The sequence below is a fragment of the Burkholderia cenocepacia genome, assembly GCF_014211915.1.
In the GTDB taxonomy this organism is placed as follows: Bacteria; Pseudomonadota; Gammaproteobacteria; order Burkholderiales; family Burkholderiaceae; genus Burkholderia; species Burkholderia orbicola.
The window spans coordinates 979970-1094122 of sequence record NZ_CP060039.1 but is presented as its reverse complement, the minus strand read 5'-3'; the positions used below and the strand labels follow the sequence as shown (position 1 = coordinate 1094122).

The 114153-nt window shown below is 65.9% G+C and carries 100 protein-coding genes, 3 tRNA genes, 3 rRNA genes and 3 pseudogenes (2 of these 109 only partly in view); 45 read left to right on the top strand and 64 right to left on the bottom strand.

Annotated elements, in window-relative coordinates:
• Together SY91_RS05145 and SY91_RS05140 are read left to right on the top strand one after the other, a co-directional pair.
• A protein-coding gene (locus SY91_RS05145) for a carbohydrate kinase family protein (RefSeq protein ID WP_006476976.1) crosses the window boundary here: on the top strand, positions 1-840 show its 3' portion. The gene continues 99 nt to the left of window position 1, outside the view; only the last 840 of its 939 coding nucleotides appear in the window; its start codon lies beyond the left edge, outside the window; its stop codon occupies positions 838-840.
• Positions 841-859: 19 nt separating this feature from the next.
• Positions 860-1333, top strand: coding sequence for a glycine zipper 2TM domain-containing protein (locus SY91_RS05140; RefSeq protein WP_006476977.1), 474 nt, complete (start codon positions 860-862; stop codon positions 1331-1333).
• A 227-nt stretch (positions 1334-1560) separates the two neighbouring features.
• Here the strand turns inward: SY91_RS05140 and SY91_RS05135 are convergent, their stop codons facing one another.
• From SY91_RS05135 to SY91_RS05105, 7 genes and pseudogenes are all read right to left on the bottom strand, one after another.
• Positions 1561-2208: a histone H1-like DNA-binding protein gene (locus SY91_RS05135; protein ID WP_023477514.1), complete on the bottom strand. Its 648-nt coding sequence runs from the start codon at positions 2206-2208 to the stop codon at positions 1561-1563.
• 28 nt (positions 2209-2236) lie between these two features.
• Complete coding sequence (locus tag SY91_RS05130) at positions 2237-2563, bottom strand: hypothetical protein (protein WP_105798458.1); 327 nt, start codon at positions 2561-2563, stop codon at positions 2237-2239.
• 82 nt (positions 2564-2645) lie between these two features.
• Positions 2646-3856 (bottom strand): annotated as a pseudogene (locus tag SY91_RS05125) (ribonucleotide-diphosphate reductase subunit beta).
• 365 nt (positions 3857-4221) lie between these two features.
• The gene (locus SY91_RS05120; protein WP_023477516.1) at positions 4222-7227 is read right to left on the bottom strand and encodes a ribonucleoside-diphosphate reductase subunit alpha; all 3006 of its coding nucleotides are present in this window, start codon (positions 7225-7227) and stop codon (positions 4222-4224) included.
• A gap of 452 nt (positions 7228-7679) precedes the next feature.
• A complete protein-coding gene (ampD, locus tag SY91_RS05115) occupies positions 7680-8270 on the bottom strand; it encodes a 1,6-anhydro-N-acetylmuramyl-L-alanine amidase AmpD (RefSeq protein ID WP_023477518.1) in 591 nt (196 codons plus the stop codon).
• Positions 8267-8581 carry a PP0621 family protein gene (locus tag SY91_RS05110; protein WP_006476980.1) on the bottom strand — a complete coding sequence of 105 codons (315 nt, stop codon included), beginning with the start codon at positions 8579-8581 and terminating at the stop codon, positions 8267-8269. Before SY91_RS05110 ends, ampD begins: the two co-directional genes overlap by 4 nt.
• 13 nt (positions 8582-8594) lie before the next feature.
• Positions 8595-9488: an inner membrane protein YpjD gene (locus SY91_RS05105; protein ID WP_006476981.1), complete on the bottom strand. Its 894-nt coding sequence runs from the start codon at positions 9486-9488 to the stop codon at positions 8595-8597.
• Positions 9489-9578: 90 nt separating this feature from the next.
• Here SY91_RS05105 and ffh point away from each other — a divergent pair, with 90 nt between their 5' ends.
• Both ffh and SY91_RS05095 read left to right on the top strand, forming a co-directional pair.
• A complete protein-coding gene (ffh, locus tag SY91_RS05100; RefSeq protein WP_006476982.1) occupies positions 9579-10946 on the top strand; it encodes a signal recognition particle protein in 1368 nt (455 codons plus the stop codon).
• 94 nt (positions 10947-11040) lie between these two features.
• The gene (locus SY91_RS05095; RefSeq protein ID WP_023477519.1) at positions 11041-11592 is read left to right on the top strand and encodes a hypoxanthine-guanine phosphoribosyltransferase; all 552 of its coding nucleotides are present in this window, start codon (positions 11041-11043) and stop codon (positions 11590-11592) included.
• 81 nt (positions 11593-11673) lie between these two features.
• Here SY91_RS05095 and SY91_RS05090 read toward each other — a convergent pair whose 3' ends face one another.
• Both SY91_RS05090 and SY91_RS05085 read right to left on the bottom strand, forming a co-directional pair.
• Positions 11674-12276: a MarC family protein gene (locus SY91_RS05090; protein WP_011694138.1), complete on the bottom strand. Its 603-nt coding sequence runs from the start codon at positions 12274-12276 to the stop codon at positions 11674-11676.
• Positions 12277-12297: 21 nt separating this feature from the next.
• A complete protein-coding gene (locus SY91_RS05085) occupies positions 12298-14034 on the bottom strand; it encodes a proline--tRNA ligase (RefSeq protein WP_023477520.1) in 1737 nt (578 codons plus the stop codon).
• Between the two features lie 228 nt (positions 14035-14262).
• On the opposite strand from SY91_RS05085, the gene SY91_RS05080 reads away from it, so the two are divergent.
• Together SY91_RS05080 and SY91_RS05075 are read left to right on the top strand one after the other, a co-directional pair.
• Positions 14263-14907 (top strand): RNA pyrophosphohydrolase, encoded by a 645-nt coding sequence (locus SY91_RS05080; RefSeq protein WP_006476994.1) that lies wholly within the window; start codon positions 14263-14265, stop codon positions 14905-14907.
• A 13-nt stretch (positions 14908-14920) separates the two neighbouring features.
• On the top strand, positions 14921-15529 hold the full coding sequence (locus SY91_RS05075) for a CNP1-like family protein (protein ID WP_006476996.1): 609 nt from the start codon (positions 14921-14923) through the stop codon (positions 15527-15529).
• Between the two features lie 94 nt (positions 15530-15623).
• On the opposite strand, the gene proB is transcribed toward SY91_RS05075, so the two are convergent.
• From proB to rplU, 4 genes are all read right to left on the bottom strand, one after another.
• Positions 15624-16742, bottom strand: a complete 1119-nt coding sequence (gene proB, locus SY91_RS05070) for a glutamate 5-kinase (protein WP_006476997.1) — start codon at positions 16740-16742, stop codon at positions 15624-15626.
• A gap of 89 nt (positions 16743-16831) precedes the next feature.
• Entirely contained in the window at positions 16832-17944 is a 1113-nt protein-coding gene (gene obgE / locus SY91_RS05065; protein ID WP_006476998.1) for an Obg family GTPase CgtA, read from the bottom strand.
• Between the two features lie 187 nt (positions 17945-18131).
• Positions 18132-18395: a 50S ribosomal protein L27 gene (rpmA, locus tag SY91_RS05060; protein WP_006476999.1), complete on the bottom strand. Its 264-nt coding sequence runs from the start codon at positions 18393-18395 to the stop codon at positions 18132-18134.
• 24 nt (positions 18396-18419) lie between these two features.
• A complete protein-coding gene (rplU, locus tag SY91_RS05055; protein WP_006025184.1) occupies positions 18420-18731 on the bottom strand; it encodes a 50S ribosomal protein L21 in 312 nt (103 codons plus the stop codon).
• 210 nt (positions 18732-18941) lie between these two features.
• Here rplU and SY91_RS05050 point away from each other — a divergent pair, with 210 nt between their 5' ends.
• From SY91_RS05050 to SY91_RS05010, 9 genes are all read left to right on the top strand, one after another.
• Positions 18942-19937: a polyprenyl synthetase family protein gene (locus SY91_RS05050; RefSeq protein WP_043888485.1), complete on the top strand. Its 996-nt coding sequence runs from the start codon at positions 18942-18944 to the stop codon at positions 19935-19937.
• A gap of 148 nt (positions 19938-20085) precedes the next feature.
• Positions 20086-20162, top strand: a tRNA-Pro gene (locus SY91_RS05045).
• A gap of 140 nt (positions 20163-20302) precedes the next feature.
• Entirely contained in the window at positions 20303-21595 is a 1293-nt protein-coding gene (locus tag SY91_RS05040; RefSeq protein WP_006477001.1) for an HlyC/CorC family transporter, read from the top strand.
• 83 nt (positions 21596-21678) lie between these two features.
• Entirely contained in the window at positions 21679-22953 is a 1275-nt protein-coding gene (locus SY91_RS05035) for a GspE/PulE family protein (protein ID WP_043888486.1), read from the top strand.
• 2 nt (positions 22954-22955) lie between these two features.
• Positions 22956-24161 carry a type II secretion system F family protein gene (locus SY91_RS05030; RefSeq protein WP_185921098.1) on the top strand — a complete coding sequence of 402 codons (1206 nt, stop codon included), beginning with the start codon at positions 22956-22958 and terminating at the stop codon, positions 24159-24161.
• A 44-nt stretch (positions 24162-24205) separates the two neighbouring features.
• The gene (locus SY91_RS05025; protein ID WP_006477004.1) at positions 24206-25117 is read left to right on the top strand and encodes a prepilin peptidase; all 912 of its coding nucleotides are present in this window, start codon (positions 24206-24208) and stop codon (positions 25115-25117) included.
• Position 25118: 1 nt separating this feature from the next.
• A complete protein-coding gene (gene coaE / locus SY91_RS05020; protein ID WP_006477005.1) occupies positions 25119-25727 on the top strand; it encodes a dephospho-CoA kinase in 609 nt (202 codons plus the stop codon).
• Between the two features lie 109 nt (positions 25728-25836).
• The gene (gene zapD, locus SY91_RS05015) at positions 25837-26592 is read left to right on the top strand and encodes a cell division protein ZapD (RefSeq protein WP_012327858.1); all 756 of its coding nucleotides are present in this window, start codon (positions 25837-25839) and stop codon (positions 26590-26592) included.
• Between the two features lie 28 nt (positions 26593-26620).
• Positions 26621-26821 carry a DNA gyrase inhibitor YacG gene (locus SY91_RS05010; protein ID WP_011544509.1) on the top strand — a complete coding sequence of 67 codons (201 nt, stop codon included), beginning with the start codon at positions 26621-26623 and terminating at the stop codon, positions 26819-26821.
• 61 nt (positions 26822-26882) lie between these two features.
• Here SY91_RS05010 and SY91_RS05005 read toward each other — a convergent pair whose 3' ends face one another.
• From SY91_RS05005 to secA, 4 genes are all read right to left on the bottom strand, one after another.
• Complete coding sequence (locus SY91_RS05005; RefSeq protein ID WP_006487137.1) at positions 26883-27326, bottom strand: NUDIX domain-containing protein; 444 nt, start codon at positions 27324-27326, stop codon at positions 26883-26885.
• Complete coding sequence (locus tag SY91_RS05000) at positions 27323-28192, bottom strand: ATP-binding protein (RefSeq protein ID WP_012327857.1); 870 nt, start codon at positions 28190-28192, stop codon at positions 27323-27325. The genes SY91_RS05005 and SY91_RS05000 overlap by 4 nt, the downstream gene beginning before the upstream one ends.
• A gap of 19 nt (positions 28193-28211) precedes the next feature.
• Positions 28212-29453 (bottom strand): bifunctional glutamate N-acetyltransferase/amino-acid acetyltransferase ArgJ, encoded by a 1242-nt coding sequence (argJ, locus tag SY91_RS04995; RefSeq protein WP_023477235.1) that lies wholly within the window; start codon positions 29451-29453, stop codon positions 28212-28214.
• Between the two features lie 144 nt (positions 29454-29597).
• The gene (secA, locus tag SY91_RS04990) at positions 29598-32396 is read right to left on the bottom strand and encodes a preprotein translocase subunit SecA (protein ID WP_023477233.1); all 2799 of its coding nucleotides are present in this window, start codon (positions 32394-32396) and stop codon (positions 29598-29600) included.
• A 256-nt stretch (positions 32397-32652) separates the two neighbouring features.
• Here secA and SY91_RS04985 point away from each other — a divergent pair, with 256 nt between their 5' ends.
• A complete protein-coding gene (locus SY91_RS04985) occupies positions 32653-33129 on the top strand; it encodes a DUF721 domain-containing protein (RefSeq protein WP_023477232.1) in 477 nt (158 codons plus the stop codon).
• A gap of 81 nt (positions 33130-33210) precedes the next feature.
• Here SY91_RS04985 and lpxC read toward each other — a convergent pair whose 3' ends face one another.
• The 18 genes and pseudogenes from lpxC to coq7 all read right to left on the bottom strand — a co-directional run bounded on the left by lpxC (position 33211) and on the right by coq7 (position 53381).
• A complete protein-coding gene (lpxC, locus tag SY91_RS04980; protein ID WP_006487145.1) occupies positions 33211-34128 on the bottom strand; it encodes a UDP-3-O-acyl-N-acetylglucosamine deacetylase in 918 nt (305 codons plus the stop codon).
• A gap of 240 nt (positions 34129-34368) precedes the next feature.
• Positions 34369-34875 carry a peroxiredoxin gene (locus SY91_RS04975; RefSeq protein ID WP_043888235.1) on the bottom strand — a complete coding sequence of 169 codons (507 nt, stop codon included), beginning with the start codon at positions 34873-34875 and terminating at the stop codon, positions 34369-34371.
• A 188-nt stretch (positions 34876-35063) separates the two neighbouring features.
• Positions 35064-36260, bottom strand: coding sequence for a cell division protein FtsZ (gene ftsZ / locus SY91_RS04970; RefSeq protein WP_006477012.1), 1197 nt, complete (start codon positions 36258-36260; stop codon positions 35064-35066).
• Positions 36261-36372: 112 nt separating this feature from the next.
• Positions 36373-37605 carry a cell division protein FtsA gene (gene ftsA / locus SY91_RS04965; protein ID WP_006487138.1) on the bottom strand — a complete coding sequence of 411 codons (1233 nt, stop codon included), beginning with the start codon at positions 37603-37605 and terminating at the stop codon, positions 36373-36375.
• Between the two features lie 26 nt (positions 37606-37631).
• A complete protein-coding gene (locus tag SY91_RS04960; RefSeq protein WP_006477014.1) occupies positions 37632-38384 on the bottom strand; it encodes a cell division protein FtsQ/DivIB in 753 nt (250 codons plus the stop codon).
• A gap of 19 nt (positions 38385-38403) precedes the next feature.
• The gene (locus SY91_RS04955) at positions 38404-39345 is read right to left on the bottom strand and encodes a D-alanine--D-alanine ligase (protein ID WP_011544503.1); all 942 of its coding nucleotides are present in this window, start codon (positions 39343-39345) and stop codon (positions 38404-38406) included.
• A 1-nt stretch (position 39346) separates the two neighbouring features.
• Complete coding sequence (gene murC / locus SY91_RS04950; RefSeq protein ID WP_006477016.1) at positions 39347-40744, bottom strand: UDP-N-acetylmuramate--L-alanine ligase; 1398 nt, start codon at positions 40742-40744, stop codon at positions 39347-39349.
• Positions 40741-41844, bottom strand: a complete 1104-nt coding sequence (gene murG, locus SY91_RS04945) for an undecaprenyldiphospho-muramoylpentapeptide beta-N-acetylglucosaminyltransferase (protein WP_023477231.1) — start codon at positions 41842-41844, stop codon at positions 40741-40743. Before murG ends, murC begins: the two co-directional genes overlap by 4 nt.
• A complete protein-coding gene (ftsW, locus tag SY91_RS04940) occupies positions 41841-43124 on the bottom strand; it encodes a putative lipid II flippase FtsW (RefSeq protein ID WP_011544500.1) in 1284 nt (427 codons plus the stop codon). Before ftsW ends, murG begins: the two co-directional genes overlap by 4 nt.
• Positions 43121-44632 carry a UDP-N-acetylmuramoyl-L-alanine--D-glutamate ligase gene (gene murD / locus SY91_RS04935; RefSeq protein WP_023477230.1) on the bottom strand — a complete coding sequence of 504 codons (1512 nt, stop codon included), beginning with the start codon at positions 44630-44632 and terminating at the stop codon, positions 43121-43123. Before murD ends, ftsW begins: the two co-directional genes overlap by 4 nt.
• Before the next feature lie 28 nt (positions 44633-44660).
• The gene (gene mraY, locus SY91_RS04930) at positions 44661-45830 is read right to left on the bottom strand and encodes a phospho-N-acetylmuramoyl-pentapeptide-transferase (protein WP_006477019.1); all 1170 of its coding nucleotides are present in this window, start codon (positions 45828-45830) and stop codon (positions 44661-44663) included.
• Positions 45831-45846: 16 nt separating this feature from the next.
• A complete protein-coding gene (gene murF, locus SY91_RS04925; protein WP_006477020.1) occupies positions 45847-47253 on the bottom strand; it encodes a UDP-N-acetylmuramoyl-tripeptide--D-alanyl-D-alanine ligase in 1407 nt (468 codons plus the stop codon).
• Positions 47250-48797, bottom strand: a complete 1548-nt coding sequence (locus SY91_RS04920; protein ID WP_043888229.1) for a UDP-N-acetylmuramoyl-L-alanyl-D-glutamate--2,6-diaminopimelate ligase — start codon at positions 48795-48797, stop codon at positions 47250-47252. The genes murF and SY91_RS04920 overlap by 4 nt, the downstream gene beginning before the upstream one ends.
• On the bottom strand, positions 48794-50641 hold the full coding sequence (locus SY91_RS04915; RefSeq protein WP_006477022.1) for a peptidoglycan D,D-transpeptidase FtsI family protein: 1848 nt from the start codon (positions 50639-50641) through the stop codon (positions 48794-48796). Before SY91_RS04915 ends, SY91_RS04920 begins: the two co-directional genes overlap by 4 nt.
• Before the next feature lie 19 nt (positions 50642-50660).
• Positions 50661-50978: pseudogene (gene ftsL, locus SY91_RS04910) on the bottom strand (cell division protein FtsL); the annotation flags it as partial.
• Positions 50975-51916 (bottom strand): 16S rRNA (cytosine(1402)-N(4))-methyltransferase RsmH, encoded by a 942-nt coding sequence (gene rsmH, locus SY91_RS04905; RefSeq protein WP_011694135.1) that lies wholly within the window; start codon positions 51914-51916, stop codon positions 50975-50977. The gene rsmH and the pseudogene ftsL, both read right to left, overlap by 4 nt.
• 23 nt (positions 51917-51939) lie before the next feature.
• Positions 51940-52368: a division/cell wall cluster transcriptional repressor MraZ gene (gene mraZ / locus SY91_RS04900; RefSeq protein ID WP_006477025.1), complete on the bottom strand. Its 429-nt coding sequence runs from the start codon at positions 52366-52368 to the stop codon at positions 51940-51942.
• A 386-nt stretch (positions 52369-52754) separates the two neighbouring features.
• Entirely contained in the window at positions 52755-53381 is a 627-nt protein-coding gene (coq7, locus tag SY91_RS04895) for a 2-polyprenyl-3-methyl-6-methoxy-1,4-benzoquinone monooxygenase (protein WP_006477026.1), read from the bottom strand.
• Positions 53382-53657: 276 nt separating this feature from the next.
• Between coq7 and SY91_RS04890 the strand changes: the two genes are divergently transcribed.
• Positions 53658-54809: a porin gene (locus tag SY91_RS04890; protein WP_023477229.1), complete on the top strand. Its 1152-nt coding sequence runs from the start codon at positions 53658-53660 to the stop codon at positions 54807-54809.
• A gap of 314 nt (positions 54810-55123) precedes the next feature.
• Here SY91_RS04890 and SY91_RS04885 read toward each other — a convergent pair whose 3' ends face one another.
• The 9 genes from SY91_RS04885 to SY91_RS04845 form a co-directional block, all read right to left on the bottom strand.
• Positions 55124-56797, bottom strand: a complete 1674-nt coding sequence (locus SY91_RS04885; protein ID WP_006477028.1) for a long-chain fatty acid--CoA ligase — start codon at positions 56795-56797, stop codon at positions 55124-55126.
• 137 nt (positions 56798-56934) lie between these two features.
• Entirely contained in the window at positions 56935-59010 is a 2076-nt protein-coding gene (locus SY91_RS04880) for a molybdopterin-dependent oxidoreductase (RefSeq protein ID WP_043888227.1), read from the bottom strand.
• A 34-nt stretch (positions 59011-59044) separates the two neighbouring features.
• Positions 59045-59221: a hypothetical protein gene (locus SY91_RS04875; protein WP_162595516.1), complete on the bottom strand. Its 177-nt coding sequence runs from the start codon at positions 59219-59221 to the stop codon at positions 59045-59047.
• 169 nt (positions 59222-59390) lie between these two features.
• A 5S ribosomal RNA gene (gene rrf, locus SY91_RS04870) occupies positions 59391-59503 on the bottom strand.
• Positions 59504-59657: 154 nt separating this feature from the next.
• Positions 59658-62537 (bottom strand): 23S ribosomal RNA (locus tag SY91_RS04865).
• Positions 62538-62826: 289 nt separating this feature from the next.
• Positions 62827-62902 (bottom strand) — tRNA-Ala (locus SY91_RS04860).
• 41 nt (positions 62903-62943) lie between these two features.
• Positions 62944-63020 (bottom strand) — tRNA-Ile (locus tag SY91_RS04855).
• A 62-nt stretch (positions 63021-63082) separates the two neighbouring features.
• Positions 63083-64615 (bottom strand): 16S ribosomal RNA (locus SY91_RS04850).
• The 16S, 23S and 5S rRNA genes sit together here with 2 tRNA genes alongside, the layout of an rRNA operon.
• A gap of 566 nt (positions 64616-65181) precedes the next feature.
• Positions 65182-65958, bottom strand: a complete 777-nt coding sequence (locus SY91_RS04845; RefSeq protein WP_006477030.1) for an enoyl-CoA hydratase — start codon at positions 65956-65958, stop codon at positions 65182-65184.
• Positions 65959-66087: 129 nt separating this feature from the next.
• Here SY91_RS04845 and paaN point away from each other — a divergent pair, with 129 nt between their 5' ends.
• The 5 genes from paaN to paaK all read left to right on the top strand — a co-directional run bounded on the left by paaN (position 66088) and on the right by paaK (position 71712).
• Positions 66088-67794, top strand: coding sequence for a phenylacetic acid degradation protein PaaN (gene paaN, locus SY91_RS04840; protein WP_185921097.1), 1707 nt, complete (start codon positions 66088-66090; stop codon positions 67792-67794).
• A gap of 87 nt (positions 67795-67881) precedes the next feature.
• Positions 67882-69084, top strand: a complete 1203-nt coding sequence (gene pcaF / locus SY91_RS04835; protein ID WP_185921096.1) for a 3-oxoadipyl-CoA thiolase — start codon at positions 67882-67884, stop codon at positions 69082-69084.
• 45 nt (positions 69085-69129) lie between these two features.
• On the top strand, positions 69130-69921 hold the full coding sequence (paaG, locus tag SY91_RS04830; RefSeq protein WP_006477033.1) for a 2-(1,2-epoxy-1,2-dihydrophenyl)acetyl-CoA isomerase PaaG: 792 nt from the start codon (positions 69130-69132) through the stop codon (positions 69919-69921).
• A gap of 1 nt (position 69922) precedes the next feature.
• Positions 69923-70375 (top strand): hydroxyphenylacetyl-CoA thioesterase PaaI, encoded by a 453-nt coding sequence (gene paaI, locus SY91_RS04825; protein WP_006477034.1) that lies wholly within the window; start codon positions 69923-69925, stop codon positions 70373-70375.
• Positions 70376-70413: 38 nt separating this feature from the next.
• The gene (paaK, locus tag SY91_RS04820) at positions 70414-71712 is read left to right on the top strand and encodes a phenylacetate--CoA ligase PaaK (protein ID WP_006477035.1); all 1299 of its coding nucleotides are present in this window, start codon (positions 70414-70416) and stop codon (positions 71710-71712) included.
• 285 nt (positions 71713-71997) lie between these two features.
• On the opposite strand, the gene SY91_RS04815 is transcribed toward paaK, so the two are convergent.
• Positions 71998-73122, bottom strand: a complete 1125-nt coding sequence (locus SY91_RS04815; protein WP_027809350.1) for a murein transglycosylase A — start codon at positions 73120-73122, stop codon at positions 71998-72000.
• A gap of 28 nt (positions 73123-73150) precedes the next feature.
• On the opposite strand from SY91_RS04815, the gene SY91_RS34940 reads away from it, so the two are divergent.
• On the top strand, positions 73151-73294 hold the full coding sequence (locus SY91_RS34940; protein WP_006482075.1) for a hypothetical protein: 144 nt from the start codon (positions 73151-73153) through the stop codon (positions 73292-73294).
• A 21-nt stretch (positions 73295-73315) separates the two neighbouring features.
• Here the strand turns inward: SY91_RS34940 and apaG are convergent, their stop codons facing one another.
• Entirely contained in the window at positions 73316-73690 is a 375-nt protein-coding gene (apaG, locus tag SY91_RS04810) for a Co2+/Mg2+ efflux protein ApaG (RefSeq protein WP_006477037.1), read from the bottom strand.
• A 177-nt stretch (positions 73691-73867) separates the two neighbouring features.
• On the opposite strand from apaG, the gene rpe reads away from it, so the two are divergent.
• From rpe to SY91_RS04770, 8 genes are all read left to right on the top strand, one after another.
• Positions 73868-74554 carry a ribulose-phosphate 3-epimerase gene (rpe, locus tag SY91_RS04805; protein WP_023475767.1) on the top strand — a complete coding sequence of 229 codons (687 nt, stop codon included), beginning with the start codon at positions 73868-73870 and terminating at the stop codon, positions 74552-74554.
• A gap of 4 nt (positions 74555-74558) precedes the next feature.
• A complete protein-coding gene (locus SY91_RS04800; RefSeq protein WP_006477039.1) occupies positions 74559-75323 on the top strand; it encodes a phosphoglycolate phosphatase in 765 nt (254 codons plus the stop codon).
• Between the two features lie 357 nt (positions 75324-75680).
• Entirely contained in the window at positions 75681-77174 is a 1494-nt protein-coding gene (trpE, locus tag SY91_RS04795) for an anthranilate synthase component I (RefSeq protein ID WP_006477040.1), read from the top strand.
• Between the two features lie 13 nt (positions 77175-77187).
• Positions 77188-77787 (top strand): aminodeoxychorismate/anthranilate synthase component II, encoded by a 600-nt coding sequence (locus tag SY91_RS04790; RefSeq protein WP_006477041.1) that lies wholly within the window; start codon positions 77188-77190, stop codon positions 77785-77787.
• Positions 77788-77800: 13 nt separating this feature from the next.
• Entirely contained in the window at positions 77801-78832 is a 1032-nt protein-coding gene (gene trpD, locus SY91_RS04785) for an anthranilate phosphoribosyltransferase (RefSeq protein WP_006477042.1), read from the top strand.
• A gap of 28 nt (positions 78833-78860) precedes the next feature.
• Positions 78861-79646 carry an indole-3-glycerol phosphate synthase TrpC gene (gene trpC / locus SY91_RS04780; RefSeq protein WP_006477043.1) on the top strand — a complete coding sequence of 262 codons (786 nt, stop codon included), beginning with the start codon at positions 78861-78863 and terminating at the stop codon, positions 79644-79646.
• Positions 79646-80272 carry a CYTH domain-containing protein gene (locus SY91_RS04775; RefSeq protein ID WP_043887273.1) on the top strand — a complete coding sequence of 209 codons (627 nt, stop codon included), beginning with the start codon at positions 79646-79648 and terminating at the stop codon, positions 80270-80272. The genes trpC and SY91_RS04775 overlap by 1 nt, the downstream gene beginning before the upstream one ends.
• A gap of 13 nt (positions 80273-80285) precedes the next feature.
• Positions 80286-81188, top strand: coding sequence for a uracil-DNA glycosylase (locus SY91_RS04770; RefSeq protein ID WP_023475765.1), 903 nt, complete (start codon positions 80286-80288; stop codon positions 81186-81188).
• A gap of 118 nt (positions 81189-81306) precedes the next feature.
• Here the strand turns inward: SY91_RS04770 and SY91_RS04765 are convergent, their stop codons facing one another.
• The 4 genes from SY91_RS04765 to SY91_RS04750 all read right to left on the bottom strand — a co-directional run bounded on the left by SY91_RS04765 (position 81307) and on the right by SY91_RS04750 (position 85954).
• The gene (locus SY91_RS04765; RefSeq protein ID WP_006477046.1) at positions 81307-81903 is read right to left on the bottom strand and encodes an FMN-dependent NADH-azoreductase; all 597 of its coding nucleotides are present in this window, start codon (positions 81901-81903) and stop codon (positions 81307-81309) included.
• Between the two features lie 148 nt (positions 81904-82051).
• A complete protein-coding gene (locus tag SY91_RS04760) occupies positions 82052-83851 on the bottom strand; it encodes a M61 family metallopeptidase (protein ID WP_023475764.1) in 1800 nt (599 codons plus the stop codon).
• 105 nt (positions 83852-83956) lie between these two features.
• On the bottom strand, positions 83957-84685 hold the full coding sequence (locus tag SY91_RS04755) for a DsbC family protein (protein WP_006477048.1): 729 nt from the start codon (positions 84683-84685) through the stop codon (positions 83957-83959).
• Between the two features lie 90 nt (positions 84686-84775).
• Positions 84776-85954 (bottom strand): UbiH/UbiF family hydroxylase, encoded by a 1179-nt coding sequence (locus SY91_RS04750; RefSeq protein ID WP_023475763.1) that lies wholly within the window; start codon positions 85952-85954, stop codon positions 84776-84778.
• Positions 85955-86202: 248 nt separating this feature from the next.
• On the opposite strand from SY91_RS04750, the gene ychF reads away from it, so the two are divergent.
• Entirely contained in the window at positions 86203-87297 is a 1095-nt protein-coding gene (gene ychF / locus SY91_RS04745) for a redox-regulated ATPase YchF (protein ID WP_006477050.1), read from the top strand.
• 150 nt (positions 87298-87447) lie between these two features.
• Here ychF and SY91_RS04740 read toward each other — a convergent pair whose 3' ends face one another.
• From SY91_RS04740 to SY91_RS04725, 4 genes are all read right to left on the bottom strand, one after another.
• Positions 87448-88647 (bottom strand): glycosyltransferase family 87 protein, encoded by a 1200-nt coding sequence (locus SY91_RS04740; RefSeq protein WP_023475761.1) that lies wholly within the window; start codon positions 88645-88647, stop codon positions 87448-87450.
• 230 nt (positions 88648-88877) lie between these two features.
• Complete coding sequence (gene gabP / locus SY91_RS04735) at positions 88878-90269, bottom strand: GABA permease (RefSeq protein WP_006477053.1); 1392 nt, start codon at positions 90267-90269, stop codon at positions 88878-88880.
• Between the two features lie 376 nt (positions 90270-90645).
• Positions 90646-90990, bottom strand: a complete 345-nt coding sequence (locus SY91_RS04730; RefSeq protein ID WP_006477054.1) for an MmcQ/YjbR family DNA-binding protein — start codon at positions 90988-90990, stop codon at positions 90646-90648.
• A gap of 81 nt (positions 90991-91071) precedes the next feature.
• Positions 91072-92343 carry an MFS transporter gene (locus SY91_RS04725; RefSeq protein ID WP_023475757.1) on the bottom strand — a complete coding sequence of 424 codons (1272 nt, stop codon included), beginning with the start codon at positions 92341-92343 and terminating at the stop codon, positions 91072-91074.
• A gap of 204 nt (positions 92344-92547) precedes the next feature.
• Between SY91_RS04725 and gcvA the strand changes: the two genes are divergently transcribed.
• The 3 genes and pseudogenes from gcvA to ettA all read left to right on the top strand — a co-directional run bounded on the left by gcvA (position 92548) and on the right by ettA (position 95709).
• Positions 92548-93465: a transcriptional regulator GcvA gene (gcvA, locus tag SY91_RS04720; RefSeq protein ID WP_006477056.1), complete on the top strand. Its 918-nt coding sequence runs from the start codon at positions 92548-92550 to the stop codon at positions 93463-93465.
• Positions 93466-93564: 99 nt separating this feature from the next.
• A pseudogene (locus tag SY91_RS04715) lies at positions 93565-93872 on the top strand (DUF3761 domain-containing protein).
• 169 nt (positions 93873-94041) lie between these two features.
• Positions 94042-95709 carry an energy-dependent translational throttle protein EttA gene (ettA, locus tag SY91_RS04710; RefSeq protein WP_006494122.1) on the top strand — a complete coding sequence of 556 codons (1668 nt, stop codon included), beginning with the start codon at positions 94042-94044 and terminating at the stop codon, positions 95707-95709.
• A gap of 141 nt (positions 95710-95850) precedes the next feature.
• On the opposite strand, the gene SY91_RS04705 is transcribed toward ettA, so the two are convergent.
• From SY91_RS04705 to SY91_RS04690, 4 genes are all read right to left on the bottom strand, one after another.
• Positions 95851-96474, bottom strand: coding sequence for an HAD family hydrolase (locus tag SY91_RS04705; protein ID WP_006477058.1), 624 nt, complete (start codon positions 96472-96474; stop codon positions 95851-95853).
• Positions 96471-97022 carry a cysteine hydrolase family protein gene (locus tag SY91_RS04700; protein WP_006477059.1) on the bottom strand — a complete coding sequence of 184 codons (552 nt, stop codon included), beginning with the start codon at positions 97020-97022 and terminating at the stop codon, positions 96471-96473. Before SY91_RS04700 ends, SY91_RS04705 begins: the two co-directional genes overlap by 4 nt.
• A gap of 77 nt (positions 97023-97099) precedes the next feature.
• Positions 97100-98914 (bottom strand): aminopeptidase P family protein, encoded by a 1815-nt coding sequence (locus tag SY91_RS04695; protein ID WP_023475756.1) that lies wholly within the window; start codon positions 98912-98914, stop codon positions 97100-97102.
• Positions 98915-98932: 18 nt separating this feature from the next.
• On the bottom strand, positions 98933-99187 hold the full coding sequence (locus SY91_RS04690) for a hypothetical protein (RefSeq protein WP_006477062.1): 255 nt from the start codon (positions 99185-99187) through the stop codon (positions 98933-98935).
• Between the two features lie 171 nt (positions 99188-99358).
• Between SY91_RS04690 and SY91_RS04685 the strand changes: the two genes are divergently transcribed.
• The 7 genes from SY91_RS04685 (at position 99359) to SY91_RS04655 (ending at position 105467) form a co-directional block, all read left to right on the top strand.
• On the top strand, positions 99359-100123 hold the full coding sequence (locus tag SY91_RS04685) for a response regulator transcription factor (protein ID WP_023475755.1): 765 nt from the start codon (positions 99359-99361) through the stop codon (positions 100121-100123).
• A gap of 26 nt (positions 100124-100149) precedes the next feature.
• Positions 100150-101448 carry a glutamyl-tRNA reductase gene (gene hemA / locus SY91_RS04680; RefSeq protein ID WP_006477063.1) on the top strand — a complete coding sequence of 433 codons (1299 nt, stop codon included), beginning with the start codon at positions 100150-100152 and terminating at the stop codon, positions 101446-101448.
• 92 nt (positions 101449-101540) lie between these two features.
• Positions 101541-102623, top strand: coding sequence for a peptide chain release factor 1 (prfA, locus tag SY91_RS04675; protein WP_006477064.1), 1083 nt, complete (start codon positions 101541-101543; stop codon positions 102621-102623).
• A 7-nt stretch (positions 102624-102630) separates the two neighbouring features.
• Positions 102631-103473 (top strand): peptide chain release factor N(5)-glutamine methyltransferase, encoded by an 843-nt coding sequence (prmC, locus tag SY91_RS04670; RefSeq protein ID WP_023475754.1) that lies wholly within the window; start codon positions 102631-102633, stop codon positions 103471-103473.
• A gap of 67 nt (positions 103474-103540) precedes the next feature.
• The gene (grxD, locus tag SY91_RS04665) at positions 103541-103852 is read left to right on the top strand and encodes a Grx4 family monothiol glutaredoxin (RefSeq protein ID WP_006477066.1); all 312 of its coding nucleotides are present in this window, start codon (positions 103541-103543) and stop codon (positions 103850-103852) included.
• Positions 103853-103875: 23 nt separating this feature from the next.
• Positions 103876-104472: a UbiX family flavin prenyltransferase gene (locus SY91_RS04660; RefSeq protein ID WP_023475753.1), complete on the top strand. Its 597-nt coding sequence runs from the start codon at positions 103876-103878 to the stop codon at positions 104470-104472.
• A 203-nt stretch (positions 104473-104675) separates the two neighbouring features.
• Positions 104676-105467, top strand: a complete 792-nt coding sequence (locus tag SY91_RS04655) for a DODA-type extradiol aromatic ring-opening family dioxygenase (RefSeq protein ID WP_011546549.1) — start codon at positions 104676-104678, stop codon at positions 105465-105467.
• A 111-nt stretch (positions 105468-105578) separates the two neighbouring features.
• On the opposite strand, the gene SY91_RS04650 is transcribed toward SY91_RS04655, so the two are convergent.
• Positions 105579-107177: an APC family permease gene (locus SY91_RS04650; protein WP_006477069.1), complete on the bottom strand. Its 1599-nt coding sequence runs from the start codon at positions 107175-107177 to the stop codon at positions 105579-105581.
• A gap of 418 nt (positions 107178-107595) precedes the next feature.
• On the opposite strand from SY91_RS04650, the gene SY91_RS04645 reads away from it, so the two are divergent.
• Entirely contained in the window at positions 107596-107799 is a 204-nt protein-coding gene (locus SY91_RS04645) for a cold-shock protein (RefSeq protein ID WP_006477070.1), read from the top strand.
• A gap of 104 nt (positions 107800-107903) precedes the next feature.
• On the opposite strand, the gene SY91_RS04640 is transcribed toward SY91_RS04645, so the two are convergent.
• The 3 genes from SY91_RS04640 to SY91_RS04630 form a co-directional block, all read right to left on the bottom strand.
• Positions 107904-109154: an Hsp70 family protein gene (locus SY91_RS04640; protein ID WP_006477071.1), complete on the bottom strand. Its 1251-nt coding sequence runs from the start codon at positions 109152-109154 to the stop codon at positions 107904-107906.
• A 188-nt stretch (positions 109155-109342) separates the two neighbouring features.
• Entirely contained in the window at positions 109343-109948 is a 606-nt protein-coding gene (locus SY91_RS04635; RefSeq protein WP_011546552.1) for a nitroreductase family protein, read from the bottom strand.
• Positions 109949-110105: 157 nt separating this feature from the next.
• Positions 110106-111389: an MFS transporter gene (locus SY91_RS04630; RefSeq protein WP_034174630.1), complete on the bottom strand. Its 1284-nt coding sequence runs from the start codon at positions 111387-111389 to the stop codon at positions 110106-110108.
• A gap of 219 nt (positions 111390-111608) precedes the next feature.
• On the opposite strand from SY91_RS04630, the gene SY91_RS04625 reads away from it, so the two are divergent.
• Together SY91_RS04625 and SY91_RS04620 are read left to right on the top strand one after the other, a co-directional pair.
• Entirely contained in the window at positions 111609-112229 is a 621-nt protein-coding gene (locus SY91_RS04625) for a TetR/AcrR family transcriptional regulator (protein WP_006477074.1), read from the top strand.
• A 76-nt stretch (positions 112230-112305) separates the two neighbouring features.
• Positions 112306-112878 carry a DUF1415 domain-containing protein gene (locus SY91_RS04620; protein ID WP_006477075.1) on the top strand — a complete coding sequence of 191 codons (573 nt, stop codon included), beginning with the start codon at positions 112306-112308 and terminating at the stop codon, positions 112876-112878.
• Positions 112879-112917: 39 nt separating this feature from the next.
• On the opposite strand, the gene SY91_RS04615 is transcribed toward SY91_RS04620, so the two are convergent.
• Positions 112918-113808, bottom strand: coding sequence for a class I SAM-dependent methyltransferase (locus SY91_RS04615; protein ID WP_043887253.1), 891 nt, complete (start codon positions 113806-113808; stop codon positions 112918-112920).
• Positions 113809-113897: 89 nt separating this feature from the next.
• Positions 113898-114153, bottom strand: partial view of a methyltransferase gene (locus SY91_RS04610; RefSeq protein WP_043887252.1) — the 3' portion only. The gene runs 878 nt beyond the window's last position; 256 of the gene's 1134 nt are visible here — the last part of the coding sequence; the start codon falls outside the window, past its right edge; it ends in the stop codon at positions 113898-113900.

Genomic DNA, 114153 nt, shown 5'->3' with positions numbered 1-114153 from the left:
AACCTGAGCTTCCTCGTGCCGACGATGCGCCGCGAATTCGGCGGCTGCGCGGGCAACATCGGGTACGCGCTGCATCTGCTCGGCGGCGACGCGCGCATCATGGGCACGATGGGCGCGCTGGATGCGCAGCCGTATCTCGACCGGCTCGACCAGCTCGGCCTGCGCCGCGACCACGTTCGCGTGCTGCCCGATACGTACACCGCGCAGGCGATGATCACGACCGATCTCGACAACAACCAGATCGCGGCGTTCCACCCGGGCGCGATGATGCAGTCGCACCTGAACCACGCAGGTGACGCACCGGACATCAAGCTCGCGATCGTCGGCCCGGACGGCTTCGACGGGATGGTGCAGCACGTGGAAGAGCTCGCCAAGGCCGGTGTGCCGTTCGTGTTCGATCCGGGCCAGGGTCTGCCGCTGTTCGACGGTGCGACGCTGCGCCGCAGCATTGAACTTGCGACCTACGTAGCGGTCAACGACTACGAGGCCAAGCTGGTGAGCGACAAGACGGGATGGTCCGAAGATGAAATCGCCAGCCGGGTCGACGCCCTCGTCATCACGCGTGGCGAGCACGGCGCGATCATCCGCCACAAGCAGGGCGCGGAGCAGATTCCGGTCGTGCCGGCCGAGCGTATCGCCGATCCGACCGGCTGCGGCGACGCCTTCCGGGGCGGCCTGCTGTACGGCATCGAGCATGGGCTCGACTGGGCAACCACCGGCCGCCTCGCGAGCCTGATGGGCTCGCTCAAGATCGCCCATCAAGGGCCCCAGACTTACGTACTGACGCGCGCCGAAATCGACGCACGCTTCGAGACTGCATTCGGTTACAGTCTCAAATGAATATTGTGGGAGAGCAAAGATGTTGACGAAAAAAACCCTCACGCTCGCGGCCATGCTGACGGCCACGCTGACCCTCGCCGGCTGCTTCACGGCACCCGGTTCGGCGGATGTCTATAGCGTCGGCCAGGCGCAGCGCGAACAGACGGTCCGCATGGGCACGGTCGAAAGCGTGCGTGCGGTGCGCATTCAGTCCGACGGCGGCGGCAGCGCGATCGGCACGCTCGGCGGCGGCGCACTCGGCGCGGTCGCGGGCAGCGCGATCGGCGGCGGCAAAGGCTCGATCCTGACGGCGATTGCCGGCGGCCTCGTCGGTGCGGTCGCGGGTAACGCGGTCGGCGAAAACCTCAGCACGGCGAACGGTGTCGAAATCACCGTGCGCCTCGACAACGGCGATCTGCGCTCGATCACGCAGGCAGCCAGCGGCGAAGCATTCCGCGCCGGCGAGCGGGTACGCCTGCTGTCGAGCGGCGGCGTCACGCGCGTCACGCACTAACCGATATCCTCAGCACGCGGCGCAAGCCGCGGTCGAACGCATGTGCGAAACCGCACATGCGTTTTTTTTCGTCCGCGCTCGCGTCGGCGAGCTGATCGGCGCCCCATCGACGACGCGTGCGGACGAAAAAAATCCCGCCACCTGAGCCAGATGGCGGGACTGATTGAGTAGCGCTACTCAACCCACGGACACCACGTGAGTGTCCGGGTGATGCTGCTCAGCCGCGATTACGGACGGCTGCCGGTCGGGAACGGCCATGCTGCTGCCGGGTTGAGCGCGGTCTTCACGCCCGATGCCGGCGCAACCGATGCGGTCGACGCGGTCGTTGCCGGCGCAGCCTTCTTCACGACGGTCTTCTTCGGAGCAGCAGCCTTCTTCGCCGGTGCGGCAGCCTTCTTCGCAGGGGCAGCCTTCTTGGCGGGCGCGGCCTTCTTCGCAGCAGCCTTCTTCGCAGGCGCGGCCTTCTTCGCAGCAGCCTTCTTCGCAGGCGCAGCCTTCTTGGCAGCAGCCTTCTTCGCCGGTGCGGCCTTCTTCGCAGCAACCTTCTTCACTGCGACTTTCTTGGCTGCAACCTTCTTCGCGGCGGCCTTCTTAGCCGGTGCTGCCTTCTTTGCAGCAACCTTCTTCACCGCGACTTTCTTCGCTGCGACCTTCTTGGCTGCAACCTTCTTCGTTGCGACCTTCTTGGCTGCGACCTTCTTTGCAGCGGCCTTCTTCGCCGGTGCTGCCTTCTTCGCGGCAACCTTCTTCACCGCGACCTTCTTCGCAGCAACCTTCTTCACCGCGGCCTTCTTCGCCGGAGCGGCAGCCTTCTTCGCAACGGTCTTCTTGGCAGCAACCTTCTTAGCAGCCGGTTTCTTCTTGGCAGTAGCCATGTTGTTCTCCTTCAGGTTCAGATGAGAGTCAGTTCAAACTACACCCTTCGTCAAAACCCGCTTCCCACGGACGCTGTTCAGGACGTGCGCTTCGAAGCGGGCTATTCATCGGCGTACGCAGATACCGCGCGCTTACGCTAATGAATACGGTATGGCGCGCGTGACCACTCGGCCTCGCGCGCCAAATCAAGTCGGTAGCCGGCGCACCTCGCGCCGCTACCCCTAATCGCTTGATCAAGCGGACCACCACACGGCCGTCCGCTTTTTCCGGAGGGAAGTTTGCCCATCCCACTGAAGGGTTCGCAAAGTGCCTGTCGTATCGTTGGGCCGTTAAGGCACCGGGCATGCTTTGCATCAGGCGTTCTTGCTCCTAAACCTTGGGCCGGGGCCGAGAGGCCACCGGCTGCTCCATCATGTAACGGGTTCGCTGCTGCGGGTTATTCCCAGGACAGCGCGCCCCCGTCTGATACTCGATCACACGCGTCTCGAAGAAGTTGCGTTCCTTCTTCAGGTCGATCATCTCGCTCATCCACGGGAACGGGTTTTCCTCGTTCGGGAACAGCGGATCGAGGCCGATCTGCTGGCAACGGCGGTTGCTGATGAAGCGCAGATAGCTCTTGAACATCGACGCGTTCAAACCCAGCACGCCGCGCGGCATCGTGTCCTCGGCGTAGCGGTATTCGAGTTCGACAGCCTGCTTGAACAGCTCGCGGATCTCGGCGCGGAATTCGGCGGTCCAGAGATGCGGATTCTCGAGCTTGATCTGGTTGATCAGGTCGATGCCGAAGTTGCAGTGCATCGACTCGTCGCGCAGGATGTACTGATACTGCTCTGCAGCACCCGTCATCTTGTTCTGGCGGCCGAGTGCGAGGATCTGCGTAAACCCGACATAGAAGAACAGGCCTTCCATGATGCAGGCGAACACGATCAGCGACTTCAGCAGCTTCTGATCCGCTTCGAGCGTGCCGGTCTTGAAGGCCGGGTCCGTCAGCGTATGAATGAACGGGATCAGGAATTCGTCCTTCGCGCGGATCGACGTGACCTCGTGGTACGCGTTGAAGATCTCGCCTTCGTCGAGACCGAGCGATTCGACGATGTATTGGTACGCGTGCGTGTGGATCGCTTCCTCGAACGCCTGGCGCAGCAGGAACTGCCGGCACTCGGGCGCCGTGATGTGGCGGTACGTGCCGAGCACGATGTTGTTCGCCGCGAGCGAATCGGCCGTCACGAAGAAACCGAGGTTGCGCTTCACGATGCGGCGCTCGTCCTCGGTCAGACCGTTCGGGTCCTTCCACAGTGCGATGTCGCGGGACATGTTGATTTCCTGCGGCATCCAGTGGTTCGCGCAACCGGCCAGATACTTTTCCCACGCCCACTTGTACTTGAACGGCACCAGCTGATTGACGTCAGTCTGGCCGTTGATGATGCGCTTGTCGGCGACATTGACCCGCGCTTCCGTACCGCCGGCGGGAACAGCCGATGCTTGCGGCGGCACCGCGAGATCGCCTTCGAAAATGTCACGGACCTGATGGGCGGCAGGCGTTGCGGCCTGCATTCCGACAGCCATCCCGGCGGAGGTGCGCATCGCGTTTTGCTGCGCTCCGCTCGCGGGGGTTACGGCAGTCTTCTCGTCATCCCAGTTGAGCATAAATTCTCACCATCAATTTAGAACGGTTTGTACCATCTTTTCCTGAGCGATAAAAGGGTTCGCTCACGAAAAATCCTTTTTTCGATTCGCGTTGCGACCTCGATACAACACTTTGAGCAACGCATCGTCGTTCATGCAGCGCGCGATGTGAGTCGCGCTTGTATCGCGAGGTGCGCTCGACGCATCGAACGCTGATCGAAACGCGACGTCGTCGGGGATGTTTCGATCGCTTGTCATTGCCTGCAACGCAGGTGTCGCGTTACAGATTCCTTATCATTTTTTTAGTTGAGAGCGGCGCACACTTCAACCTCGATCGGTCGTCGTGTGCGCCGCCCAGGCCTGCTTCTCAGGTCAGGCGCACTGCGTTACTGGCACGCTTCGCACTCGTCGAAGCCGGGGTCGCCCGGACGCATCGTGCACACCGGGCCGTCTGCTTCGACCGGCGCGAGCGCCGCTGCAGCGTTGACCGCGCCCGACGACGCAGCGCCGCCTGCCGCACCGAAGCCGCCCGCTGCGCCTTGCGCGCCGCCGCTGCTCGAGCCGCCGCTGCCTGCACCGCCCGTCGGCACTGCGTTCAGCGCGCCGTGTGCGACCGTCGACTTCTCGACGTGCGTCGCCGCCATCGTGCGGAGGTAGTAGGTCGTCTTCAGGCCGCGCAGCCATGCGAGCTTGTACACCTCGTCGAGCTTCTTGCCCGATGCGCCGCCCATGTAGATGTTCAGCGACTGCGCCTGGTCGATCCACTTCTGGCGACGCGATGCCGCTTCGACCAGCCACGTCGGGTCGACCTCGAACGCGGTCGCGTAGATCGCGCGCAGGTCGGCCGGGATGCGGTCGATGCGCGACAGCATGCCGTCGAAGTACTTCAGGTCGGCGACCATCACTTCGTCCCACAGGCCGCGTTCCTTCAGGTCGCGGACGAGGTACTCGTTCACCACCGTGAATTCGCCCGACAGGTTCGACTTCACGTACAGGTTCTGGAAGGTCGGCTCGATACAGGCCGACACGCCGATGATGTTCGAGATCGTCGCCGTCGGCGCGATCGCGACGCAGTTCGAGTTGCGCATGCCGTGCGTGGCGATCCGCGCACGCAGCGCCGTCCAGTCGAGCGATTCCGACGTGTCGACCTCGACGTAGCCGCCGCGCGCTTCGGCCAGCAGCTTCAGCGTGTCCTGCGGGAGGATGCCGCGATCCCACAGCGAGCCGCGGTAGCTCGAGTAGCGGCCGCGTTCTTCGGCCAGCTCGGTCGACGCGTGGTACGCGTAGTAGCAGACGGCTTCCATCGAACGATCGGCGAACTCGACCGCCGCTTCCGACGCGTACGGCGTACGCAGCAGGTGCAGGCAGTCCTGGAAGCCCATGATGCCCATCCCGACCGGGCGGTGCTTCAGGTTCGAGTTACGCGCCTTCGGCACCGCGTAGTAGTTGATGTCGATCACGTTGTCGAGCATGCGCATCGCGACGCTGATCGTGCGCTTCAGCTTGTCGTGGTCGAGCGCGTAGCTGCCGTCGGCCTGCTTCACCAGGTGGGCGACGAGGTTCACCGAGCCGAGGTTGCACACCGCGATTTCGGTGTCGCTCGTGTTCAGCGTGATTTCCGTGCACAGGTTCGACGAGTGGACGACGCCGACGTGCTGCTGCGGCGAGCGCACGTTGCACGGATCCTTGAACGTGATCCACGGGTGGCCCGTCTCGAACAGCATGCCGAGCATCTTGCGCCACAGCTGCGCCGCCGGGATCTTCTTGAACAGCTTGATCTCGCCGCGCGCGACCTTGTCTTCGTAAGCCGTGTAAGCCTTCTCGAAATCGGCGCCGAACTTGTCGTGCAGGTCCGGGCAGGTCGACGGCGAGAACAGCGTCCAGTCGCCGCCTTCCATCACGCGCTTCATGAACAGGTCGGGAATCCAGTTCGCCGTGTTCATGTCGTGCGTACGGCGACGGTCGTCACCGGTGTTCTTGCGCAGCTCCAGGAACTCCTCGATGTCGAGGTGCCACGATTCGAGGTACGCGCAGACCGCGCCCTTGCGCTTGCCGCCCTGGTTCACCGCGACGGCCGTGTCGTTCACGACCTTCAGGAACGGGACCACGCCTTGCGACTTGCCGTTCGTGCCCTTGATATGCGAGCCGAGGGCGCGCACGCGCGTCCAGTCGTTGCCGAGGCCGCCGGCGAACTTCGACAGCAGCGCGTTTTCCTTCAGCGCTTCATAGATGCCGTCGAGATCGTCCGCGACCGTCGTCAGGTAGCACGACGACAGCTGCGAGCGGTGCGTGCCCGAGTTGAACAGCGTCGGCGTCGAGCTCATGAAGTCGAAGCTCGACAGCACGTTGTAGAACTCGATCGCGCGCGTTTCGCGGTCGATCTCGTTCAGCGACAGGCCCATCGCGACGCGCATGAAGAAGGCCTGCGGCATTTCGATGCGGGTGCCTTCGACGTGCAGGAAGTAGCGGTCGTACAGCGTCTGCAGGCCGAGGTAGCCGAACTGCAGGTCGCGGTTCGCGTCGAGCGCTTCGCCGAGGCGCTTCAGGTCGAACTGCAGCAGCTTGTCGTCGAGCAGGCCGGCGTCGACGCCGCGCTTCAGGAACTGCGGGAAGTATTCGGCGTAGCGGGTCGACATCTCGGCCTGCACGACTTCCTCGCCGAGGATCTCGCGACGGATCGTGTGCAGCAGGATGCGGGCCGTGACCTGGCTGTACGCCGGGTCCTTTTCGATCATCGTGCGCGCAGCGAGGATCGCCGAGTCGTAGACCTGGCTCATCGGCACGCCGTCGTACAGGTTCTTCACCGTCTCCGCGACGATCGGGTCAGGGTTAACCGCAGCGCCCAGGCCGTCGCATGCCGACACGATCAGCGCACGCAGCGCGTTCTGGTCGAGCGGGCGCGTGACGCCGTTGTCGACCACGTTGATGCCGGTGGCCGACTCGCCGCCCGCTGTCGCCGCTTCCTCGCCCGCATGCTGGCGCTCGAGGTGACGCTTCTCGCGATACAGCACGTACGCACGCGCGACGTTGTGCTCGCCGCCGCGCATCAGCGCGAGTTCGACCTGATCCTGGATGTCTTCGATATGGAACGTACCGCCGTTCGGGCGGCTGCGCACGAGCGCGCGAACGACGTTGTGCGTCAGTTGCTCGACCTGCTCGCGTACGCGCGCCGATGCCGCACCCTGCCCGCCATTGACGGCCAGGAAAGCCTTGGTCACCGCGATCGCGATCTTCGAAGGTTCGAACGACACCACGCTGCCGTTGCGGCGGATCACCTTGTAGTCGGCGAACGTGGCCTGCGGCGCGAGCGCCTTCGCGCCCTGTTCGGTCCCGCCGAGCGGACGGCTCGAGGCGCTCTCGTACTGGGACGTCGCGTTGTCGGTGGTTTGCATGTGCAAAGCTCCTGGTGTTGGATGGTGCGGAGAGAACCGCGGATTAAAACGAACGCTGCGCAATGCGGTGCGCGAGCGGTAAGAGGCGAGCGATGCGCCGGGGAAGCCGGTTCGGTCGATGCGCGACAACCCAGCCGGTCGTGTGCTTCGTCATGTATACCCTGCCCCGTCGATGTTCGCTGCGCTGATCGCGACGCCCGGACCGCCCGGCCTGACGCGCCGCCCTGAGAACCCTGTCCGCCGGCGTTGCCCGCCGGCCGGTGCCGCTCGGGTTTTCCCCTGCGACACACACTATATCTAGTACAGAACTACTCAACTGGCACCAAGTATAGTGGACATTCGGAGGACGTCCAAACGGATAATTTGCGATAGAGGTCTTGACATCGCTCACGCGCAGACACGGCAAGGCATTGATCGGAGAAAAAACTTTCTCCGATCAAAAAACCCCGCGATCAGTGCTGACGGAAAGGAAAGTATTCGGCGGAAAAACCGGCATCGCTCGCGAAGCGTTGCCAATCGAAATGCGGGCCCGGGTCGGTCTTGCGGCCCGGCGCGACGTCCGAGTGCCCCGCGAACGCGTCGACCGGGTAGCGCGCGGCGAGCGCGCGGGAGAGCGCGGCGAGCACCGCGTATTGGGCATCGTCGAACGGCACGTCGTCCGCGCCCTCGAGCTCGATGCCGATCGAGAAGTCGTTGCAGCGCGTGCGGCCGAAGAACTCGGACGAGCCTGCATGCCATGCGCGCTCGTCGCACGACACGAACTGCACGAGCTCGCCGCCGCGGCGGATCAGGAAATGGGCGGACACGCGCACGCCGCGCAGGTGGCTCTGGTAATAGGGGTGCGCATCGCAGTCGAGGCGATTCAGGAACAGCGCCTCGATCGCGTCGCCACCGAATTCGCCGGGCGGCAGGCTGATGTTGTGAACGACCACGAGCGTCGGCACCGCCCCCGCGGGCCGCGCCTCGAAGTTCGGCGACGGCGCATGGCGCGCTTCGCGCACCCAGCCGTTCGCGTCGACCGACAACACGGCCGCGTCGCTCATCGTGCGTCGCGACCGTTCACGCGCGCGGCATGGCGCCGCGCATGCTCGGCGCTGCAGAAGTATTCGCCGCTCGCGGCAATCGCGTCGCCCTTCGGCGCATGCACGCCGCATTCGGCGCAGCGCACCATCGGCTCGGGCAGCGACCGCGCGTCGCCGTTCGGGCGCGCGGCACCCGCGCCGGCGCCGGGCGCCTCGTCGTAACCGGCGCCGCGGCCGGTGCGCGCCTGCGCCTGTTCCTGCGCGTGACGCAGCTTGCGCGCGAGCCACGAACCCGCGAAGAAGAGAAGGATCAGGAGAAGAATCTGTCGCATCGGAAACCTGCGGTCAAACCACGGAGCGGTGCAGCAGCACCTCGAAAACGAACCGGCTGCCGACGTACGCGAGCAGCAGCGCGGCGAACGACACGAGCACCCAGCGCGCGGCGCCGCGCCCGCGCCAGCCCGACGTCTTGCGGGCCACCAGCAGGCCGCCGAACATCAGCCACGACAGGATCGCGAACACCGTCTTGTGGTCGAGCCGCAATGCGCGCGCATCGACCTGCTCGCTGAACAGGATGCCCGACGCGAGGGTGAGCGTCAGCAGCACGAAGCCGGCGCCGATCAGGCGGAACAGCAGCTTCTCGAGCGTGAGCAGCGGCGGCAGCGTTTCGAGCCAGCTCGCGATCCAGCCCGTCGAGCCGTCGCGCCCGCCGCTACGCAGCGACTGCAGGCGCCGCTCCACCATCAGCATCAGGATCGCGTGCAGCGCGGCGATCGCGAAGAGGCCGTACGCGATGTTCGCGATCAGGAAATGCAGCTTGAACAGCGGCGCTGCGGCATAAGGCAGCACCCGCACGCCGCCGAACACGAGCGGCAGCAGCGACGCGCCGCACGCGAGCGGCAGCACCAGCAGGCGCAGGCTGTCGAGCGGGAAGAAAAAGCTCTCGATCCAGTAGATGCCGGCGCCGAGCCAGAACATCGCGGACAGCGCGAACGCGAAGCCGAACACCATCGCGTCGTTCGGAAAGATCGTCATGTGGAGCAGCACGCCGTGCGCGAGCAGCGCGGCGAACAGCAGCGCGCGGCCGGCCCCGCTCATCCCGGACGCGGCGGACGCGGGAACCGGCACGGCCGGCACGCTCGCGACGAGCGGCGTCGCGCCCTGACGGTGCGTACGCCAGCCTGCGACGGCGAGGCCGCCGTACAGGAATGCGGTGAGGGCATACAGTACAATATCCATGTTCGAAGTTTACACTAGGCCCCCTTCCCGCGACGGCTCCCTTTTGTTCGGTTCCGCCGCGCCTTCGGGCCCCACTGTCCAACGCTCCCCATGCTCGACAATCTCACTCAACGGATGGCGCGCGTCGTCAAGACGCTGCGCGGCGAAGCCCGGCTCACCGAGGCGAACACGCAGGAGATGCTCCGCGAGGTGCGTCTCGCGCTGCTGGAAGCCGACGTGTCGCTGCCGGTCGTCCGCGAATTCATCGCCAAGGTCAAGGAAAAGGCGCTCGGCGAAGAAGTGATCAGCAGCCTGTCGCCGGGCCAGGCGCTCGTCGGCGTGGTCCAGAAGGAACTGACCGCCGTGATCGGCGGCGACTACGAAGGCAAGGCCGCGGAGCTGAACCTCGCGGTCACGCCGCCCGCCGTGATCCTGATGGCCGGCCTGCAGGGCGCCGGCAAGACCACGACCGTCGGCAAGCTCGCGAAGCTGCTGCGCGAGAAGTACAAGAAGAAGGTGCTGACCGTGTCGTGCGACGTGTATCGCCCGGCCGCGATCATGCAGCTGAAAACGGTGACCGAGCAGGTCGGCGCCGACTTCTTCCCGTCCACGCCGGACCAGAAGCCCGTCGACATCGCGCTCGCCGCCGTCGACTGGGCGAAGCGCCACTACCATGACGTGCTGCTCGTCGACACGGCCGGCCGCCTCGGCATCGACGAGGCGATGATGCAGGAAATCGCCGCGCTGCACGGCACGCTGAAGCCGGCCGAAACGCTGTTCGTCGTCGACGCGATGCTCGGCCAGGACGCGGTCAACACCGCGAAGGCGTTCAACGACACGCTGCCGCTCACCGGCGTCGTGCTGACCAAGCTCGACGGCGATTCGCGCGGCGGCGCCGCGCTGTCGGTGCGCCACGTCACGGGCAAGCCGATCAAGTTCGTCGGCGTCGCCGAGAAGCTCGACGGCCTTGAGGTGTTCCACCCCGACCGGATGGCGAACCGGATCCTCGGCATGGGCGACATCCTCGCGCTCGTCGAGGAAGCGCAGCGCGGCGTCGATGTCCAGGCCGCGCAGAAGCTCGCCGACAAGGTCAAGAAAGGCGGCGACTTCGACCTGAACGATTTCCGCGCGCAGATCTCGCAGATGAAGAACATGGGCGGCCTGTCGTCGCTGATGGACAAGCTCCCCGCGCAGTTCCAGCAGGCGGCGGCCGGCGCCGACATGGGCCAGGCCGAAAAGTCGATCCGCCGGATGGAAGGCATCATCAGCTCGATGACGCCCGCCGAGCGCGCGAAACCCGAAATCATCAAGGCGACGCGCAAGCGCCGCATCGCAGCCGGCGCGGGCGTGCCGGTGCAGGAAGTCAACCGGATGCTGAACCAGTACGACCAGATGCGTACGATGATGAAGAAGCTGAAGGGCGGCAACATGCAGAAGATGATGCGCGGCCTGAAGGGCATGATGCCCGGCATGCGCTGATTTCGTCCGTCGGCCGGCGCGCGGGTTTTTGCCGTAGCGCGCGCCTGCCGTTCTGCTTCATCCTTATTTGTATACCGACTGCCCGCCAGAACACATGAACCGCGAAGAAGCCCTCCACATTTTCGACCACTCCGAAGAGATCGTCTCGGCCGACGCCGTCAACGCGTCGATCTCGAAGATGGCCGACGCGATCCGCGCCGAAATCGGCGACGCGTTCCCGCTCGTTCTCTCGGTGATGGGCGGCGCCGCGGTGTTTACCGGGATGCTGCTGCCGCATCTCGATTTCCCGCTCGAATTCGACTACATCCACCTGACCCGCTACCGCAATACGACGCAGGGCAGCCCGGAGATGCACTGGCGCGTCGCGCCGCGCGAATCGGTAAAGGACCGCATCGTGCTCGTACTCGACGACATCCTCGACGAAGGCGAGACGATGGCCGCGATCCGCGACCGCATCCTCGACATGGGCGCGAAGCGCTTCATGTCGGCCGTGCTGTGCGAGAAGACGCTCGCGAAGGCGAAACCGCTGCACCCCGACTTCTGCGGCTTCTCGGTGCCGGACCGTTACGTGTTCGGCTGCGGGATGGACGCGAAGGGCTACTGGCGCAACCTGCCGACGATCCGCGCGCTGACCGCGAACGTCTGATCGCCGCCCGGCCTGCTATATAAATGGAAAGCGGCGCTCCGGTTGCCCGGAGCGCCGCTTTTTTCGTGCGTGCCGCCTGCGTTATAACTGGTGCACGAACGCGCGGATGCCGGCCAGCAGCATCTCGACCGAGATCGCCACCAGCACGAGGCCCATCAGCCGCTCGAACGCGGCGACCGTCCGCTCGCCGAGCCACTGCTGAATCCGCTCGGCCAGCACCAGCGTGATCGCGCAGACGATCATCGTGACCGTCAGCGCGCCGACCCACTCGAGCATCTTGCCGGGCGCCTGCGACGTCATCAGCATCACCGTCGCGAGCGCGGACGGCCCGGCCAGCGCCGGAATCGCGAGCGGCACGATGAACGGCTCGCCGCCCGCGCGCGGATCGCTGCCGAGCGCGCCGTCCGGGTGCGGGAAGATCATCCGCAGCGCGATCAGGAACAGCACGATCCCGCCGCCGAGCCGCAGCGACAGGTCGGTGAGGCTCATCATCCGCAGGAAGCGGTCGCCGACCAGCATGAAGAACAGCAGGATCACGAACGCGATCCCCACTTCGCGCAGGATCAGCTTCACGCGCCGCTCGCGCGGCACATCCCGCATCGCCGAAATGAACAGCGGGATATTGCCGAGCGGATCCGTGATCAGCACGAGGAGCACGGTGGCCGACAGGAATGTGTATTCCATCGTGTCGCCCGGTCGCCGCGCTTAGTGCGCGAGCGCGGCGCGGATCTTCTCCGCGACCGCCGCCGCGGCCGTGTCGGCCGGCAGCAGCGTCGCTTCGGCATCGCGGCGGCCCTGGTACTCGATCTTGCCTTCCTTCAGGCCGCGCTCGCCGATCACCAGACGATGCGGCACGCCGATCAGTTCCCAGTCGGCGAACATCACGCCCGGGCGCTCGCCGCGATCGTCGAGGATCACGTCGATACCGGCCGCGACGAGTTCCGCGTACAGCTTGTCGGCCGTCTCGCGCACCATGTCGCTGCGGTCATAGCCCATCGGGCACAGCACGACCTCGAACGGTGCGATCGACTCGGGCCAGATGATCCCCTTGTCGTCGAAGTTCTGTTCGATCGCCGCGCCGAGAATGCGCGTGATGCCGACGCCGTAGCAGCCCATCAGCATCGGCTGCGGCTTGCCCGACTCGTCGAGGAAGGTCGCGCCCATCGCTTCCGAGTACTTGGTGCCGAGCTGGAACACGTGGCCGACTTCGATGCCGCGGCAGATGTCGATCACGCCCTTGCCGTCCGGCGACGGGTCGCCCTTCTTCACGTTGCGCACGTCGGCGACTTCCGGCTCCGGCAGGTCGCGGCCCCAGTTCACGCCGGCGATGTGATAGTCGACCTCGTTCGCGCCGACGACGAAGTCGCTCATGTTCGCGACCGTGCGGTCCGCGATCACCTTCACGGGCTTCTTCGTGCCGACCGGGCCGAGGTAGCCCGGCGGCGTGCCGAACCACTCGACGATTTCCTGCTCGGTCGCGAAGCGGTGGTTCTTCAGGCCCGGCAGCTTCGCCACCTTGATCTCGTTCAGGTCGTGATCGCCGCGCAGCATCACGAGCCAGATGGTCGGCTCGGCGCCTTCGTTGTCGGTCGCGAGCACGATCGACTTGATCGTGCGCTCGAGCGGGATCGACAGCAGTTCGGCGACGGCCTCGCACTTCGCCTTGCCGGGCGTCGCGACCTTTTCCATCGCTTCGGCGGGCGCCGCGCGCTCAGGCGTCAGCGGCAGCGCTTCGGCCGCCTCGACGTTCGCCGCGAATTCGGACGTCGGGCAGTAGGCGATCGCGTCCTCGCCGGTGTCGGCGATCACGTGGAACTCGTGCGAGAAGTTGCCGCCGATCGAGCCGCTGTCGGCCGCCACCGCGCGAAACTCGAGGCCGAGGCGCGTGAAGATGCGCACGTACGCGTCGTACATCTTGCGGTACGACTCGTTCAGGCCGGCCGCATCCTTGTCGAACGAATACGCGTCCTTCATGATGAATTCGCGGCCGCGCATCACGCCGAAGCGCGGCCGGATCTCGTCGCGGAACTTCGTCTGGATCTGGTAGAAATTCACCGGCATCTGCCGGTAGCTCTTGATCTGGTTGCGCGCGATGTCGGTGACGACTTCCTCGTGCGTCGGCCCGATCACGAAATCGTTGTCCTTGCGGTCCTTGAAGCGCAGCAGCTCGGGGCCGTACTGCTCCCAGCGGCCCGACTCCTGCCACAGCTCGGCCGGCTGCACGGCCGGCATCAGCAGCTCGATGGCGCCCGCCCGGTTCATTTCCTCGCGCACGATCGCCTCGACCTTGCGAATCGAACGCAGGCCGACCGGCAGGTAGTTGTAGATGCCGCCGGCGACGCGACGGATCATGCCGGCGCGGACCATCAGCTTGTGGCTGACGATCTCTGCGTCGGCGGGTGCCTCTTTCAGGGTGCCGATAAAGAAACGGGAAGCTTTCATGCGGACGGTTCCAAAAACGGCGCCTCCAGGCGGGGCGCCCGAAAAAGTTTCAAGGTGAAAAAGCTGCGCGCGGCGAACAACGAGGGACGACGATGGCGCAGACGACGTAGCAGACTAATCAGGGACAATTCAGCCGGCGTACCCCGCGCGGATTCGCTCCGTCACGGTGCGCAGCGCCCGTTATCTGTTTATAATCAAAGCAATTTTAAAGGATTCGAAGGTGGTTGTATGCTGGATCGTGAAGGCTTTCGCCCGAACGTCGGCATCATCCTCTTGAACGCGCGCAACGAGGTGTTTTGGGGCAAGCGGCTCCGCGAGCATTCCTGGCAGTTTCCTCAAGGTGGGATCAAGTACGGCGAGACCCCCATGCAGGCGATGTACCGGGAACTGCACGAGGAAACGGGCCTGCATCCGGAACACGTCAAGATAATCGGCCGCACACGCGACTGGTTGCGTTACGAGGTGCCTGACAAGTTCATCAAACGCGAAGTACGCGGTCATTACCGCGGCCAGAAGCAGATCTGGTTCCTGCTGCGGATGGTCGGACGCGATTGCGACATTTGCTTGCGCGCGACCGACCACCCGGAGTTCGATGCGTGGCGCTGGAACGAGTACTGGGTGCCGCTCGATGCGGTGATCGAGTTCAAGCGGGATGTCTATCAGTTGGCGCTGACGGAACTGTCGCGCTTCCTGCGCCGCCCGGCGCAGCGAGCCGAGAAGCCGCGCGGGCCGCGTGTGTCGCGCTATCCGCGCGTCATTGGCGCACAGGCCCAGACGCTGACGATTGTCGACACATCGGTAGTCTGTTCGGAGATCGAAGTGGAAGCGAGCACGCTCGACGAGATGCCGCCCCACGTGATCGTCGGCAAATGACGAGTCGGACTGCATGACCGGGCGCGACCTTGGTGTCGCGCCCTTTTTTTACGAGGAATGCATATTGAAAGCGATTGCTCTCGCGCTCGCATCGATCGCCGCGATGGCCGCCCTGGCCGGCTGCGCGAACTCGAAAGCGCCGTCCAACAAGGACGACAGCGAGTTCGTGTACCTGCTCGATCGTCAGGGAACCTGGAAGGAAAATGCCGTCGACACGCTGCCGCCGCTGCCGCAAACGGGCGATCTGCTGCCGTTCAACGTGTCGCAGAACACGCCGCTCAAGTTCTTCGTCGATGCGAAGTCGCTCGAGGTCGGCACCGACGGCGTCGTGCGCTACGCAGTCGTCGTCACGAGCCCGGCCGGTGCACGCAACGTGAACTACGAAGGCATCCGCTGCGACACCTACGAATGGCGCCAGTACGCCGGCCTGAACTCCGACCACAACGGCTGGGATCGCACGGTGGAAAACGACTGGCGGCGCATCGAGAACGGCGAGCTCAACGCCTACCACTCCGCGCTCTACCAGGACTACTTCTGCTCGAACAAGATGCCGCAGGGCTCGACCCGGCAGATCCTCGAAAACATCCGGTTCCACCGCACCGCGATGACCCAGTTGCGCTGACGGCACGCGATGCGGGCCGCCCGCATCGTCCGCCGCACAAAAAAGCCCGCATCACGCGGGCTTTTTCATTTGAACGACGAAACCCGGCCGGCGATTACACCAGCACGAGGTTGTCGCGATGAATCAGTTCGGGCTCCAGCATGTAGCCGAGCACGGTCTCGATCTCGCCGCTCGGCTTGCGGTGAATCAGCTTCGTTTCCGCGCTGCTGTAGTTCGTGAGCCCGCGCGCCACCTCGCGCCCGTCCGGGCCGACGCAGGCGATCACTTCGCCGCGCGCGAACGCGCCCTGCACGTCGATCACGCCGATCGGCAGCAGGCTCTTGCCGCCGGCCGTCAGCTTCTCGACCGCGCCCGCATCGATCACGACGTGGCCGCGCACCTGCAGATGGTCGGCCATCCATTGCTTGCGTGCCGCCATCCGCGCGGTACGTGCGATCAGTTGCGTGCCGATCGCCTCGCCGGCCGCCAGACGGACGAGCACGTCGGCCTCGCGGCCGCTCGCGATCACGGTATTCGCGCCGCTGTGGGCCGCCCGCTTCGCCGCGAGGATCTTCGTCAGCATCCCGCCGCGACCGAGACTCGAACCGGCCCCGCCCGCCATCGCCTCAAGCTCCGGTGCGCCCGCATTGGCCTCGCCGACGAGCGTCGCGTTCGGGTCCTTGCGCGGATCGGCCGTGAACAGCCCCGACTGGTCGGTGAGGATGATCAGCGCATCGCCTTCGATCAGGTTCGCGACGAGCGCCCCGAGCGTGTCGTTGTCGCCGAACTTGATTTCGTCGGTGACGACCGTGTCGTTCTCGTTGATGATCGGCACGACGCCGAGCCGCAGCAGCGTGAGCAGCGTCGAACGCGCGTTCAGGTAGCGCTCGCGATCCGCCAGATCGGCGTGCGTGAGCAGGATCTGCGCGGTGCGGATGCCGTGCTCGGTGAAGCGGCTCTCGTAGACTTGCGCGAGCCCCATCTGCCCGACCGCGGCGGCGGCCTGCAACTCGTCGATTTCCCGCGGCCGCTTGCTCCAGCCGAGCCGCTGCATGCCTTCGGCAATCGCGCCCGAACTGACGAGCACGACTTCCTTGCCCTGCGCACGCAGCGCAGCGATCTGGGCTGCCCAGCGGCCGATTGCAGCATGATCGAGCCCCTTGCCGTCGTTGGTCACGAGGCTCGAGCCCACTTTCACCACCAATCGCTTCGAATCCGCGATGATCGAACGCATCCTGCACTGTCTCCTGTATCTGATGCCTGCCCGGCCGGGCGCGATCGAACGCCAACGCCGGGCGGCACGCCCGGCGCGTTAGCAAACGTTCAGGCGTCGTCGCCCGGCGTCGCACCGCCCTTCGCCGGCGGCGCATCGCGGAAACGCACGTCGGCTGCGAGATCCTCCGCCTCCGCCGCGCGATGCGCGTCCGAATGTTCGGAGAGGTAGTCGTAGATCGCGTAGCACAGCGCTTCGCAGCCCTGGCCCGTCAGTGCCGAGATCTCGAACACGGGGCCGTCCCAGCCGAAGCGGTCAAGGAAATCCGCGACGCGCGCCTCGCGCTCGTCTTCCGGCACCATGTCCAGCTTGTTGAGCACGAGCCAGCGCGGCTTCTCGTAGAGCGCCTCGTCGTACTTGCGCAGTTCGCCGACGATCGCCGTCGCTTCCGCGACCGGATCGACGCTTTCGTCGAACGGCGCGAGATCGACCAGATGCAGCAGCACGCCGGTACGCTGCAGGTGACGCAGGAATTGATGCCCGAGGCCTGCGCCTTCGGCCGCCCCTTCGATCAGCCCCGGGATATCGGCGATCACGAAGCTCTTGCTCGGGCCGACACGCACCACGCCGAGATTCGGCGCGAGCGTCGTGAACGGGTAGTCGGCGATCTTCGGCTTCGCGTTCGACACCGACGAGATGAAGGTCGACTTGCCCGCGTTCGGCATGCCGAGCAGACCGACGTCGGCAAGCACCTTCAGCTCGAGTTTCAGCATGCGCCGCTCGCCCGGCTTGCCGTCCGTCTTCTGGCGCGGCGCGCGGTTCGTGCTCGACTTGAAATGCAGGTTGCCGAGACCGCCGGCGCCGCCCTGCGCGAGCATTACCTGCTGGTCGTGCTCGGTCAGGTCGGCGATCAGCTCGCCCGTATCCATGTCGCTGATGATCGTGCCGACCGGCATGCGCAGCGTGACATCGTCGCCGCCCTTGCCGTAGCAATCCGAGCCGCGGCCGTTCTCGCCGTTGCGCGCGAGGTGCTTCTTCGCGTAACGGTAGTCGATCAGCGTGTTGATGTTGCGGTCGGCGATCGCGTAAACGCTACCGCCCCGGCCGCCGTCGCCACCGTCCGGCCCGCCGAACGGGACGAATTTCTCGCGGCGCATCGACGCGCTGCCATCGCCTCCGTCGCCGGCGATGACTTCGATTCGTGCTTCGTCAATGAACTTCATTCGTCACTCCGCCCAGTATTTCCGCTATTGTGCCGCGCGCCGGCACGCTTGAACAATCTGCCGTTCGGCCGATCGTACGCCGGTTGCGCAAGGGTCGCCGGCCCGCACTTGCGGGCGGCGACCCAATAAAAAAAGGCCCCGCGAAGACTGCGGGGCCTTTCGGCTACGAAGCCCGTGGGTGCCTGACTTAGGCAGCCGCCGGGACGACGATGACCAGATGCTTCTTGTCCGCGCCCTTCGTCGCGAACTTGACGTGACCGTCGACCAGCGCGAACAGGGTGTGATCCTTGCCCATGCCGACGTTCTCGCCTGCGTGCATGCGCGTACCGCGCTGACGCACGATGATGCCGCCGGCATTGATTGCCTGGCCGCCGTACACTTTCACGCCGAGACGTTTCGACTCGGAGTCGCGGCCGTTCCGGGAAGAGCCGCCTGCCTTTTTGTGTGCCATCTGATTGCTCCTTTACCGAGGCGCTTACGCGTTGATCGCGTCGATGCGCAGCTCAGTGTAGTTCTGGCGGTGGCCGCCGTGCTTTTGGTAGTGCTTCCGGCGACGCATCTTGAAGATGGTGACCTTGGCATGACGACCGTGCGACACAACGGTGGCCTTGACGGAAGCCCCACTGACCAGCGGCGTACCGAACTTAATCGATTCGCCTTCGCCCACTGCGAGAACCTGGTCGAGCGTGATTTCAGCGTCAATGTCAGCCGGTATCTGTTCTACTTTGAGTTTTTCGCCAACGGCAACCTTGTACTGCTTGCCGCCGGTTTTTATGACCGCGTACATTGAGAACCTCACTCTGGATCCAATTTTTCCGCACACCACGCGCGGAAAACACGTGATTATACATGGGGTTAGCACCGAAGTCAAAACCGATCGACGATTACCGCGCGCGGGCCTCTGCCGGACGGCCAAAATCGCGCCGCCGGCACGTCTGACAGACCGGCATATCGCGGATTCGACTTATAATCCGCCGCATCACCCAATTCCATCATCATGTCGTCGTCCACCGCCTCCCCCACCCTCAGCGCCACCCACCTGCTCGCCCCGATCACCAGCGACATGGAGCAGGTGAATCGCGTTATCCGGCAAAGCCTCGCGTCCGACGTGCTGCTGATCAACCAGATCGCCGAGTACATCATCGGCGCGGGCGGCAAGCGGCTGCGTCCGGCGTTGCTGCTGCTCGTCGCCGGCGCGCTCGGCGAAACGTCGCACCAGCGGCACGTGCTGGCCGCCGTCGTCGAGTTCATCCACACGGCCACGCTGCTGCATGACGACGTCGTCGACGAATCCGAACTGCGCCGCGGCCGCCAGACCGCCAATGCGCTGTTCGGCAACGCGGCGAGCGTGCTGGTAGGCGATTACCTCTACTCGCGCTCGTTCGAGATGATGGTCGGCGTCGGCAAGATGCGCGTGATGGAGATCCTGTCCGAAGCGACGACGATCATTTCCGAAGGCGAGGTGCTGCAGCTCCTCAACATGCACGACGCGGACGTCGACGAAACGCGCTACATGCAGGTGATCCGCTACAAGACGGCGAAGCTGTTCGAGGCGTCGGCGCGCCTGGGCGCGGTGCTCGCGGGCGCCGATGCGCCGACCGAGGCCGCCGCCGCCGAATACGGCCGCCGGATCGGCACCGCATTCCAGATCATGGACGACTGGCTCGACTATGCGGGCACCGCCGAGGCGATGGGCAAGAATGCCGGCGACGACCTGCGCGAAGGCAAGCCGACGCTGCCGCTCATCTATCTGATCGAACGCGGCACGCCCGAACAGTCGGCGCTCGCACGCGAGGCGATCGAACAGGGCGGCACCGATCGCTTCGACACGATTTTCGAAGCGATCACGCGCTCGGGCGCGCTCGATCACACGCTCGAATGCGCCCGTCAGGAAGCGCAGGCGGCGGCGGCGGCGATTGCCGCGTTCCCCGATTCGATCTACAAGGAAAGCCTGCTCGGGTTGTGCTCGTACTCGACGTCGCGGCAGTCATGAACACGCCGCGAACGGGAAGCGATGCTCTGTCTCGAAAATTTTCTTCGTCAAAGTATTCCCTTTTAGAAAAAACATCGTTATAGTTACATTCTTGCTTGAGACGACGCAGAAATCTTCACGAAGACGGCGAAGTCCGAAGAGCAAAAATCGGGGTGTAGCTTAGCCTGGTAGAGCGCTACGTTCGGGACGTAGAGGCCGGAGGTTCGAATCCTCTCACCCCGACCAGATTTAAAAAACCGTGCACCGTGTGCACGGTTTTTTTTCGTCCGGCCGCCGCGAACCCCTTGTATCGCGCGCGACACATCGCGGTCGCCGGCCTCTGCTATATTTGCCCCATCTCTGTCCTTCACTGCCCTTTCCAACGCGTGGACCAAATTCCCTTATGGGCGCAAATCGGCGCCGTCTTCCTGCTTCTCCTCTGTTCCAGCTTCTTTTCCATTTCCGAGACCGCGATGATGGCGCTCAATCGCCATCGGCTGAAGCACCTCGCCGGTCAGGGCGCACTCGGCGCGAAAACCACGCAGGGGCTGCTCACGCGCACTGACTTGCTGCTCAGCGTGATCCTGATCGGCAACAACCTGTTCAACACGATCATCCCGGTCCTCACGACGTCGCTCGCGCTCCATACGTTCGGCCGCAACAACCTCGCGCTGTCGATCGCGACCGGCGTCGTCGCGTTCCTGATCATCGTGTTCGCGGAAATCGCCCCGAAGATCGTCGGCGCGACGTTCCCCGAACGCATCGCGCTGCCGGCAAGCCTCGTGATCGCCCCGCTGATGCGCGTGTTCAAGCCGGTCGTCTGGTTCGTCAACGCGCTCGCGAACGGCGTGCTGTGGGTACTGCGCATCAACACGAAGAAGGGCCGCGACCAGCGGATGTCGGCCGACGAGTTGCGGGCCATCGTGCTCGAATCGAGCAGTTTCATGCCGACCAAGCACCGCAGCATCCTGCTCAACCTGTTCGACCTCGAGAACATTACGGTCGACGATGTGATGGTGCCGCGCCGCCAGATCGAGTCGCTCAACTTCTACGCGCCGCTCGACGACATCCTGCATCAGCTCGAAACCTGCTACCACAACCGCCTGGTCGTCTATGAAGGCGACATCGACAAGGTGCTCGGCGTGCTGCACGTGCGCAAGACGCTCACCGGGCTGCACAACCAGGATTTCGACCGCGAGACGCTGCGCACGCTGCTCGCCGAGCCGTACTACGTGCCGTCCGGCACGCCGGTGGTCCAGCAGCTCCAGTTCTTCCAGGAAACGCGGCAGCGCACCGCGCTCGTCGTCAACGAGTACGGCGAACTCGAAGGGCTCGTCACGCCAGAAGACATCATCGAGGAGCTGATCGGCGAATTCACGACGTCGATGCCGCGCAGCGAACGCGCGGGCGGCTGGGACGAGAACGGCGAATGCATCGTCTCGGCCAGCATGCCGCTGCGCGAACTGAACCGCTGGCTGCACCTGAAGCTGCCGACCGACGGGCCGAAGACGCTGAACGGACTGGTGCTCGAGATCCTCGAGGAAATTCCGGAAGACGACGTGTGCCTGAAAATCGGCGACGTGATGCTCGAAGTGATGCGCAGCGACGATCAGGCAGTACGCACCGTCAAGCTCTTCAAGCCGCGCGGCACGCGTACCGGACGCACCGCCACGCGCTAACCGAACGGCCGACTGCCAGCGCCGCCCGCGACGCGCGATCATCTGCGCATCACGGTCAACAGGCGGCCCGCGTGCCGGCTCACATGCATTTCCCTTCCCCCGGGGCGCCGCTGCACACGCAGTCGCCGCCCGCGCATTCCGACGCGCCAGCGGCCGCGCCCCATGCACTCGATGCGGCGCAGCTCGACGATGCCCCCGCCGTACGCCTGCTGACGGATACGCTACACGCGGCGCGTGTGCGCGACGCGTCGGACATCCACGTCGAGCCATTCGAGGCCGGCTGGCGCATCCGTCTGCGCATCGACGGCGTGCTGCATGAACATGCGCGCCCACCGCTGCACCTGCGCGATGCGCTCGTCACGCGGATCAAGGTGCTCTCGCGCATGGACATCGCCGAGCGGCGGCTTCCGCAGGACGGCCGGCTGCGCATCGCGATCGACGGCGGCACGCGCGGCGACTACCGCGTCAGTTCGCTGCCCACGCTGTTCGGCGAAAAGCTCGTGCTGCGGCGGCTCGAAACGCTGCCGCCCGATCTCACGCTTGCCAACCTCGGCTTCGACGCGCGGCAGGCCGCCGCGATGGAGGCCGCGATCCGCGCGCCGCATGGCCTCGTGCTCGTCACGGGCCCGACCGGCAGCGGCAAGACGCTGTCGCTCTACTGCGCGCTGCAGATGCTCGATCGCGACGCGCACAACGTCTGCACGGTGGAAGATCCCGCCGAAATCCAGCTCGACGGGATCAACCAGGTGGGAGTCGCCGACAAGGCGGGGCTCACGTTCGCGACGGCGCTGCGCGCGCTGTTGCGGCAGGACCCGGACGTCATCATGGTCGGCGAGATTCGCGATGCGGAGACGGCCGATGTCGCGATCAAGGCCGCGCAGACGGGCCATCTCGTGCTGTCGACGCTGCACACGAACGACGCGCCGGCCGCCGTCGCGCGGCTGCTCGACATCGGCGTCGCGCCATACAACCTCGCGGCCGCACTGCACCTCGTCACCGCGCAGCGCCTCGTCCGGCGCCTGTGCGTCGCGTGCCGCGTGCATTCCGACGCATCGGCGCACGCGCTGCGGGAAGCCGGCTGCGACCCGGCGGCGCTGGCAGCCGGATGGCGGCCGTTCGTCGCGCGCGGCTGTTCCGCCTGTCACGGCATCGGCTATCGCGGCCGCATCGGCCTGCATCAGACGATGCCGGTATCGCCCGGGCTGGCCGAGCGCATCGTCGCGCGGGCGAGCGTCGGCGAGCTCGCGCAATGCGTGGCGGCCGAGGGCGTGCGCACGCTGCGCGACGCGGCATTCGCGCGCGTCCTGGACGGCACGACGAGCATCGCGGAAGCCGTCGCCGCCACCCCCGCGGTGTGAGCATGCGCACGCCACCGCGCGAAACCCGCTTTGCATGGCGCGGCCGCCATCGCGACGGTTCGCCCCGCCGCGGGACCGTCATCGCCTTCGACGCCACGGCCGCACGCGCCACGCTCGCGCGCGACGGCATCGCGGTACTGTCGCTCGATCTTCGCGGGTCGGCCCGTCCGCCTGCGGCGGCCGCGCGTGACATCACACGCTTCACGCGCCAGCTCGCGAGCCTGCTGCAGGCCGGCCTGCCGCTCGCGCCGTCGCTCGAAATGCTCGCGCGCACCCGCACGCGCGACGGCGTGCCCCGCATCGCCGCAGGGCTCGCCCGCGAGATCGTCGGCGGCCAGCGCTTCGCCGATGCGCTCGCACGCTATCCATCGCAATTCGGCACGCTGTATCGCCAGTTGATCGAGGTCGGCGAGGCGTCCGGTTCGCTCGGCATCGTGCTGACGCGGATTGCGGAACACCGCGAGCGCGCCGATGCGCAATGGCGCAAGCTGCGTGCCGCGCTCGCGTATCCGGCCGCCGTCATCCTGTTCGCACTTGCGATCTCCGCAGCATTGATGGTGTGGGTCGTGCCGACCTTCCGGCAGATCTTCGACGGCTTCGGCGCCGCCCTGCCCGCGCCGACCCGCGCACTGCTCGCGCTGTCCTCCGCGCTGTCGGCATGGGGCGGCGTACTCCTGGCCGGTGCGGCCGCCACGGGGCTCGCCGCACAGCACGCGCTTCAGCGCTCGGCCGCGCTACGCCATGCGCTCGCACGGCGCCTGCTGCGCGCGCCGTTCGCGGGCAGCGCGCTGGCACGGTTCGCGGCCGCACGCTGGTGCCGGTCGCTGGCGACCCTGCTCGGCGCCGGCGTGCCGCTCGCCGATGCGTTCGCCACGCTCGAGCGCACCGCCGGCCATCCGGTGTTCGCGCACGCCACCGCGCACATCGCCGCACGCGTGCTGCGCGGCGTGCGTCTGGCCGATGCGATGCATTCGGCTGGCTGCTTTCCGGACGACGTCGTGCAACCAATTGCCGTCGCCGAGGAAACCGGTGCGCTCGACACGATGCTCGCCGACATCGCCGCATTGTGCGAACGCCAGCTCGACGCGCGTCTCGATACGCTCGCGGCGTTGGGTGAACCGTTGATCGTGATCGTCCTGGGCGCACTCGTCGGCGGCCTCGTGATCGCGATGTACCTGCCGATCCTTCAGCTCGGCAACGTGGTGTAGCATCGCAACCGATTCTGTCGCCTTTTAGTCCAACCTCGAGCCTCATGACGCCAGCGCCCCTGTCCGCCGTATCCGATTCGCCCGAGAGCACGCTGCTCGCGCTGGCGATGCTGCCGCCCGCGCTGCAGTACGCGTTAGCGGTCGTCATCGGCCTTTGCATCGGCAGTTTCCTGAATGTGGTCGTGCACCGGTTGCCCGTGATGATGCAGCGCGCGTGGCAGGCCGAGATCGCCGAAGCGACCGGCGCCGCGGGCGCCCCGCCCAACGACGGTTATCCGCCACGCTACGATCTGTGGCGCCCGCGCAGCGCCTGCCCGCACTGCGGCCACGTGTTGCGCGCCTGGGAAAACGTTCCGCTCCTTAGCTACCTGATGCTGCGCGGACGCTGCCGGCGCTGCGGCCACCCAATCGGTATCCGCTATCCGCTCGTCGAACTCGCGTGCGCACTGCTCGCGGCCGGCTCGCTCGCGGCGTTCGGCCCGACCGTCGCCGCGTTCGCCGCGTTCGCGCTGTGCGCGGCGCTGCTCGCGATGAGCGCAATCGATATCCGGACCGGCTACCTGCCCGACTCGATGACGCTGCCATTGCTGTGGGCCGGGCTCGTGCTGAACCTCGGCGGCACTTTCACGTCGCTGCGCTCGGCCGTGATCGGCGCGATGGCCGGCTACCTGTTCCTGTGGTCGATCTACTGGCTGTTCAAATGGCTGCGCGGCATCGAGGGCATCGGTTTCGGCGACCTGAAGCTGCTTGCCGCGCTCGGCGCATGGATGGGCTGGGCCGCACTGCCGCAAGTCGTGCTGTTCGCGGCGGTGACCGGCGCGGTCGTCGGGCTCGTCGCGACCTGGCGCGGCCGCATGCGCTTCGAGGAGCCGATCCCGTTCGGCCCGTTCCTCGCGGCCGGCGGCGTCGCCACGCTGTTTTTCGGCACCCCTTTCTATGCGGCGCTCGGAGGCTGACATGTTTTCAGTAGGACTCACGGGCGGCATCGGCAGCGGCAAGACGACCGTTGCCGACCTGTTCGGCGCCCGTGGCGCATCGCTCGTCGATACCGACCTGATTGCCCACCGCATCACCGCGCCGGGCGGCCTCGCGATGCCGGCGATCGAGCAGGCCTTCGGTCAGGGCTTTGTGGCCGCCGACGGCTCGCTCGATCGCGCGAAGATGCGCACGCTGATCTTCAGCGACGACGACGCGCGCCGGCGCCTCGAAGCGATCACGCATCCGCTGATCCGCGCGGAGACCGATCGCGAGGCGCGCGAAGCACGGGGCCCGTACGTGATGTTCGTCGTGCCGTTGCTCGTCGAGTCGGGCACCTGGAAGGCGCGCAGCAATCGTGTGCTCGTCGTCGACTGCCCGGTCGAAACGCAGATCGCGCGCGTGATGCGACGCAACGGTTTCACGCGCGAACAGGTCGAAGCGATCATCGCGCGCCAGGCGACGCGCGAAGCGCGCCTCGCGGCGGCCGACGATGTGATCGTCAACGACGCGGCCACGCCCGACGCGCTCACCGCCCAGGTCGATGCACTGCACCAACGCTATGTCGGATTCGCGGCCGCCGCGCACTGAGCCTCGCACGCAATCGTGATGGTGTACGAAATTGGCGCGTTGCTAGGGTAGAGAGGGGGCATTAGAATGTCCTTCATTGTTTCAATCCCTACCCAAGAGGCGAGCGCGCTTGATTCTTTACGAGTATCCGTTCAACGAGCGAATTCGCACGCTGTTGCGTCTCGAAGATCTGTTCGAGCGCTTCGCGTTCTTTTTGGCTCAGGAGGACCCGCGTGAGCACCACGTCGCGCTGACGACGCTGTTCGAGATCGCCGAGGTAACAGGCCGCGCGGACCTGAAATCGGATCTGATGAAGGAGCTCGAACGTCAACGCCAGACGCTCGCCCCCTTTCGCGGCAATCCGGGCATCGAGCAGAATGCGCTCGAGGCCGTGCTCGGCGAAATCGAGCAGACGCTCGCGAATCTTGCGCAGATGCAGGGCAAGACCGGCCAGCATCTCGTCGACAACGAGTGGCTCGCCAGCATCCGCAGCCGCGCGGTGATTCCGGGCGGCACGTGCAAGTTCGACCTGCCGTCATACTACGCGTGGCAGCAATGGCCCGCCGAGCAGCGTCGCCAGGACATCGCGAAGTGGATCCTGCCGATGCTGCCGTTGCGCGACGCCGCGGCGATCGTACTGCGGCTCGCGCGCGAATCGGGTCAGGCGTCGAAGGTCATGGCGATGCAGGGCAGCTACCAGCAGATGCTGTCCGGGCGCAGCTATCAGTTGATGCAGGTGCGGGTGCCGCCGGAGTTGCGCGTGATTCCCGAGGCGAGCGCCAACAAATACATGCTATGGGTACGGTTCACCATGCAGGACGGCGACGTGCGGCCGCGTGCGGTGGACATCGACGTGCCGTTCCATCTGACCCTGTGTAATCTGTAACGGCCGCGTGCCGGTTCAACGCTTTCGTATGACTACCGTTGTGAAATGTCCGTCGTGCGGCGCAGAAGTGCGCTGGACGCCTGAAAACAAGTTCCGTCCCTTCTGCTCGGCCCGCTGCAAGCAGCTCGACCTTGGCGCATGGGCCGCAGAAAAGTATCGGATCGGCGGCGCCTCCGACGAGGGTCCGTCGTCGGAAGAGGACGGCACGGACAACCGCCGCGACAGCTGAGCGGCGCGCGGTGCCGCCGCCCACTTGATATGGCCCGCGTTTCAGGCGGGCCGCCACAGCGTCATTGCGACGCCGCTTCCTTCTCGAGCAGTTCGAGCACCGGCAGCGCCGCCGGCAACAGCGGCGCGACCTCGACCGGCAGTTGCTGCCATACGAACGCCTGCCCTTCCTTGCTGTGCGGCTCGCCCGTCCAGCCCGTCACCTTGCAGAAATAGAGCCGCACGTACGCGTGCGGATAATCGTGCTCGAGCGTGTGCCACCGGTGGCTGGCCGTGACTTCGATGCCGAGTTCCTCGTGCAGCTCGCGCGCCAGCGCGTCCTCGACGCTTTCGCCGGCCTCCAGCTTGCCGCCCGGAAACTCCCAGTAACCTTCGTACGGCTTGCCCTGCAGGCGTTGCGCGAGCAGATAGCGCCCGTCCGGCTGCACCATCACGCCGACCGCGACTTCCGTCACCTTGCGGCCGTCCGGCGCCCGCACGGCGCCCTGTGCCAGATCCGCGCTCATGCCTGCTCCTTGCGACCCGACCAGTCACGCGCGAACTGCCACGCGACGCGGCCCGAGCGCGAACCACGCTCGAGCGCCCATACGAGCGCGTCGCCGCGTGCCGTCTCGATCTCCGTATCCGGGCAGCCGAAGTGACGCAGCCAGTGCGCGACGATGTCGAGGTAGTCGTCCTGCTTGAACGGATAGAAGCTGACCCACAGGCCGAAGCGCTCCGACAGCGAGATCTTCTCCTCGACGACTTCGCCAGGGTGAATCTCGCCGTCCGGCAGATGCTTGTACGACTCGTTGTCGCTCATGTACTCGGGCAGCAGATGGCGGCGGTTCGACGTCGCGTAGATCAGCACGTTGTCCGACTGCGCGGCGATCGACCCGTCGAGCGCGACCTTCAGCGCCTTGTAGCCCGATTCGCCGTCCTCGAACGACAGGTCGTCGCAAAATACGATGAACCGCTCCGGACGCTGCGAGATCAGGTCGACGATGTCGCCGAGATCGTGCAGGTCGTCCTTGTCGACTTCGATCAGGCGCAGCCCGTCGTTCGCGTACGCATTCAGGCACGCCTTGATCAGCGACGACTTGCCGGTACCGCGTGCGCCGGTCAGCAGCACGTTGTTGGCCGGCTTGCGCTGTACGAACTGCCGCGTGTTCTGATCAATCAGCGCTTTCTGGCGGTCGATGTTGTGCAAGTCGCCGAGCGTGATCGACGACACGGCCGGTACCGGCTGCAGGTAACCGCGCCCCTGGCGCTTGCGCCAGCGGAACGCGTGCGCCGCGTTCCAGTCGATGGCCGCCGGTGCGGGCGGCAGCATCCCTTCGAGACGGCCGAGCAGCGCTTCCGCGCGCGTCAGAAACTGTTCAAGCTTGTCCATGTCGTTCGAGCGCTCCCGATCAGGAGCGGTAATCCGCGTTGATGCTCACGTAATCGTGCGACAGGTCGCACGTCCAGACGGTGGCCTGCGCGTCGCCACGGCCGAGCAGCACGCGGATCGTGATCTCGCTCTGCTTCATCACGCGCTGGCCGTCCTCTTCCTGGTAGGCCGGGTTGCGGCCGCCCGCCTTCGCGACGAGCACGTCGTCCAGATAGAGGTCGATCTTGCCGACGTCGAGATCCGCGACGCCCGCATAGCCGATCGCCGCGAGAATCCGGCCCAGGTTGGGGTCGGATGCGTAGAAGGCCGTCTTTACGAGCGGCGAATGGCCGATCGCGTACGCGATCTGGCGGCATTCGGCGACGCTCTTGCCGCCTTCGACCTGCACCGTCATGAATTTCGTCGCGCCTTCGCCGTCGCGCACGATCAGTTGCGACAGCACCTGCGCGACTTCCGTCACCGCGTCGCGCAGCGCCGCATAGGCCGGCGAATCGGTCGACGTGATCGCCGGCAGCGTGCTCTTGCCCGATGCGATCAGGATGAACGAGTCGTTCGTCGACGTGTCGCCGTCGATCGTGATGCAGTTGAACGAGCGATCGGCGACTTCCTTCACGAGCGTGTCGAGCACCGGCTGCGCGACGTTCGCATCGAACGCGAGAAAGCCGAGCATCGTCGCCATGTTCGGCTTGATCATGCCCGCGCCCTTGCTGATGCCCGTCAGCGTGACCGTGTGGCCGTCGATCGTCACCTGGCGCGACGTCGCCTTCGGCAGCGTGTCGGTCGTCATGATCGCCTGCGCGGCGTCGAACCAGTTCGCGGCGTTGCGGTTCGCGAGCGCAGCCGGCAAGCCGGCCTTCAGACGATCGATCGGCAGCGGCTCGAGAATCACGCCGGTCGAGAACGGCAGCACCTGCGCCGGCTCGATGCCCGCGAGACGCGCGAGTTCCGTACACGTTTCACGGGCGTTCACGAGGCCCGGCTCGCCGGTGCCCGCGTTCGCATTGCCCGTATTCACGACCAGCGCGCGGATGCCCGCGCCGCCCGCGCGCACCTTCGCCAGGTGCTCGCGGCAGACGGTGACCGGCGCTGCGCAGAAACGGTTTTCGGTGAACACGCCCGCGACCGTCGCACCTTCGTCGACGGAGATGACCAGCACGTCCTTGCGATTCGGCTTGCGGATGTTCGCTTCCGCCCAGCCGAGCGTGACGCCGGCGACGGGATGCAGTTGGGCGGGATCGATCGACGGAAAATTGACAGCCATGGGGCACACCTGCCGGATGGAAAATGCCGGCACGCGCCGGCATCGATTGGAAGAACCGGCGGCCGCACGCGCGGGCCGCCACAACTCACATCACTGACTCGAAGCTGCGAACGACGCGGCACGCGTGACGCGCGCCGCCGCCGATCATGACAGCTTCCCGTGACATTGCTTGTACTTCTTGCCGCTGCCGCACGGACACGGGTCGTTGCGGCCGACCTTCGGCATTTCGCCGCCGGGGCCGCTGTGCGTCATCGCGCTGCCGACCATGTCGGCCGTCGCCGTGGCCGCCGCAGCTGCCGTGACGTTCGCCACCGGTGCACCGGCCTCCGCGTAGTCGGCGTGCTGGTATTCGACGTTCTCGAGATGACCGCCGCGCTCCTCGATCTGCTCGGCCGCCTCTTCCAGCTGCTCCGGCGACTGGATCTGCACGTTCATCACGATGCGCGTGACTTCCTGCTTGATCGCGTCGAGCATCGCGGCGAACAGCTCGAACGCCTCGCGCTTGTACTCCTGCTTCGGGTTCTTCTGCGCATAGCCGCGCAGGTGGATGCCCTGGCGCAGGTGGTCGAGCGCTGCGAGGTGCTCGCGCCACAGGCGGTCGACCGTCTGCAGCATCACCGAGCGCTCGAATGCGCTGAACGATTCGCGGCCGACCATCGCGACCTTCGCCTCGTACTGCTCGTCGGCGGCCGTCATCACGGCGTCGAGGATCTCCTCGGCGGTGATCGACGACGACTCGTTCACCATTTCCTGGATCGCGAGATCGAGCTGCCAGTCGTTGCGCAGCGCTTCCTCGAGCTCGGGCACGTCCCACTGCTCTTCGATGCTGCCTTCCGGCACGAACTGGCGGACGACTTCGGTGATCACGCCGTGACGCATCGCGGTGATCGTCTCGGTGATGTCGTGCGCTTCCAGCAGCTCGTTGCGCTGCTGGTAGATCACCTTGCGCTGGTCGTTCGACACGTCGTCGTATTCGAGCAGCTGCTTGCGGATGTCGAAGTTGCGCGCCTCGACCTTGCGCTGCGCCGATTCGATCGACCGCGTGACGATGCCCGCCTCGATCGCCTCGCCTTCCGGCATCTTCAGGCGATCCATGATCGAGCGCACGCGGTCGCCCGCAAAGATGCGCAGCAGCGGGTCGTCGAGCGACAGGTAGAAGCGCGACGAGCCCGGATCGCCCTGGCGGCCCGCACGGCCGCGCAGCTGGTTGTCGATCCGTCGCGATTCGTGGCGCTCGGTGCCGATGATGTGCAGACCGCCCGCGGCTTTCACTTCCTCGTGCAGCGTTTCCCACTCGTCGTGCAATTTCTGGATGCGGCGCGCCTTTTCGTCGGCCGGGATCGCATCGTCGGCCTCGATGAACGCCGCCTGCTTCTCCGCGTTGCCGCCGAGCACGATGTCGGTACCGCGGCCGGCCATGTTGGTCGCGATCGTGATGCGCTTCGGACGGCCGGCTTCCGCGACGATCGCCGCTTCACGCTCGTGCTGCTTCGCGTTCAGCACTTCGTGCGGCAGCCCGGCCTGCTTCAGCAGGTGCGACAGCAGTTCGGAGTTCTCGATCGACGTCGTGCCGACCAGCACCGGCTGGCCACGCTCGTAGCAGTCGCGGATGTCGCGGATCACCGCGTCGTAGCGCTCCTTGGCCGTCTTGTAGATCTGGTCCTGCTTGTCGATCCGCTTCGGCGGGCGGTTGGTCGGGATCACGACCGTCTCGAGACCGTAGATCTCGTTGAATTCGTACGCTTCGGTGTCCGCGGTACCGGTCATGCCAGCCAGCTTCGCGTACATCCGGAAGTAGTTCTGGAACGTGATCGACGCGAGCGTCTGGTTCTCGCTCTGGATCTTCACGTGCTCCTTCGCCTCGACCGCCTGGTGCAGGCCGTCCGACCAGCGGCGGCCGGCCATCAGGCGGCCCGTGAATTCGTCGACGATGACCACTTCGCCGTTCTGCACGACGTAGTGCTGATCCTTGTGGAACAGCGTGTGGGCGCGCAGCGCCGCGTACACGTGGTGCATCAGCGTGATGTTCTGCGGCGCGTACAGGCTTTCGCCCTCGCCGATCAGGCCCCATTCGGCGAGCAGACGCTCGGCCTTCTCGTGGCCCGATTCCGTCAGGAACACCTGGCGCGCCTTCTCGTCGAGCGTGTAGTCGCCGGGCTTCTCGACGCCCGTGCCGTCGGCCTTCTCCTCGCCGATCTGGCGCTCGAGCAGCGGCGGCAGTGCGTTCATCCGCACGTACAGCTCGGTGTGATCCTCGGCCTGGCCCGAAATGATCAGCGGCGTACGCGCTTCGTCGATCAGGATCGAGTCCACTTCGTCGACGACCGCGAAGTTCAGGGCCCGCTGCACGCGCGCGTCGGTCTCGTAGACCATGTTGTCGCGCAGGTAGTCGAAGCCGAATTCGTTGTTCGTGCCGTACGTGATGTCCGCCGCGTAGGCCTGCTGCTTCTGGTCGTGCTCCATGCCGGACAGGTTGATGCCGACCGACAGACCGAGGAAGTTGTAGAGGCGCGCCATCCATTCGGCGTCGCGCTGCGCGAGGTAATCGTTGACGGTCACGACGTGCACGCCGCGGCCGGCCAGCGCATTCAGGTACACGGGCAGCGTCGCGACGAGCGTCTTGCCTTCGCCGGTGCGCATTTCCGCGATCTTGCCGTAGTGGAGCACCATGCCGCCGATCATCTGCACGTCGAAGTGCCGCATCTTCAGCACGCGACGGCTCGCTTCGCGACAGACCGCGAAGGCCTCGGGCAGCAGCTTGTCGAGCGACTCGCCGGCCGCGACCCGCTGGCGGAATTCGTCCGTCTTGCCGCGCAACTGGTCGTCCGTCAGCTTCTCGATCTGCGTTTCGAGCGCATTGATCGTCGCGACGGTCTTTTGGTATTGCTTGACGAGCCGCTGGTTGCGGCTGCCAAAAATTTTCTGGAGAAAACCGGTTGTCATCGGATCGGATCCTGCGTCGCAGCACCGGCGCCCGGCGCGTGTTGCGCGCCCCGGCGCCCGAGCCTCGGCGGCTTAGCGAATTAGTGGACTCAAACGTCGAATTTTAGCACGCGGGGACGCGTGCGCCTGCGTCCCGGCCGGACGGGCATCGCGCGCCGCGGCCGGGCGGGCGGAGCCGAAAGCCGCCCGTGCACAGGCGGGCGCGGGTACAATCGGCTGCACCGTCCGCGCGCGTGCGCGCTCGAAGAAAGCCTCGATGAACCGATTTTCCAAGCGTTTCGGCCCGCTCGCCGCCTATCGCCCGCAACCCGTGTCCGAAGTGCTCGGCCGTACCGACGCTTTCGCGGCGCTGCGCGCGGGTGTCGAGCAGATCGCGTCGCTGCAGCGCGACCTGGGCGCATGCCTGCCCGACTATCTGGCGAATCACGTCGAGCCGGGCTTCATCAAGGACGGCACCCTGACCCTCTTTGCCGCGCACAATGCGCTGGCCGCGCGGCTGCGGCAGGTGGAGGTGCGGCTGCTCGGCGACCTCCAGAAACGCGGCTGGCCCGTGACGACGCTGCGCGTGCGCGTGCGGCCGAAGGACGCGCCGGACCCGCCGCACGTGAAGCAGGCGCGGATGACCTCGGCCGGCGCCGCCGCGCTGCGCGACCTCGCCGACCACCTCGAGCCGTCGCCGCTGCAGGCCGCGCTCGCGCGGATGGCGGCACGGCACGGCGCGAAGCCGCGTTGACCGCACCGGTCATCGGCGGCCGCCAGCCAACAAAAAAGCGACCCGAAGGTCGCTTTTTTTATCGCTTGCGCTGAAAGCCGGTCACGCGAAGGCCGTCTGCGCGTCGAACGCGAACCCCTTCGGTGCAGCCTGCGGATCGTCGAACGTCACGATCTCGTACGCGTCTTCGTGCGCGAGCAGTTCGCGCAGCAACGCGTTGTTCAGGCCGTGGCCCGACTTGTACGCGGTGTACGACGCCAGCAGCGGGTGGCCGATCACGTACAGGTCGCCGATCGCGTCGAGCATCTTGTGCTTCACGAACTCGTCGTCGTAGCGCAGCCCGTCGTTGTTCAGGATGCGGTACTCGTCGAGCACGATCGCGTTGTCCATGCTGCCGCCGCGCGCCAGGCCGATCTCGCGCAGCATCTCGGCCTCGTGCGCGAAGCCGAACGTGCGCGCACGCGCGATCTCGCGCACGTACGACGTGGTCGCGAAATCGACCTCGAGCTCCTGGCCCGTCTTGTCGACGGCCGGGTGGCGGAAGTCGATCGAGAACTTCAGCTTGAAGCCGAAATACGGATCGAGCCGCGCGAACTTGTCGCCGTCACGGATTTCGACCGGCTTCTTCACCTTGATGAAACGCTTCGGCGCGTTCTGCTCCTCGATGCCGGCGGACTGGATCAGGAACACGAACGTGGCGGCGCTGCCGTCCATGATCGGGATTTCCTCGGCCGTCACATCGACATACAGGTTGTCGATGCCGAGACCCGCACACGCGGACATCAGGTGCTCGACCGTCGACACGCGCACGCCATCCTTCTGCAACACCGACGCGAGCCGCGTGTCGCCGATCGACATCGCCGATGCGGGAATGTCGACCGGCGTGGGCAGGTCGACGCGTGAAAAGACGATGCCCGTGCCGGGCGCGGCGGGACGGAGCGTCAACTCGATCTTGCGGCCCGAGTGGACACCGATACCCACGGTCTTCACGATGGATTTGATGGTGCGCTGCTTCAACATGGTCTTCTTCGTCTTGATTGAAGATATCAATCAGGAGTTATATTCGATAGGCGGGATTATAGCGTAATTCCCTATTCAGCGCTGTCTGAAACTGCGTATCAATCTGTTTCGACAGTTTACCCGCGCCGATACGGGACGGGCCGATGCCCGGAACGGAGGCGTTTCCGGTCATCAGCCCGTGTTACAACTGCCCTGAGGCCGGTGAGCAGCGTTGCCGGAAGGCAACGGCGCACCGCACGATCAGGACGTCAACGTCGCGAGAACACTCGCCGCATCGCTCACTTCGAATTTGCCCGGCGCCTCGACGGCCAGCGTCTTGACCACACCGCCGTCAATCACCATCGCGTAGCGCAGGGAACGAATTCCCATGCCACGCGCGGACAAATCCTGCGTCAGCCCCAGCGCATGAGTGAAAGCCGCGCTGCCGTCCGCCATCATGCGCACCTTGCCCGCGGTGTGCAGATCACGTCCCCATGCGCCCATCACGAATGCGTCGTTGACGGACACGCACCAGATCTCGTCGACACCCGCCGCGCGCAATTGCTCGGCGCGCTCGACGTAGCCCGGCACATGCTGCGCCGAGCAGGTCGGCGTGAACGCGCCCGGCAATCCGAAGATCACCACCCGCTTTCCCGCAACCTGGTCGCGCACGCTGTAGGCGTTCGGCCCCAGCGTGCACCCTTCGCGCGCGTCGTCGATGAACTCGAACAATTGCGCGTCGGGCAGCGCGTCGCCCACTTGAATCATGGCTGGTCCCTCATAGCGATACGGTTTTTCAGCGTGTTGCGGACAGCACGGCCCATCCCGCTCCGCTCAAGCGAAGAGGGCACGTTTCCCGGCCCGGCGTCGCATCCGACGCGGCCTGTCTGGGTCCGTAGCATCCGTCACGCCGGCGTTACCGCGGCAACTTCGCCGCGGCTTCGCCTGTGTTTGCGTCAGTCAGCCTGCTTGCGCAGGAAAGCCGGGATGTCGTACGTGTCGACACCCTTCTCCTGCAGCGCCTGCACGTGCGATGCCGCGGTTTCGCGCGAATTGCGCCACACCGCCGGCGTATCGAGCGCGCCGTAGTCGGCCGTGCTGACGTGATGCGGCTGCGCATAGCCGTGCGACACCGCGCTGACCGGCTGGTTGTCCGTACCCGTGCGCAGCAGCGTCATCGGGGCCGACTGCTGCTTCTTCGCCGCACGGCCCAGACCCGTCGCCACGACCGTCACGCGCAGTGCATCGCCCATCGCGTCGTCGTACACCGCACCGAAGATCACCGTCGCATCTTCCGCCGCGTAGCTCTTGATCGTGTTCATCACTTCGCGCGTTTCCGACAGGCGCAGCGAACGGCTCGACGTGATGTTGACCAGCACGCCGCGCGCGCCCGACAGATCGACGCCTTCGAGCAGCGGGCTCGCCACGGCCTGTTCCGCCGCGAGGCGTGCGCGATCGACGCCGGCGACCGTCGCCGTGCCCATCATCGCCTTGCCCTGCTCGCCCATCACCGTCTTCACGTCTTCGAAGTCGACGTTCACGAGGCCGTCGACGTTGATGATTTCCGCGATACCTGCCACCGCGTTGTTCAACACGTCGTCCGCGCACTGGAAGCACTTGTCCATCTCGGCGTCGTCGCCCATCACGTCGAACAGCTTGTCGTTCAGCACGACGATCAGCGAGTCGACGTGATCCTCCAGTTGCTGCGAGCCAGCTTCGGCGACGCGCATGCGCTTGCCGCCTTCGAACTCGAACGGCTTGCTGACGACGCCAACCGTCAGAATGCCCATCTCCTTCGCGATCTGCGCGACCACCGGTGCGGCGCCCGTACCCGTGCCACCGCCCATGCCGGCCGTAATGAACACCATGTGCGCGCCGCGCAGTGCGTCGGCGATGCGCTCACGCGCTTCTTCCGCTGCCGCACGACCCATTTCCGGCTTCGCACCGGCGCCCAGACCCGTGTTGCCGAGCTGGATCACCGACGATGCACGCGAACGCGACAGCGCCTGGGCGTCCGTGTTCATCACGATGAAGTCGACGCCCTGCACGCCGCGGTTGATCATGTGCTGGACGGCATTGCCGCCAGCGCCGCCAACGCCGACCACCTTGATGATGGTGCCGTTGGTTTCGGTTTCCAGCATTTCGAATTCCATTGTTGCCTCCGTCAAGAGAATGACTGCTACTCGGCCGTTATTCGGCAGGAGATCGGGCAACCCCCTGTCGCGCGCCAGCCGCCGGCACCAGCGCGAATTTCGATTCGGTTTGTCAGAAGTTGCTCAGGAACCATTCCTTCATCCGCGAGAACACCTGCCCCGCGTTGCCGGACTGCACGGCGACCTTGCGGCCGCGCATGCGCTGCGCACTGCCTTCGACGAGCAGCCCCATCGCCGTCGAGTAGCGCGGATTGCGCACGACGTCGGAGAGGCCGCCTGCATATTCCGGCGCGCCGATGCGCACCGGTTTCAGGAAAATGTCTTCGCCGAGCTCGACCATGCCCGGCATCATCGACGCGCCGCCGGTAATGACCACGCCGGAGCTCAGGAGTTCTTCGTAACCCGACTCGCGCACGACCTGCTGCACGAGCGAGAACAGTTCCTCGACGCGCGGCTCGATCACCGCCGCGAGCGCCTGGCGCGACAGCGTGCGCGGGCCGCGTTCGCCGAGGCCCGGCACTTCGACCATTTCGTCCGGATCGGCGAGCGCCTGCTTCGCGATCCCGTAGCCGACCTTGATGTCTTCCGCGTCCGGCGTCGGCGTGCGCAGCGCCATCGCGATGTCGCTCGTGATCTGGTCGCCGGCGATCGGGATCACCGCCGTGTGGCGGATCGCGCCTTCGGCGAAGATCGCGATGTCGGTCGTGCCGCCGCCGATGTCGACCAGCACCACGCCGAGATCCTTCTCGTCTTCCGTCAGCACCGCCAGCGACGACGCGAGCGGCTGCAGGATCAGGTCGTTCACTTCCAGCCCGCAGCGGCGCACGCACTTGACGATGTTCTGCGCGGCGCTCACCGCGCCCGTCACGATGTGCACCTTCACTTCCAGCCGGATGCCGCTCATCCCGATCGGCTCGCGCACGTCTTCCTGGCCGTCGATGATGAATTCCTGCGTGAGGATGTGCAGCACCTGCTGGTCGGTCGGGATGTTGATCGCCTTCGCGGTCTCGATCACGCGCGCGACGTCCGTCTGCGTGACTTCCTTGTCCTTGATCGCGACCATCCCGCTCGAATTGAAGCTGCGGATGTGGCTGCCCGCGATCCCCGTGAACACGTTGGTGATCTTGCAGTCGGCCATCAGCTCGGCTTCCTCGAGCGCGCGCTGGATCGATTGCACGGTGGCCTCGATGTTGACCACCACACCTTTCTTCAGACCCTTCGACTCGCTCTGGCCGAGACCGATCACCTCGTAGTGACCCTCGCCCTTCAGCTCGGCGACGATGGCCACCACCTTCGACGTGCCGATGTCGAGGGAAACCAGCAGATCCTTGTAGTCTTTGCTCATAAAGTGCTCTTGCGTGTGATCTCTCGTTACTTCTTGCGCTTGTCGGTATCGGTCAGGAACCGCATGCCTGCCGCGCGAATCGCGAATCCGTTCGGATACCGCAGGTCCGCGTACTCGATGTCGTTGCCCCAACGCTCCGTGACGGCCGGCCACGCGGCGACCAGGCGCTGGCTCCGGTCATGCAGCGTGTCGCTGTTGCGTTCCTTGCCCAGCTCGACCTGCATGCCGTTCGACAGCTTCACCGTCCACGCGTACCGCGCCGACAGCGTCACTTCTTCCGGCGCCGCCTTCAGCGGCGCAAACCATTTCCCGAAGTCGCGATACCGCGTGACGACTTCCTTCGCACTGCCTTCCGGGCCGTCGAATGCCGGCAGTTCCTGCTCCAGCTCGCCCTGGTTCGCGGTGAACAGCTCGCCGTCGACGCTCACCAGCTGATCGCTGCCCCAGGTCCCGAGCGGTTTGTACTCCTCGAGCGTGACAGCCAGCGCATTCGGCCACACCCGGCGCACGCTCGCGTGACGCACCCACGGCATCTGCTCGAACGCCGCGCGCGCCGTATCGAGATCGACCGTGAAGAAATTGCCCTTCAGCCGGCCGACCACGCCCGCGCGCACCGTCGGCGAGTTGATGTGCTCGGTATCGCCGTCGATCCGGATTTCCCGCAGCGCGAACGTCGGGCGCTGGATCAGCCAGTAGCAGCCGGCCGCCGCCAACACGAGCAGCAGCAGCGCGTACAGCGCGCTGGCGGCAAGGTTGAGTTGGCGAACGTTGTTCCACATACGTCGTTCCGTTCCTGCGTCAGTCGTTGAGCGTGAGCGACAGCACCTTCACGACCAGCTCGGAATAGCCGATGCCGACCGCGCGCGCGGCCTTCGGCGGCAGCGAGTGGTCGGTCATCCCGGGGGCCGTGTTCACTTCGAGGAAATACGCATTGCCGGCCGCGTCGAGCATGAAATCCGCGCGGCCCCAGTCGGTACAGCCGAGCACGTCGAACGCGCGGCGCGCGATGCGCTTCAGTTCCGTTTCCTGTTCCGCCGGCAGGCCGCACGGGATCAGGTACTGCGTATCGTCGGCGACGTACTTCGCGTGGTAGTCGTAGAACTCGCCCGCCGGCACGATCTTGATCAGCGGCAGGTCGAGATCGCCGGCGATGCACGCGGTATATTCGCCGCCGCCTTCGATGCTCTTCTCGACGATCACGATCTTGTCGTGCGTCGCGGCTTCCGCGAGCGCGGCCGGCAGCGCGTCGGCCGTCTTCACCTTCAGCACCGCGACGCTCGAGCCTTCGCTCGCCGGCTTCACGAACAACGGCAGGCCGAGCTTCGCGACGATGTCGGTCGCGCGCGCGGCCAGGTCGTCGCCGCGCATCACCGTCTCGAACGGCGGCGTCGGCACGCCCGTCTGCTGCCACACGAGTTTCGTGCGGAACTTGTCGAGGCCGAGCGCCGAGCCCAGCACGCCGCTGCCCGTATAGCGAATCCCGTAGAAATCGAGCGCGCCCTGGATCTGGCCGTTCTCGCCGTAGCCGCCGTGCAGCGCGTTGAACGCGCGCACGAAGCCTTCGTCCTTCAGCGCCGACAGCGGCCGCTCGGCCGGGTCGAACGGGTGCGCGTCGACGCCCGCGTCACGCAGGCCCTGCAGCACGAGGCGGCCCGAGGTGAGCGACACCTCGCGCTCGGCGGATTCGCCGCCGAACAACACCGCCACCTTGCCGAAACGTTTCGGATCGATCCCGCTCATGTCATGCCTTCTGTTGAATGTGTTGCACGAGCTTCGCCGGCACGCCGCCGATCGAACCCGCCCCCATCGTGATCACCACGTCGCCGTTCTGCGCGACTTTCGCCAAAGCGTCCGGCACGTCGTCGACCGTCGCGACGAACACCGGGTCGACCTTGCCCACCGCGCGCAGCGCGCGCGACAGCGCGTCGCCGCTGGCCGTCGGGATCGCCGCTTCGCCGGCCGCGTAGACTTCAGTCAGCACCAGCGCATCGACCGTCGACAGCACGTTGACGAAATCGTCGAAGCAGTCGCGCGTGCGCGTGTAGCGGTGCGGCTGGAACGCCAGCACGAGGCGGCGGCCCGGGAACGCGCCGCGCGCGGCCGCGATCGTCGCCGCCATCTCGACCGGGTGATGACCGTAGTCGTCGATCAGCGTGTACTGGCCGCCGTCCGCGCTCGGCACGTCGCCGTAGCGCTGGAAGCGCCGGCCGACGCCGTTGAATTCCGCCAGCGCCAGCTGGATCGCGTCGTCCGACACGCCGAGATCGGTTGCGATCGCGATCGCCGCGAGCGCGTTCTGCACGTTGTGCAGGCCCGGCATGTTCAGCACGACCGCGAGCGGCGCACGCCCTTCGCGGATCACCGTGAAGTGCATCCGGCCGTCGCGCGCGTCGATGTCTTCCGCGCGCACCTGCGCGTCCGGCGACAGGCCGTAGCGCACGACCGGCTTCGAGATGAACGGAATGATCTGCCGCACGTTCGGATCGTCGACGCACACCACCGCGCTGCCGTAGAACGGCAGGCGCTGCGTGAATTCGATGAACGCCTGCTTGAGCCGCGCGAAATCGTGGCCGTAGGTGTCCATGTGGTCAGCGTCGATGTTCGTGATGACTTCGATCACCGGATACAGGTTCAGGAACGACGCATCCGACTCGTCGGCCTCGGCGACGATGAAGTCGCCCGTGCCGAGCCGCGCGTTCGCGCCGGCGCTGATCAGCCGGCCGCCGATCACGAAGGTCGGGTCCAGCCCGCCCGCCGCGAGCACGCTCGCGACGAGGCTCGTCGTCGTGGTCTTGCCGTGCGTGCCGGCGATCGCGATGCCCTGCTTCAGGCGCATCAGCTCCGCCAGCATCACCGCGCGCTGCACGATCGGCACGCCCTGGCGGCGCGCGGCCAGCACTTCCGGGTTATCCGAGCGCACGGCCGTCGACACGACGACCGCGTTCGCGCCCTCGATGTTCGCCGCATCGTGGCCGATCGCGATCCGCGCGCCCAGCGCCTCGAGGCGATCGGTCACCGCATTGCGCGACAGGTCCGAGCCGCTGACCGCATAGCCGAGGTTGACGAGCACTTCGGCAATGCCGCTCATGCCGGCGCCGCCGATCCCGACGAAATGAATGTGTTTGACGATGTGTTTCATTGCAGTATTTCCAGGTTCGCGCCGGCCGCCTTCGCGCAGACGCGCGCGACTTCGTCGGTGGCCTCGGGCTTCGCGAGCGCACGCGAACGTTCCGCCATGTCCGCGAGCGACGCCCGCGACTGGCCGCGCAGCCAGTCGGCGAGCAGCTCCGCCGACAGGTCGCGTTGTTGCACCAGCACGGCCGCGCCCGCATCGGCGAGAAACGCGGCGTTGGTCGTCTGGTGATCGTCGACCGCATACGGGAACGGCACGAACAGCGCCGCCACACCCACCGCCGCGATCTCCGACACCGTCATCGCGCCCGATCGGCAGATCACCAGATCCGCCGCCGCATACGCGGCCGCCATGTCGTCGATGAACGGTACGAGCCGCACGTCCTCGCCGGCCGCGAAACCGGCCGCTTCGTAATTCGCCTTCAGTGCCTCGATGTGCTTCACGCCGGCCTGGTGCACGACGCGCGGGCGCTCGCCCGGCGCCAGCAGCGCCAGCGCGCGCGGCACGACTTCGTTCAGCGCGGCCGCCCCGAGGCTGCCGCCGACGACCAGCACGTTCAACGGGCCGCTGCGCGACGCATAGCGTGCCTGGGGCGGTTCCGTGTGCGCCAGTTCCGCGCGAATCGGGTTACCCGTCCATTCCGCGTGCGGCAGCGCGCCGGGGAACGCGACGAGCACGCGCTTCGCGAGTTTCGCGAGCACCTTGTTGGTCAGGCCCGCGATCGAATTCTGTTCATGCAGCACGAGCGGCCGCCCCGACAGCGCGGTCATCACGCCCGCCGGGAACGTGATGTAGCCGCCCATCCCGAGCACGACGTCCGGCCGCACGCGGCGCAGCGCGCCGAGGCTCTGCCAGCATGCGCGCAGCAGGTTGACCGGCAGCGTCAGCTTGGTCTTCAGGCCCTTGCCGCGCAGCCCGCCGAACCGCACGTACTCCATCGGAATGCCGTGCTTCGGCACCAGCGTCGCTTCCATCCCGGCCGGATTGCCGAGCCATACGACGCGCCAGCCCGCCGCTTCCATCCGGTGCGCGACCGCGAGCCCCGGGAACACGTGGCCCCCGGTGCCGCCTGCCATCACCATCAGCGTGCGTTGCGACGCGGTCATACCTTCCCTCCGCGCATCAGCACCCGGTTCTCGTAGTCGACCCGCAGCAGCACCGCGAGCGCGACACAGTTCAGCAGGATGCCGGAGCCGCCGTAGCTCACGAGCGGCAGCGTCAGCCCCTTGGTCGGCAGCAGCCCGAGGTTCACGCCCATGTTGATGAACGTCTGTGCGCCGAACCAGATGCCGATGCCCTTCGCCATCAGGCCCGCGAACGTGCGATCGAGCGCGAGCGCCTGGCGGCCGATTTCGAACGCGCGACGCACGATCCAGTAGAACAGCAGGATCACGACCAGCACGCCGATGAAGCCGAGTTCCTCGCCGATCACCGCGAGGATGAAGTCGGTATGCGCTTCCGGCAGGTAATTCAGTTTCTCCACACTGCCGCCGAGGCCGACGCCGAACCACTCTCCGCGGCCGAACGCGATCAGCGAGTGCGTGAGCTGGTAAGCCTTGCCCTGCGCGTAGCGCTCGTCCCACGGATCGAGATACGCGAAGATCCGCTCGCGACGCCACGGCGACAACCATACGAGCATCGTGAACGTGCCGACCGCCGTCGCGACGAGGCCGCCGAACAGCTTGCCGTTCACGCCGCCGAGGAACAGCACGCCCATCGCGATCGCGGCGACGACCATGAACGCGCCCATGTCGGGCTCGAGCAGCAGCAGCGCGCCCACCAGGCCGACCGCGAACGCCATCGGCAGGAAGCCCTTCGCGAAGCTCTGCATGTATTCCTGCTTGCGCACCGTATAGTTCGCCGCGTAGATCGTCACCGCGAGCTTCATGATTTCCGACGGCTGCATGTTCGTGATGCCGAGCGGAATCCAGCGGCGCGCACCGTTCACGCCCTTGCCGACGTGCGGGATCAGCACGATCACGAGGCCGACCAGCGCGATCAGGAAAAGATGCGGCGCGTACTTGTCCCAGGTCGACACCGGCACGCGGAACGCGAGCACCGCCGCGATGAACGCGACGGTGAGCGACACACAGTGGCGCATCAGGAACGCGTAATCGTGATACGACGCGTATTTCGGCGAATCGGGCATCGCGATCGACGCCGAATACACCATCACGACGCCGAGTCCGAGCAGCGCGATCGCGACCCACAGCAGCGAATAGTCGAAATCGAGCATCCGCGAACGGCTCGGGCGCACACCGTTGACGACGCTCGCGAGGCCGCCCGTCGCGGCGCGCGTGGCCGATGCGACGCGGCCGCCCGCGGCATTGCCGCCGGTGTCGCGCCGGTCATTGAAGCGGGAGACGAGGCGATCGGACCAGCTCATGGCGTCGCTCCTTTGTCGATGGCGATTGCGTCGACCGCCGCGCGGAACACTTCCGCGCGATGGGCGTAGTTCCTGAACATGTCGAGGCTCGCGCAGGCAGGCGACAGCAACACCGCATCGCCCGGCTCGGCGAGCTCGGCTGCTGCGTGCACCGCTGCTTCGAGCGTCGCGTGGTCAGCGAGCGGCACGCCCGTTTCGGCGAGCGTGTCGCGGATCACCGGCGCGTCGCGCCCGATCAGCATCACCGCGCGGCACCAGCGCGCGACCGGCGCGACCAGCGGCGCGAAATCCTGCCCCTTGCCGTCGCCGCCCGCGATCAGCACGATCTTCTGCGCGAGCCCGTCGAGCGCGGCTACCGTCGCGCCGACGTTCGTGCCCTTGCTGTCATCCACATAGTCGACGTCGTCGATCGTCGCGATCACTTCGACGCGATGCGCTTCGCCGCGGTATTCGCGCAGCGCGTGCAGCAACGGTGCGGCCGGAAGGTCGATCGCGCGCGCGAGCGCGAACGCGGCCAGCGCGTTCGCCGCGTTGTGCAGCCCGCGGATGCGCAGCGCGTCGGCCGGCATCAGGCGCTTTTGCGCGATGTCGGGCGTATGCGCGGCGTCGCGCTTGCGCCGGCGGGTCGTGGTCACTTCATCCGGTGCGTCGCGATCGACGGCTTCCACCAGCCATGCGATGCCGTTGTCGCGCGACAGCCCGTAGTCGCCGTCCTGCGTCGGCTCGTTCAGGCCGAACGTGACTGTGCGCGGCGCGTCGGCCGCGCCAACCGCGGGAGCGAACTTCATCACGGCTGCGTCGTCGCGGTTCAGCACGCGCGTCGTCGTCGCACCGAAGATCCGGCCCTTTGCCTGCGCGTACGCGTCGAAGCTGCCGTGCCAGTCGAGGTGGTCTTGCGTGATGTTCAGGATCGCGGCCGCGTCCGGCGCAAACGTGCGCGCGGTCTCGAGCTGGAAGCTCGACAGTTCGAGCACCCATACGTCGGGTAGCGCGGTTTCGTCGATCGCGCTCGCGAGCCGGTCGAGCATCGCCGGGCTGATGTTGCCCGCGACCGCGACCTTCTTGCCCGAGCGCTGACACAGCAGGCCCGTGAGGCTCGTTGTCGTGGTCTTGCCGTTGGTGCCGGTAATCGCGAGCACCTTCGGCTGGTAGCCGCTCGTGCCGAGCGCACGCAGCGCCTGCGCGAAGAATTCCAGTTCGCCCCATACCGCGACACCGCGCTCGTTCGCGGCCGCGACCAGCGCCGCGAGTGCCGGCTCCAGCGGCGACAGGCCGGGGCTCAACCCGACGATCTCGACGCCGCCGTCGAGCAGCGCGGGCGTGAACGCCCCGCCGACGAATTCCGCATCGATGCCTTCGGCCTGCAGCGCGGCAAGGTTCGGCGGCGCCTCGCGGGTATCGGCAATACGCAGCCGGCACCCGTGCCTCGCGCACCATCGCGCGATCGCGAGACCCGATTCCCCGAGCCCCAGTACGAGCACCATCGGCCGTTGCCGATCTCCAAACATCTCGCCAGACATCCTTGTTACCTTTCCTTTACCGCAGCTTGAGGGTGGTCAGACCGAACAGGCACAGCATCAGCGTGATGATCCAGAAACGCACGACCACCTGCGTTTCCTTCCAGCCGGACAATTCGAAATGGTGGTGCAGCGGCGCCATCTTCAGCAGGCGGCGTCCTTCGCCGTAACGCTTCTTCGTGTACTTGAACCACGATACCTGCAGCATCACCGACAGTGTTTCCGCGACGAAGATGCCGCCCATGATGAACAGCACGATTTCCTGGCGCACGATCACCGCGACCGTGCCGAGCGCGCCGCCCAGCGCCAGCGCGCCGACGTCGCCCATGAATACCTGCGCGGGGTGCGTGTTGTACCAGAGGAACGCAAGCCCGGCCCCGCCCATCGCGGAACAGAAGATCAGCAGCTCGCCCGCGCCCGGGATGTGCGGGAACAGCAGGTATTTTGAATAGACCGCGCTGCCCATCACGTACGCGAACACACCGAGCGACGCGCCCACCAGCACGACCGGCATGATCACGAGGCCGTCGAGACCGTCGGTCAGGTTCACCGCGTTGCTCGCGCCGACGATCACGAAGTAGGTCAGCACGATGAAGCCCCACACGCCGAGCGGGTAGCTGATCGACTTCAGGAACGGCAGCATCAGGTCGGCGCGCGCCGGCAGCCCCATCGACAGGCCGCTCCGCACCCACGCCATGAACAGGTCGAACACCCGCACGTTGTTCGCCTCGGACACGCTGAACGCGAGATAAACGGCCGCGAACAGCCCGATCACCGATTGCCAGAAATACTTCTCGCGCGACGACATCCCGCGCGGGTCCTTGTGGACGACCTTGCGGTAATCGTCGACCCAGCCGATCACGCCGAAGCCGAACGTGACGAGCATCACGATCCAGATGAAACGGTTCGTCAGGTCGCCCCACAGCAGCGTCGCGACCGCGATGCCGATCAGGATCAGCACGCCGCCCATCGTCGGCGTGCCGGACTTGACGAGGTGGGTCTGCGGGCCATCCTTGCGCACGGCCTGCCCGACCTTCATTTGCGTCAGCTTGCGGATCACCCACGGACCGCACACGAGCCCGATCCCGAGCGCGGTGATGGTGGCCATCACCGCCCGGAACGTGAGGTACGTGAACAAGCGCAAAAAGCTTGCGTCTCCTTGCAGCCATTGCGCCAGCGCCAGCAGCATGCTTCCTTCCTTCTACTCAGTGTGCGGCGGGCACGGTGCCCGCCGCGGGTTGGTTCGTCAGCGCGTCGACCACGCGCTCCATCTTCATGTACCGCGAGCCCTTCACGAGCACCGTCGCCTGCGCGCCGTAACCGGCCGCGAGCAGCGCCGAAACGAGCGCGCCGACGTCGTCGAAATGGCGTGCCGTGTCGCCGTAGGCCGTGCACGCGTCGCGCGATGCGTCGCCGAGCGCGAACAGCGCGTCGATCCCGCGTTCGCGCGCGTACGCGCCGATCTCGCGATGGAAGGCCGGCCCTTCGTCGCCGACTTCGCCCATGTCGCCGATCACCAGCACGCGCGGCGCCGGATGCGCGGCGAGCACGTCGATCGCGGCACGCATCGAATCGGGGTTCGCGTTGTACGTATCGTCGACGACCGTCGCGCCCGCGAGGCTGCCGACGCTCGCCTGCTTCACCTGCAGCCGGCCCTTGACCGGTTCGAACGATTCGAGACCCTGCCGGATCGCCGACAACGCGACGCCGGCGCCGAGCGCCGCGGCCGTCGCGGCCAGCGCGTTCCGCGCGTTGTGCTCGCCGAGCGCGCGCAGCCGCACCGTGACGGCGCCGGCCGGCGTGTCGATCGCGAGTTCGCCGCCGTGCATGCGGCCGACGATCTGCGCGTCGTTCTGCCGTTCGGCGTCGTGCAGCGCGAAATCGAGGATGCGGTTGCCGGTCGCCGCGACGCGCCAGATGCCCGCGTACGCGTCGTCGGCCGGGAACACCGCGACGCCGTCCGGCGGCAGCGCGTGAATCACGGCCGCATGTTCGAGCGCGACGGCTTCGACCGTCGCCATGAATTCCTGGTGCTCGCGCTGCGCGTTGTTGACGAGCGCGACCGTCGGCGCGGTGAGGCGCGCGAGGACTTCGGTTTCGCCCGGATGGTTCATGCCGATCTCGATCACCGCGAGACGATGCGCGGCCGACAGGCGCAGCAGCGTCAGCGGCAGGCCGACATCGTTGTTCAGGTTGCCGGCCGTCGCGAGTCGCGCGTCGGCGCCGACCGCTGCCGCGAAGATCGACGCGATCATTTCCTTGACGGTCGTCTTGCCGTTGCTGCCCGTCACCGCGACGAGCGGCAGCGGGAATCGCATCCGCCAGCCGTGCGCGAGCGCGCCGAGCGCGGCACGCGTTTCGCCGCCTTCGATCATCGGCATCGCGACGTCCGCCGGCGCGTGCGCGACGAGCGCCGCGGCAGCGCCGCGCGCGGCAACGTCGCCGAGAAAGTCGTGCGCATCGAAACGCTCGCCCTTCAGCGCGACGAACAGGTCGCCCGGGCCGACCGTGCGGCTGTCGGTCGACACGCGGTCGAACGTGACGCCCGCGTCGCCGTGGACGGTGGCGCCGGGAATCAGGCGGGCGGCTTCGCCGAGGCTGAGCATCGTCATTCGGCGCCTCCCTTGCCGTGCGTCGCGCGCGCTGCGAGCGCGAGCCGTGCATGATCCTGGTCGGAGAACGTACGCTTCTTGCCCATGATTTCCTGCGTGGCCTCGTGGCCCTTGCCGGCCAGCACGACGACATCCTCGCGTGCGGCGCCCCGCACGGCCTGCAGGATCGCGCTGGCGCGATCCTCGATACGGCGTGCGCGATCAGGCGCGGTCATGCCCGCGACGACCTGGTCGATGATGTGCTGCGGATCTTCGCTGCGCGGGTTGTCGCTCGTGACGACGACTTCGTCGGCGAGCCGCTCCGCGATCGCGCCCATCAGCGGACGCTTCGTCGCATCGCGATCGCCGCCGCAGCCGAACATGCAGACGAGCCGGCCGCCGCGCGCCGCGGCGATCGGGCGCAGCGCGTCGAGCGTCTTTTCGAGCGCGTCGGGCGTGTGCGCGTAGTCGATCACGACGAGCGGCTCGTCGTTCTGCAACCGGCCGCCGAGCCGCTGCATCCGGCCGTTGACCGACTCGAGCCGCTCGATCTCGGCGAGTGCCGCGTCGAACGGCACGTCGGCCGCGAGCAGCGCGCCGAGCACCGCGAGCAGGTTGCTGACGTTGAACGTGCCGAGCGTGCCGACCTCGACGTTCGCGTCGCCCCACGACGAACGCAGGCGGAATGCGGTACCCGTCGCGGTGGCGCGCACGTCGAGCGCGACCAGTTCGCGATCGGCGTCGGGCGCCGGTGCATCGCCGATCCCGTACGCGATCGTGCGCACGCGACCGGCCAGCTTCTCCAGCAGGCGGCGGCCCGCCGCATCGTCGCGGTTGATCACCGCCGCGCGCAGGCCGCGCCACGCGAACAGCTTCGCCTTCGCGGCCTCGTACGCATCGAACGTGCCGTGATAGTCGAGGTGATCCTGCGTGAGGTTCGTAAACACCGCGACGTCGAACGCCGTCCCGTTCGCGCGCCCCTGATGCAGCGCGTGCGACGACACCTCCATCGCCACGGCCTGCGCACCCGCGTCGCGCAATTGCGCGAGGCTGCGCTGAAGTTGCGGCGCGTCGGGCGTCGTGAAGCCGGTCGGCACGAGCTGACCGGGCATCCCGGTGCCGAGCGTGCCGATCACCGCGCACGGCTGGTGCAGTGCCGTCAGCGCGGTGGCGATCCATTGCGTGCACGACGTCTTGCCGTTCGTGCCCGTGACACCGACCGCCAGCAGGCTGTCGCTCGGGTCGCCGTACCAGCCGCTGGCGATCTCGCCGGCGAGCTGGTCGAGCGCCGGCACCGCCAGCGCGACGGGTACGGCCGGCGCGGCCGGTGCGTGGGCCAGCCCTTCCGGCTGATACAGCACGGCGGCCGCGCCGCGTGCGACGGCATCCGCCATGAAAGCGCGGTTATCTGCCCCGTCGACCGCATACGCGACGAACACGTCGCCAGCCTCGAGGCTGCGCGTGTCGGCATGCAGTTGCGCCGTGGGGGCCACATGCTGACGCAGCCACGCAAGCGCGGCTGCGATCTGCTGATGCGCCGGATGGGAACTGCGGGCGGCGCTCATCGAACAACTCCTGGTGAATTACGCGTCGTGCTGGACACGATCATATGCTTCGCGCCGCCATTCGTAGCCAGCTTTTGCGGGCCCTTTGCGGCAGCGGAGTCCGGCGAATCGTCGGACACCACGAGCTGCTTGATCGGCATGTTCGGCGGAACGTTCAACGCACGCATCGTGTCGCCGGCGATCGCCGAGAATACGGGGCCGGACACCTGGCCGCCGAAGTGGCTGCCGGCAGTCGGTTCGTCGACCGACACCGCGATCACGACACGCGGATTCGGCATCGGCGCCATCCCGACGAACGACGCGCGGTACTTGCGCGTGTAGCCGTGCCCTTCATGTTTGTACGCGGTACCGCTCTTGCCGCCGACGCGATAGCCCGGCACGGCCGCATCCGGCGACGTGCCGCCCGGGGCGACCACCGTCTCCAGCATCGAGCGCACTTCGCGCGCGGTGGTCGGATTGAACACCTGCGTGCCCGCGACCGGCTGATTGGGGTCGGTCTTGAAAATGGTCACGGGCATCAGCTCGCCGTCGTGCGCGATCGCCGTGTACGCCCGCGCGAGCTGGAACAGCGACACCGACAGGCCGTAGCCGTACGACATCGTCGCCTGCTCGATGCGGCGCCAGCTCTTCCACGGACGCAGGCGGCCGGCCACCGCGCCCGGGAAGCCGACCTTCGGCGCCTGGCCGAGGCCGATGCTCGTATACATATTCCACATTTCCTCGGGCCGCATCGTCATCGCGATCTTCGTCGCGCCGATGTTGCTCGACTTCTGGATCACGCCGCCGACCGTCAGCGTGCCGAAACCCGCGTCGTCGGTGATCGGCGCGCCGTCGAGCACGAAATGCCCGTTGCCCGTCTCGACGAGCGTATTCGGCGTCACGCGGTGCAGGTCGAGCGCGAGCGACACCGTGAACGGCTTCATGATCGAGCCCGGCTCGAACACGTCGGTCATGATCCGGTTGCGCAACTGCTCGCCCGTCATGCGCGAGCGGTCGTTCGGGTTGTACGTCGGGTAGTTGACGAGCGCGAGCACTTCGCCGGTACGCACGTCGACGACCATCGCCGCGCCGGCCTTCGCCTTGAACTTCTCGACGGCGGCCTTCAGGTTCGCGTACGCGATGTACTGGATCTTGCTGTCGATCGACAGGTCGACGTCGGTGCCGTTGTGCGGCGGAATCTGCTCGGCGACATCCTCGATGATGTGCCCCATCCGGTCCTTGATCACGCGGCGCATGCCCGACGTGCCGGACAGCATCTTCTGGTCGCCCAGTTCGACGCCTTCCTGGCCCTCGTCCTCGACGTTCGTGAAGCCGATCAGGTGGGCGGTGATCTCGCCTTCCGGGTAGAAGCGCTTGTATTCGTTGCGCTGATAGATGCCGGGAATGTCGAGCGCGGCGACCTTGTCCGCGACGTCGATCGGCACCTGGCGCTTCACGTAGACGAAACCCTTGTCTTCCGACAGCTTCACGCGCAACTCCTTCGACGTCATGCCGAGGAGCTTGCCGAGCTGATTGACCTTGTCCGCGTCGAGATCGTCCGGCACCGCGTCGGGAATCGCCCAGATCGCGCGCACCGGCAGGCTCGTCGCGAGCACGAGCCCGTTACGATCGAGGATCTTGCCGCGCGTCGCGGGCAGTTCGATCGTGCGCTGGTAGCGGCTTTCGCCCTGCTTCTGATAGAACGCGTTGCCGGGCCCCTGGATCCAGAACGCCCGTGCGGCCAGCGCGACGAACGCCATGAACAGCAGGAACACGACGAGCTTCGAGCGCCACATCGGCAAATGAACGCCCAGCACGGGGCTCGACGAGAACTTCACGTTCTGGCGCTTCGGGGACGGCTTCATCGCGCGCCCCCTTGCCCTTGCCGGCCGTGTCGGCCGACGCCGGGATCGGCGCGTCGATCGCCTTCGCGGCGCCCGCCGGCAGCGTCAGGTATTGCGTGCGGCCGGTCGAGATCGGCTGCATTTTCAGCGAATCGTTCGCGAGCTGCTCGATGCGCGACGTCTTCGACAGCGCGCTCTGCTGATATTGAAGCTGCGCGTAGTCCTGCTGGAGCTGACGCTCCTGCGACTGCGCACGCTGCAGCTGGATGAAGATCTGGCGTTGCTGGTTCGTCGAGTTGACGACCGACAGCGCGCAACCCATCACGATGATCAGCAGGAAGATATTGAGGCGGCTCATGGCGTGACGCGCTCCGCGATGCGCATCACGGCCGAGCGGGCGCGCGGATTCGCGGCGACTTCCGCTTCGCTCGGAAACTGGCGGCTGATGATCTTGAGCGGCGGGCTCGGGAGATCGACGGCGCGGATCGGCAAGCGACGATCGACCGCAGGCGCACTCGCGTGCGCCTGCATGAATCGCTTGACGATCCGGTCCTCGAGTGAATGAAAGCTGATGACCACCAGCCGCCCCCCTTGCTCCAGCAACGACAGTGCCGCGTCTAGTACGACTTGCAGGTCCGCAAGCTCTTGATTGACGTGAATCCGTATAGCCTGAAAGGTGCGGGTTGCCGGATCCTTGCCCTTCTCACGGGTTTTGACGACGTGACCCACGATTTGGGCAAGCTCGCCCGTGGTGTCGAGAGGCCCAAGACGGTCGGACTCTGCCCGGCGAGCAACAAGCGCCTTTGCAATCTGAAAAGCAAACCGTTCTTCCCCATAATCCCGTATCACCTCCGTCAATTCCTGCACCGAAGCCCGCGCGAGCCATTCGGCCGCCGACTCGCCACGCGTCGGATCCATTCGCATGTCCAGCGGACCATCGGCGCGGAAACTGAAGCCGCGCGCCGGATCGTCCACCTGCGGCGAGGACACGCCCAGGTCCAGCAACACCCCCGACACTTTCTCGACGCCGCGCGCCGCAAGCGCGTCGCGCATCGATGCAAAGCTGTCATGCACGATCGAGAAGCGCGCATCCTCGATGCCCTGCGCCGTCTCGATCGCCCTCGGATCCTTGTCGAACGCGATCAGCCGCCCGGCCGACGCCAGCCGCGCGAGCACCGCGCGGCTATGGCCGCCGCGCCCGAACGTGCCGTCGACATACACGCCGTCCGGCCGCGTCACGAGCGACTCGACCGCTTCATCCAACAGCACCGTCCGATGCCGCAATTCATTTCCCATCGCGGGCGTCTCCGTCACCGCAATCAGAACGTGAAATTCTTCAGCGCGTCGGGCATGCCCTGCGCCATCGCTGCCTGCTCCTTCGCGTTGTAGGTCTGCGAATCCCACAGCTCGAAGTGACTACCCATTCCCAACAACATGACTTCCTTTTCCAGTCCGGCTGCCATGCGCAGCTCGGGCGATACAAGAATCCGGCCCGCGCTGTCGAGATCGACGTCCATCGCATTGCCGAGAAAAATTCGCCGCCACCAGTGCGCGTCCATCGGCAGCGCGGCGATCTTGGCGCGGAACACTTCCCATTCGGGGCGCGGAAACAGCAACAGGCAGCCGTCCGGGTGCTTGGTCACAGTCACCCGTCCTTCTGCCTGTCCTTGCAGCGCTTCGCGATAGCGAGACGGCACCGACATCCGCCCTTTCGCATCGAGCGTCAGCGCCGACGCCCCTTGGAACACTTTCCGCTCTCCCGTTCAGGGCACCGAAGCACCCGCTCAATGCTGAGAATTTAGCCGGAACAGCCTGCTAAATCACACAAAAATACACTTTCTCACACCGTCTCCCACTTTAGAGGAAGGGTGTGGCACGGTCAAGGGAGCGGCCCGCTTTTTTGACGAATTTTGTTAGTTAGAACAAGGACTTACGCGCACATGCTCATGCGCCCCCTCATTCCAAAAACCGTTATAAATGAATGAGCTAGTGCAACTTGTGAAGGTGATACGTGAGAAAGACGGGCCAGACGGGCGTGCGGACGGGGCTTTCGGGGGCGGGAAAACGAGGAGGGAGCGGGCGATATCGGGGGCGGTGAACCGGGGCGGCGTCCCACGCCACCCCGGCGCAAATCTCAGAGATAGTACGCAGTGCTCGTCATGACTTTCGACGCGGCGCGCATCAGCATCCGCGCGGGCAGCGGCAGCTCGATCCCGCCGGCGTCGGTCGCGGCCTTGCCGTGCTTCACCTCGTCGATCCGCATCTGGTCGACGATCGCGCGCGACGCGGTATCGGTCGGCGGCAGCTCGGACATGTGACCTTCGAGATGGCTTTCGACCTGCCGCTCCGTCTCGGCCATGAAGCCGAGGCTGACCTTGTCGCCGAGCGTGCCGGCCGCCACGCCGATCGCGAGGGCGCCGGCATACCACAGCGGATTCAGCAGGCTCGGGCGCGAATCGAGCTCCTTCAGGCGGTGAGCGGTCCACGCGAGGTGATCCTCCTCCTCGCGCGCGGCTTCCTCGAACATCGCCTTCGCCGACGCCGTGCGCGCGGTGAGCTTCTGCGCCTGGTAGAGCGCCTGCGCGCAGACCTCGCCGACGTGATTCACGCGCATCAGGCCGGCCGCGTGCGTGCGTTCGGCGGGCGTCAGTTCGACGTCCGGCGTATCGGCCGGCACGGGCACCGGCCGGCTCATCCGGCTAATGCCGGTCAGCGATCGCAGGCCGCGATCGAATTCGCTGATCAGTTCATCCAACACCATCCTGTTCTCCTGGCTGCAGGTGCCGCTGCGCGCGGCAAGGGCACGAGTCCGCTGCGTAACCGACTTGATTATTCAGCGGAAATTGCGGTTAACCCGTGATTTTAACCATTGTTGCATAAAGGAAACATGGCGGTGTTGAGCTGCAGCATTTCGCTTTGTGGCAAAAACCGGCTTTGCTACATTACGTGCGACTTCTTGCGAAGTTGATGGGGCCCGTCGCCAGAACATAACTATCCGCCCCGCCAAAAAAATTCAGTGATTCTTGGAGATCCGTTAATGAAAAAGTCGCTTCTCGCGCTCGTCGCGCTGGGCGCGTTCGCTGGCGCTGCCCATGCGCAAAGCAGCGTGACGCTTTACGGCATCATCGATGAAGGCTTCCTCTTCAATAACAACGCAGGCGGCAAGCACTTGTACGGCCTGGCGAGCGGCGTGATGCAGGGTAGCCGCTTCGGCCTGCGCGGCACCGAAGACCTCGGTGGCGGCCTGAAGGCGATCTTCACCCTCGAAAACGGTTTCGACGTGAACAGCGGCAGGCTCGGTCAGGGCGGCCTGATGTTCGGTCGTCAGGCTTACGTCGGCCTGTCGAGCCAGTACGGTACGGTCACGCTGGGCCGTCAGTACGACTCCGTCGTCGACTTCGTCGGCCCGCTCGAGGCAGGCGACCAGTGGGGCGGCTACATCGCCGCTCACCCGGGCGACCTCGATAACTTCAACAACGCGTATCGCGTGAACAACGCGGTCAAATTCACGAGCGCGAACTACGGCGGCCTCACGTTCGGCGGCTTGTACAGCTTCGGCGGCCAGGCAGGCCAGTTCTCGAAGAACCAGGTCTGGTCGCTCGGCGCAGGCTACACCAACGGCCCGCTCGTCCTCGGCGTCGGTTACTTGAACGCACGTACGCCGAACCAGTTCGGCGGCATGTTCAACAACGGGTCGACGTCGTCGTCGGTTTCGTCGCCGGTCTACGGCGCGTACGCGAACAACGCGAACACGTACCAGGTCATCGGTGCAGGCGGCGCTTACACGTTCGGTGCAGCGACGATCGGCGCGACGTACTCGAACACGAAGTTCAAGGGCTTCTCGGCAGGCCCGTTCGTGAACCAGACCGCGACGTTCAACAACGGCGAAATCAACTTCAAGTACCAGTTGACGCCGGCGTTGATCCTCGGCGCGGCGTACGACTACACGCAAGGCAGCAAGATCGACGGCAACTCGGCAGCCAAGTACCACCAGGGCTCGCTGGGCGTCGACTACTTCCTGTCGAAGCGTACCGACGTCTACGCGATCGGCGTGTACCAGCACGCATCGGGCAACGTGCTCGATTCGAACGGCAACGTCCTGAAGGCAACGGCAGCGATCAACGGTCTGGCCGGGTCGAGCACGAGCAACCAGGTCGCGGCACGCGTCGGTATCCGTCACAAGTTCTAATCAGCTTGCCTGACAAGCCGCAGCATATTGAAGGCGCCTTCGGGCGCCTTTTTCTTTTGTGGTGAGGCGGTGACGGTGGTGGATCAGCGGGTCGGTGGGTCGGTGGGTCGGTGGGTCGGTGGGTCGGTGGGTCGGTGATCGGTGATCGGTGATCGGATGGTCGCTGTCGACACGCCCTCCAGCCGTCAGCTCGAAACGCAAGGCTTGCCGCCGCGCGCCCCCACGAAACAGGCGCTTCCGGTCATCCAGCCGCAGCCGCAAACAAAAAACCCGGCACAGGCCGGGCTTTTCGTTCAACCGCATCGTTGCATGCGTTACGCACGCCCATCGCGCAGTTCGCGCCGCAGGATCTTGCCGACGTTCGTCTTCGGCAGCTCCGTGCGGAACTCGACCAGCTTCGGCCGCTTGTACCCGGTGAGCCGCTCCTTGCAGTAGGCGAGGATGTCCTTGTCGGTCAGCGCCGGATCCTTTTTCACGATGAACAGCTTCACGGCTTCGCCGGAATGCTCGTCCGGCACGCCGACCGCCGCCACCTCGAACACGCCCGGATGCGACGCCACCACGTCCTCGACTTCGTTCGGGTACACGTTGAAGCCGGACACCAGAATCATGTCCTTCTTGCGATCGACGATCTTCACGTAACCGCGCGCATCCATCACGCCGACGTCGCCCGTCTTGAAGAAGCCGTCCGCGAACATGACCTTCGCGGTCTCGTCCGGCCGGTTCCAGTAGCCGGCCATCACCTGCGGTCCGCGAATACAGATCTCGCCCGGCTCGCCGAGCGCGACGTCGTTGCCGGCATCGTCGCGGATCGCGACTTCGGTCGACGGCAGCGGCAGGCCGATCGTGCCGCTGTATTCGGTCGCCGTCACGGGGTTGCAGGTCGCCACCGGCGACGTTTCGGACAGCCCGTATCCTTCGATGATCGCGGTACGCGTCTTTTCATACCAGCGCTTCGCGACGCCCTCCTGGATCGCCATGCCGCCGCCGTTGGCGATCACGAGCTTCGACAGGTCGAGCTGACCGAATTCGGGATGGTTCAGCAGCGCGTTGTATAGCGTGTTGACGGCCGGAATCGTCGAGATCTGGTAGCCCTTCAGCTCCTTGATCATGCCGGCGATGTCACGCGGGTTCGGGATCAGGATGCCCATGCCGCCCGTACGCATCGTCAGGAAACCGCAGACGGTCAGCGCGAACACGTGATACAGCGGCAGCGCGACAACCGTCACGAACTGCTCCACCTCCGGATACTTCTCGTGAGCCGGATGGTGCCAGGCGCCGGCCTGCAGCACGTTCGACACGATGTTCCGGTGCAGCAGCGTCGCCCCCTTCGCGACACCGGTCGTACCACCCGTGTACTGCAGGAACGCGACGTCGTCGGGGCCGATCTTCTGCGGCTTGAACGCCAGTCGCGCGCCCTCCGACAGCGCGGCCTTGAAGCGCGTGAACGACGGCAGCTGCCACGCAGGCACCATCTTCTTCACGTTGCGCACCACGTAATTGACGAGCCATCCCTTGATGCCCAGCAGATCGCCCATCGATGCGACGACCACGTGCTTGACGGCCGTATTGGCGATGACGGCCTGCAGCGTCGACGCGAAATTCTCCAGGATGACGATTGCCTCCGCACCGCTGTCCTTCAGCTGATGCTCGAGCTCGCGCGGCGTATAGAGCGGATTGACGTTGACGACGGTATAGCCGGCGCGCAGCACCGCGGCGATCGTCACCGGGTACTGCAGCACGTTCGGCATCATGATCGCGACCCGCGCCCCGCGCGCCAGGCCGCGGGATTGCAGCCATGCGCCGAACTGGCGCGACAGCTTGTCGAGTTCGCCGTACGTGATGCCCTTGCCCATGCAGACGAACGCGGTACGGTCGCGGTACTGACGGAAGCTCTCGTCGAGCAGGTCCGGGACGGACGGATAAGGAGAGGAGTCAATTTCGGCTGGAACGCCGGGTGGGTACGATTTCAGCCAAATTTTGTCCATACCGCGCGTCTCCTCACAGATTTTCGAATGGTCGTGCTAAAACGCATCGTAACGGCTCCCCCGCCCCGAGACAACAGGGTTAGATGTCCACTTCGAACTTCCATATCAATTTCGTCTGATGATACGGCGATATTCGATCAAATCCGCTCAACTTCCACAAGACAATCGTAAAACGTCGCCGAATTCCCCAAATCGGTCAGCGCCTGACTCGTCACTTCGTTCGCGTTCCTGCCGTCCGGCGACAGCTTCTTCCACCAGATCGACAATCCGACGACGAGCCCGGCACGGGCACGGTCGGTAATGCGCGCGAGCGCCTGCATCGAGCCGCGGTCATTGAAGATGCGGACGGTGTCGCCCTCCGCGATGCCGCGCGCATCGGCGTCGGACGGGTGCATGTCGAGGTGCGGCTCGCCTTCCGTCGAGCGCAGGCTGTCGACGTTGACGAACGTGCTGTTCAGAAAGTGGCGGGCCGGCGGCGAAATCATCGCCAGCGGATAGCGTGCGGCGAGCTCGGGCGCGGCTTCGGCCGACTCGAACGGCGGCAGATAGTCAGGGACCGGCTCCATGCCCATCTGCTCGAGCCGTGGGCTGTAGAACTCGCACTTGCCGGAGGGCGTGCGGAAACCACCATTCGCAAACGGCGCCTCCGGCAGCTTGAGCTTCAGCCAGCCGGCCCGCTTCAGCGTGTCCCAGTCGCTGTCGAGCGCCGGATCGTCCCAGCGAAGCGCCGCGCGAGCGACCTCTTCGTCGCTGTGATAAAGCGCCGGTTCGTCGAGTCCCATGCTGCGCGCGATTCCCCGGAAGATCTCTGTGTTCGGCCGCGCGTCTCCTACTGGCGGAATCGCCGGCAGGTTCGCCATCACGTAGGTATGGCCGTACGACTTATGGACGTCCAGATGTTCGAGCTGCGTCGTCGCCGGCAATACAATATCGGCGAAATCGACCGTATCTGTCTTGAAGTGCTCGAGAACGACCGTGAACAGATCGTCGCGCGCGAAACCTGCGGCCACCTTGGACGAATCGGGCGCGACCGCCACCGGATTCGAGTTGTACACGATCACCGCTTCGACTTTTGGCCCGAACGTCGCGTCGCCCGGGTGCAGCAGCGCGTCGCCGATCGCGTTCATGTTGATGATGCGCGGCAGCTTATGCGGCCAACCCGGCATCAGATCCGGACGCAGCAGCGCCGCCTGGTTGACCGGCGCGGATTCCGACGACGAGAGCAGCAGGCCGCCCGCCCGATCGCGCCACGCCCCCGTCAGTGCCGGCAGGCTGGCAATCGCACGCACCGCATTGCCGCCGCCGCGAACACGCTGCATACCGTAGTTGAGGCGAATCGAGGCCTTGCGCGTAGCGCCGTAGCGACGCGCAAGATCGACCAGCTCCGACGCATCGATGCCGCAGATCTGCGCGACGCGTTCCGGCGGATAGGACATTGCGCGCGCCCTGAGCGCGTCGAAGCCGAGCGTATGGTCGGCGATGTAATCATGATCGAGCAGGTTTTCGGTGATCAACACATGCATCATGCCGAGCGCGAACGCGCCATCGGTGCCGGGCTTCAGCGCGATGTGCTGATGGCATTTCTCCGCGGTCAGCGAACGATACGGGTCGATCGCAACCAGATGCGCGCCACGGCGCTTCGCTTCCTGGGCTCGGGTCCAGAAGTGCAGGCTCGATGCAATCGGATTCGCGCCCCATATCAGAATCAGTTCGCTTTCCTCGAAGTACTCGAGGTGCATGCCGACACTGCCGCCGTACGTGTATCGCAACCCCGCTGCGCCGGCCGCCGCGCAGATCGCACGCTCCAGCCGCGAGGCGCCGAGCTTGTGAAAGAAGCGCTGGGCAATGCCCTCGCCTTGCACGAGCCCCATCGTTCCCGCATAGCTGTACGGCACGATCGCTTCCGGCGCGCGCGCGGCGATCTCACCGAGGCGGCGGCCAATCTCGTCGAACGCCTCGCTCCAGCTGATCGGCACGAAGCGCCCTTCGCCCTTCGCACCGACGCGCTTGAGCGGGACAGTGAGGCGATCGGGATGGTGAACGCGATCCGCGTAGCGACTGACTTTCGTGCATAACACGCCCTGCGTCGGCGGATGGTCGGGATCGCCGGTGACCTTGATTGCCTTGCCGTTCTCGACGGTCACACGCATTGCGCACGTGTCCGGACAATCATGCGGGCAAACGGCCCGCGCTACCTGGGTGGCGGCGTTCATCGTTTTGAATGTAGAGATGGGGGGTTCGCAAATTTTACGTGGACGCGCCGAATAAAGCGTTCATTTCGCAGCGATTTTGGATGATCTGCGCGGCGGTCGAGTGGAAGGGGTGGCGGGCTGCGGTGGGCGGAAAGCTGATCATATGATCGCGCTTGTCGATACGCTGCGGAAAAGAAATTGCATCTTGATTGAAGATACGATCAATAAGCAATTGAATCGCCGGAGATAGAAGCGATTGAGAGAATGGGATGCAGGGATTGATGGCGTGGGTGGGATGCTAATGCAGTCGCGTTGGTAAGGCTTCACCCCGCCATGCACATTTCCGCCGCTGAAATGCAAAAACCCCCGCCTGGTCGGGCGGGGGTTCTTGGCTTGAGGGAGCCTGACGATTACCTACTTTCACACGGGAATCCGCACTATCATCGGCGTAGAGTCGTTTCACGGTCCTGTTCGGGATGGGAAGGGGTGGGACCGACTCGCTATGGTCATCAGGCAAAGGGGGTTGTTCTGCTGGCGTGGCCAACAGAACCAATCTGGAAGAAGCAGTAATTTTGAGTTGTGTGTATCACACACGAGAATCCAACATGTCGCTTTGGATCGCGGCCGGTGCTGTCGCACGGCGCCGATCTACAAGGCAGACTTGTTATAGGATCAAGCCTTACGGGCAATTAGTATCAGTTAGCTGAACGCATTACTGCGCTTACACACCTGACCTATCAACGTCCTGGTCTCGAACGACCCTTCAAGGGGATCTAGTCCCCAGGGATATCTCATCTTAAGGCGAGTTTCCCGCTTAGATGCTTTCAGCGGTTATCTCTTCCGAACATAGCTACCCGGCGATGCCACTGGCGTGACAACCGGTACACCAGAGGTTCGTCCACTCCGGTCCTCTCGTACTAGGAGCAGCCCCCTTCAAATATCCAACGCCCACGGCAGATAGGGACCAAACTGTCTCACGACGTTTTAAACCCAGCTCACGTACCTCTTTAAATGGCGAACAGCCATACCCTTGGGACCGGCTACAGCCCCAGGATGAGATGAGCCGACATCGAGGTGCCAAACACCGCCGTCGATATGAACTCTTGGGCGGTATCAGCCTGTTATCCCCAGAGTACCTTTTATCCGTTGAGCGATGGCCCTTCCATACAGAACCACCGGATCACTATGACCTGCTTTCGCACCTGCTCGACTTGTCGGTCTCGCAGTTAAGCACGCTTATGCCATTGCACTATCAGCACGATTTCCGACCGTACCTAGCGTACCTTCGTACTCCTCCGTTACGCTTTGGGAGGAGACCGCCCCAGTCAAACTGCCTACCATGCACTGTCCCCGACCCGGATCACGGGCCAAGGTTAGAACCTCAAACAAACCAGGGTGGTATTTCAAGGACGGCTCCACCGAAACTAGCGTTCCGGTTTCATAGCCTCCCACCTATCCTACACAGATCGGTTCAAAGTCCAATGCAAAGCTACAGTAAAGGTTCATGGGGTCTTTCCGTCTAGCCGCGGGTAGATTGCATCATCACAAACACTTCAACTTCGCTGAGTCTCGGGAGGAGACAGTGTGGCCATCGTTACGCCATTCGTGCAGGTCGGAACTTACCCGACAAGGAATTTCGCTACCTTAGGACCGTTATAGTTACGGCCGCCGTTTACCGGGACTTCAATCAAGAGCTTGCACCCCATCATTTAATCTTCCGGCACCGGGCAGGCGTCACACCCTATACGTCCACTTTCGTGTTTGCAGAGTGCTGTGTTTTTATTAAACAGTCGCAGCCACCAGTTTATTGCAACCCCTTCACCCTCCTGGCGCAGGCCAGTCAAGCTACAAGGGCGTACCTTATCCCGAAGTTACGGTACCAATTTGCCGAGTTCCTTCTCCCGAGTTCTCTCAAGCGCCTTAGAATACTCATCTCGCCCACCTGTGTCGGTTTGCGGTACGGTCATCGTTAGACTGAAGCTTAGAGGCTTTTCTTGGAACCACTTCCAATTGCTTCGCTCCCGAAGGAGCTCGCGCCACACCCTTGAATTGCGCGCCCGGATTTGCCTAAGCGCCTTCTCCAATGCAGCGACCGGGACTTCCAACACCCGGACAACCTTCCGCGATCCGTCCCCCCATCGCATCTAACAATGGTGCAGGAATATTGACCTGCTTCCCATCAGCTACGCATTTCTGCCTCGCCTTAGGGGCCGACTCACCCTACGCCGATGAACGTTGCGTAGGAAACCTTGGGCTTACGGCGAGGGGGCCTTTCACCCCCTTTATCGCTACTCATGTCAGCATTCGCACTTCCGATACCTCCAGCACCCTTTACAAGGCACCTTCGCAGGCTTACGGAACGCTCTCCTACCATGCGAGCAAGCTCGCATCCGCAGCTTCGGTATATAGCTTAGCCCCGTTACATCTTCCGCGCAGGACGACTCGATCAGTGAGCTATTACGCTTTCTTTAAAGGGTGGCTGCTTCTAAGCCAACCTCCTGACTGTTTTAGCCTTCCCACTTCGTTTCCCACTTAGCTATATTTGGGGACCTTAGCTGGCGGTCTGGGTTGTTTCCCTCTTGACACCGGACGTTAGCACCCGATGTCTGTCTCCCGTGATTGCACTCTTCGGTATTCGGAGTTTGCTATGGCGGGGTAATCTGCAATAGACCCCCCAACCATGACAGTGCTCTACCCCGAAGGTGAGACACGAGGCACTACCTAAATAGTTTTCGGAGAGAACCAGCTATTTCCAGGTTTGTTTAGCCTTTCACCCCTATCCACAGCTCATCCCCTAACTTTTCAACGTTAGTGGGTTCGGACCTCCAGTACGTGTTACCGCACCTTCATCCTGGCCATGGATAGATCACCTGGTTTCGGGTCTACGCCCAGCAACTGAACGCCCTATTCGGACTCGCTTTCGCTACGCCTGCCCTATACGGTTAAGCTTGCTACTGAACGTAAGTCGCTGACCCATTATACAAAAGGTACGCCGTCACCCCTTGCGAGGCTCCGACTGTTTGTATGCATGCGGTTTCAGGATCTATTTCACTCCCCTCCCGGGGTTCTTTTCGCCTTTCCCTCACGGTACTGGTTCACTATCGGTCGATCACGAGTATTTAGCCTTGGAGGATGGTCCCCCCATCTTCAGACAGGATTTCACGTGTCCCGCCCTACTTGTCGCACACCTAGTTCTTTCATACTGTTTTCGCCTACAGGGCTATCACCTGCTATGGCCGCACTTTCCAGAGCGTTCGGCTAACAATACAAATAAAGAGTGCAAGGCTCATCCCATTTCGCTCGCCACTACTTTGGGAATCTCGGTTGATTTCTTTTCCTGCGGTTACTTAGATGTTTCAGTTCACCGCGTTCGCTTCACTAGACCTATGTATTCAGTCTAGGATGACCCAAAAGGGCCGGGTTTCCCCATTCGGACATCTACGGATCAAAGCTCGTTTGCCAGCTCCCCGTAGCTTTTCGCAGGCTACCGCGTCCTTCATCGCCTGTGATCGCCAAGGCATCCACCACATGCACTTGTTCGCTTGACCCTATAACGAGTCTGTCTCATCGACAGTCGCTACAGGTTGAGTTCTCGCGTTGTGCCGTATTCCAATTTAAGTCGAACATAGAGTTCGAATCATCTTGAGATACATCGATACAATCACAACCCGGATAACTTCCACGTCCATCTCGAGACGCTTCCGCTATCCAAATTACTTACTTCTTCCAGATTGTTAAAGAACGACAGCCGATATCTGTTGATATCCTCTGACTGGCTCAATCGCCAATGCAAAATTCTCGGTTCAGTGTCTGAACCAAGCCCTTAGCGTTGGTGATTGGTGGAGGCAGACGGGATCGAACCGACGACCCCCTGCTTGCAAAGCAGGTGCTCTCCCAGCTGAGCTATGCCCCCATGTACAGAATTCCTCAGGTGTGTACCGCCACACAAGACGGTGGTGGGTCTGGTTGGATTCGAACCAACGACCCCCGCCTTATCAAGACGGTGCTCTAACCGACTGAGCTACAGACCCCTGAGTCTGTCTTTAATTTACAGCCGATAAGCGTGAGCGCTCAACTTTGCGAGAAGCTCTGGAAAGGAGGTGATCCAGCCGCACCTTCCGATACGGCTACCTTGTTACGACTTCACCCCAGTCATGAATCCTACCGTGGTGACCGTCCTCCTTGCGGTTAGACTAGCCACTTCTGGTAAAACCCACTCCCATGGTGTGACGGGCGGTGTGTACAAGACCCGGGAACGTATTCACCGCGGCATGCTGATCCGCGATTACTAGCGATTCCAGCTTCATGCACTCGAGTTGCAGAGTGCAATCCGGACTACGATCGGTTTTCTGGGATTAGCTCCCCCTCGCGGGTTGGCAACCCTCTGTTCCGACCATTGTATGACGTGTGAAGCCCTACCCATAAGGGCCATGAGGACTTGACGTCATCCCCACCTTCCTCCGGTTTGTCACCGGCAGTCTCCTTAGAGTGCTCTTGCGTAGCAACTAAGGACAAGGGTTGCGCTCGTTGCGGGACTTAACCCAACATCTCACGACACGAGCTGACGACAGCCATGCAGCACCTGTGCGCCGGTTCTCTTTCGAGCACTCCCACCTCTCAGCAGGATTCCGACCATGTCAAGGGTAGGTAAGGTTTTTCGCGTTGCATCGAATTAATCCACATCATCCACCGCTTGTGCGGGTCCCCGTCAATTCCTTTGAGTTTTAATCTTGCGACCGTACTCCCCAGGCGGTCAACTTCACGCGTTAGCTACGTTACTAAGGAAATGAATCCCCAACAACTAGTTGACATCGTTTAGGGCGTGGACTACCAGGGTATCTAATCCTGTTTGCTCCCCACGCTTTCGTGCATGAGCGTCAGTATTGGCCCAGGGGGCTGCCTTCGCCATCGGTATTCCTCCACATCTCTACGCATTTCACTGCTACACGTGGAATTCTACCCCCCTCTGCCATACTCTAGCCTGCCAGTCACCAATGCAGTTCCCAGGTTGAGCCCGGGGATTTCACATCGGTCTTAGCAAACCGCCTGCGCACGCTTTACGCCCAGTAATTCCGATTAACGCTCGCACCCTACGTATTACCGCGGCTGCTGGCACGTAGTTAGCCGGTGCTTATTCTTCCGGTACCGTCATCCCCCGACTGTATTAGAGCCAAGGATTTCTTTCCGGACAAAAGTGCTTTACAACCCGAAGGCCTTCTTCACACACGCGGCATTGCTGGATCAGGCTTTCGCCCATTGTCCAAAATTCCCCACTGCTGCCTCCCGTAGGAGTCTGGGCCGTGTCTCAGTCCCAGTGTGGCTGGTCGTCCTCTCAGACCAGCTACTGATCGTCGCCTTGGTAGGCCTTTACCCCACCAACTAGCTAATCAGCCATCGGCCAACCCTATAGCGCGAGGCCCGAAGGTCCCCCGCTTTCATCCGTAGATCGTATGCGGTATTAATCCGGCTTTCGCCGGGCTATCCCCCACTACAGGACATGTTCCGATGTATTACTCACCCGTTCGCCACTCGCCACCAGGTGCAAGCACCCGTGCTGCCGTTCGACTTGCATGTGTAAGGCATGCCGCCAGCGTTCAATCTGAGCCAGGATCAAACTCTTCAGTTCAAACCTGTTACTGTTTTCGGTTCAGTTAAGAACCGGTCGCTCACTCAAAGCTGACAGGAATATGAATCACTTCATAAACCTGACTTACTTTAGTGTGAGACTCTTGATACTTTCGCTATCTGATCCGAGGATCAGCTCGCTACCATCAAGCGCCCACACTTATCGGCTGTTAATTTTTAAAGAGCATTCTGCGAGGAACTTCGCGTTTCCCGGCAGCGCTGCGTTTTCAGCAGCAGAGAAGCGAGATTATGAACCGTGTTTCGCAGCTCGTCAACAACTTTCTGAACGACTTCGTTGCGACTGCGGGGCTCAACTTCTGTACCGCCGAGGCTCGCTATCGCCGAACCTCAACAGCACTGCTTCCCTTCCTTCCGCGCTGCGTTTCCGTTAGCGCGAAAGAGGCGTGATTCTAAGCACCCGCCCCCGTCCACGCAAGCCCTTTGTGAAGAAAGTTTGAAAAAGCCTCCGTGCGCTGCCGCGCACGGAGGCTTTTGATGAACGGGTCAAGGCGATTACGCCGATAACCGATGCAGGCCAGCCATCGAACCCCGGCCGACGCCAGTCGATCAGCGGTGCTTGAACACCGGCTTCCGCTTCTCGACGAATGCCGCCATCCCTTCCTTCTGGTCTTCGGTTGCGAACAGCGAATGGAACAGCCGGCGCTCGAAGTGAACGCCTTCAGCCAGCGTCGTCTCGTACGCGCGGTTCACCGACTCCTTGACCATCATGACCGCCGGCAGCGAAAACTCGGCGATCGTCGTCGCGGCGGCGATCGCCTCCTCGAGCACCTTGTCGGCCGGCAGCACGCGCGAAACGAGCCCGGCACGCTCGGCCTCGGCGGCGTCCATGAAGCGCGCGGTCAGGCACATGTCCATCGCCTTCGCCTTCGATACCGCGCGCGGCAGACGCTGCGTACCGCCCGCACCCGGCATGACGCCCAGCTTGATTTCCGGCTGACCGAACTTGGCCGTGTCCGCCGCGAAGATGATGTCGCACATCATCGCGAGTTCGCAGCCGCCGCCCAGCGCAAAGCCCGAAACCGCGGCAATGATCGGTTTGCGGATCTCGCGGACCGTCTCCCAGTTGCGCGTGATGTAGTCGCCCCGATAAACATCCATATAGGAGTAGGTCGCCATCATGCCGATGTCCGCGCCGGCCGCGAATGCCTTCTCGCTCCCGGTCACGACGATCGCACCGATATCGTCGTCCGCATCGAACGCCTTCAGTGCCGCGCCCAACTCATCCATCAGCGCATCGTTCAGCGCATTCAGCGCCTTCGGACGGTTCAGCGTCACCAGACCGACACGCCCCCGGGTCTCCACCAGGATGTTCTCGTAAGCCATCTATTTCTCCTCGATCAATGAAATGAGAAACGCCTCGCACATGCGAATAGTTTGATGCTACCATTCTCCGACCAACCGGTCGGTTAATTAATCGATCCAATCCCTCTCAACGTTCATCAGGCCGCCGCCATGACCCACGCACTGTTCACGAAGCACGAAGACACGCTGAAACACGCACTCGCCGCCATCGAGAGCCGCGGGTACTGGAGCCCGTTCGCCGAAATGCCGAGCCCCAAAGTGTACGGGGAAAGCGCCAGCGCGGACGGTGAGGCCGCGTTCAAGTCACACCTCGACAAGACCTTCGTGCTCGACCAGCCTGCGACCGGTGAAACGGTCGGCGCCGAGCGCTCGCCGTACGGCATCGCGCTGGGCGTCCGGTACCCGAAATCGACGCCCGACGCACTGATCGCTGCCGCCGCCACCGCGCAGCGCACGTGGCGCGAAGCCGGCCCGAGCGCATGGGTCGGCGTCAGCCTCGAAATCCTCGCGCGCCTGAACCGTGCAAGCTTCGAAATTGCCTACAGCGTGATGCACACCACCGGGCAAGCCTTCATGATGGCGTTTCAGGCCGGCGGCCCGCACGCGCAGGACCGCGCCCTCGAGGCGGTCGCCTATGCGTGGGACGAACTGCGCCGCATCCCGGCCGACGCGCACTGGGAAAAGCCCCAAGGCAAGAACCCGCCGCTCGCGATGCACAAGCGCTACACGATCGTGCCGCGCGGCACGGGCCTCGTGCTCGGCTGCTGCACGTTCCCGACCTGGAACGGCTACCCGGGCCTGTTCGCCGACCTGGCAACCGGTAATACCGTAATCGTCAAACCGCACCCCGGCGCGATCCTGCCGCTCGCCATCACGGTGCGGATCGCCCGCGACGTGCTGCGCGAAGCCGGGTTCGATCCGAACGTCGTCACGCTCCTCGCGACCGAACCCAACGACGGCGCCCTCGTCCAGGGCCTCGCGCTGCGCCCCGAGATCAAGCTGATCGACTTCACCGGCAGCACGCAGAACGGCACGTGGCTCGAACGCCATGCCCACCAGGCACAGGTCTACACCGAGAAAGCCGGCGTCAACCAGATCGTGATTGACTCGACAGACGACCTGAAGGCCGCCGCCAAGAACATCGCATTCTCGCTGGCGCTGTACTCCGGCCAGATGTGCACGGCACCGCAGAACATCTACGTGCCACGCGACGGCATCCGGACGACCGACGGCCATGCGAGCTTCGACGAAGTCGCGCAGGCGATCGCGGTTGCCGTGCAAAAACTCACCGGCGATCCAGCTCGCTCGGTCGAACTGATCGGTGCGATTCAGAACGAAGGCGTGACTGCGCGCATCGACGACGCGCGCAAGCTCGGCCGCGTACTCGCGGACAGCGTGACGCTCCAGCATCCAGCCTTCCCCGATGCGCGCGTGCGTACGCCGCTCGTGCTGCAACTCGACGTGGCCGACCGCGAGAAATTCACGCAGGAGTGGTTCGGCCCGATCTCGTTCGTGATCGCGACCGACTCGACCGCGCAGTCGCTCGATCTCGCCGGTGAAATCGCCGCCGAGCATGGTGCGCTGACCCTCTCCGTCTACAGCACGGACGACGCAATCGTCGACGCCGCACACGACGCGGCAGTGCGTGGCGGCGTCGCGCTGTCGATCAACCTCACGGGCGGCGTATTCGTCAACCAGTCGGCCGCGTTCTCCGACTTCCACGGCACGGGCGCGAACCCGGCAGCCAACGCAGCGCTGGCCGACCCGGCATTCGTCGCCAACCGGTTCCGCGTGGTGCAAAGCCGCGTCCATGTTGCCCCGAAGGCAGCACCCGCGGAAGCTGGCCAGACGGCATAACCCGATTGGCCGACATGCAAACGCCACTACGTTCTCTACCATGAACGAATCCGCCACCCGGCGGGTTCGTCACTCACCGATACGCTCATGACAGACGCCTACATCTGCGATGCGATTCGCACCCCCATCGGCCGCTACGGCGGCGCCCTGAAAGATGTCCGTGCCGACGACCTCGGCGCGGTGCCGCTCAAGGCGCTGATCGAGCGCAATCGCGACGTCGACTGGGCGGCGATCGACGACGTGATCTACGGCTGCGCGAATCAGGCCGGCGAGGACAACCGCAACGTCGCGCGCATGTCGGCGCTGCTGGCGGGCCTGCCTACTGCCGTGCCGGGCACGACGCTGAACCGGCTGTGCGGTTCCGGAATGGACGCGGTCGGCACGGCCGCGCGCGCGATCAAGGCAGGTGAAGCGCGCCTGATGATTGCAGGCGGCGTCGAGAGCATGACGCGCGCGCCGTTCGTGATGGGCAAGGCCGCAAGCGCGTTCGCGCGCCAGGCCGACATCTTCGACACGACGATCGGCTGGCGCTTCGTCAATCCGCTGATGAAGCAGCTGCACGGTGTCGATTCGATGCCGGAAACCGCCGAGAACGTCGCGGTCGACTACGACATCAGCCGCGCCGATCAGGACCTGTTCGCGCTGCGCAGCCAGCAGAAGGCCGCGCGGGCGCAGCAGGACGGCATGCTCGCTGAAGAAATCGTCGCGGTCACGATTCCGCAGAAGAAAGGCGATGCCATCGTCGTGTCGCGCGACGAACATCCGCGCGAAACGTCGCTCGAGGCGCTCGCGAAGCTGAAGGGCGTCGTGCGCCCGGACGGCTCGGTAACGGCCGGCAACGCGTCGGGCGTGAACGACGGCGCCTGCGCGCTGCTGCTCGCCAATGCGCAGGCGGCCGACCAGTATGGCCTGCGCCGCCGCGCGCGCGTCGTCGGCATGGCGACCGCCGGCGTCGAGCCGCGCGTGATGGGCATCGGCCCCGCGCCGGCCACGCAGAAACTGCTGCGCCAGCTCGACATGCGCATCGACCAGTTCGACGTGATCGAACTGAACGAGGCATTCGCGTCGCAAGGTCTCGCCGTGCTGCGCATGCTCGGCGTGGCCGACGACGATCCGCGCGTGAACCCGAATGGCGGTGCGATCGCGCTCGGCCACCCGCTCGGCGCATCGGGCGCGCGACTCGTCACCACGGCACTCCATCAACTCGAGCGTACCGGCGGCCGCTTCGCGCTCTGTACGATGTGCATCGGCGTCGGCCAGGGCATCGCGATCGCGATCGAACGCGTGTAACCCACGCGCCGCCCGCCTATAACGAAGTCATGAAGGAGACACTGCATGTCCTATCAGGCGATCCAGCTGGATATCGATCAGGCCGCGGGCGTGGCCACGGTCACGCTCAACCGGCCCGACAAGCTGAACAGCTTCACGCGGGCGATGCATCGCGAACTGCAGTCGGCGCTCGATGAGGTCGAGGCGGCCGGCGCGCGCGCGCTGATCCTGACGGGTGCGGGGCGCGGCTTTTGCGCGGGGCAGGATCTGGCCGACCTCGACTTCACGCCGGGCGCGTCCACCGATCTCGGCATGCTGATCGACGAGCATTTCAATCCGCTGATCCGCCGCCTGCAGCGTCTGCCGATTCCGGTGATCGCCGCCGTCAACGGCACGGCAGCCGGCGCCGGCGCGAATCTCGCACTGGCGTGCGATCTGGTGTTTGCCGCCCGCTCGAGCAGTTTCATTCAGGCCTTCGTCAAGATCGGGCTCGTGCCCGATTCGGGCGGCACGTGGTTTCTGCCGCAACGCATCGGCATGGCACGCGCGCTGGGGCTCGCGCTGACCGGCGACAAGCTCGGCGCCGAGCAGGCCGAACAGTGGGGCTTGATCTGGCGTGCGGTCGACGACGACGCGCTCGTCGCGACAACCCGCCAGCTTGCCACCCAGCTCGCACAGCAGCCGACACTCGCCATCGCATCGATCAAGCAGTCGATGCGAGACAGCGTCACCAACACGCTCGATCAGCAGCTCGACGTGGAACGCGACCTGCAGCGCAAGCTCGGCCAGTCGCACGACTATGCGGAAGGCGTGCAGGCTTTCATCGAGAAGCGCGCACCGCGCTTCGAGGGGCGTTGACATGACGAATGCCACCGCCACGCTCGACCCTGACTCGCTCGCCCGCGCCATCGCGCAGGCCATGTACGACGCCGACGCCTGCAGCCGCGCGTTCGGCATGGAAATCGCCGAAGTACGCGCCGGCTACGCCCGCCTGCAGATGCGCGTGCGGCCCGAATTCCTGAACGGGCACCAGACCTGCCACGGCGGGATCATCTTCACGCTCGCCGATTCGACGTTCGCGTTCGCGTGCAACTCGTACAACCTGAATGCGGTCGCGGCCGGCTGCTCGATCGAATTCCTCCGCCCCGTGCACGGCGGCGACCTGCTGACGGCCGAGGCGATCGAGCAGGCGCGTGCCGGCCGCCACGGCATCTACGACATCCGCGTCACGAATCAGACAGGCGAGACGGTCGCGATGTTTCGCGGCAAATCCGCCCAGATCAAGGGCACGGTCATCCCGGAAGACCACTGACGTCGGCGGCCCGTCCATAACAAACACTGGAGACATGCATGACTACCCCGCTACCGCTCGAGCCGATCGAGACCGCCTCACGCGACGAGCTGACCGCGCTGCAGCTCGAACGCCTCAAGTGGTCGCTCCGGCATGCGTATGACCACTCGCCCGTCTATCGCCGCAAGTTCGACGAAGCGGGCGTGCATCCGGATGACGTGACGACGCTCGCCGACCTGTCGCGCTTCCCGTTCACGACGAAGGGCGATCTGCGCGATAGCTATCCGTTCGGGATGTTCGCGGTACCGCAGGACCAGATCTCGCGCATCCACGCGTCGTCCGGCACGACCGGCAAGCCGACGGTCGTCGGCTATACGGCCGCCGACATCGACACGTGGGCGAATCTCGTCGCACGTTCGATCCGCGCCGCGGGTGCGCGCCGCGGCGACAAGGTGCACGTCAGCTACGGTTACGGGTTGTTCACGGGCGGGCTCGGCGCGCACTACGGCGCCGAACGCGCGGGCCTCACCGTGATCCCGTTCGGCGGCGGCCAGACCGAAAAGCAGGTGCAGCTGATCCAGGATTTCCGGCCCGACATCATCATGGTCACGCCGAGCTACATGCTGTCGATCGCCGACGAGATCGAGCGCCAGGGCCTCGATCCGGTGCAGAGTTCACTGCGCATCGGCATCTTCGGCGCGGAGCCGTGGACCAACGACATGCGCGTCGCGATCGAACAGCGGATGGGCATCGACGCGGTCGACATCTACGGGCTGTCCGAAGTGATGGGCCCGGGCGTGGCGTCCGAATGCGTCGAGACCAAGGATGGCCCGACCATCTGGGAAGACCACTTCTATCCGGAAATCATCGACCCGGAAACCGGCGAAGTACTGCCGGACGGCGAACTCGGCGAGCTCGTGTTCACGTCGTTGACGAAGGAGGCGCTGCCGATCATCCGCTACCGCACCCGTGACCTCACGCGCCTGCTGCCGGGCACCGCCCGGACGATGCGCCGGATGGAGAAGATCACCGGCCGGTCGGACGACATGATGATCGTGCGCGGCGTCAACGTGTTCCCGACGCAAATCGAGGAACAGTTGCTCAAGCAGCGCGCGCTCGCGCCGCACTATCAGATCGTGCTGACGAAGGAAGGCCCGCTGGACGTGCTGACGCTCAACGTCGAGCCCTGCCCGGAAACCGCGCCCGACACCGCGGCGATCCAGGCGGCAAAACAGGCGCTCGCGTACGACATCAAGTCGCTGATCGGCGTGACGGCCGTGATCAACGTGCTGCCGGTGAACGGCATCGAGCGATCGGTCGGCAAGGCGCGCCGCGTCATCGACAAGCGCAAGAGCTGAGGTCACCTCGCCGCGCAGCGAGCGGCGCGCACTTCGCGCACTCGCCGCACGCACGCCGCGCAGCGGCGAATCCGAGCCTGCAAATGAAACAGCCCGGTCGGCCAACGCCGATCGGGCTGTTCTACTCCAAGGCGTCGTTCGACGTGACACGCAGAGCATCACGCGAACTGAAATCAGACGGACGCACCGGCGATCAGACCGGCACGCCCCTCACACAATGAGACGCGCCATTCTGCCGCGTCTCGTCCACGAGCCACCATCCGGGCAACCCGCGCCGCCCCCAAATCACGAATTCGGGAACAGCAGCCACATCCGGCCGACCTGCTTCATCCGGCCGGCCTGGTCGCCCGCGTCGTCGCCGAGCCCCCAGAAATAGTCCGCCCGCACGCCGCCCTTGATCGCCGAGCCCGTATCCTGCGCGAACACGAGCCGGTTCATCGGCGTATTCGTCAGCGGACGCGTGGTCTGCAGGAACACCGGCGTGCCGAGCGGGATCGACGACGGATCGACCGCGATCGAGCGCTCAGGCGTCAGCGGCACGCCGAGCGCACCGATCGGACCGTCCGCGCCGCCGTGCGGCGCATCCTCCTTGGTCGGCATGTCGCGGAAGAACACGAAGCGCGGATTCGTATCGAGCAGTGCGTCGACGCGCGTCGGATTCGCCTTCGCCCAGGCCTTGATGCCCTGCATCGTCGCCTGCGCGGGCGTCAGCTCGCCGCGATCGAGCAGCCATTTGCCGATCGAACGGTACGGTTGATTGTTGGTGCCACCGAAGCCGACCCGCATCACCGAACCGTCGTCGAGCAGCACGCGCCCCGAGCCCTGCACCTGCAGGAAGAACGCCTCGATCGGATCGTCGACCCACACGAGCTCGTTGCCGTTCAGGATGCCGGCGCGCTCGAGCTGCGCGCGTGCCGGCAGCGCGGCGCCCGCGCGATAGCCGGCCGGCCAGCGATAGAGCGCGTACTGATACGGGCCGCGACGCACGCGCGAACCGTGCAGCAGCGGCTCGTAATAGCCGGTCACGAGCCCGTCGAGCGTACCGTCGGTATTCGCGAGCTGGAACGGCGTGAAATACGTTTCGAAGAAGGTGCGGGCGCTGCTGACGTCGAGTTCGTCGAGTCGGTCGGCGGCCGCGCAAGCGCGCGTCCAGGCCGGCTGACGCGCAAGCCGCGCGCAATTTTGCCGCAGCGCGGCCGTCGCGCCGATCAGCGAATCGTCCTGCCAGCCCGGCACCTGCTGCCACGCGACCGGCGTGAGCCGCTTCGCGGCGACCTGCCCCGGCACGATCGCCGCGCCGGTCGGCGGCTTCAGCGCGGAAGTTCGCGTCGGCGCGCCGCCGCACGCCGCGAGCAGCGCCGCCGCAGCAGCAGCGGCCATCCACCCGGCCAGCCGGGGCCCAAACCACATACAATGTCCGTTCTTGATGGAAACCGCCATGTCAGATTTTCTCGACCAATATCCGATGCTCATCTTCGCGCTCGAAGCCTTCGTAGCGCTTGCCCTGCTGATCTTCATCGTCGTGTGGACGTCGTCGGGCAGAAAGAAGCAGGCCCGCCACAACGACCGCCAGCCGCGCTGACGCGCGCCGCACACTGCACGCTCAATGCAGCGTGCGCGGCATGTGCAGGGCGAACTCGTCGACCGGCGCCTCGAAACGCTCGCCGTCCTCCGCCACGCAGAAGTACGCACCGCGCATCGTGCCGACCGGCGTCGCGATCACGGCCCAGCTCGTGTATTCGAAATGCTCGCCCGGCTGCAGCAGCGGCTGGTGCCCGACGACGCCGAGCCCCTTCACTTCCTGCACGTGGCTTTCGCTGTCCGTGATGATCCAGTGACGGGCGATCAGCTGCGCCGCGACCTGTCCGGTGTTGCGGATCGTCAGCGTGTACGCGAATGCGTATTGACGGTGATCGGGGTCGGATTGTTCCGGCAAGTAGCTGGTTTTCACCGAAACGGTGAACTGATACTGACTCATGGTGTGTCCGCTCTAGGTAACCGCGCGCGCCGACTCGAGCGGCCGGGCCGCGGGCGCGCCGCATTGGTTCGGCATTCTATGCGCAATCGGGCCGCAACCGCACGGCCTGCCGCCGCACAGCGGGTCGCCGGACGGTAGAATGACGGTTTTGCGCCGCAACGTCCCCGCTCCCCTGTCATGACTCAATTCCGCATCGCCCCCAGCATCCTGTCGGCCGACTTTGCACGGCTCGGCGAAGAAGTCCGCAACGTGGTCGCCGCCGGCGCCGACTGGATTCACTTCGACGTGATGGACAACCATTATGTGCCGAACCTGACGATCGGCCCGCTCGTCTGCGAGGCGATCCGCCCGCACGTGCAGGTGCCGATCGACGTGCACCTGATGGTGCGTCCGGTCGACCGGATCGTGCCCGATTTCGCGAAGGCCGGCGCGAACCTGATCAGCTTCCACCCGGAAGGCTCCGATCACATCGACCGCACGCTGTCGCTGATCCGCGACCACGGCTGCAAGGCCGGTCTGGTGTTCAATCCGGCCACGCCGCTGAACTACCTCGACCATGTGATGGATCGCCTCGACTTCGTGCTGCTGATGTCGGTGAACCCCGGCTTCGGCGGCCAGTCGTTCATTCCGGAGACGCTGAACAAGCTGCGCGAGGCGCGCGCCCGCATCGACGCGTACACCGAGCGCACCGGCCGCGAGATCCTGCTCGAAGTCGACGGCGGCGTGAAGGCCGACAACATCGCGGAAATCGCGGCGGCCGGCGCCGACACGTTCGTCGCGGGTTCGGCGATCTTCGGCAAGCCCGACTACCGCAAGGTGATCGACGAGATGCGCGCGGCGCTCGCGACCGTCGAACGGAACTGACGCCGTGGCCGACTCGTCGTTCGCCGGCCGCGCGCCGGCCGGGGCCGCCACGGACGCGGCCCCGATCCGCTTCGCCGCGCCGCGCATCGATGCGGCGCTGATCGACCTCGACGGCACGATGGTCGACACGGCCGACGATTTCACGGCCGGCCTGAACGGGATGCTCGCGCAGCTCGGCGCGCCGGCCACGTCGCGCGACGAAGTGATCGGCTATGTCGGCAAGGGCTCCGAACACCTGATCCAGAGCGTGCTGAAGCCGCGCTTCCCGGCCGACGAAGCGCACGCGCGCTTCGACGACGCACTCGCGATCTACCAGACCGAATACGCGAAGATCAACGGCCGCCATACGCGTCTCTATCCGGACGTGGCAGCCGGGCTCGACGCGCTGCGCGCGGCCGGCATCCGGCTCGCATGCGTGACGAACAAGCCGCACCGCTTCGCGGTCGAGCTGCTCGAGCAATACGGGCTGGCCGGCTGCTTCGGCATCGTGCTGGGCGGCGACAGCGTCGCGCGCAAGAAGCCCGATCCGCTGCCGATGCTGACGGCCTGCGATGCGCTGGGCGTCGCGCCGGACGCCGCGGTCGCGATCGGCGACTCGGAAAACGACGCGCTGGCCGGCCGCGCGGCCGGGATGGCGACGCTGACGGTGCCGTACGGCTACAACCACGGCAAAGCTATACAAACGATAAATTCGGATGGTATAGTCGATTCGTTGCTGGTCGCGGCTCGCGCAATTTCCGCGCACAACGCCGGCCGGCCAACCCTCTGATTATTTCTTCCATCCGCATGTTTCTGAATAAAAAACGGAGTCTGAGCAGCATCGACCGGGGAGCCTGGCCCTGGCGTCGCTGGTCGCGCTAACCTCTTCGATGAGGTACGCTGAAGCACGTCTTCAGCGCCGTTTTTTATCTCGCTGCGCATCCGCGCGCCGATCGTCGCACCACCTCGAGTTCCACCGTGTCCGAACGCTTGCGTTCAGGCTCGGCCGCAGGCTCGCGACGTTCACGCCCGGAGTGCCGGCCGGCAACAGGCACTTCTCGATCGACCGCCCTTTCGCCGACGGCCACCCGCGCAGCGTCAAGTGATCCCTGGCGCACGCGCCGCTCGTCCCGAACAGGACCGGAACATGACCGAACTCGAATTCCAATCGCTCGCGAACGAAGGCTACAACCGCATCCCGCTGATCGCGGAGGCCCTCGCCGATCTCGAAACGCCGCTGTCCCTCTACCTGAAGCTGGCCCAGCCCGAACGGGCGGGCGCCAACTCGTTCCTGCTCGAATCGGTGGTCGGCGGCGAGCGTTTCGGCCGCTACTCGTTCATCGGCCTGCCGGCCCGCACGCTCGTGCGCACCCGCAACGGCGTGTCGGAAGTCGTGCGCGACGGCCAGGTCGTCGAGACTCACGACGGCGATCCGTTCCAGTTCATCGAATCGTTCCAGGCACGCTTCAAGGTCGCGCAGCGCCCGGGCCTGCCGCGTTTCTGCGGCGGCCTCGCCGGCTACTTCGGCTACGACGCGGTGCGCTACATCGAGAAGAAGCTCGCGAACACCGCGCCGCGCGACGATCTCGGCCTGCCCGACATCCAGTTGCTGCTGACCGAGGAAGTCGCGGTGATCGACAACCTCGCCGGCAAGCTCTACCTGATCATCTACGCGGACCCGGGCCAGCCCGAAGCGTATGCGAAGGCGAAACACCGCCTGCGCGAACTGAAGCAGCGCCTGCGCACGACCGTGCAGCCGCCCGTCACGTCGGCGAGCGTGCGCACCGAGACGTTCCGCGAATTCAAGAAGGACGACTACCTGGCCGCCGTGCGCCAGGCGAAGGAATACATCGCGGCCGGCGAGCTGATGCAGATCCAGGTCGGCCAGCGGCTGACGAAGCCGTACCGCGACAATCCGCTGTCGCTGTACCGCGCGCTGCGTTCGCTGAATCCGTCGCCGTACATGTATTACTACAACTTCGGCGATTTCCACGTGGTCGGCGCGTCGCCGGAAATCCTGGTGCGCCAGGAAAAGCGCGGCGAAGACCAGATCGTCACGATCCGGCCGCTCGCCGGCACGCGCCCGCGCGGCAACACGCCCGAGCGCGACGCGGAACTCGCGACCGAGCTGCTCAACGATCCGAAGGAGATCGCCGAGCACGTGATGCTGATCGACCTCGCGCGCAACGACGTCGGCCGCATCGCGGAAATCGGCTCGGTGCAGGTGACCGACAAGATGGTCATCGAGAAGTACTCGCACGTGCAGCACATCGTCAGCTCGGTCGAAGGCAAGCTGAAGCCCGGCATGACGAACTACGACGTGCTGCGCGCGACGTTCCCGGCCGGCACGCTGTCCGGCGCGCCGAAAGTGCGCGCGATGGAACTGATCGACGAGCTCGAGCCGGTCAAGCGCGGGCTGTACGGCGGTGCGGTCGGCTACCTGTCGTTCTCGGGCGAGATGGATCTCGCGATCGCGATCCGCACGGGCCTGATCCACAACGGCAACCTGTACGTGCAAGCGGCGGCCGGCGTCGTCGCGGATTCGGTGCCCGAATCCGAATGGCAAGAAACCGAGAACAAGGCGCGCGCGGTGCTGCGTGCGGCCGAACAGGTCCAGGACGGCCTCGATAGCGACTTCTGACCGGAGACTGACCATGCTGCTCATGATCGACAACTACGACTCGTTTACCTACAACCTGGTCCAGTACTTCGGCGAACTCGGCGAGGACGTGCGTACCTACCGCAACGACGAAATCACGCTCGACGACATCGCGCGCCTGAACCCCGACACCATCTGCCTGTCGCCCGGCCCGAGCAATCCGCAACACGCGGGCATCACGCTCGACGTGCTGCGCGAATTCGCGGGCAAAAAGCCGATTCTCGGCGTCTGCCTCGGCCACCAGGCGATCGGCGAAGCGTTCGGCGGCCGCGTCGTGCGCGCGAAGACCATCATGCACGGCAAGGTGAGCCGGATCGAAACCGATTGCCGCGGCGTGTTCGCCGACCTGCCGAAGCATTTCGACGTGACGCGCTACCACTCGCTCGCGATCGAGCGCGAATCGCTGCCCGACTGCCTCGAGGTGTCCGCGTGGACCGACGACGGCGAAATCATGGGCGTGCGCCACAAGACGCTGCCGGTCGAAGGCGTGCAGTTCCACCCGGAATCGATTCTCTCGGAGCATGGCCATGCGCTGCTCGAGAATTTCCTGAAGCAGCATCGCGCAGCGGCCCATGCCGCCGCACCGGCTGCCTGACGGGAGACGCACGATGACGATTACCCCGCAGGAAGCGCTGCAGCGCACGATCGAGCACCGCGAGATCTTCCACGACGAAATGCTGCACCTGATGCGGCTGATCATGCGCGGCGACCTGTCGCCCGTGATGGCGGCCGCGATCATCACCGGGCTGCGCGTGAAGAAGGAGACGATCGGCGAGATCGCCGCCGCCGCGACCGTGATGCGCGAATTCGCGAATCACGTCGAGGTGCAGGACAACTCGAACTTCGTCGACATCGTCGGCACCGGCGGCGACGGCTCGCACACGTTCAACATCTCGACCGCATCGATGTTCGTCACGGCGGCCGCGGGCGCGAAGGTCGCGAAGCACGGCAACCGCGGCGTATCGAGCAAGTCCGGCAGCGCCGACGTGCTCGAGGCGCTCGGCGTGAACATCGACCTGCAGTCGGAGCAAGTCGCCGCGTCGATCGCCGAAACCGGCATGGGCTTCATGTTCGCGCCGAACCATCACCCGGCGATGAAGAACATCGCGGCCGTGCGCCGCGAGCTCGGCGTGCGCACGATCTTCAACATCCTCGGCCCGCTGACCAATCCGGCCGGCGCGCCGAACCAGTTGATGGGCGTGTTCCACCCCGACCTCGTCGGCATCCAGGTGCGCGTGATGCAGCGTCTCGGCGCGCAGCACGTGCTCGTCGTATACGGCAAGGACGGCATGGACGAGGTATCGCTCGGCGCCGCGACGCTCGTCGGCGAATTGCGCGACGGCAAGGTGCACGAATACGAGATCCATCCGGAGGACTTCGGCCTGCAGATGGTGTCGAACCGCACGCTGAAGGTGGAAAATGCCGACGAATCGCGCACGATGCTGCTCGGCGCGCTGGACAACCAGCCGGGCGTCGCGCGCGAGATCGTCACGCTGAACGCGGGCACCGCGCTCTACGCGGCCAATATCGCCGAATCGATCGCGGACGGCATCCAGCTCGCCCGCGAAGCGATCGCGAGCGGCAAGGCCCGCGCGAAGGTCGACGAACTCGTGCGCTTCACGCAGCAATTCAAGCGCTGACCCTCTTACGAATCCAGCAGGAACCCCTATGAGCGACATTCTCGACCGAATCATCGCCGTCAAGCGCGAAGAAATCGCGGCGGCCCTGCGCAGCACGCCGCTCGAGGCACTGAAACTGGAAGCCTCGGCGCGCGACCTGCGCGACTTCGTCGGCGCGCTGCGCGCGAAGCACGCGGCCGGCAACGCCGCCGTGATCGCCGAAATCAAGAAGGCCAGCCCGTCGAAAGGCGTGCTGCGCGAGCACTTCGTGCCGGCCGACATCGCGCGCTCGTATGCGGCGCACGGTGCCGCGTGCCTGTCGGTGCTGACCGACGAGCAGTTCTTCCAGGGCGGCGTCCGCTACCTCGAGGAAGCGCGCGCGGCCTGCACGCTGCCGGTGCTGCGCAAGGACTTCATCGTCGACGCGTACCAGATCGTCGAAGCCCGCGCGATGGGCGCCGATGCGATCCTGCTGATCGCCGCCGCGCTCGACACGCCGCTGATGCAGGATCTCGAAGCGTATGCGCACTCGCTCGGCCTCGCGGTGCTGGTCGAAGTGCACGACCGCCACGAGATGGAACAGGCGCTGACGCTGAAGACGCCGCTGCTCGGCATCAACAACCGCAACCTGCGCACGTTCGAGACGTCGATCCAGACCACGCTCGACATGCTTGACATGATTCCGGCGGATCGCATCGTCGTGACCGAATCGGGCATCCTGTCGCGTACCGACGTCGACACGATGCGCGCGGCGAACGTAAACACGTTCCTCGTCGGCGAGGCGTTCATGCGCGCCGAGCAGCCGGGCGAGGAACTCGCACGGATGTTCTTCTGATGGCGATCGAACAGGAAATCAAGCTCGCGCTACCGGCCGGCCTGGCCGACGCCGCGCGCCGCTTCTTCGAGACGCTGACCGGCGAACCCGGCCGTGCCATCGCGCTCGCGAACGTCTATTACGACACGCCCGATCTCGCGCTGGCGCGCTCGAAGAGCGCGGTGCGCGTGCGCCGCACGCCGGACGGCTGGCTGCAGACGTTCAAGACGGTCGGCAGCGCGGAAGGCGGCCTGCATAGCCGCCACGAATGGGAACTGCCGGTCGCGGGCGACGCGCTCGAAATCGACGCGCTCGTCGCGGCCTGCGACGTGCCGGAAGCCGCCGCCGCGCTCAATGACGCGGCCGGCGCGCTGCACGCGCTGTTCCGCACGGATTTTTCGCGTACGCTGTGGCGCATCGCAATCGGCGGCGCAACCGTCGAGGCCGCGGTGGACCTCGGCGAGATCGTCGTCCAGGCGGAACACGAAACGCGCCGCGAACCGATCAGCGAAATCGAACTCGAACTGATCGACGGCCCGGAAACGGCGCTCGCGACGCTCGCCGCCGAACTGCAGCAGGCGCTGCCGGGCCTCGTTCCCGAAAACATCAGCAAGGCGCAGCGCGGCTACCGGCTGCGCGCGCAATAAACTCGCATCACGCATGGCAACCCGCAAGACTTCCCGCGCGCCGCAACAGGCGTCGCTGTTCGACGATCCCGTGCCGGAAACGGCACCGGCCGATATTCCGTCCCCGGCTTCCGAGCCGCCCGCGGCCGGGCGCAAACCCGCGAAGAAAACCGCCGCACCGGCGCCCGCCGCGGCCCTGCGGCCCGTTGCCGCCGACGTGCCGCATCTGGCCGAACAATTCGACGCGCTGCCGGCCGTCTGGCGCGACGTGCTGAAACCGTTCACCGACAGCGACGCGTACGCGCCGCTGTGCCGCTTCGTCGACGAAGAGCGTGCGGCCGGTAAGACGGTCTACCCGACCGACGTGTTCCGCGCGCTGCGCCTGACGCATCCCGACGACGTGAAGGTCGTGATCCTCGGCCAGGACCCGTACCACGGCGACGACCGCGGCACGCCGCAGGCGCACGGCCTCGCGTTCTCGGTGCCGCCGGCCGTGCGCACGCCGCCGTCGCTGCGCAACATCTTCAAGGAAATCGCCGCGAACTTCGGTCACGACACGCCGCGTCACGGCTGCCTCGACACGTGGGCACGCCAGGGCGTGCTGCTGCTCAACACCGTGCTGACGGTCGAGCGCGGCGCGGCCGCGAGCCATGCGAAGCGCGGCTGGGAGCAATGCACGGACACGCTGATCCGCGAGCTCGCCGGCCGTCATCGCGGGCTCGTGTTCATGCTGTGGGGCGCGCACGCGCAGGCCAAGCGGGCGCTGTTCGACGCGAACGCGCATTGCGTGCTCGAGGCGCCGCATCCGTCGCCGCTGTCCGCGCACCGCGGCTTCCTCGGCTGCCGCCATTTCGCGCTCGCGAACGACTATCTGGCCGCCGCCGGCCGCGAACCGATCGACTGGCGCCTGCCGGACGTGGCCGAAACGCTCGCGTAACGGCCTCGGTTGCGGCGAGTTCGCCGGCCGAATGAAAAAACGCCGCGTCCCCGAAAGGACGCGGCGTTTTTTCATCGGGCGACGCAGCGGCTGCATCGCACCCGCATCGACCTACGCGTTACGCGGCGGCGATCGCTTCGCGTGCGCTGGCCAGCGCGGCGCTCTGCGCGTCCGGGCCGAGGTTCAGGCCTTCCGCGTGGATGAAATTCACGTCGGTCAGGCCGATGAAGCCGAGGAACGAACGCAGGTACGGGGTCTGGCTGTCGTTCGGCGTACCCAGGTACTTGCCGCCGCGCGCCGTCACCACGTGAACCTTCTTGCCCTTGATCAGGCCTTCCGGACCGTTCTCGGTGTAGCGGAACGTGACGCCTGCGCGGGCGATCCAGTCAAAGTACGTCTTCAGTTGCGACGAGATGCCGAAGTTGTACATCGGCGCGCCGATCACGATGATGTCGGCGGCTTGCAGCTCGGCGATCAGTGCATCGCTCTTCGCGACGATCGCATTCTGTTCCGCGGTGCGCTTGTCGGCCGGCGTGAAGAACGCGCCGAGCACCGATTCGTCGAGGTGCGGCAGCGCATCGGCCAGCAGGTCGCGGACCACGACATTCGCGCCGGGGTTCGATTGTTGCAGCTTTGCGGTCAGTTCGTTGGACAGCAGCGTGGATTGCGCACCTTGCGAACGCGCAGCGGAATTGATTTGCAGAATGGTCGTCATGTCAGGCTCCGGGTGGGGTTGCGCTTCGGTAGCGCGAGTGACGCCATTGTGCGTGGCCGCATGACCGCGAAAAAGCGGGTTCAGGGCGACGGATTGTTGCAACAACAGAACAATCGCCGATCGCGCCCCGCTACCCGCTTTCGTACGATTACCCCTGCAGCCAGGCTTCGCGGGCCTTCGTGGCCGCAGCCGGCTTGGCGGCCGCCGTCAGCCGGTAGCGGGTGACTTCCGGGCCGTCGAGCTTCAGCTTCGCGGTGCGCAGCTCGTCGCGGCGGAACGCGTGAATCTCGACCTTGTCGCCCGGCCGGTAGCGTGCGAGCAGCGCATCGAGGTTCGTGCCCGTCACACGCAGCCCGTCGACCGCGATCAGCGTGTCGCCGGCCGACAACCCCGCGCGATGCGCGGCGCCGCCTTCGTAGACCGCCGCCAACGTGCAGTCCGCGCCGCCGCGCAGGCGCGCGCCGATCGTCGGTTTCGCGGCCGCGCCGGTCGCGACGTCGGGGACCAGCGTCACGCCGAACGGCGCGAGCAGTTCGGCGAGCGGCAGGTCGCGCGTGCCCTGCACGGCGTCGGCGAACAGGCGGCCGAGCGCGACGCCCGTCGCCTCCTCGATCAGCGCCTCGACTTCGTTTTCGTCCACACCCGCCTGCTTGCCGCGATAGAAGTCGCGGCCGTAGCGTTGCCACAGCAGGCGCATCACGTCGTCGAGCGACTTCCGGTTGCGCGTCTGCGCGCGGATCGCGAGATCGAACGCCAGCGCAACGAGCGAGCCCTTCGTGTAATAGCTGACGATCGCGTTGGTCGCGTTCTCGTCCTGGCGGTAGTACTTGATCCACGCGTCGAACGAGCTTTCCGCGACGCTCTGCTTGAGCCGGCCCGTGCCGCGCAGCACGCCGCCGATCGTGCGGCCGAGCGCCGCGAAATAGTCGTCCTGCGACATCAGCCCGCTGCGCACCAGCATCAGGTCGTCGTAATACGACGTGAAGCCCTCGAACAGCCACAGCAGCGACGTGTAGTTCTCGCGCGTGAGGTCGTACGGCACGAACGCCGCCGGCTTGATGCGCTTCACGTTCCACGTGTGGAAATACTCGTGGCTGCAGAGGCCGAGATACGTGCGATAGCCTTCCGTCGTTTCCGGTCGCCCCTTCACCGGCAGGTCGGTCCGGTTGCAGATCAGCGCGGTCGATGCGCGATGCTCGAGGCCACCGTAGCCGTCGCTGACCGCGAGCGTCATGAACACGTAGCGATCCATCGGCGCCTTTTTCGACTTCGGCTCAAACAGCGCGATCTGCGCTTCGCACACACGCTTCAGATCGGTACGCAGCCGCTCCAGGTCGAGTTGCGTCACGCGCCCGGCGATCACGATGTCGTGCGGCACGCCGTGCGCGTCGAACGTCGCGAGCGCGAATTCGCCGATCGTCACCGGATGGTCGGACAGCTCGTCATAGTTCGCCGCGCGATACGCGCCGAACCCGTAACGCCGGGTGCCGCCCGCTTCGGGCAGCGCGGTGCCGACGCGCCACGTGCGGAACGCCGCGCCGGCCGGTTTCGCGATGTCGACTTCACACGGCGCGTCCTCGCGACCGGCGACGCTCAGGAACACGGCCGTCGCGTTGAAGAAGCCGCCCGATTCGTCGAGATACGCGGAGCGCACCGACAAATCCCATGCATACACGTCGTAGCGCAGCGTCAGCGCGCCGGTCACGGGCGCGGCCTGCCACGTGTGCTTGTCGGTCTTCGCGATGCGCACCTTGCGGCCCGCGTCGTTGAACGCGCGCAGCGTCACGATGTTGCGCGCGAACTCGCGCACGAGATAGCTGCCCGGAATCCATACCGGCAGCGAGAAACGCTGGCCTTCGGGATCGGGACCGGCAACCGTCACCGTCACTTCGAACAGGTGCGCGGCAAGATCTTTCGGGACAATCGAATAGCGGATCGGCTGGGTCATCGTGGCAATCGGTCGGTCGAATACGGCGGCGAAAACGAAGAGAGGCGCCGGCAGATCATGCGGGCGCCCCTCGCTGGCCGGGCGCTGCGCCCGGCGTGCAGTCGGTTACTTGCTCGAGGCGAGCGCCTGGTTGAGCTGGTCGGCCGATACCGCGCCCGGCAGGCGGCGGCCGTCCGGCAAAAAGATCGTCGGCGTGCCCGTGACGTTCATCCCGCGGCCGAGCGCGAGGTTCTTGTCGAGCGCGGTGGTGTCGCAGGTACCGGCGCCGGACGGCGCGCGATGGTCGAGCATCCAGCTTTCCCACGTCTTCGCGCGGTCGGTCGCGCACCAGATCGCCTTCGACTTCGCGGTCGAATCCGGCGACAGCACCGGGTACAGGAACGTGTAGACGGTCACGTTGTCGACCGACTGCAGCGTCGTCTCGAGCTTCTTGCAGTACGGGCAGTTCGGATCGGAGAACACCGCGATCTTGCGGGCGCCGTTGCCCTTGACGATCTTGATCGCATTCGCGAACGGCAGGCTCGCGAAGTCGATCTTGTTGATTTCGGACAGGCGGGCGTCGGTCAGGTTCTTGTGCGTCTTCGCGTCGACGAGATCGCCGAGCAGCACGTAGTCGCCCGCCGCGTCGCTATAGATGATCTGCGAGCCGAGGTTCACTTCGTAAAGGCCTGCGACCGGCGATTTCGACACGCTCTTGATCGGCGCGTCGTTGCCGAGACGGGCTTGCAGCGTGGCCTTCAGCTTGTCGGTGGTCTGGTCGGCCTGCGCGGTGCAGCCGAGCGTCGCCATCGTGACGGCCAGCGCCAGCGACGCGATGCGGATCGTTTTTTTCATTGAAATCTTCCTTCAGCTCAATCGGAGTGCACGGCACAGTGTACGCCGTAACGGAACCGTCTCCGACCGGCGCGGCGGCGGAAGGTTCGTTCAGCCGAGCGCGGCCGACACGAGCCAGCGCTTCACGAGCGGCTGCGCGCCGACGAACGCCATGCCCGCATTGCGCACCGCCTTCGCGAGCGAGCCCGGCACCGCGAACAGCCGCTGCAGGCCGTCGGTGGCGACCATCAGCGCGCGGATGTCCTCGCGGCGCGAACGTTCGTAGCGGCGCAGCAGCACCGTATCGCCGAGATTACGGAAGCTTTCCTTGCCCGCGATCGCGTCGGCGAGCGCGGCGACGTCGCGCAGCCCGAGGTTCATCCCCTGCCCCGCGAGCGGGTGGATCAGGTGCGCGGCATCGCCCACCAGCGCGACGCGCGGCGCGATCAGCTTGTCGACGGTCTGCAGCGCCAGCGGGAAGCCGGCGGCCGGCGTCACGCATTCGAGCGTGCCGACCTGGCCGTGCGACACGTGCTCGACCTCGGCCGCGAGCTGCGCCGGATCGAGGGCGAGCAGTGCGTCCGCGTGCGCGGTGTGCGCGGACCACACGAGCGACACGTGGCCGTCCGGCAGCGGCAGCAGCGCGACGATCTCGCCTTCGTGGAACCACTGGTACGCGGTCTCGCGGTGCGGCAACGATGCCTTGAAGTTCGCGACGACGCCCGTTTGCCGGTAGTCGCGTCGCTCTACCCTGGCCCCCATTTGGGAGCGCACCCACGAATGCGCGCCGTCGGCGCCGACGACGAGATCGGCTTCGAGCACCTGGCCCGACGACAGCGTCAGCACGGCCGCGTCGTCGCGCACGTCGAAGCCCTGCGCACGCGAGTCGAACCACGTGAGGTTCGGCTGGAACCGCAGCGCGGCGTCGAGCGACGCCTCGACCAGCGAGGATTCGGCGATCCAGGCGAGCTGCGGCACGGACGCCTGGTAGGCGGAGAAATGCAGTTCGGCATGCGCATCGCCATACACGCGCATGTCGTAGACCGGCGCGAGCCGGCCGTGGTCGAGCGCCTGCCAGACCCGCAGCCGCTCGAGCAACGCCTGCGAACTGGACGACAGTGCGTAGACGCGCGTGTCGAACGCGAGATCGGCGGGGCGCGGCGTGGCCGGCTGGGCGAGCAAGGCTGTCTTGTAGCCGGACTGGGTCAGCGCGAGCGCGGCCGTCTTGCCGACGAGCCCGCCGCCGACCACGGCGACGTCGAAGGAGTGGTGGGCAGTCATGGCGGGCATTATAGCCGCGGGGCCAAACCCTTACGCGGCCGGACTTTGCGGGAAATCAGCAGAATCGCGGGCCGGTGCGCCCGCGCGGCGGCCCGCCGCATCGGCCGTTCGGCGGCAAGCCCGGAATCCGGGGCGCCGGCACGGTACAATAGCGTCTTTGACCGTCGGCCCGCCGCGCTCCACGCGCCGGCCGCCCCTTTTTTCCCGCGCCGCCGTGCCCTGTCCGGCCGCGCCGCCTCACCCGTCCGAAGGATTCCATGAGTCTCAAATGCGGCATCGTCGGCTTGCCCAACGTCGGCAAGTCCACCCTGTTCAATGCGCTGACCAAGGCCGGCATCGCCGCCGAGAACTACCCGTTCTGCACGATCGAGCCGAACGTCGGCATCGTCGAAGTGCCCGATACGCGCCTGAAGGCGCTCTCCGAGATCGTCAAGCCGGAGCGTGTCGTGCCGGCCGTCGTCGAATTCGTCGACATCGCGGGCCTCGTCGCGGGCGCGAGCAAGGGTGAAGGCCTCGGCAACCAGTTCCTCGCGAACATCCGCGAAACCGATGCAATCACGCACGTCGTGCGCTGCTTCGAGGATGACAACGTCATTCACGTTGCCGGCAAGGTCAGCCCGATCGACGACATCGAAGTGATCAACACCGAACTCGCGCTCGCCGACCTCGGCACCATCGAGAAGGCGCTCACGCGCTATTCGAAGGCGGCGAAGTCGGGCAACGACAAGGAAGCGGCGAAACTCGTCGCGGTGCTCGAAAAGGTGCGCGCGCAACTCGACCAGGGCAAGGCCGTGCGCGGCCTCGCGCTGTCGGACGACGAACAGGCATTGATCAAGCCGTTCTGCCTGATCACCGCGAAGCCGGCGATGTACGTCGCCAACGTGAAGGACGACGGCTTCGAGAACAACCCGCACCTCGAGGCGGTGCGCAAGTACGCGGAAAGCGAAAACGCGCCGGTGGTCGCCGTATGCGCGGCGATCGAGGCGGAAATCGCCGATCTCGACGACGCGGACAAGGAAGCATTCCTCGCCGACATGGGCATGGAAGAGCCGGGCCTCGACCGCGTGATCCGCGCGGGCTTCAAGCTGCTCGGCCTGCAGACCTATTTCACCGCCGGCGTGAAGGAAGTGCGCGCGTGGACGATCCACATCGGCGATACCGCTCCGCAAGCGGCCGGCGTGATCCACACCGACTTCGAGCGCGGCTTCATCCGTGCGCAGACGATCGCGTTCGACGACTTCGTCACGTACAAGGGCGAGCAAGGCGCGAAGGAAGCCGGCAAGATGCGCGCGGAAGGGAAGGAATACGTCGTGCACGACGGCGACGTGATGAACTTCCTGTTCAACGTCTGAGCGCATCACCCCAGGCGTAGTACGGCAATACACGGAAAACCCCTTGCGGCCTCGGCGCCGCAAGGGGTTTTCTGTTTCATGCGCCCGGCATCGTTCCGCTCGGGTCGACCGACTGCAGCAACATGCGCTCACCCGCTCACCCGGCAACCGCTACGCAGCCACCAGCGCCGGCTCGCGACTCCGGCGCACGATCATCGCGAGCAGCGCGACGAGCATCGCCGACGCGACCGGCCAACCCGTGCCGCTGATCACCGCGACGAAGGCCTGCGCCGGCGCGAGCCAGGCCAGCACGACGATCACGATCTCGGCTCGGCGCAACGGGACGTTCCGCGCGTCCAGCAACAGGAATGCAACCGGCAACACCAGCCAGAGCAGGTCGTAGTACACATAGTAAGGCTGCACGAGCAGCGTACCGGCGGCCAGCGCGGCGGCGCGGAGCGCGAAGCGCGAGCGGCGAATCCAGACGTCGGCGACCGCCGCGACCGCCAGTACCCCGACGACCGCATGCACGGCATAGGCTGGCCCGACGGACAGCCCGGCTGCCCGGGCGAGCGAGATCGTCGACGGCATGGCCCGCCGAAGCGTGTCGCCGTACTCGACCACGTTGTGGTGGAACGCCGGCATGAACGCGAAAAACGCGGCCCACGCCCGCACGCCAAACGCCGCCAGCGACACCGCGACGATGCCGGTGCTGAACGCGCCGGCCGATATCAACGCCTTCCAGTGACGGCCACAGATGAGCGCCAACGGGAACAGCACGCCGAATTGCGGCTTCACGATCAGCACCGCAATGCATGCGCCCGCCAGAACCGGGCTCGATTCGAGCAGGAGCAGCGCCGCGGCCGCCGCCGCGACCGTCATGAAGGAATTTTGCATCGTGAGCGCCGCGCCGAGCAGCCCCGGAAATGCGGCAATCGCGACGCGCAGCTGCGTGTCGAGCGGGCGCACGACACGCGCGACGACCGCCGCATAACAGGCGATCTGCAGTGTCGCGAACACCACGAGCGCGAAGACGAACGGCACGAAGCCGAACGGGAGGATGACGAGCAGGAACGTCGGCGGATACGGCCACGGAGCGAAGTCGTCGAACGGCCGCAGGGCGGCTTCGATCGGCTGCATCCACCCGGGCGAGAAGATCGCCGCGGCGCCGTGCTCGATCGCGACACGGGCCGCCGCCCAGAAAATCGCGAAGTCCGAGCCGACCATCGGGGACGAGCGATCGTGCCAGCCGTAGTACCTCATCGCCCAGACAGCCAGCACGACGATCTGCAGCGCGAGTACCGCGGCTGCATACGTGCCGACGCGCCGCGCGTCGACCGCGCGACTGCCCGATCCGTGCACCGTCCCCATCGCCCACCCCCGCGATTTTTCTTCTCGTCGAGTATAGGCGACGATCGTTTCGGCAGACGACGTTCCCGCCGACACGCAGCAGCGCGCGTCGCCCAGGATCGATGCCGCGCGGCCGGTACTCGCAACGACATCCGTCCGTCGTCGAAAGCAAAATGGCCCGGCCGGCAAATGCCGGTCAGGCCATGTTCATGAGCGGGGCCGCCGCCCCGCCGTTACATCATTCGATCAGATCACGTCGCCGACACCCGGCGCCCCGCGTTCGCCCGCGCATCGCGGCCGCGCTTGTTCAGCCACGACGCGAGCAGCACGATCAACGCCAGCACGGCCGTCGCGCCGACTTCCATCCGGTGCTCCTCGCTGACGAACATCACGGTCAGCGTGCCGCAGATGAACAGGATCACGGCCCACGTGAGCCACGGGAACAGCCACATCCGCAGCGTCAGGTCCGCGCCGCCCGATTCGAGCGTCTTGCGCATCCGCAGTTGCGAGATCGCGATCACGAGATACACGAGCAGCGCGATCGCGCCCGACGTCGCGAGCAGGAAGCCGAACACCTGCTCCGGCATCAGGTAGTTCGCGATCACGGTCAGGAAGCCGAACGCGGTCGACGCAAGCACGGCCGCACGCGGCGTGCCGGTCGAATCGGTGCGATGCAGGAAGGCGGGCGCGTCCTTGCGCCGGGACAGCGAGAACAGCATCCGCGACGCGGTGTACAGCGCCGAATTCAGGCAGCTCGCGACCGACACGAGCACGATCACGTCGATGATCGCCTTCGCGTTCGGGACGCCGATCAGCTCCATCGCGCGCTGATACGAGCCGTGCTTCGGCAGCAGCGGGTCGTTCCACGGCACGATGGCCGCGACGACGAGGATCGAGCCGAGATAGAACAGCGTGATACGCCAGATGACCGAGTTGGTCGCGCGCACGATCTGGCGTTGCGGGTTGTCCGATTCGGCGGCCGCGATCGTCACGATCTCGGTGCCGAGGAACGAGAACATCGTCGTCAGCATCGCCGCGAGCACCGCGCTCGCGCCGTGCGGCATGAAGCCGTCGTGCACGAACAGGTTCGACACGCCCGACACGGCCGGCGCCGGAATGATGCCGACGATCGCCGCACCGCCGATGCACAGGAACACGACGATCGCGACGACCTTGATCAGCGCGAACCAGAATTCGAATTCGCCGTAGTTCTTGACGGAGAAGAGATTGGTGACGGTGAGCAGCAGCGTGATGCCGAGCGCGAAGATCCACGTCGCGATGCCCGGGAACCACGCATTGAGGATGGTCGCAGCGGCGGTCGCCTCGATCGGGATCACCAGCACCCAGAACCACCAGTACAGCCAGCCGATCGTGAAGCCGGCCCAGTGGCCGATCGCGCGATCGGCATAGGTCGAGAACGACCCGCTGTCCGGATGCGCGACGGCCATTTCGCCGAGCATGCGCATCACCAGCACGACCAGCACGCCCGCAATCGCATACGCGAGTATCGATGCCGGCCCGGCTTCCGCGATCGCGTGGCCGGAGCCGACGAACAAGCCCGCGCCGATCACGCCGGCAATCGACATCATCGTCACGTGACGCTGCTTCAGGCCAGTGCCGAGGCCTGTGTTGCTTCCACTCATCTGTCTCTCTCCAAAAAACGGTTCCGGTACGACCGGGTGTCGCGTGAAGGCGGCGCGGGGAGTTGTCGTTCTTGAATCCGGTCGCGGCCGCGCGTGCGTCGCACACGGGCATGGGCCGGATGGGGCCGTTCCGGTCGGGTCGTCCGCGCAGTCTGCGAAGCTGCGGGTGCGATGCGGCGCACCGGGCGCCGGCGCATCGCGTACGCCCGTTCCGTCGGCTGTCGTCAGCCGCCTTCGAAGCGAAGGAGTGTAAGCATCAAACGGTTCTTCACTAAGAACCAATTGAAGAATTTCGATGGAACCACTCGTTGCATCGATACGAACCGATGCAACGCTTGATCCGGTTCCGCAGCGGCCCGCGCGTCCGGCGCGCCGTTCAGTTCGCGCCGCGGGCGGCGTCGTCCCGCCACTTCTCCGGCACGATGGCGCGCCATTCTCGCAGAAGCAGGTTTTTCACGGCGTCGGGATGCGCGGCCGACAGGCGCACCAGCACGATCGGCCAGCCGACATAGTGATCGGTCACGTAATACACGTCGGGCGCCGACTCGATCAGCCATGCGCGCTCGTCGGGGCCGACGCCCTTCACGACGAGCGTGTCGCCGTCCTCGCGCAGCCGCGCGAGCAGCTTGCCCTTCACCTTGAGCGCGGGCGTGCCGTACGACGTGCCGTCCTCGACGCCGCGCCACGCCAGTGCGATCTGCCGGACTTCGTCGAATGTCACGATGCCTCCCCGACCGAGCGTCGATGGTTGACGGTCCGGCCACCCTACCGGAAATCGCGCGACACGCCCAGCCGGGTGGCGCTATCCGCCGGCCGCACGCGCGGCGGCCGGCACACGCCCGGTGGTCGCGACGATCGCGAACGCAATCGCATTCGCGGCGGCGCTCGCGAGGATCGGCACGAGGTAGCCGCCGCCCGCGTCGTAGATGAAGCCGGCGGCGGCCGGCCCGATCAGCGTGCCGAACGCGACGCTCGTGTACAGTATGCCGATGATCGCGCTCACGTTGCGCCCGCCGAAATAGTCCATCACGACCGCCGGCAGCACGGCGACCCAGCCGCCGTAGAACACGCCGAACACGAGCGCGAACCCGGCCAGCGTCGCGACGGTGCCGGCGCCCGCCCACGCGACCAGCGCGACGGCCATGCCGGCGAACATCGCGAGCAGCGACGCGCGGCGGCCGAAGCGGTCGGCCAGGCCGCCGAGGAAGAAGCGACCGGCCGTGCTGCCGACGCCGATCGCGCCGAGCAGCAGCACAGCCGTCGACGGCGCGACGCCGTGATCGAGCGCGTACGGCACGAGATGAACGAACGGGACGAACACGCCGAACGAGCAGACGAGGCAGGCCGCGTACAGGCCCACGAACGGCCGCGACGTGACGGCTTCGCGCACCGTCGCGCCGGCTGGTATGCTCGCGGCCGCGGGCGGGGAAGCGCCGGCATTCCGGCCGCCGCCGTCCCGGGCGACATCGCCGTCCGGCAACAGCCCCCGCCCGCGCGGGTCGTTCTCGATCAGCAGCGACATGCCGGCTCCCAGCACGATCACGAGCGCGGCGAGCGTGAAATACGCGCCGCGCCAGCCGACCTGCGCGATCAGCGCGGACGCGAGCGGCGGCATCACCAGCGTGCCCACGCCGATCCCCGCGACCGCGAGCCCCGACGCGAACCCGCGCCGGCGCACGAACCAGCGCTGGACCGCGCCGACGGCCGGCACGTATGCGCAGCCGACGCCGAACCCGACACCGAGCCCGTACGCGACATAGACCTGCAGCAGCGTATGCGCCGCGCCGGCCGCCGCGAGCCCCGCGCCGGTCAGCAGCATCCCGGCGACGGCGAGCCGCCGCGAGCCGAAACGATCGGCCAGCGGCCCGCTGACGATGCCGAAGCCGAAGTACAGGAAGCCAGCGAGCGAGAACACGAGCGAGATCTGGCCGCGCGACGCGGCGAAATCCCGCTGCAGCGATTCGACGAACGCACTGAACGTATAGGCGCTGCCGAACCCGACGAACGTGACGGCGAACGCGGCCACCACCACGTACCAGCCATGGAAAACGCGTGATGCGCCCGGGCGGTTCATGACGATGCTCCTTTCAGGTTCCACCGGCTGCCGGGCGGCGTCCGGATTGCCCCGTGGATATAGTTGAACTATGTTGATCACATCGGCCGCCGATCGGCACCCGACAGGCAGCCGCGAAACAGGCGATCCGATGCGTCAACGGTACGCGCGCATACACGTCGTCTCAAACGATATTTCGTCGACCTTTCGCTTTAGAAAAACTGAATGACTCGCTCCCGTCTGCCGCCGCTCAACGCGTTGCGCGCGTTCGAAGCCGCCGCCCGCCACTTGTCGGTGAAGTCCGCGGCCGAGGAGCTGTCGGTCACGCCCGGCGCGGTGAGCCAGATGATCCGCACCCTCGAGACGCATCTCGGCGTGCAACTGTTCGAGCGCGTGAACCGCGGCATCCTGCTGACGGCCGCCGGTCGCGACTACCTGCCGCCCGTGCGCAACGCGTTCCGGCAGATCGCCGATGCGTCGCAGCGCGTGTCGGGCGCCGCCGACAGCGGCGTGCTGACGGTGAGCGTCACGCCGTTCTTCGCGTCCGCGTGGCTGGTCCCGCGCCTCGCGCAGTTCCGGCAGGCGTGCCCGGACGTCGACCTGCAGGTTCTCACGAGCCACGCGCTCGCGGATTTCGCGCGCGACGGCGTCGACGTCGCGATCCGCCACGGCCTCGGGCGCTACATCGGGCTGTGCAGCGAACGCCTGTTGACGGTGGAAATCGTCGCGCTCGCGTCGCCCGACCTCGTCGCGCGGCTCGGCATGCCGGCGACGCCGGCCGAGCTCGTCGGCTGGCCGCAGTTGCACGACGCCGAACGCAAGGGCTGGCACATCTGGTTCGGCGCGCAGCGGATCGACGATTTCGGCCCGCCGCGCGGCCCCGCGTTCGACGATTCGGGCCTGCTGCTGCAGGCGATCGTCGCCGGCCAGGGCGCCGGGCTGCTGCCGGCCGCGATGGTGCGCGGCGAGCTGGCGAGCGGCCGGCTCGTGCAGCTTGCCGACGTCGCGTGGCTCGACGATTTCGCGTACTACCTCGTCTATCCGCCGCATCACGCGGAACGGCCGAAGGTTGCCGCGTTCCGCCGCTGGATTCTCGATGCCGCGCAGGCCGACGGCGCGGCGTCGATGACCGGCGCGGCCTAGCGTCGCGCGGCGGCGCCGCGTCGATCCGCTAACATGCGGCGCGGGCCATCGGCTCGACATTGCCCGACCTCGATAACAACGAACCGAACGAGAGAGACCATGCGTGCCCTGCTCCGCCGTGCGACCCATATCGCGACCCTGTCCGCCGCGCTGTTCGTCGCGGGCGCCGCGTTGCCCCTGCCGCGCACGCCTATCGCGCATCACCCGGCTACGGCAACGAAGCCGATCTCGACCGTCACGACACGTATCGCAACCGCGACGGCGAAACCGTGCACGCGCCCGCCCATTCGAAATCAGGGCGCGTGCCGGAGGGTGCGAGCGCGCGCTGCCGCGACGGCACGTACAGCTTCAGCCGTCACCGGCGCGGCACGTGCTCGGGGCACGGCGGCGTCGCCGCGTGGCTGTAAGCGAAGGTCGGCCGAATGGCCTGCACCGCGCCAGCGGCAACCGGCGGCGAAGTACAATACGCGCTCGCACCGCCGCGCCCCGCGCGGCACGCTCCGTACCGAATCACCCGACGCCGCCACGCCCGCGCGCTGCGCGGCCGTCCCAACCACTTCTGACTTTCACACCGAAATGGCCCAATACGTTTTCACGATGAACCGGGTCGGCAAGATCGTGCCGCCCAAGCGCCAGATCCTGAAGGACATCTCGCTGTCGTTCTTTCCCGGCGCGAAGATCGGCGTGCTCGGCCTGAACGGCTCGGGCAAGTCGACGCTGATCCGCATCATGGCGGGCGTCGACAAGGACATCGAAGGCGAAGCCACGCCGATGCCGAACCTGAACATCGGCTACCTGCCGCAGGAACCGCAGCTCGACCCGACGAAGACCGTGCGCGAAGCCGTCGAGGAAGGCCTCGGCGACCTGTTCCAGGCGAACAAGAAGCTGGAAGAAATCTACGCGGCGTACGCCGAGCCGGACGCCGACTTCGACGCGCTCGCGGCCGAGCAGGCGAAGTACGAGGCGATTCTCGCGTCGAGCGACGGCGGCAGCCCCGAGCAGCAGCTCGAAGTGGCCGCCGACGCGCTGCGCCTGCCGCCGTGGGACGCGAAGATCGAGCACCTGTCGGGCGGTGAAAAGCGCCGCGTCGCCCTGTGCAAGCTGCTGCTCGAAAAGCCCGACATGCTGCTGCTCGACGAACCGACCAACCACCTCGACGCCGAATCGGTCGACTGGCTCGAGCAGTTCCTGGTGCGCTTCCCGGGCACCGTGGTCGCGGTCACCCATGATCGCTATTTCCTCGACAACGCGGCCGAGTGGATTCTCGAACTCGACCGCGGCCACGGCATTCCGTGGAAGGGCAACTACAGCAGCTGGCTCGACCAGAAGGAAGAGCGCCTGAAGCAGGAAGAAGCGTCGGAATCGGCACGCCAGAAGGCGATCAAGAAGGAACTGGAGTGGGTGCGCCAGAACCCGAAGGGCCGCCAGGCGAAGTCGAAGGCGCGTATCGCCCGCTTCGAGGAACTGAGCAGCCAGGAATACCAGAAGCGCAACGAAACGCAGGAAATCTTCATTCCGGCCGGCGAACGCCTCGGCAACGAAGTGATCGAGTTCAAGAACGTCAGCAAGTCGTTCGGCGACCGCCTGCTGATCGACAACCTGAGCTTCAAGATCCCGGCCGGCGCGATCGTCGGCATCATCGGTCCGAACGGCGCCGGCAAGTCGACGCTGTTCAAGATGCTGACCGGCAAGGAACAGCCGGATTCGGGCGAAGTCGTGATGGGCCCGACGGTGAAGCTCGCGTACGTCGACCAGAGCCGCGACGCGCTCGACGGTTCGAAGACGGTGTTCGAGGAAATCTCGGGCGGCGCCGACGTGCTGACGGTCGGCAAGTACGAAACGCCGTCGCGCGCGTACATCGGCCGCTTCAACTTCAAGGGCGGCGACCAGCAGAAGATCGTCGGCAACCTGTCCGGCGGCGAACGCGGCCGCCTACATCTCGCGAAGACGCTGATCTCCGGCGGCAACGTGCTGCTGCTGGACGAACCGTCGAACGACCTCGACGTCGAAACGCTGCGCGCGCTGGAAGACGCGCTGCTCGAATTCGCGGGCTCGGTGATGGTGATCTCGCACGATCGCTGGTTCCTCGACCGGATCGCAACGCACATCCTCGCGTTCGAAGGCGATTCGCAGGTCACGTTCTTCGACGGCAACTACCAGGAGTACGAAGCCGACAAGCGTGCGCGCCTCGGCGAGGAAGCCGCGAAGCCGAAGCGTCTGCGCTACAAGCCGATCAGCCGCTGACCGGTGCGGCCCGGGCGCCCGGCCTCGCGCTCACGCGGGGCTGGACACCAAAGGTGATCGAAGGGGGCCGCATCCGGAACGGCACAACGAAAAAGCGGGCCCATGGCCCGCTTTTTTTTCGCCTGGCGCTCGCCCCGCCGCTTACACCAGCGCGCCCAGTTCGCGCAGCCGCGCTTCGGTCGCCGCCGCGCTCGTATGATGAATGCCGTGCCAGCCGAGCGCCGTCGCGGCCGCCGCGTTGTGCACGTTGTCGTCGATGAACACGAGCTCGTGCGGCGCGATGCCGGGCAGGTGCGGCTCGATCCGCGCATGCATCTCGCGGTAGATCGCCGGATCGGGTTTCACGAGCTTCACACGGCCCGACACGACGATGTCCTTGAACCGGCGCAGCACCGGGAAGTTGTCCCAGGCATATGGAAACGTCTGCGCGGACCAGTTCGTCAGCCCGAACAGCGGCATCCCCTGCGCTTCCAGCCGGTCGACGAGCGCCGCGCCCTCGTCGAGCACGCCGCCGATCATCTCGTGCCAGCGCGCATAGAACGCGCGGATCAGCGCTTCGTGCTCCGGAAACTTCGCGACGAGTTCGGCCGTGCCTTCCTCGATCGTCTGCCCGCCGTCCTGGCGGACGACCCAGTCCATCGCGCACACGTGCGTGAGGAACCAGCGACGCTCGGCGGCGTCGGGAATCAGTTCGCGGTAAAGGTACTCGGGGCTCCAGTCGATCAGCACCCCGCCGAAATCGAACACCACTGCCTTGATCGTCATGCGAACTCCGTAGCGAGCACGTCCGCGAGCGAACGCGGCGTCACCGCGTTGCCCGACAGCGAATTGTTGTTCCAGATGAAGTGATGGTGCGCGACGATCTGCGCCGCCGACAGGTGGGCGCGCTCGTTCGTCGTGTGCAGGTCGGACACGACGGTCGTCCGGTAGCCGAGCAGCGCGGCACGGCGCGCGGCCGAATCGACGCAAAACTCGGTCGCATAGCCGCAGATCAGCACCGAGCGGATACCGTGGCGATCGAGCTGCGCCGCGAGCGGCGTGTCGTGAAACGAATCGCTCGCCTGCTTGCGCACGCGCCAGTCGTCTCGACCGACGACCAGCCCCGCATGCAGTTCCCAGCCCGGCGTGCCGGGCACGACGTCGTCGTCCGCGTCGCCGTCGTGCTGCACGAAGCACACCGGCGCGTTCGCCGCACGCGCCGCCGCCGTCAACCGGTTGATGCCCGACACCACGTCGTCGAGCCGGTACGCGGGCTGCGCCCGCTCCACCAGCCCGCGCTGCATGTCGACCACGATCACCGCGGTGTCTGCCATTGCTTGCCCTCGCTGTTATCGGCCGGCCGTCGTTCGATCGTTACCGGATCGCTATCCGGCCGTTACCATGCGTTGCGTCAGACCGGCTGCGTGCGCGCGTCGAGCCACGCCTTCGCGTCGCCGCTCACATGCCGGCCGACGCGCTCGCGCACCGTCGCGTGATACGTGTTCAGCCACGCGCGCTCTTCGTCGTGCAGCATCTCGATCAGCACGCAGCGCGTGTCGATCGGGCACAGCGTCAGCGTCTCGAACGCGAGGAAGTCGCCGAATTCCGTCTTCCCGGCCGCACGGTTCACGACCAGGTTCTCGATCCGGATGCCCCACTGGCCCGGGCGGTACACGCCCGGCTCGATCGACGTGATCATCCCCTCTTCCATCGCCGTGTACGGCTCGGCCGGCGCGTAGTGCGAAATGACCTGCGGGCCCTCATGCACGTTCAGGAAGTAACCGACGCCATGCCCGGTGCCGTGGCCGTAGTCGAGCCCGGCCGCCCACATCGGCGCACGCGCGATCGCGTCGAGCATCGGCGAGCGGATGCCGCGCGGGAAACGAGCGCGCGACAGCGCCATCATCGACTTCAGCACGATCGTGAAATCGCGCCGCTGCAGGTCGCTCACGGTGCCGACCGGCACGACGCGCGTGATGTCGGTCGTGCCCGTCATGTACTGGCCGCCCGAGTCGATCAACAGCAGGCCGTCGCCGGCGATCGTCGCGTGCGACTCCCGCGTCGCGTGGTAGTGAGGCATCGCGCCGTTCGCGTTGAAGCCGGCGATCGTCGCGAAGCTCGCCGACACATAGCCGGGGCGTCGGGCGCGCGCGGCCGTGAGCTTTTCCTCGATCGTCAGTTCGGTGATCGTCTCGCGGTTCACCGCCTGTTCGAACCACGCGAAGAATTCCGCGAGCGCGGCGCCGTCGTGCTCCATCGTCACGCGCACGTGCTCGATCTCGGCGGACGTCTTGCGCGACTTCGCGAACGTCGACGGATTCACGGCCTCGACGAGCTTCACGCCGGCCGGCACGGCCTCGAGCGTGCCGAACGTCACGCGGCGCGGGTCGATCAGCAGCGTCGCGCCGTCGGGCAGCGCCGCGAGCGACGCGCGCGCGGCGTCGTAGGCGCGGACGTCGACGCCATCCTGTGCGAGCGACGCGGCCAGCGCAGGCGGCACCTTGCCGTCGGCGACGAACAGCGTCGCGCGCTCGGCGCCGATCATTGCGTGCGCAACGAACACTGGATTGAAGTTGACGTCGGCGCCACGCAGGTTGAACAGCCATGCGAGATCGTCGAGCGTCGACACGAAATGCCACTGCGCGCCGTGCGCGTGCATCGCGCGGCGCACCTCGGCCAGCTTGCTCGCGCGCGTCGTGTCGGCCTGCGGCGCCACGTGCTCGAACACCGCGTCGCCGGGCAGCCCCGGCCGCTCGGGCCAGATCGCGTCGAGCAGGTCGACGTCGGTACGCAGCGCGATGCCGCGCGCGCTCAGCGCGGCCGTCAGCCCGCGCGCGGCCGCGACGCCGAGCACCGCGCCGTCGACCCCGACCGTCGCGCCGGCCGCCACGTTCTGTGCGAGCCAGTCGACGTGCGGTGCGCTTTGCTGCCCGCCCGTCATCTTCATCAGCTGCACGCCCGTGCCCGCCAGCTCGGCGTCGGCCTGCACCCAGTAGCGGCTGTCGACCCACAACCCCGCGAAATCCGCGGTCACGACCAGCGTGCCGACCGAGCCCGTGAAGCCGGACAGCCAGCGGCGCGCCTGCCAGCGTTCGGGAAGGTATTCGGACAGATGGGGATCGGCGGACGGCACGAGATAAGCGGCCAGGTTCTCGCGGACCATGGCGTCGCGCAACAGCGCGAGACGGGCCGGCACCGGCGAGACTTCGGGGAGACGGGCATTCATGATTTCACCTGAGAGCATTCAGCGACGGGCCGACAGCGCGACCGTCACGGCTACGGCGAGGAACGCGACGCCGGTGCAGACCGGCCATTCGAGCGTCTCGCCATCGTAAAACAGTCCCGAGAGATTGCCGACCATGCGGGCGGCGGCCGCGCCCACGATGCCGACGAGCACCGCGATCCACCACGCGGGCCGGCCCGTGCGCCGCATCGGATGCAGCCAGCGGCCGAACAGCCCGACGGCTGCTCCCAGGACAAGGATTCCAAACCAGTTCATTCGACGCCTTCTATAAATTCAGATTCGTCCCATAGGCGTGAACGTTACCAGCGGCTAGCATCGATTCATCCATCGAACCCGAGACCAGCCGGGCGCCGCGAACATTCGAGTGTAGGGGCCGACTCGACGTTATGGCAAGCGCACACCGGCTGCCATATTGAAGAAATTCTCATGCGAATCGCTCTGATCGATCCGGAGTCGCGTCATACCGCACTCCTGAACCGCCTGCTCTTCGCGGGCGGTCACGTGTGCCACGCATTTCCGTCCGGCGCCGCATTCTTCGAGTGGCTCGCCGCCGACAACACCTGCGACATGCTGGTCACCGGCCACTGGGCCGGCGACCAGCCGGCGCAGGAAGTCATTCCGCGCGCGCAGGCGGTCCTGCCCGGGTTGCCCGCCATCGTCGTGATGCAGTCGGCGCGCGAAAGCGAAATCGTCTCGTGCCTGCACGCGGGCGCCGACGATTGTCTCGTACGGCCCGTGAGCGGGCCCGAGCTGCTCGCGCGCGTCAATGCGCTGAGCCGGCGCGCCGGCGTCCGGCGGCCGCCCACCCGCTCGCGCGAAATGTATGGCGAATACACGTTCGACGCCACGCATTGCCTCGTCCGTTTCGGCGACGCAATCGTTTCACTCACGCCGAAGGAGTTCCGTTTCGCACAGTTGCTGTTCACGAACCTGTCGCGGCCCGTGTCGCGGGCCCACATCCTCGAAACGGTATGGGCGCGCCGCCGCGACATGAAGTCGCGCACGCTCGACACGCACGCGTCCCGGCTGCGCAGCAAATTGCAGTTGCTTCCGGAGCGCGGCTACCGGCTGTTGCCGCTCTACGGCTTCGGCTACCAGCTCGACCGCGTACCGATCGAGCCCCCAAATTCGCGGCCCCGCCATGCCGATGCGCGGTATGCCGCGAGTGAGGAAATCGCTGAAACGCTATAATATGGGGCTAAACGATAGCCCTCGATATGCAACTCCTCACGATCGGAATCAACCACCACACTGCGCCTGTCGCCCTGCGCGAACGCGTGGCGTTTCCGCTCGAGCAAATCAAGCCGGCTCTCGTCACGTTCAAGAACGTGTTCCTCGGCCCGCAGGCGCCCAATACGCCCGAGGCGGCGATCCTCTCCACCTGCAACCGCACCGAGCTGTATTGCGCGACCGACGATCGTGCTGCTCGTGAAGGCGCGGTCCGCTGGCTGTCGGAATATCACCGGATTCCGGTCGACGAACTCGCGCCGCACGTCTATGCGCTGCCGCAGTCGGAAGCGGTCCGGCACGCGTTTCGCGTCGCGTCCGGCCTCGATTCGATGGTGCTCGGCGAGACCCAGATTCTGGGCCAGATGAAGGATGCCGTTCGCACCGCGACCGAAGCGGGCGCGCTCGGCACTTATCTGAACCAGCTGTTCCAGCGCACGTTCGCGGTGGCGAAGGAAGTGCGCGGCACGACCGAAATCGGCACGCAGTCGGTGTCGATGGCCGCCGCCGCGGTGCGCCTCGCGCAGCGGATCTTCGAAAAGGTGTCGGATCAGCGTGTGCTGTTCATCGGCGCGGGCGAAATGATCGAGCTGTGCGCGACGCACTTCGCCGCGCAAGGCCCGCGTGAGCTCGTCGTCGCGAACCGCACGGCCGAACGCGGCCAGCGGCTCGCCGAACGCTTCAACGGCCGCGCGATGCCGCTGGCCGACCTGCCCACCCGCATGCACGAATTCGACATCATCGTGTCGTGCACCGCGTCGACGCTGCCGATCATCGGTCTCGGTGCGGTCGAGCGCGCGGTTAAGGCGCGCCGCCACCGGCCGATCTTCATGGTCGACCTCGCGGTGCCGCGCGACATCGAGCCCGAAGTCGGCAAGCTGAAGGACGTGTTCCTGTACACCGTCGACGATCTCGGCGCGATCGTGCGCGAAGGCAACGCATCGCGCCAGGCCGCGGTTGCCCAGGCCGAGGCGATCATCGAAACCCGCGTGCAGAATTTCATGCAATGGCTCGACACGCGCAGCGTCGTGCCGGTGATCCGTCACATGCATACGCAGGCCGACGCATTGCGCCGGGCCGAAGTCGAAAAGGCGCAGAAGCTGCTCGCGCGCGGTGACGATCCGGCCGCCGTGCTCGAAGCCCTGTCGCAGGCGCTGACCAACAAGCTGATCCACGGCCCGACGAGCGCGCTCAACCGCGTCAACGGCGCCGATCGCGATTCGCTGATCGACCTGATGCGCGGCTTCTACCAGCACGCGCCGCGCTCGAACGACCAGTCCGGCCACTAGCGCCGCCCGGTCGCCCTGCCGCCGCCGCGCATTGTCCTGCCGCCGGCCTATCCTTTCCGAATACCCCTTGCCCGGGAGCGCCGCTCCACACCATGAAGACGAGCATGCAACGCAAGCTCGACCAGCTATCCACACGGCTGGCCGAACTGAACGACCTGCTGAGCCGCGAAAACGTCACGGCCGACCTCGACCAGTACCGCAAGCTGACGCGCGAACATGCGGAACTCGGCCCGGTCGTCGAGCAATACGCGTTATGGCGCCAGTCGCGCAGCGACGAAACGGCCGCGCAGGAGTTGCTGGCCGATCCGTCGATGCGCGATTTCGCGGAAGACGAAATCCGCAGCGCGCGCGAGGGCATGGCGCGCCTCGAGACCGAGCTGCAGAAGATGCTGCTGCCGAAGGACCCGAACGACGACCGCAACATCTTCCTCGAAATCCGCGCGGGCACGGGCGGCGACGAATCGGCGCTGTTCGCGGGCGACCTGCTGCGCATGTACCTGCGCTTCGCGGAACGCCAGCGCTGGCAGGTCGAAATGATGTCGGAGAGCGCGTCGGATCTCGGCGGCTACAAGGAAGTGATCGTGCGGATCGCGGGCCAGGGCGCGTATTCGCGCCTGAAGTTCGAATCGGGCGGCCATCGCGTGCAGCGCGTGCCGGCCACCGAGACGCAGGGGCGCATCCATACGTCCGCGTGCACGGTCGCCGTGATGCCGGAAGCCGACGAGATCGGCGAGGTCGAGATCAATCCGGCCGACCTGCGGATCGACACGTTCCGCGCGTCCGGCGCGGGCGGTCAGCACATCAACAAGACCGATTCGGCGGTGCGCGTCACGCACATCCCGACCGGGATCGTCGTCGAATGCCAGGACGACCGCTCGCAGCACAAGAACAAGGATCGCGCGCTGAAGGTGCTCGCCGCGCGCATCAAGGACAAGCAGTATCACGAGCAACATGCGAAGGAAGCCGCGACGCGCAAGAGCCTGATCGGCTCCGGCGACCGCTCGGAGCGCATCCGCACGTACAACTTCCCGCAGGGCCGGATGACCGACCACCGGATCAACCTGACGCTGTACCGGCTCGAGGCGATCATGGACGGCGATCTCGACGAACTGATCGGCGCGCTCGTCACCGAGCACCAGGCTGAGCTGCTCGCGTCGCTCGGCGAAGCCGACTGAGGCCACGATGTCCGACACCACCGCCGACGCCCTGTTGCGCGCCTCGCCGCTCGACCCGGTCGATGCACGCGTGCTGCTCGCGCACGCGCTCGGCTGGACCCGCACGCAACTGATCACGCGCGGCGACGCGCCGCTCGACGCCGCCGCGGTCGAACGCTACCGCGCGCTCGAAGCGCGCCGCGTCGCCGGCGAGCCCGTCGCGCAGCTGGTGGGGATGCGCGAGTTCTTCGGCCGCCCGTTCGACGTGACGCCCGACGTGCTGATCCCGCGCCCCGAAACCGAGCTGCTCGTCGAAGCCGCGCTCGATGCGATCGACGGGCTACCGCACGCAGCCGTGCTCGATCTCGGCACCGGCAGCGGCGCGATCGCCGTGTCGATCGCGGCCGAGCGGCCCGATGCGCGCGTCTGGGCGCTCGACCGTTCGCCGGCCGCGCTCGCGGTCGCGCAACGCAACGCCGACAAGCTGCTCGACGCGCGGCGCCCCGGCGGCCCGCCGCATTGGCTGCAGAGCGACTGGTACGCGGCGCTCGATCCCGCGCTCGGGTTCGACGCGATCGTCAGCAACCCGCCGTACATCGCGCAGCACGATCCGCACCTCGCGCAAGGCGACCTGCGTTTCGAGCCGCGCGGCGCGCTCACCGACGGTGCCGACGGCCTCAGCGCGATCCGAACGATCGTCGCGGGCGCCGGTGCCTATCTGAAACCGGGCGGCACGCTGTGGATCGAGCACGGCTACGACCAGGCCGAAGCCGTCCGCGCGATACTGGCGTCGCACGGCTTCGTCGCGGTCGAATCGCTCGCCGATCTCGCCGCCATCGAACGCACGACCGGCGGCCGCCTGCCGGGCTGACGCCCGGCCCGCCCGGTTGAAATCCGCTATCATTTCGATCTAACGCCCCGCAAACGCAAGGTCAGTCATGGACACCCAACAACGTATCAAGCAAATCGTCGACGAAAACCAGGTCGTGCTCTTCATGAAGGGCAACGCGCAATTCCCGATGTGCGGCTTCTCGGGCCGCGCCGTGCAGGTGCTGAAGGCCTGCGGCGTCGACCAGTTCAAGACGGTCAACGTGCTCGAGGACGACGAAATCCGTCAGGGCATCAAGGCATTCTCGAACTGGCCGACCATCCCGCAGCTGTACGTGAAGGGCGAATTCATCGGCGGCTCGGACATCATGATGGAGATGTACCAGTCGGGCGAACTGCAGCAACTGTTCGCCGCCGCGTAACACGCGGCACCCGCCCCCTTTCGATGGCATCTCCCAGCGCGCCGCCGCGCCGGCTGATCGTCGCGATCACCGGCGCCACCGGCGTGATCTACGGTGTGCGGCTGCTCGATCTGCTGCGCGCCGCCGGCGGCGTCGAAACGCATCTGCTGATTTCGAACGCCGGCTGGCTCAACATCCAGCATGAACTGAAGCTGCCGAAGGCCGATGTCGAAAGCCGTGCGGACGTCGTGCATTCGGTGCGCGACGTCGGCGCGACGATCGCGTCGGGCTCGTTCGCGACCGACGGCATGGTGATCGCGCCCTGCTCGATGAAGACGCTCGCGAGCGTCGCGCACGGGCTGTCCGACAACCTGATCACCCGCGCGGCCGACGTCACGCTGAAGGAACGCCGCCGTCTCGTGCTGATGGTGCGCGAAACGCCGTTCAATCTCGCGCATCTGCGCAACATGACCGCCGTCACCGAAATGGGCGGCATCGTCTTTCCGCCGCTGCCCGCGTTCTACGCGATGCCGAAGACGATCGAGGAACTCGTCGACCAGACCGTCACGCGCGTCCTCGACCTGTTCGCGCTCAGCGCGCCCTTCACGACGCCGTGGCCCGGCATCCGCCACGCACAGTAAGTCACACTTCTTCTGCGCGGATCTCCACCGATTCGCGCAGCAACTCCCTCCATTTCACGCCTTCTGATGCGACTCGGCATCCGAAAGCCTGCCTTCGCCACGATTATCAACAAACAAGCGTCAATCAAATTCCGTAGCGCCGATTTATCAATGCACGGTACACGCCTATAGTCACAGGCAAACCCTTTTTGCAGGTCACCACCATGAACCGCTTGCCTTCGCTGTACCTGTCCCACGGCGCCCCGACGCTGCCGATCGACCCGGCGCTGCCGTCCGGCGCGTTCACGCACCTCGGCGCCGAGTTGCCGCGCCCGCGCGCGGTGCTGATGCTGTCTGCGCACTGGGGCACGCAACGACCGGTCGCGAGCGTCGCCGCGCATCCGGACACGATTCACGACTTCTACGGTTTCCCGCAGGCGCTGTACGACATCCGCTATCCGGCGCCGGGCGCACCCGACGTCGCCGAGCGCGCGGCCGCGCTGCTGAATGCGGCGGGCATCGCGACCGCGACGACCGAACACGGCCTCGATCATGGCGCGTGGGTGCCGATGCTGCTGATGTTTCCGGAAGCCGACGTGCCGGTCGCGCAACTGTCGATCCAGCCGCGCGCGGACGCCGCGCATCACTTCGCGCTCGGCCGCGCGCTGCGGCCGCTGCGCGACGAAGGCGTGATGGTGATCGGCTCGGGCCAGATCACGCACAACCTGCGCGCCGCCGATTTCGGCGCGGCGCCCGAGGATGCGGACCCGCGCGTCGCGGAATTCACCGACTGGTTCGAGGCGAAACTGGCCGCCCGCGACGTCGACGCGCTGCTCGACTACCGCCGGCAGGCGCCGCACGCGGCGCTGATGCATCCGACCGACGAACATCTGCTGCCGGTCTTCACGGCGCTCGGCGCGGCGGACGACGACTACCAACTCGGCATCCAGTCGCTCGGCACCTATCAGCGCGTGCTCGCGATGACGAACTACGTGTTCGCGAGCGCCGGCGCCTGAGCCTGGACGGCGCCGCCGCCGCCGGGCCAACAAAAAGCCCGCCCGAGCCATGCCCGGGCGGGCTTTTTTCACTGCATCCTGCCGCCGCCGAATCCGGCGGCAGGTCAGGCGTCAGGCACCGACCCCTTCGAGGATCTCGTCGTGCGACTCACGCTCGTCGAGATACTGGGTCCGGTAACCGGTATTCACGCCCCAGAAGTAGAACACCAGCGAGATCGCCGCGACGATCAGCATGTCCCAGCCGTACGGCAGGTAGCCATGACCGCCGAACTCCTTGCTGCCGATCAGCGACAGCACCGCCATCGTCGGCAGGTACGCGACCAGCCACCATGCGGCCTTCAGGTCGGCGCCCCAGCCGGTCCAGCCCGACTTCGCCTGGAAGTAGAAATACACCGGCAGCGCGACGATCATCAGCAGGATGATTTCGCCCGTCAGCGGCCACTTCGCCCAGTACAGGATCAGCGAGGCGCACACGAACGCGAACGGCGCGATCAGCTTCATCAGCGGAATCGACAGCGGGCGCTCGATGTCGGTCGCCGAGCGGCGCAGCGCCATCAGGCTGATCGGGCCGGTCAGGTACGAGATCACCGTCGCGACCGAGATCACCGCCGCGAGCGAGCTCCAGCCGCGGAAGAAGAACAGGAAGACGAACGACACGAGCAGGTTGAACCACATCGCCTGGCGCGGCACGCCGTAGATCGGGTGCACGTTGCCGAACATCTTCGGCATCGTGTTGTTGCGCTCCATCGCGTAGATCATGCGGGTGGTCGTCGCCATGTAGGTCGTACCGGTGCCGCTCGGGCTGATGAACGCGTCGACGTACAGCAGGATCGCGAGCCAGTTCAGGTTCAGCGCGATCGCGAGTTCCGCGAACGGCGACGAGAAGTTGAAGTGCGCCCAGCCCTGCGCGACGTCGGCCGGATTCACCGAACCGATATAGGCCATTTGCAGCAGCACGTAGATCACGAGTGCCAGCAGGATCGACGTGATCACCGCGAACGGCACGCTGCGCGACGGATTGCGCGCTTCACCGGCCAGGTTCACCGGGCTCTGGAAGCCGTTGAACGCGAACACGATGCCGCTCGTCGCGACCGCGGTCAGCACGGCCGACCAGCCGTACGGCGCGAAGCTCGCATTCGATGCGACGCCGAGGTTCTCCGAGTGGAAGCTCGTCAGCATCAGGCCGAGGATCGTGAGGCCGGGGATCAGGAACTTGAAGATCGTGATCGCGGTGTTCGCCCGCGCGAAGGCCTTCACACCCCAGTAGTTCAGCATGAAGTAGACGACGACCAGCACGGCCGACAGCAGCAGGCCGAGGGTCTGCAATTCGCCGTTCACGAACAACGCGTGCGCCCACGAATACGGCCACGTGCTCATGTACTGGATCGACGCTTCGGCCTCGATCGGAATCACTGATACGATCGCGATCCAGTTGGCCCATGCGCTGATGAATCCCACCAGCGAACCGTGCGAGTAGCGCGCGTAACGCACCATGCCGCCCGACTCGGGGAACATCGCGCCCAGTTCCGCATACGTCAGCGCAATCGCCAGAATCACGACGGCGCCGATGATCCAGGCGCAGATCGCCGCCGGACCGGCGATCTTCGCGGCTTTCCAGGCACCGAACAGCCAGCCCGAGCCGATAATCGAACCCAGCCCCGTCAGCATCAATGCAAACGGGCCGATGTTCCGTTGAATAGAACTCTTCACATCCTCTCCTGTGTCTCAAAAAGCATGGTCGGCCTGCGGTCCGGGATCGGCTCGGACAGCACCGCGCACGCATTCTTGGGGGAGGGTCGCCCGATCGGGGCAACCCGTCCACGCGGCGCGTAGTTTAACGGTTGCACCTCGAACGTGGCGCCAAAATCGATCGCCCCCTACAAAAAATTCGCATCGCTTGCAAGCTTTGTAAACCGGATATCCGCAATAACCCTGAGAGCATGGGAATACGGTTGACCGTCAGACGGATTAGCCGTATAAAGGACTTCGCAGGATTTCAAGTGGCGAGTGAATTGGTTCTTTCGTAGTTCGCCCATCAACGGTACTCCGGTTGGTCCTATTACCCCTTCCTTGATTTTCCGCACCCCATGGGCTTCGGCCCCGTTTTATCTTTTTAGGAACAAGTAACATGGCAACCGGTACCGTCAAGTGGTTCAATGACGCAAAGGGCTTCGGCTTCATCACCCCGGAAGGCGGCGGCGACGATCTGTTCGCGCACTTCTCGGAAATCCGCGTCGAAGGCTTCAAGACGCTGCAAGAAAACCAGAAGGTTGAATTCGAAGTGAAGACGGGCCCGAAGGGTCTGCAAGCTGCGAACATCCGTCCGGTCTAAGCTGGCGCGATCATTCGTGTAAAAAAGCCCCGCTTCGGCGGGGCTTTTTGTTTTTTGGGCGCGGGTCGTCCGCCCGACATGGCGGCCTTTCAGCCGCCCGCCATTCAGCCGAACAATCGCTGCGCGTGAATGCCGAGACCCGTCGCGACACTCGCGAGGCGATCGCCGAACACCGGCTGCGCATCCGGGAACGCGCCGGCGAGCGCGCCCGACAGGAACGCGAGCCCCGTCGAACCGCCGGTGAAATACAGCGCCCCGACATCGCGCGGCGCCACGCCCGCGAGCCGCACCGTTTCGCGCGCGGCATCGACGATGCGTGCGGTATCGTCCCGACTCGCGTCGACGAGACGATCGGCGTCGAACGCGATCAGCAGATCCTCTTCCACGTCGTTCAGGTCGATCATCGTCTCCCCGCCCGCCGCGACGCCGATCTTCGCTTCCTCCGCGCGCGCCATCAGCGCGTGTCCGAGCCGCTGCTCGACCACGCTCGTGAGCCGGTCGTACTGCCGCACGTCCTGGTACAGGTGCTTCATCAGCTTGAGCTCGCCGACGCGCTTCGGCGTGTAGACGGTGTTGATCAGGTGCCAGGTCGCGAGATCGAAATAGATCTTGTTCGGCAGCTCGCGCCCTTCCGGGTCGAGCGAACGGTAGCCGAATGCGGGCAGGATCGCCGCCAGCTCGACCCGCCGGTCGTAGTCGGTGCCCGCGACGTGCACGCCGTGGTGCGCCAGCACGTCGTCCTTGCGCTCGAGCCGCGCCATCCGTTCCGGCCCGACGCGCACCAGCGAGAAGTCGGACGTGCCGCCGCCGATGTCGGCGACGAGTACCAGACGCTCGGCCGGCTGGCGCGACTCGTAGTCGAACGCGGCGGCGATCGGTTCGTACTGGAAGTGAACGTCCGCGAAGCCGACCGATCGCGCGGCCGCCTCGAGCTGATCCTGCGCGAGACGGTCGGCGCGCGGATCGTCGTCGACGAAGAACACCGGCCGGCCGAGCACCGCGCGGCCGATCGGCGCGCCTGCGCGCGCTTCGGCCTTGCGTTTCAGGTGCGTCAGGAAGCGCGCGATGATTTCGGTGTACGCGATCGCACTGCCGTCGCCGAGATCGGTGGTCGTTTCCGCGAGCGGCGAGCCGAGGATGCTCTTCATCGAGCGCATCAGCCGGCCGTCGAAACCGTCGATATAGGAAGCCAGCGCCGCCCGGCCGTATTCGACCGTCTCTTCGTCGTTGTTGAAGAAGATCGCGGTGGGCAGCGTCAGGTGGTCGCCCTCGACGGGCGCGAGGCGCATGCCATCGCCGTCGGGCAGCGCCACGGCGGAATTGGACGTGCCGAAATCGATCGCGCAGTAAGTCATGGGAAATTGCCGCAGCAGGGCCGGCGCGAAAACGGAAAGGACGGGCTTTTTAACATGAAGCCCGCGCGATCACAACCGGGGCCGGCCACCGATGCCGCGCAACGGGCGCCGGTGGCGACGGCGCGCGGCATGGCGCACCGGAAACATGCGCGGACAGGATGCGCGATGCAGCCTGCCCGCCTGCGGAGTCAGGCCGCCGCGTCGAAGCTCTTTTTCCACGCACCCGCGTAGACGACTTCGCCGATCGCATGGCGCGTGCGCGGTGCCTTCTCGCGATCGCGCAGCACGGGATCGAGCTTGTCGACGTTGCCGTAGTGGCCGAGCGAGATGATCGACGCGATCGCGACGTCCGCCGGAATCGCGAACGCGTCGCGGAACGCCTTCGCGTCGAACCCGCTCATCTGGTGCGCGGCGAGGCCGAGCGCGTGCGCCTGCAGCACCAGCGACATCGCGGCGGCGCCGGCGTCGTACAGCGCGGTCGGCGCCGGCTCGCCCTTCGGGGTGAGCGTGTGCGCGGTGACCGCGATCAGCACAGGCGCCGGTGCGTTCCAGCCCTGGTTGAACGGCACCAGCGTCGCGAACGCGCGTTTGAACGCGTCTTCGTCCTGGGTGCGATCGAATACGATGAAACGCCACGGTTGCGCGTTATACGCGGACGGGGCCCAGCGTGCCGCTTCGAGCACCGCGTGAAGATCGCCGGCGCTGACGGCTTCATCCGAATACGCGCGCGGGCTCCAGCGGCCCGCGATCAGATCGTGAATCGAAACAGTGGTGGGAGCAGGTTTGACAGACATGCGGTTCCTCGCTGACATCGATGAAGGGGCGCGAACGCCCGGCAAACCGCAAGCATACCCGCTTGAGCGACGGCGCGCCCGATCCTGCCGCGCTATGCAAATCTCCGTGCGTGCAATGGCCGGCCGCAGCGCGTGCGGCCGGCCGAATCCGCCCCGATCAGGCTGCCTGCGCCGCTGCGCGCGACGGGCCGCGGTTGATCCGCAGCACGATCAGCGCCCCGATGATGCACAGCCCGCCCGAGATCATCGACGCGATCGTATAGGTGCCGAGACTCGCGCGCAGCAGCCCCGCGCCGAGTGCCGCGAATGCCGCGCCGAGCTGGTGGCCGGCCACGATCCAGCCGAACACGACCGGCGCCGCGGCCTTGCCGAACACGTCGGTCGCGAGCCGCACGGTGGGCGGCACGGTCGCGATCCAGTCGAGCCCGTAGAACATCGCGAACAGCGGGAGCCCGAAGAAATCGATCCCGAACGCATGCGGCAGATAGATCAGCGACAGCCCACGCAGCCCGTAATACCAGAACAGCAGCACGCGGTTGTCGTAACGGTCGGACAACCATCCCGACAGCGTCGTGCCGAACAGGTCGAAGATGCCCATCGCCGCAAGTAGCGACGCGCCCTGCACTTCGGTCATCCCGTAGTCGCTGCACATCGCGATCAGGTGCGTGCCGACATAGCCGTTGGTGCTCGCGCCGCAGATGAAGAAGCTGAAGAACAGCAGCCAGAAGTCGCGCGAGCGGCTCGCCATCAGCAGCGTGCGGAACGCGACCGCGAGCGGGTTCTCCTTGGTCGCGTCGGGCGCGGGCGGCGCATCGGCCGGCTCGCCGTACGGGCGCAACCGCACGTCGGCCGGCCGCTCGGGCAGCAGGAACGCGACGAGCGGAATCACGATCGCGGCCGCCACCGCGACGACCAGCACGACCGGCCGCCAGCCGTGGCGCTGCGCGATCGCCGCGAGCATCGGCAGGAACACGAGCTGGCCGGTGGCCGTGCTCGCGGTCAGGATGCCCATCACGAGGCCGCGCCGCGCATGGAACCAGCGCGTGACGAAGGTCGCGGACAGCGTCAGCGCGACGACGCCCGTCGAGCAGCCGACCATCAGCCCCCAGATCACGACCATCTGCCAGCTCTGCGTCATCATCGACGACAGCGCGACGCCCGCGCTCATCGTCACCAGCGCGGTGAGGATCGTCGGACGCAGCCCGAAGCGCTGCATCGCGGCGGCCGCGAACGGGCCCGTCAGACCATACAGCGCGATGTTCACCGAAATCGCCAGCGAAATCGCCGCCCGGCTCCAGCCGAGCTCGCGTTCGAGCGGCACCATCAGCACGCTCGGCGTCGCGCGCGTGCCGGCTGCCGCCAGCAGGATCAGGAATACCACCGCTGCCGCGAGCCATCCGTAATGGAAGCGTCCTCTGATTCGTGCCACTGCCCAGTTCATCTTCGCGTTCTCCAGTTGGCGGTTGCGGTGCCATTGCACCTGCCCCGCCCCGACCAGGCCACCTCCGCCGCGCATTTCAACATCGGCTGACCCGGGCCGACGCTTGGCATTCGTCTGTTGATCCGGCCGCGATTGTTACCGACCAGTCACAAGTGTGTTGCGATCGTAGTTACCAGTCGGTAACATGTCAAGCAATCCATTACGTAGTCGAGGGTCATCATGTCGGGCATCGAGGCCGCCAAACCGCCGGCGCGGCGCACGCGCCGGCCGATCGACGGCGCCACCGCGCAGGAGCACCTGCTGCGTGCCGCCGAGGAGCTGTTTTACAAGGAAGGCGTGCGCACGGTCGGCGTCGAGGCGGTAGTGGAACGCGCGGGCGTGAACAAGATGAGCCTGTACCGGCAGTTCTCGTCGAAGGACGAGCTGATCCTCGCGTATCTGGAACGCATGGACGCGTGCTTCTTCGAGCGGCTCGACACGAGCGCCGCGAAGCATCCGGGGCAGCCGAAGGCGCAGTTGATCCAGTACTTCGTCGATCTCGCCGAGCGCGCGACGCAAAAGGACTATCGCGGCTGCCCGTTCGTCAACGTCGCCGCCGAATTCCCGGATGCGTCGCACCCGGCGCGCGAACGCGTCGCGCAGAACAAGGAGCAGTTGATGAAGCGCCTCGTCGCGCTGTGCGAAGGCGCCGGCGCACGGCAGCCGAAGGCGCTCGCCGATGCGCTCGCGCTGGTGGTCGAAGGCATCTACGCGGCGAGCCAGACCTACCGGCACGGCGAAACGCCGATCGGCAGCGCGCCCGCGCTCGTCACGCAGTTGATCGAAGCCGCCTGCGCGTGACGGGCCGCGCGGGTTCGTCCGCGGCGCGCCCGCTACAATGCGGCCCTCATAGCCCTTCCGCCCGACTGGTATCACGATGACCGACACCCGCCCCGACTCGCACGACGACATCCTCGCCGCCACGCGGCACTGGCTCGCGCGCGCGGTGATCGGGCTCAATCTGTGCCCGTTCGCGAAAAGCGTCTACGTGAAGGAACAGGTGCGCTACGCGATCAGCGAAGCGACGACCCTGGAGGACGCGCTCGCCGAACTCGAAACCGAGCTGCGCTTGCTCGACGCGGCTGACCCGCAGCAGATCGATACGACGCTCGTGATCTACCCGCATGCGTTCGCCGATTTCGTCGACTACAACGATGCGCTGTTCTTCGCCGAGCGGCTCGTTCAGCAATTGCGGCTCGACGGCGTGCTGCAGATCGCGAGCTTCCATCCGCAATACCAGTTCGACGGCACCGAACCCGACGACATCGAGAACTACACGAACCGCGCGCCGTATCCGATCCTGCACCTGCTTCGCGAGGACAGCATCGCGCGCGCGGTCGACGCGTTTCCGGACGCGTCCGCGATCTACGAAAAGAATCAGGAAACGCTGCGCCGCCTCGGCCACGAAGGCTGGCGCGAATGGATGCGCCGGCCGGGCGACGACGTGTGACGTGTGCCGCGCGGGCGCCATGCCTGCGCCGCCGCGCCGTCAGCCTTCGGCCGGCTCGACGGCGGCGTCGCCCGCCGCAGCGGCTTGCGCGACGAAGAAGCGCTCGTTCAGCTCGGCGAGCCCGAACATCCCGAGGATCTCGTTCAGCCGCTCGCCGGGCTTGCGGCGCGGCAGGTTCTTGTACTGCGCGATGATCAGCTCGTTCTTCATCGAATGCTCCCAGCCGACCAGCTCGGTCACGCTGACCTGGTAGCCGTGCGCCTCGAGCTGCAGGCAGCGCAGCACGTTGGTGATCTGGCTGCCGAATTCGCGCGTATGCAGCGGGTGCCGCCACACCTCGGTCAGCGCATTCGCGAGCGACTTGCCCTTGTTCTTGCGCAGCACGCCCGCGACCTCCGCCTGGCAGCACGGCACCAGCACGATGTGCTGCGCGCGCTTCGCGAGCGCGAAGCGGATCGCGTCGTCGGTCGCCGTGTCGCACGCGTGCAGCGCGGTGACGACGTCGACCGTGTCGGGCAGTTGCGGCGACGTGATCGAATCGGCGACCGACAGGTTCAGGAACGACATGCCGCCGAACCCGAGCCGCGCGGCGAGCTCGGTCGAGCGCATGACGAGTTCCTCGCGCGTCTCGATGCCGTACACGTGCGACGCGAACGCCGGCGTGCCGTGCCCCGGCTGCTGCTTGAAGAACAGGTCGTACAGGATGAAGCCGAGATACGACTTGCCGGCGCCGTGATCGACGAGCGTCACGTGGCCTTTGTCGGCCTGCACGCCGGCGAGCAGCGGCTCGATGAACTGGAACAGGTGATAGACCTGCTTCAGCTTGCGGCGGCTGTCCTGGTTCAGCTTGCCGTCGCGGGTGAGGATGTGCAGTTCCTTCAGCAGCTCGACGGACTGCTCCGGGCGGATTTCGTGGGTCTTGTTCGACATCGTGAAGCGCCGCCGGGCCACGGTCGGTCGACCACGGCCCGGCGGCGGAAATTCGTGAGGAATGGCGACAGTTTACCGAAAATACGCGGTCAGGCCCGGGCGCCGAGCCGCCACAGCGACGTGACCTCGGCGCGACGCGCCGCATGCAGCGGATCGTCGGCGTCCGTCGACTTCGGGTGCGCCGGTCGGATGTCGTCGCGGCCGAGCACGACGAGGCCGGCTTCGTCGATCCATTGCAGCAGGGTTTCGCGCGACCGCAGGCCGAGATGCTCGGCGAAATCGGACAGGATCAGCCAGCCTTCACCGCCCGGCTCCAGGTGCGCGACCAGCCCGGCGAGGAAACCG

What these genes read in the sequence shown, in the direction of transcription:
- SY91_RS04955 (WP_011544503.1), bottom strand. Translation starts at nt 39,345, where the DNA reads ATGAGCGGGATCGATCCGAAACGTTTCGGCAAGGTGGCGGTGTTGTTC.
- apaG (WP_006477037.1), bottom strand. Translation starts at nt 73,690, where the DNA reads ATGAGTCAGTATCAGTTCACCGTTTCGGTGAAAACCAGCTACTTGCCG.
- SY91_RS05000 (WP_012327857.1), bottom strand. Translation starts at nt 28,192, where the DNA reads ATGGACAAGCTTGAACAGTTTCTGACGCGCGCGGAAGCGCTGCTCGGC.
- SY91_RS04625 (WP_006477074.1), top strand. Translation starts at nt 111,609, where the DNA reads ATGTCGGGCATCGAGGCCGCCAAACCGCCGGCGCGGCGCACGCGCCGG.
- prmC (WP_023475754.1), top strand. Translation starts at nt 102,631, where the DNA reads ATGTCCGACACCACCGCCGACGCCCTGTTGCGCGCCTCGCCGCTCGAC.
- paaI (WP_006477034.1), top strand. Translation starts at nt 69,923, where the DNA reads ATGACGAATGCCACCGCCACGCTCGACCCTGACTCGCTCGCCCGCGCC.
- SY91_RS04775 (WP_043887273.1), top strand. Translation starts at nt 79,646, where the DNA reads ATGGCGATCGAACAGGAAATCAAGCTCGCGCTACCGGCCGGCCTGGCC.
- SY91_RS04700 (WP_006477059.1), bottom strand. Translation starts at nt 97,022, where the DNA reads ATGGCAGACACCGCGGTGATCGTGGTCGACATGCAGCGCGGGCTGGTG.
- ftsZ (WP_006477012.1), bottom strand. Translation starts at nt 36,260, where the DNA reads ATGGAATTCGAAATGCTGGAAACCGAAACCAACGGCACCATCATCAAG.
- SY91_RS04750 (WP_023475763.1), bottom strand. Translation starts at nt 85,954, where the DNA reads ATGCCCGCCATGACTGCCCACCACTCCTTCGACGTCGCCGTGGTCGGC.
- paaN (WP_185921097.1), top strand. Translation starts at nt 66,088, where the DNA reads ATGACCCACGCACTGTTCACGAAGCACGAAGACACGCTGAAACACGCA.
- SY91_RS05090 (WP_011694138.1), bottom strand. Translation starts at nt 12,276, where the DNA reads ATGGAATACACATTCCTGTCGGCCACCGTGCTCCTCGTGCTGATCACG.
- SY91_RS05130 (WP_105798458.1), bottom strand. Translation starts at nt 2,563, where the DNA reads ATGCAAAGCATGCCCGGTGCCTTAACGGCCCAACGATACGACAGGCAC.
- obgE (WP_006476998.1), bottom strand. Translation starts at nt 17,944, where the DNA reads ATGAAGTTCATTGACGAAGCACGAATCGAAGTCATCGCCGGCGACGGA.
- SY91_RS05035 (WP_043888486.1), top strand. Translation starts at nt 21,679, where the DNA reads ATGCATTTCCCTTCCCCCGGGGCGCCGCTGCACACGCAGTCGCCGCCC.
- hemA (WP_006477063.1), top strand. Translation starts at nt 100,150, where the DNA reads ATGCAACTCCTCACGATCGGAATCAACCACCACACTGCGCCTGTCGCC.
- SY91_RS04790 (WP_006477041.1), top strand. Translation starts at nt 77,188, where the DNA reads ATGCTGCTCATGATCGACAACTACGACTCGTTTACCTACAACCTGGTC.
- mraY (WP_006477019.1), bottom strand. Translation starts at nt 45,830, where the DNA reads ATGCTGCTGGCGCTGGCGCAATGGCTGCAAGGAGACGCAAGCTTTTTG.
- trpD (WP_006477042.1), top strand. Translation starts at nt 77,801, where the DNA reads ATGACGATTACCCCGCAGGAAGCGCTGCAGCGCACGATCGAGCACCGC.
- rpmA (WP_006476999.1), bottom strand. Translation starts at nt 18,395, where the DNA reads ATGGCACACAAAAAGGCAGGCGGCTCTTCCCGGAACGGCCGCGACTCC.
- rsmH (WP_011694135.1), bottom strand. Translation starts at nt 51,916, where the DNA reads ATGGGAAATGAATTGCGGCATCGGACGGTGCTGTTGGATGAAGCGGTC.
- SY91_RS04690 (WP_006477062.1), bottom strand. Translation starts at nt 99,187, where the DNA reads ATGAACTGGTTTGGAATCCTTGTCCTGGGAGCAGCCGTCGGGCTGTTC.
- SY91_RS04760 (WP_023475764.1), bottom strand. Translation starts at nt 83,851, where the DNA reads ATGACCCAGCCGATCCGCTATTCGATTGTCCCGAAAGATCTTGCCGCG.
- ampD (WP_023477518.1), bottom strand. Translation starts at nt 8,270, where the DNA reads ATGAGCGACGCGGCCGTGTTGTCGGTCGACGCGAACGGCTGGGTGCGC.
- SY91_RS04975 (WP_043888235.1), bottom strand. Translation starts at nt 34,875, where the DNA reads ATGATTCAAGTGGGCGACGCGCTGCCCGACGCGCAATTGTTCGAGTTC.
- SY91_RS04765 (WP_006477046.1), bottom strand. Translation starts at nt 81,903, where the DNA reads ATGACGACCATTCTGCAAATCAATTCCGCTGCGCGTTCGCAAGGTGCG.
- SY91_RS05120 (WP_023477516.1), bottom strand. Translation starts at nt 7,227, where the DNA reads ATGCAAACCACCGACAACGCGACGTCCCAGTACGAGAGCGCCTCGAGC.
- paaK (WP_006477035.1), top strand. Translation starts at nt 70,414, where the DNA reads ATGACTACCCCGCTACCGCTCGAGCCGATCGAGACCGCCTCACGCGAC.
- SY91_RS04920 (WP_043888229.1), bottom strand. Translation starts at nt 48,797, where the DNA reads ATGAGCGCCGCCCGCAGTTCCCATCCGGCGCATCAGCAGATCGCAGCC.
- SY91_RS04985 (WP_023477232.1), top strand. Translation starts at nt 32,653, where the DNA reads ATGAACCGATTTTCCAAGCGTTTCGGCCCGCTCGCCGCCTATCGCCCG.
- murD (WP_023477230.1), bottom strand. Translation starts at nt 44,632, where the DNA reads ATGTTTGGAGATCGGCAACGGCCGATGGTGCTCGTACTGGGGCTCGGG.
- murG (WP_023477231.1), bottom strand. Translation starts at nt 41,844, where the DNA reads ATGACCGCGTCGCAACGCACGCTGATGGTGATGGCAGGCGGCACCGGG.
- SY91_RS05050 (WP_043888485.1), top strand. Translation starts at nt 18,942, where the DNA reads ATGTCGTCGTCCACCGCCTCCCCCACCCTCAGCGCCACCCACCTGCTC.
- SY91_RS05105 (WP_006476981.1), bottom strand. Translation starts at nt 9,488, where the DNA reads ATGGATATTGTACTGTATGCCCTCACCGCATTCCTGTACGGCGGCCTC.
- paaG (WP_006477033.1), top strand. Translation starts at nt 69,130, where the DNA reads ATGTCCTATCAGGCGATCCAGCTGGATATCGATCAGGCCGCGGGCGTG.
- SY91_RS05030 (WP_185921098.1), top strand. Translation starts at nt 22,956, where the DNA reads ATGCGCACGCCACCGCGCGAAACCCGCTTTGCATGGCGCGGCCGCCAT.
- proB (WP_006476997.1), bottom strand. Translation starts at nt 16,742, where the DNA reads ATGCGTTCGATCATCGCGGATTCGAAGCGATTGGTGGTGAAAGTGGGC.
- SY91_RS04620 (WP_006477075.1), top strand. Translation starts at nt 112,306, where the DNA reads ATGACCGACACCCGCCCCGACTCGCACGACGACATCCTCGCCGCCACG.
- murC (WP_006477016.1), bottom strand. Translation starts at nt 40,744, where the DNA reads ATGAAACACATCGTCAAACACATTCATTTCGTCGGGATCGGCGGCGCC.
- SY91_RS04845 (WP_006477030.1), bottom strand. Translation starts at nt 65,958, where the DNA reads ATGGCTTACGAGAACATCCTGGTGGAGACCCGGGGGCGTGTCGGTCTG.
- SY91_RS04660 (WP_023475753.1), top strand. Translation starts at nt 103,876, where the DNA reads ATGGCATCTCCCAGCGCGCCGCCGCGCCGGCTGATCGTCGCGATCACC.
- SY91_RS04960 (WP_006477014.1), bottom strand. Translation starts at nt 38,384, where the DNA reads ATGTGGAACAACGTTCGCCAACTCAACCTTGCCGCCAGCGCGCTGTAC.
- gabP (WP_006477053.1), bottom strand. Translation starts at nt 90,269, where the DNA reads ATGAGTGGAAGCAACACAGGCCTCGGCACTGGCCTGAAGCAGCGTCAC.
- SY91_RS04645 (WP_006477070.1), top strand. Translation starts at nt 107,596, where the DNA reads ATGGCAACCGGTACCGTCAAGTGGTTCAATGACGCAAAGGGCTTCGGC.
- SY91_RS04880 (WP_043888227.1), bottom strand. Translation starts at nt 59,010, where the DNA reads ATGAACGCCGCCACCCAGGTAGCGCGGGCCGTTTGCCCGCATGATTGT.
- SY91_RS04755 (WP_006477048.1), bottom strand. Translation starts at nt 84,685, where the DNA reads ATGAAAAAAACGATCCGCATCGCGTCGCTGGCGCTGGCCGTCACGATG.
- SY91_RS04885 (WP_006477028.1), bottom strand. Translation starts at nt 56,797, where the DNA reads ATGGACAAAATTTGGCTGAAATCGTACCCACCCGGCGTTCCAGCCGAA.
- SY91_RS04615 (WP_043887253.1), bottom strand. Translation starts at nt 113,808, where the DNA reads ATGTCGAACAAGACCCACGAAATCCGCCCGGAGCAGTCCGTCGAGCTG.
- ffh (WP_006476982.1), top strand. Translation starts at nt 9,579, where the DNA reads ATGCTCGACAATCTCACTCAACGGATGGCGCGCGTCGTCAAGACGCTG.
- grxD (WP_006477066.1), top strand. Translation starts at nt 103,541, where the DNA reads ATGGACACCCAACAACGTATCAAGCAAATCGTCGACGAAAACCAGGTC.
- ychF (WP_006477050.1), top strand. Translation starts at nt 86,203, where the DNA reads ATGAGTCTCAAATGCGGCATCGTCGGCTTGCCCAACGTCGGCAAGTCC.
- trpE (WP_006477040.1), top strand. Translation starts at nt 75,681, where the DNA reads ATGACCGAACTCGAATTCCAATCGCTCGCGAACGAAGGCTACAACCGC.
- rplU (WP_006025184.1), bottom strand. Translation starts at nt 18,731, where the DNA reads ATGTACGCGGTCATAAAAACCGGCGGCAAGCAGTACAAGGTTGCCGTT.
- SY91_RS04635 (WP_011546552.1), bottom strand. Translation starts at nt 109,948, where the DNA reads ATGTCTGTCAAACCTGCTCCCACCACTGTTTCGATTCACGATCTGATC.
- SY91_RS04630 (WP_034174630.1), bottom strand. Translation starts at nt 111,389, where the DNA reads ATGAACTGGGCAGTGGCACGAATCAGAGGACGCTTCCATTACGGATGG.
- ettA (WP_006494122.1), top strand. Translation starts at nt 94,042, where the DNA reads ATGGCCCAATACGTTTTCACGATGAACCGGGTCGGCAAGATCGTGCCG.
- secA (WP_023477233.1), bottom strand. Translation starts at nt 32,396, where the DNA reads ATGACAACCGGTTTTCTCCAGAAAATTTTTGGCAGCCGCAACCAGCGG.
- SY91_RS34940 (WP_006482075.1), top strand. Translation starts at nt 73,151, where the DNA reads ATGTCAGATTTTCTCGACCAATATCCGATGCTCATCTTCGCGCTCGAA.
- trpC (WP_006477043.1), top strand. Translation starts at nt 78,861, where the DNA reads ATGAGCGACATTCTCGACCGAATCATCGCCGTCAAGCGCGAAGAAATC.
- gcvA (WP_006477056.1), top strand. Translation starts at nt 92,548, where the DNA reads ATGACTCGCTCCCGTCTGCCGCCGCTCAACGCGTTGCGCGCGTTCGAA.
- SY91_RS05085 (WP_023477520.1), bottom strand. Translation starts at nt 14,034, where the DNA reads ATGAAAGCTTCCCGTTTCTTTATCGGCACCCTGAAAGAGGCACCCGCC.
- SY91_RS04685 (WP_023475755.1), top strand. Translation starts at nt 99,359, where the DNA reads ATGCGAATCGCTCTGATCGATCCGGAGTCGCGTCATACCGCACTCCTG.
- SY91_RS04740 (WP_023475761.1), bottom strand. Translation starts at nt 88,647, where the DNA reads ATGGGGACGGTGCACGGATCGGGCAGTCGCGCGGTCGACGCGCGGCGC.
- SY91_RS05095 (WP_023477519.1), top strand. Translation starts at nt 11,041, where the DNA reads ATGAACCGCGAAGAAGCCCTCCACATTTTCGACCACTCCGAAGAGATC.
- prfA (WP_006477064.1), top strand. Translation starts at nt 101,541, where the DNA reads ATGAAGACGAGCATGCAACGCAAGCTCGACCAGCTATCCACACGGCTG.
- murF (WP_006477020.1), bottom strand. Translation starts at nt 47,253, where the DNA reads ATGACGATGCTCAGCCTCGGCGAAGCCGCCCGCCTGATTCCCGGCGCC.
- SY91_RS05140 (WP_006476977.1), top strand. Translation starts at nt 860, where the DNA reads ATGTTGACGAAAAAAACCCTCACGCTCGCGGCCATGCTGACGGCCACG.
- SY91_RS04725 (WP_023475757.1), bottom strand. Translation starts at nt 92,343, where the DNA reads ATGAACCGCCCGGGCGCATCACGCGTTTTCCATGGCTGGTACGTGGTG.
- SY91_RS05075 (WP_006476996.1), top strand. Translation starts at nt 14,921, where the DNA reads ATGACCGGGCGCGACCTTGGTGTCGCGCCCTTTTTTTACGAGGAATGC.
- SY91_RS05135 (WP_023477514.1), bottom strand. Translation starts at nt 2,208, where the DNA reads ATGGCTACTGCCAAGAAGAAACCGGCTGCTAAGAAGGTTGCTGCCAAG.
- argJ (WP_023477235.1), bottom strand. Translation starts at nt 29,453, where the DNA reads ATGGCTGTCAATTTTCCGTCGATCGATCCCGCCCAACTGCATCCCGTC.
- SY91_RS05010 (WP_011544509.1), top strand. Translation starts at nt 26,621, where the DNA reads ATGACTACCGTTGTGAAATGTCCGTCGTGCGGCGCAGAAGTGCGCTGG.
- SY91_RS05110 (WP_006476980.1), bottom strand. Translation starts at nt 8,581, where the DNA reads ATGCGACAGATTCTTCTCCTGATCCTTCTCTTCTTCGCGGGTTCGTGG.
- SY91_RS04655 (WP_011546549.1), top strand. Translation starts at nt 104,676, where the DNA reads ATGAACCGCTTGCCTTCGCTGTACCTGTCCCACGGCGCCCCGACGCTG.
- coaE (WP_006477005.1), top strand. Translation starts at nt 25,119, where the DNA reads ATGTTTTCAGTAGGACTCACGGGCGGCATCGGCAGCGGCAAGACGACC.
- rpe (WP_023475767.1), top strand. Translation starts at nt 73,868, where the DNA reads ATGACTCAATTCCGCATCGCCCCCAGCATCCTGTCGGCCGACTTTGCA.
- SY91_RS05025 (WP_006477004.1), top strand. Translation starts at nt 24,206, where the DNA reads ATGACGCCAGCGCCCCTGTCCGCCGTATCCGATTCGCCCGAGAGCACG.
- SY91_RS04640 (WP_006477071.1), bottom strand. Translation starts at nt 109,154, where the DNA reads ATGACTTACTGCGCGATCGATTTCGGCACGTCCAATTCCGCCGTGGCG.
- SY91_RS05080 (WP_006476994.1), top strand. Translation starts at nt 14,263, where the DNA reads ATGCTGGATCGTGAAGGCTTTCGCCCGAACGTCGGCATCATCCTCTTG.
- SY91_RS04770 (WP_023475765.1), top strand. Translation starts at nt 80,286, where the DNA reads ATGGCAACCCGCAAGACTTCCCGCGCGCCGCAACAGGCGTCGCTGTTC.
- ftsW (WP_011544500.1), bottom strand. Translation starts at nt 43,124, where the DNA reads ATGAGCTGGTCCGATCGCCTCGTCTCCCGCTTCAATGACCGGCGCGAC.
- SY91_RS04695 (WP_023475756.1), bottom strand. Translation starts at nt 98,914, where the DNA reads ATGAATGCCCGTCTCCCCGAAGTCTCGCCGGTGCCGGCCCGTCTCGCG.
- SY91_RS04890 (WP_023477229.1), top strand. Translation starts at nt 53,658, where the DNA reads ATGAAAAAGTCGCTTCTCGCGCTCGTCGCGCTGGGCGCGTTCGCTGGC.
- coq7 (WP_006477026.1), bottom strand. Translation starts at nt 53,381, where the DNA reads ATGGTGTTGGATGAACTGATCAGCGAATTCGATCGCGGCCTGCGATCG.
- SY91_RS05005 (WP_006487137.1), bottom strand. Translation starts at nt 27,326, where the DNA reads ATGAGCGCGGATCTGGCACAGGGCGCCGTGCGGGCGCCGGACGGCCGC.
- lpxC (WP_006487145.1), bottom strand. Translation starts at nt 34,128, where the DNA reads ATGTTGAAGCAGCGCACCATCAAATCCATCGTGAAGACCGTGGGTATC.
- SY91_RS04815 (WP_027809350.1), bottom strand. Translation starts at nt 73,122, where the DNA reads ATGTGGTTTGGGCCCCGGCTGGCCGGGTGGATGGCCGCTGCTGCTGCG.
- SY91_RS04705 (WP_006477058.1), bottom strand. Translation starts at nt 96,474, where the DNA reads ATGACGATCAAGGCAGTGGTGTTCGATTTCGGCGGGGTGCTGATCGAC.
- SY91_RS04915 (WP_006477022.1), bottom strand. Translation starts at nt 50,641, where the DNA reads ATGAAGCCGTCCCCGAAGCGCCAGAACGTGAAGTTCTCGTCGAGCCCC.
- pcaF (WP_185921096.1), top strand. Translation starts at nt 67,882, where the DNA reads ATGACAGACGCCTACATCTGCGATGCGATTCGCACCCCCATCGGCCGC.
- ftsA (WP_006487138.1), bottom strand. Translation starts at nt 37,605, where the DNA reads ATGAGCAAAGACTACAAGGATCTGCTGGTTTCCCTCGACATCGGCACG.